110 protein-coding genes and 7 pseudogenes (1 of these 117 only partly in view) are annotated in these 115,343 nt (G+C 40.6%); 66 read left to right on the top strand and 51 right to left on the bottom strand.

All coding sequences use genetic code 11. From position 1 onward, the window contains the following. Positions 1-11: 11 nt before the first annotated feature. Entirely contained in the window at positions 12-593 is a 582-nt protein-coding gene (locus PGX00_RS16110) for a methyltransferase family protein (RefSeq protein ID WP_272138465.1), read from the top strand. Between the two features lie 246 nt (positions 594-839). Here PGX00_RS16110 and ltrA read toward each other — a convergent pair. Next, a pseudogene (ltrA, locus tag PGX00_RS16105) lies at positions 840-2,311 on the bottom strand (group II intron reverse transcriptase/maturase). Positions 2,312-3,134: 823 nt separating this feature from the next. Here ltrA and PGX00_RS16100 point away from each other — a divergent pair. Then, positions 3,135-3,512, top strand: a complete 378-nt coding sequence (locus PGX00_RS16100) for a hypothetical protein (protein ID WP_272138463.1) — start codon at positions 3,135-3,137, stop codon at positions 3,510-3,512. 129 nt (positions 3,513-3,641) lie between these two features. Next, positions 3,642-4,130, top strand: a complete 489-nt coding sequence (locus PGX00_RS16095; RefSeq protein WP_272138461.1) for a GNAT family N-acetyltransferase — start codon at positions 3,642-3,644, stop codon at positions 4,128-4,130. Between the two features lie 846 nt (positions 4,131-4,976). Here the strand turns inward: PGX00_RS16095 and PGX00_RS16090 are convergent. The 3 genes from PGX00_RS16090 to PGX00_RS16080 are packed head-to-tail and all read right to left on the bottom strand — an operon-like array spanning position 4,977 to position 6,381. Beyond that, the gene (locus PGX00_RS16090) at positions 4,977-5,417 is read right to left on the bottom strand and encodes a phosphate-starvation-inducible PsiE family protein (RefSeq protein ID WP_272138459.1); all 441 of its coding nucleotides are present in this window, start codon (positions 5,415-5,417) and stop codon (positions 4,977-4,979) included. Positions 5,418-5,431: 14 nt separating this feature from the next. Further along, positions 5,432-5,878: a universal stress protein gene (locus PGX00_RS16085; RefSeq protein WP_272138457.1), complete on the bottom strand. Its 447-nt coding sequence runs from the start codon at positions 5,876-5,878 to the stop codon at positions 5,432-5,434. 35 nt (positions 5,879-5,913) lie between these two features. Continuing rightward, positions 5,914-6,381 carry a universal stress protein gene (locus PGX00_RS16080; RefSeq protein WP_272138455.1) on the bottom strand — a complete coding sequence of 156 codons (468 nt, stop codon included), beginning with the start codon at positions 6,379-6,381 and terminating at the stop codon, positions 5,914-5,916. Positions 6,382-6,550: 169 nt separating this feature from the next. Between PGX00_RS16080 and PGX00_RS16075 the strand changes: the two genes are divergently transcribed. After that, the gene (locus PGX00_RS16075; RefSeq protein WP_272138453.1) at positions 6,551-7,504 is read left to right on the top strand and encodes a LysR family transcriptional regulator; all 954 of its coding nucleotides are present in this window, start codon (positions 6,551-6,553) and stop codon (positions 7,502-7,504) included. 234 nt (positions 7,505-7,738) lie between these two features. Here the strand turns inward: PGX00_RS16075 and PGX00_RS16070 are convergent, their stop codons facing one another. Further along, a complete protein-coding gene (locus PGX00_RS16070) occupies positions 7,739-8,611 on the bottom strand; it encodes a LysR family transcriptional regulator (protein WP_272138451.1) in 873 nt (290 codons plus the stop codon). Between the two features lie 107 nt (positions 8,612-8,718). Between PGX00_RS16070 and PGX00_RS16065 the strand changes: the two genes are divergently transcribed. The 7 genes from PGX00_RS16065 to PGX00_RS16035 all read left to right on the top strand — a co-directional run bounded on the left by PGX00_RS16065 (position 8,719) and on the right by PGX00_RS16035 (position 13,716). Continuing rightward, positions 8,719-9,165 (top strand): YciI family protein, encoded by a 447-nt coding sequence (locus tag PGX00_RS16065; protein ID WP_272138449.1) that lies wholly within the window; start codon positions 8,719-8,721, stop codon positions 9,163-9,165. Positions 9,166-9,176: 11 nt separating this feature from the next. Next, positions 9,177-9,605, top strand: a complete 429-nt coding sequence (locus tag PGX00_RS16060; RefSeq protein ID WP_272138447.1) for a DoxX family protein — start codon at positions 9,177-9,179, stop codon at positions 9,603-9,605. 93 nt (positions 9,606-9,698) lie between these two features. After that, positions 9,699-10,763, top strand: a complete 1,065-nt coding sequence (locus PGX00_RS16055; protein ID WP_272138445.1) for an MBL fold metallo-hydrolase — start codon at positions 9,699-9,701, stop codon at positions 10,761-10,763. A gap of 117 nt (positions 10,764-10,880) precedes the next feature. Then, the gene (locus PGX00_RS16050; protein ID WP_272138444.1) at positions 10,881-11,852 is read left to right on the top strand and encodes a hypothetical protein; all 972 of its coding nucleotides are present in this window, start codon (positions 10,881-10,883) and stop codon (positions 11,850-11,852) included. A 32-nt stretch (positions 11,853-11,884) separates the two neighbouring features. Next, positions 11,885-12,544, top strand: coding sequence for a nitroreductase family protein (locus PGX00_RS16045; protein ID WP_272138442.1), 660 nt, complete (start codon positions 11,885-11,887; stop codon positions 12,542-12,544). 66 nt (positions 12,545-12,610) lie between these two features. Next, positions 12,611-12,916, top strand: a complete 306-nt coding sequence (locus PGX00_RS16040) for a DUF3861 domain-containing protein (RefSeq protein ID WP_272138440.1) — start codon at positions 12,611-12,613, stop codon at positions 12,914-12,916. 38 nt (positions 12,917-12,954) lie between these two features. Then, entirely contained in the window at positions 12,955-13,716 is a 762-nt protein-coding gene (locus PGX00_RS16035) for a glutathione S-transferase family protein (RefSeq protein WP_272138438.1), read from the top strand. Between the two features lie 696 nt (positions 13,717-14,412). On the opposite strand, the gene PGX00_RS16030 is transcribed toward PGX00_RS16035, so the two are convergent. Beyond that, complete coding sequence (locus PGX00_RS16030) at positions 14,413-14,715, bottom strand: ArsR/SmtB family transcription factor (RefSeq protein WP_272138435.1); 303 nt, start codon at positions 14,713-14,715, stop codon at positions 14,413-14,415. Positions 14,716-14,965: 250 nt separating this feature from the next. Between PGX00_RS16030 and PGX00_RS16025 the strand changes: the two genes are divergently transcribed. Both PGX00_RS16025 and PGX00_RS16020 read left to right on the top strand, forming a co-directional pair. After that, entirely contained in the window at positions 14,966-16,003 is a 1,038-nt protein-coding gene (locus PGX00_RS16025; protein ID WP_272138434.1) for a permease, read from the top strand. Positions 16,004-16,126: 123 nt separating this feature from the next. Beyond that, positions 16,127-17,587 carry a glutathione synthase gene (locus tag PGX00_RS16020; RefSeq protein ID WP_272138432.1) on the top strand — a complete coding sequence of 487 codons (1,461 nt, stop codon included), beginning with the start codon at positions 16,127-16,129 and terminating at the stop codon, positions 17,585-17,587. 483 nt (positions 17,588-18,070) lie between these two features. Here the strand turns inward: PGX00_RS16020 and PGX00_RS22975 are convergent. From PGX00_RS22975 to PGX00_RS16000, 4 genes and pseudogenes are all read right to left on the bottom strand, one after another. Further along, positions 18,071-18,546: pseudogene (locus PGX00_RS22975) on the bottom strand (zinc-binding dehydrogenase). 189 nt (positions 18,547-18,735) lie between these two features. After that, a pseudogene (locus tag PGX00_RS22970) lies at positions 18,736-19,053 on the bottom strand (alcohol dehydrogenase catalytic domain-containing protein); the annotation flags it as partial. A gap of 107 nt (positions 19,054-19,160) precedes the next feature. Beyond that, positions 19,161-20,243 (bottom strand): L-dopachrome tautomerase-related protein, encoded by a 1,083-nt coding sequence (locus tag PGX00_RS16005; protein ID WP_272138426.1) that lies wholly within the window; start codon positions 20,241-20,243, stop codon positions 19,161-19,163. Positions 20,244-20,324: 81 nt separating this feature from the next. Then, positions 20,325-20,615: a putative quinol monooxygenase gene (locus PGX00_RS16000; RefSeq protein WP_272138424.1), complete on the bottom strand. Its 291-nt coding sequence runs from the start codon at positions 20,613-20,615 to the stop codon at positions 20,325-20,327. Between the two features lie 216 nt (positions 20,616-20,831). On the opposite strand from PGX00_RS16000, the gene PGX00_RS15995 reads away from it, so the two are divergent. Next, complete coding sequence (locus tag PGX00_RS15995; protein ID WP_272138422.1) at positions 20,832-21,755, top strand: LysR family transcriptional regulator; 924 nt, start codon at positions 20,832-20,834, stop codon at positions 21,753-21,755. A gap of 51 nt (positions 21,756-21,806) precedes the next feature. Here PGX00_RS15995 and PGX00_RS15990 read toward each other — a convergent pair whose 3' ends face one another. Next, the gene (locus tag PGX00_RS15990) at positions 21,807-22,547 is read right to left on the bottom strand and encodes a sulfite exporter TauE/SafE family protein (RefSeq protein ID WP_272138420.1); all 741 of its coding nucleotides are present in this window, start codon (positions 22,545-22,547) and stop codon (positions 21,807-21,809) included. A gap of 98 nt (positions 22,548-22,645) precedes the next feature. Beyond that, positions 22,646-22,936 carry a putative quinol monooxygenase gene (locus PGX00_RS15985; protein WP_272138418.1) on the bottom strand — a complete coding sequence of 97 codons (291 nt, stop codon included), beginning with the start codon at positions 22,934-22,936 and terminating at the stop codon, positions 22,646-22,648. A 297-nt stretch (positions 22,937-23,233) separates the two neighbouring features. Between PGX00_RS15985 and PGX00_RS15980 the strand changes: the two genes are divergently transcribed. Next, on the top strand, positions 23,234-24,262 hold the full coding sequence (locus tag PGX00_RS15980; RefSeq protein ID WP_272138416.1) for a B12-binding domain-containing radical SAM protein: 1,029 nt from the start codon (positions 23,234-23,236) through the stop codon (positions 24,260-24,262). A gap of 17 nt (positions 24,263-24,279) precedes the next feature. Beyond that, positions 24,280-24,837: a DUF1349 domain-containing protein gene (locus tag PGX00_RS15975; RefSeq protein WP_272138414.1), complete on the top strand. Its 558-nt coding sequence runs from the start codon at positions 24,280-24,282 to the stop codon at positions 24,835-24,837. Positions 24,838-24,871: 34 nt separating this feature from the next. On the opposite strand, the gene PGX00_RS15970 is transcribed toward PGX00_RS15975, so the two are convergent. Together PGX00_RS15970 and PGX00_RS15965 are read right to left on the bottom strand one after the other, a co-directional pair. Beyond that, positions 24,872-26,095 carry an IucA/IucC family protein gene (locus tag PGX00_RS15970; RefSeq protein ID WP_272138412.1) on the bottom strand — a complete coding sequence of 408 codons (1,224 nt, stop codon included), beginning with the start codon at positions 26,093-26,095 and terminating at the stop codon, positions 24,872-24,874. Between the two features lie 815 nt (positions 26,096-26,910). Further along, complete coding sequence (locus PGX00_RS15965; RefSeq protein ID WP_272138411.1) at positions 26,911-27,897, bottom strand: LacI family DNA-binding transcriptional regulator; 987 nt, start codon at positions 27,895-27,897, stop codon at positions 26,911-26,913. 418 nt (positions 27,898-28,315) lie between these two features. Here PGX00_RS15965 and PGX00_RS15960 point away from each other — a divergent pair, with 418 nt between their 5' ends. From PGX00_RS15960 to PGX00_RS15915, 10 genes are all read left to right on the top strand, one after another. Next, positions 28,316-29,404, top strand: coding sequence for an ABC transporter ATP-binding protein (locus PGX00_RS15960; RefSeq protein WP_272138408.1), 1,089 nt, complete (start codon positions 28,316-28,318; stop codon positions 29,402-29,404). An 18-nt stretch (positions 29,405-29,422) separates the two neighbouring features. Further along, on the top strand, positions 29,423-30,823 hold the full coding sequence (locus PGX00_RS15955; RefSeq protein ID WP_272138405.1) for an ABC transporter substrate-binding protein: 1,401 nt from the start codon (positions 29,423-29,425) through the stop codon (positions 30,821-30,823). Then, entirely contained in the window at positions 30,774-31,571 is a 798-nt protein-coding gene (locus PGX00_RS15950; protein ID WP_272138403.1) for a carbohydrate ABC transporter permease, read from the top strand. Before PGX00_RS15955 ends, PGX00_RS15950 begins: the two co-directional genes overlap by 50 nt. Further along, entirely contained in the window at positions 31,568-32,398 is an 831-nt protein-coding gene (locus PGX00_RS15945) for a carbohydrate ABC transporter permease (protein ID WP_272138401.1), read from the top strand. Before PGX00_RS15950 ends, PGX00_RS15945 begins: the two co-directional genes overlap by 4 nt. 16 nt (positions 32,399-32,414) lie before the next feature. Next, positions 32,415-32,945, top strand: a complete 531-nt coding sequence (locus tag PGX00_RS15940; RefSeq protein ID WP_272138399.1) for an ester cyclase — start codon at positions 32,415-32,417, stop codon at positions 32,943-32,945. Between the two features lie 49 nt (positions 32,946-32,994). After that, entirely contained in the window at positions 32,995-33,963 is a 969-nt protein-coding gene (locus tag PGX00_RS15935; RefSeq protein ID WP_272138397.1) for an ester cyclase, read from the top strand. 18 nt (positions 33,964-33,981) lie between these two features. Then, positions 33,982-34,944, top strand: coding sequence for a nuclear transport factor 2 family protein (locus PGX00_RS15930; protein ID WP_272140871.1), 963 nt, complete (start codon positions 33,982-33,984; stop codon positions 34,942-34,944). Positions 34,945-35,039: 95 nt separating this feature from the next. Then, entirely contained in the window at positions 35,040-35,789 is a 750-nt protein-coding gene (locus PGX00_RS15925) for a sulfite exporter TauE/SafE family protein (RefSeq protein WP_272138395.1), read from the top strand. Positions 35,790-35,831: 42 nt separating this feature from the next. After that, complete coding sequence (locus PGX00_RS15920) at positions 35,832-36,845, top strand: nuclear transport factor 2 family protein (protein WP_272138393.1); 1,014 nt, start codon at positions 35,832-35,834, stop codon at positions 36,843-36,845. A 338-nt stretch (positions 36,846-37,183) separates the two neighbouring features. Further along, positions 37,184-37,675: a DUF2798 domain-containing protein gene (locus tag PGX00_RS15915; RefSeq protein WP_272138391.1), complete on the top strand. Its 492-nt coding sequence runs from the start codon at positions 37,184-37,186 to the stop codon at positions 37,673-37,675. A gap of 377 nt (positions 37,676-38,052) precedes the next feature. Here PGX00_RS15915 and PGX00_RS15910 read toward each other — a convergent pair whose 3' ends face one another. The 9 genes from PGX00_RS15910 to PGX00_RS15870 all read right to left on the bottom strand — a co-directional run bounded on the left by PGX00_RS15910 (position 38,053) and on the right by PGX00_RS15870 (position 47,336). Further along, a complete protein-coding gene (locus PGX00_RS15910; protein WP_272138388.1) occupies positions 38,053-39,000 on the bottom strand; it encodes a LysR family transcriptional regulator in 948 nt (315 codons plus the stop codon). A gap of 144 nt (positions 39,001-39,144) precedes the next feature. After that, positions 39,145-40,998, bottom strand: coding sequence for a monovalent cation:proton antiporter-2 (CPA2) family protein (locus PGX00_RS15905; RefSeq protein ID WP_272138387.1), 1,854 nt, complete (start codon positions 40,996-40,998; stop codon positions 39,145-39,147). Position 40,999: 1 nt separating this feature from the next. Further along, entirely contained in the window at positions 41,000-41,608 is a 609-nt protein-coding gene (locus tag PGX00_RS15900; RefSeq protein WP_272138386.1) for an NAD(P)H-dependent oxidoreductase, read from the bottom strand. Positions 41,609-41,697: 89 nt separating this feature from the next. Next, entirely contained in the window at positions 41,698-42,573 is an 876-nt protein-coding gene (locus tag PGX00_RS15895) for a radical SAM protein (RefSeq protein ID WP_272138384.1), read from the bottom strand. Positions 42,574-42,973: 400 nt separating this feature from the next. Further along, positions 42,974-43,552: a peroxidase-related enzyme gene (locus tag PGX00_RS15890; RefSeq protein WP_272138382.1), complete on the bottom strand. Its 579-nt coding sequence runs from the start codon at positions 43,550-43,552 to the stop codon at positions 42,974-42,976. A 340-nt stretch (positions 43,553-43,892) separates the two neighbouring features. Continuing rightward, on the bottom strand, positions 43,893-45,089 hold the full coding sequence (locus PGX00_RS15885; protein ID WP_272138380.1) for a patatin-like phospholipase family protein: 1,197 nt from the start codon (positions 45,087-45,089) through the stop codon (positions 43,893-43,895). Between the two features lie 57 nt (positions 45,090-45,146). After that, a complete protein-coding gene (locus PGX00_RS15880) occupies positions 45,147-45,401 on the bottom strand; it encodes a YdcH family protein (protein WP_272138378.1) in 255 nt (84 codons plus the stop codon). Positions 45,402-45,560: 159 nt separating this feature from the next. Further along, positions 45,561-46,373 carry an SDR family NAD(P)-dependent oxidoreductase gene (locus PGX00_RS15875; RefSeq protein ID WP_272138376.1) on the bottom strand — a complete coding sequence of 271 codons (813 nt, stop codon included), beginning with the start codon at positions 46,371-46,373 and terminating at the stop codon, positions 45,561-45,563. A 117-nt stretch (positions 46,374-46,490) separates the two neighbouring features. Further along, the gene (locus PGX00_RS15870; RefSeq protein ID WP_272138374.1) at positions 46,491-47,336 is read right to left on the bottom strand and encodes an enoyl-CoA hydratase/isomerase family protein; all 846 of its coding nucleotides are present in this window, start codon (positions 47,334-47,336) and stop codon (positions 46,491-46,493) included. Between the two features lie 388 nt (positions 47,337-47,724). Between PGX00_RS15870 and PGX00_RS15865 the strand changes: the two genes are divergently transcribed. Together PGX00_RS15865 and PGX00_RS15860 are read left to right on the top strand one after the other, a co-directional pair. Next, a complete protein-coding gene (locus PGX00_RS15865) occupies positions 47,725-48,714 on the top strand; it encodes a zinc-dependent alcohol dehydrogenase family protein (protein WP_272138372.1) in 990 nt (329 codons plus the stop codon). A 131-nt stretch (positions 48,715-48,845) separates the two neighbouring features. Then, positions 48,846-49,757, top strand: coding sequence for a LysR family transcriptional regulator (locus PGX00_RS15860; RefSeq protein ID WP_272138370.1), 912 nt, complete (start codon positions 48,846-48,848; stop codon positions 49,755-49,757). A 167-nt stretch (positions 49,758-49,924) separates the two neighbouring features. On the opposite strand, the gene PGX00_RS15855 is transcribed toward PGX00_RS15860, so the two are convergent. From PGX00_RS15855 to PGX00_RS15845, 3 genes are read right to left on the bottom strand one after another with little or no spacing between them, the layout of a single operon-like run. Next, a complete protein-coding gene (locus tag PGX00_RS15855) occupies positions 49,925-50,188 on the bottom strand; it encodes a hypothetical protein (protein WP_272138368.1) in 264 nt (87 codons plus the stop codon). Continuing rightward, the gene (locus tag PGX00_RS15850; RefSeq protein ID WP_272138366.1) at positions 50,185-50,808 is read right to left on the bottom strand and encodes a patatin-like phospholipase family protein; all 624 of its coding nucleotides are present in this window, start codon (positions 50,806-50,808) and stop codon (positions 50,185-50,187) included. The genes PGX00_RS15855 and PGX00_RS15850 overlap by 4 nt, the downstream gene beginning before the upstream one ends. A 21-nt stretch (positions 50,809-50,829) precedes the next feature. After that, complete coding sequence (locus PGX00_RS15845) at positions 50,830-51,774, bottom strand: SDR family oxidoreductase (protein WP_272138364.1); 945 nt, start codon at positions 51,772-51,774, stop codon at positions 50,830-50,832. 180 nt (positions 51,775-51,954) lie between these two features. Between PGX00_RS15845 and PGX00_RS15840 the strand changes: the two genes are divergently transcribed. Both PGX00_RS15840 and PGX00_RS15835 read left to right on the top strand, forming a co-directional pair. Next, positions 51,955-52,845, top strand: coding sequence for an AraC family transcriptional regulator (locus PGX00_RS15840; RefSeq protein WP_272138362.1), 891 nt, complete (start codon positions 51,955-51,957; stop codon positions 52,843-52,845). 121 nt (positions 52,846-52,966) lie between these two features. After that, entirely contained in the window at positions 52,967-53,668 is a 702-nt protein-coding gene (locus PGX00_RS15835; RefSeq protein ID WP_272138360.1) for a fibrobacter succinogenes major paralogous domain-containing protein, read from the top strand. 293 nt (positions 53,669-53,961) lie between these two features. Here PGX00_RS15835 and PGX00_RS15830 read toward each other — a convergent pair whose 3' ends face one another. The 3 genes from PGX00_RS15830 to PGX00_RS15820 form a co-directional block, all read right to left on the bottom strand. Next, positions 53,962-54,942, bottom strand: coding sequence for a hypothetical protein (locus tag PGX00_RS15830; RefSeq protein ID WP_272138357.1), 981 nt, complete (start codon positions 54,940-54,942; stop codon positions 53,962-53,964). Positions 54,943-55,085: 143 nt separating this feature from the next. Then, positions 55,086-56,462, bottom strand: coding sequence for a sensor histidine kinase (locus tag PGX00_RS15825; RefSeq protein ID WP_272138355.1), 1,377 nt, complete (start codon positions 56,460-56,462; stop codon positions 55,086-55,088). After that, positions 56,459-57,148 carry a response regulator transcription factor gene (locus PGX00_RS15820; protein WP_272138353.1) on the bottom strand — a complete coding sequence of 230 codons (690 nt, stop codon included), beginning with the start codon at positions 57,146-57,148 and terminating at the stop codon, positions 56,459-56,461. The genes PGX00_RS15825 and PGX00_RS15820 overlap by 4 nt, the downstream gene beginning before the upstream one ends. Positions 57,149-57,488: 340 nt before the next feature. On the opposite strand from PGX00_RS15820, the gene PGX00_RS15815 reads away from it, so the two are divergent. After that, the gene (locus PGX00_RS15815) at positions 57,489-58,700 is read left to right on the top strand and encodes a cystathionine gamma-synthase family protein (protein ID WP_272138351.1); all 1,212 of its coding nucleotides are present in this window, start codon (positions 57,489-57,491) and stop codon (positions 58,698-58,700) included. Between the two features lie 6 nt (positions 58,701-58,706). Here PGX00_RS15815 and PGX00_RS15810 read toward each other — a convergent pair whose 3' ends face one another. Then, complete coding sequence (locus PGX00_RS15810; RefSeq protein ID WP_272138349.1) at positions 58,707-59,168, bottom strand: Lrp/AsnC family transcriptional regulator; 462 nt, start codon at positions 59,166-59,168, stop codon at positions 58,707-58,709. A gap of 210 nt (positions 59,169-59,378) precedes the next feature. Here PGX00_RS15810 and PGX00_RS15805 point away from each other — a divergent pair, with 210 nt between their 5' ends. The 6 genes and pseudogenes from PGX00_RS15805 (at position 59,379) to PGX00_RS15775 (ending at position 65,755) form a co-directional block, all read left to right on the top strand. Beyond that, complete coding sequence (locus PGX00_RS15805) at positions 59,379-60,092, top strand: AraC family transcriptional regulator (RefSeq protein ID WP_272138347.1); 714 nt, start codon at positions 59,379-59,381, stop codon at positions 60,090-60,092. A gap of 266 nt (positions 60,093-60,358) precedes the next feature. Next, on the top strand, positions 60,359-61,255 hold the full coding sequence (locus PGX00_RS15800) for a DMT family transporter (protein WP_272138345.1): 897 nt from the start codon (positions 60,359-60,361) through the stop codon (positions 61,253-61,255). Between the two features lie 85 nt (positions 61,256-61,340). Next, positions 61,341-61,880, top strand: a complete 540-nt coding sequence (locus PGX00_RS15795; RefSeq protein WP_272138343.1) for a histidine phosphatase family protein — start codon at positions 61,341-61,343, stop codon at positions 61,878-61,880. A 312-nt stretch (positions 61,881-62,192) separates the two neighbouring features. Then, on the top strand, positions 62,193-63,086 hold the full coding sequence (locus PGX00_RS15790; RefSeq protein ID WP_272138340.1) for a GGDEF domain-containing protein: 894 nt from the start codon (positions 62,193-62,195) through the stop codon (positions 63,084-63,086). Positions 63,087-63,599: 513 nt separating this feature from the next. Beyond that, positions 63,600-64,661: pseudogene (locus PGX00_RS23110) on the top strand (IS91 family transposase). Positions 64,662-65,002: 341 nt separating this feature from the next. Then, positions 65,003-65,755 (top strand): PhzF family phenazine biosynthesis protein, encoded by a 753-nt coding sequence (locus PGX00_RS15775; RefSeq protein WP_322107882.1) that lies wholly within the window; start codon positions 65,003-65,005, stop codon positions 65,753-65,755. 325 nt (positions 65,756-66,080) lie between these two features. Here the strand turns inward: PGX00_RS15775 and PGX00_RS15770 are convergent, their stop codons facing one another. Continuing rightward, complete coding sequence (locus tag PGX00_RS15770; protein WP_272138335.1) at positions 66,081-66,947, bottom strand: AraC family transcriptional regulator; 867 nt, start codon at positions 66,945-66,947, stop codon at positions 66,081-66,083. A 745-nt stretch (positions 66,948-67,692) separates the two neighbouring features. Here PGX00_RS15770 and PGX00_RS15765 point away from each other — a divergent pair. Next, positions 67,693-68,415, top strand: a complete 723-nt coding sequence (locus tag PGX00_RS15765) for an Lcl C-terminal domain-containing protein (protein ID WP_272138333.1) — start codon at positions 67,693-67,695, stop codon at positions 68,413-68,415. After that, the gene (locus PGX00_RS15760; RefSeq protein ID WP_272138331.1) at positions 68,412-68,936 is read left to right on the top strand and encodes an Lcl C-terminal domain-containing protein; all 525 of its coding nucleotides are present in this window, start codon (positions 68,412-68,414) and stop codon (positions 68,934-68,936) included. The genes PGX00_RS15765 and PGX00_RS15760 overlap by 4 nt, the downstream gene beginning before the upstream one ends. Positions 68,937-69,101: 165 nt before the next feature. On the opposite strand, the pseudogene PGX00_RS15755 reads toward PGX00_RS15760, so the two are convergent. Then, a pseudogene (locus PGX00_RS15755) lies at positions 69,102-70,297 on the bottom strand (MFS transporter). Between the two features lie 188 nt (positions 70,298-70,485). On the opposite strand from PGX00_RS15755, the gene PGX00_RS15750 reads away from it, so the two are divergent. From PGX00_RS15750 to PGX00_RS15740, 3 genes are all read left to right on the top strand, one after another. Further along, complete coding sequence (locus PGX00_RS15750; protein WP_272138329.1) at positions 70,486-71,367, top strand: LysR substrate-binding domain-containing protein; 882 nt, start codon at positions 70,486-70,488, stop codon at positions 71,365-71,367. A 115-nt stretch (positions 71,368-71,482) separates the two neighbouring features. Next, positions 71,483-72,580 (top strand): alkene reductase, encoded by a 1,098-nt coding sequence (locus PGX00_RS15745; protein ID WP_272138326.1) that lies wholly within the window; start codon positions 71,483-71,485, stop codon positions 72,578-72,580. Between the two features lie 8 nt (positions 72,581-72,588). After that, positions 72,589-73,677, top strand: a complete 1,089-nt coding sequence (locus tag PGX00_RS15740; protein ID WP_272138324.1) for an alkene reductase — start codon at positions 72,589-72,591, stop codon at positions 73,675-73,677. A gap of 104 nt (positions 73,678-73,781) precedes the next feature. Here the strand turns inward: PGX00_RS15740 and PGX00_RS15735 are convergent, their stop codons facing one another. Then, entirely contained in the window at positions 73,782-73,937 is a 156-nt protein-coding gene (locus tag PGX00_RS15735) for a hypothetical protein (protein ID WP_272138322.1), read from the bottom strand. A 27-nt stretch (positions 73,938-73,964) separates the two neighbouring features. Here PGX00_RS15735 and PGX00_RS15730 point away from each other — a divergent pair, with 27 nt between their 5' ends. Continuing rightward, complete coding sequence (locus tag PGX00_RS15730; protein ID WP_272138320.1) at positions 73,965-74,459, top strand: YcxB family protein; 495 nt, start codon at positions 73,965-73,967, stop codon at positions 74,457-74,459. Between the two features lie 15 nt (positions 74,460-74,474). Here PGX00_RS15730 and PGX00_RS15725 read toward each other — a convergent pair whose 3' ends face one another. Both PGX00_RS15725 and PGX00_RS15720 read right to left on the bottom strand, forming a co-directional pair. After that, the gene (locus PGX00_RS15725; RefSeq protein ID WP_272138318.1) at positions 74,475-76,508 is read right to left on the bottom strand and encodes a methyl-accepting chemotaxis protein; all 2,034 of its coding nucleotides are present in this window, start codon (positions 76,506-76,508) and stop codon (positions 74,475-74,477) included. 421 nt (positions 76,509-76,929) lie between these two features. Further along, complete coding sequence (locus tag PGX00_RS15720) at positions 76,930-77,835, bottom strand: helix-turn-helix domain-containing protein (RefSeq protein ID WP_272138315.1); 906 nt, start codon at positions 77,833-77,835, stop codon at positions 76,930-76,932. Between the two features lie 171 nt (positions 77,836-78,006). Here PGX00_RS15720 and PGX00_RS15715 point away from each other — a divergent pair, with 171 nt between their 5' ends. Beyond that, positions 78,007-78,924, top strand: coding sequence for a DMT family transporter (locus tag PGX00_RS15715; protein ID WP_272138313.1), 918 nt, complete (start codon positions 78,007-78,009; stop codon positions 78,922-78,924). 216 nt (positions 78,925-79,140) lie between these two features. Further along, on the top strand, positions 79,141-79,914 hold the full coding sequence (locus PGX00_RS15710) for a carbon-nitrogen hydrolase family protein (RefSeq protein ID WP_272138311.1): 774 nt from the start codon (positions 79,141-79,143) through the stop codon (positions 79,912-79,914). 149 nt (positions 79,915-80,063) lie between these two features. Here the strand turns inward: PGX00_RS15710 and PGX00_RS15705 are convergent, their stop codons facing one another. The 3 genes from PGX00_RS15705 to PGX00_RS15695 all read right to left on the bottom strand — a co-directional run bounded on the left by PGX00_RS15705 (position 80,064) and on the right by PGX00_RS15695 (position 81,718). Beyond that, a complete protein-coding gene (locus PGX00_RS15705; RefSeq protein WP_272138309.1) occupies positions 80,064-80,360 on the bottom strand; it encodes an EF-hand domain-containing protein in 297 nt (98 codons plus the stop codon). A 256-nt stretch (positions 80,361-80,616) separates the two neighbouring features. Beyond that, positions 80,617-81,363: a hypothetical protein gene (locus PGX00_RS15700; RefSeq protein WP_272138307.1), complete on the bottom strand. Its 747-nt coding sequence runs from the start codon at positions 81,361-81,363 to the stop codon at positions 80,617-80,619. 67 nt (positions 81,364-81,430) lie between these two features. Further along, entirely contained in the window at positions 81,431-81,718 is a 288-nt protein-coding gene (locus tag PGX00_RS15695; protein ID WP_272138305.1) for a hypothetical protein, read from the bottom strand. A gap of 435 nt (positions 81,719-82,153) precedes the next feature. Here PGX00_RS15695 and PGX00_RS15690 point away from each other — a divergent pair, with 435 nt between their 5' ends. The 5 genes from PGX00_RS15690 to PGX00_RS15670 are packed head-to-tail and all read left to right on the top strand — an operon-like array spanning position 82,154 to position 84,281. Continuing rightward, positions 82,154-82,426: a DUF3081 domain-containing protein gene (locus PGX00_RS15690; RefSeq protein WP_272138303.1), complete on the top strand. Its 273-nt coding sequence runs from the start codon at positions 82,154-82,156 to the stop codon at positions 82,424-82,426. After that, on the top strand, positions 82,426-82,896 hold the full coding sequence (locus PGX00_RS15685) for a pyrimidine dimer DNA glycosylase/endonuclease V (protein WP_272138301.1): 471 nt from the start codon (positions 82,426-82,428) through the stop codon (positions 82,894-82,896). The genes PGX00_RS15690 and PGX00_RS15685 overlap by 1 nt, the downstream gene beginning before the upstream one ends. 39 nt (positions 82,897-82,935) lie before the next feature. Then, a complete protein-coding gene (locus tag PGX00_RS15680; protein ID WP_272138299.1) occupies positions 82,936-83,121 on the top strand; it encodes a hypothetical protein in 186 nt (61 codons plus the stop codon). Position 83,122: 1 nt separating this feature from the next. Further along, on the top strand, positions 83,123-83,581 hold the full coding sequence (locus tag PGX00_RS15675) for a thiol-disulfide oxidoreductase DCC family protein (RefSeq protein ID WP_272138298.1): 459 nt from the start codon (positions 83,123-83,125) through the stop codon (positions 83,579-83,581). Next, positions 83,547-84,281, top strand: coding sequence for an SDR family NAD(P)-dependent oxidoreductase (locus PGX00_RS15670; protein WP_272138296.1), 735 nt, complete (start codon positions 83,547-83,549; stop codon positions 84,279-84,281). The genes PGX00_RS15675 and PGX00_RS15670 overlap by 35 nt, the downstream gene beginning before the upstream one ends. A gap of 220 nt (positions 84,282-84,501) precedes the next feature. Here the strand turns inward: PGX00_RS15670 and PGX00_RS15665 are convergent, their stop codons facing one another. Together PGX00_RS15665 and PGX00_RS15660 are read right to left on the bottom strand one after the other, a co-directional pair. After that, positions 84,502-85,485, bottom strand: a complete 984-nt coding sequence (locus tag PGX00_RS15665; protein WP_272138294.1) for a hypothetical protein — start codon at positions 85,483-85,485, stop codon at positions 84,502-84,504. A gap of 355 nt (positions 85,486-85,840) precedes the next feature. Continuing rightward, entirely contained in the window at positions 85,841-86,179 is a 339-nt protein-coding gene (locus PGX00_RS15660) for a HopJ type III effector protein (RefSeq protein WP_272138292.1), read from the bottom strand. Between the two features lie 257 nt (positions 86,180-86,436). Between PGX00_RS15660 and PGX00_RS15655 the strand changes: the two genes are divergently transcribed. Both PGX00_RS15655 and PGX00_RS15650 read left to right on the top strand, forming a co-directional pair. Further along, positions 86,437-86,901: an Lrp/AsnC family transcriptional regulator gene (locus PGX00_RS15655; protein WP_272138290.1), complete on the top strand. Its 465-nt coding sequence runs from the start codon at positions 86,437-86,439 to the stop codon at positions 86,899-86,901. A gap of 62 nt (positions 86,902-86,963) precedes the next feature. Continuing rightward, complete coding sequence (locus PGX00_RS15650) at positions 86,964-88,037, top strand: AI-2E family transporter (RefSeq protein WP_272138288.1); 1,074 nt, start codon at positions 86,964-86,966, stop codon at positions 88,035-88,037. A gap of 112 nt (positions 88,038-88,149) precedes the next feature. Here PGX00_RS15650 and PGX00_RS15645 read toward each other — a convergent pair whose 3' ends face one another. Beyond that, complete coding sequence (locus tag PGX00_RS15645) at positions 88,150-88,749, bottom strand: TetR/AcrR family transcriptional regulator (RefSeq protein WP_272138286.1); 600 nt, start codon at positions 88,747-88,749, stop codon at positions 88,150-88,152. 162 nt (positions 88,750-88,911) lie between these two features. Between PGX00_RS15645 and PGX00_RS15640 the strand changes: the two genes are divergently transcribed. The 5 genes from PGX00_RS15640 to PGX00_RS15620 all read left to right on the top strand — a co-directional run bounded on the left by PGX00_RS15640 (position 88,912) and on the right by PGX00_RS15620 (position 96,440). Then, positions 88,912-90,261: an MATE family efflux transporter gene (locus PGX00_RS15640; RefSeq protein ID WP_272138284.1), complete on the top strand. Its 1,350-nt coding sequence runs from the start codon at positions 88,912-88,914 to the stop codon at positions 90,259-90,261. Positions 90,262-90,922: 661 nt separating this feature from the next. Then, complete coding sequence (gene mglB / locus PGX00_RS15635; protein ID WP_272138282.1) at positions 90,923-91,897, top strand: galactose/glucose ABC transporter substrate-binding protein MglB; 975 nt, start codon at positions 90,923-90,925, stop codon at positions 91,895-91,897. A 110-nt stretch (positions 91,898-92,007) separates the two neighbouring features. Then, positions 92,008-93,516: a galactose/methyl galactoside ABC transporter ATP-binding protein MglA gene (gene mglA / locus PGX00_RS15630; protein ID WP_272138280.1), complete on the top strand. Its 1,509-nt coding sequence runs from the start codon at positions 92,008-92,010 to the stop codon at positions 93,514-93,516. A 10-nt stretch (positions 93,517-93,526) separates the two neighbouring features. Next, positions 93,527-94,534: a galactose/methyl galactoside ABC transporter permease MglC gene (gene mglC, locus PGX00_RS15625; RefSeq protein ID WP_272138278.1), complete on the top strand. Its 1,008-nt coding sequence runs from the start codon at positions 93,527-93,529 to the stop codon at positions 94,532-94,534. A gap of 238 nt (positions 94,535-94,772) precedes the next feature. Next, entirely contained in the window at positions 94,773-96,440 is a 1,668-nt protein-coding gene (locus PGX00_RS15620) for a GGDEF domain-containing protein (protein ID WP_272138276.1), read from the top strand. Here the strand turns inward: PGX00_RS15620 and PGX00_RS15615 are convergent. Both PGX00_RS15615 and PGX00_RS15610 read right to left on the bottom strand, forming a co-directional pair. Beyond that, positions 96,424-96,753 (bottom strand): DUF202 domain-containing protein, encoded by a 330-nt coding sequence (locus tag PGX00_RS15615; protein ID WP_323131699.1) that lies wholly within the window; start codon positions 96,751-96,753, stop codon positions 96,424-96,426. The two genes, PGX00_RS15620 and PGX00_RS15615, sit on opposite strands and share 17 nt — an antisense overlap. Further along, a complete protein-coding gene (locus PGX00_RS15610; protein ID WP_272138272.1) occupies positions 96,750-97,118 on the bottom strand; it encodes a YidH family protein in 369 nt (122 codons plus the stop codon). The genes PGX00_RS15615 and PGX00_RS15610 overlap by 4 nt, the downstream gene beginning before the upstream one ends. Before the next feature lie 284 nt (positions 97,119-97,402). Here PGX00_RS15610 and PGX00_RS15605 point away from each other — a divergent pair, with 284 nt between their 5' ends. Continuing rightward, complete coding sequence (locus PGX00_RS15605; RefSeq protein WP_272138270.1) at positions 97,403-99,052, top strand: putative bifunctional diguanylate cyclase/phosphodiesterase; 1,650 nt, start codon at positions 97,403-97,405, stop codon at positions 99,050-99,052. A 61-nt stretch (positions 99,053-99,113) separates the two neighbouring features. Here PGX00_RS15605 and PGX00_RS15600 read toward each other — a convergent pair whose 3' ends face one another. Further along, entirely contained in the window at positions 99,114-99,920 is an 807-nt protein-coding gene (locus PGX00_RS15600; RefSeq protein ID WP_272138268.1) for a Cof-type HAD-IIB family hydrolase, read from the bottom strand. Positions 99,921-100,478: 558 nt separating this feature from the next. Here PGX00_RS15600 and yghU point away from each other — a divergent pair. The 5 genes and pseudogenes from yghU to PGX00_RS15580 all read left to right on the top strand — a co-directional run bounded on the left by yghU (position 100,479) and on the right by PGX00_RS15580 (position 105,089). Beyond that, positions 100,479-101,336: a glutathione-dependent disulfide-bond oxidoreductase gene (yghU, locus tag PGX00_RS15595; protein WP_272138266.1), complete on the top strand. Its 858-nt coding sequence runs from the start codon at positions 100,479-100,481 to the stop codon at positions 101,334-101,336. A gap of 272 nt (positions 101,337-101,608) precedes the next feature. Further along, a pseudogene (locus PGX00_RS22790) lies at positions 101,609-102,145 on the top strand (TVP38/TMEM64 family protein); the annotation flags it as partial. A 120-nt stretch (positions 102,146-102,265) separates the two neighbouring features. After that, entirely contained in the window at positions 102,266-103,762 is a 1,497-nt protein-coding gene (locus PGX00_RS15590) for a dihydrolipoyl dehydrogenase family protein (protein ID WP_322107893.1), read from the top strand. 136 nt (positions 103,763-103,898) lie between these two features. Further along, positions 103,899-104,570 (top strand): hypothetical protein, encoded by a 672-nt coding sequence (locus PGX00_RS15585; protein WP_272138262.1) that lies wholly within the window; start codon positions 103,899-103,901, stop codon positions 104,568-104,570. Between the two features lie 72 nt (positions 104,571-104,642). Further along, positions 104,643-105,089 carry a hypothetical protein gene (locus PGX00_RS15580; protein WP_272138260.1) on the top strand — a complete coding sequence of 149 codons (447 nt, stop codon included), beginning with the start codon at positions 104,643-104,645 and terminating at the stop codon, positions 105,087-105,089. A 27-nt stretch (positions 105,090-105,116) separates the two neighbouring features. On the opposite strand, the gene PGX00_RS15575 is transcribed toward PGX00_RS15580, so the two are convergent. Continuing rightward, positions 105,117-105,761, bottom strand: coding sequence for a DsbA family oxidoreductase (locus PGX00_RS15575; protein ID WP_272138259.1), 645 nt, complete (start codon positions 105,759-105,761; stop codon positions 105,117-105,119). A gap of 548 nt (positions 105,762-106,309) precedes the next feature. Between PGX00_RS15575 and PGX00_RS15570 the strand changes: the two genes are divergently transcribed. Then, a complete protein-coding gene (locus tag PGX00_RS15570) occupies positions 106,310-107,017 on the top strand; it encodes a response regulator (RefSeq protein ID WP_272138257.1) in 708 nt (235 codons plus the stop codon). A gap of 306 nt (positions 107,018-107,323) precedes the next feature. Continuing rightward, complete coding sequence (locus PGX00_RS15565) at positions 107,324-107,812, top strand: hypothetical protein (RefSeq protein WP_272138255.1); 489 nt, start codon at positions 107,324-107,326, stop codon at positions 107,810-107,812. A 99-nt stretch (positions 107,813-107,911) separates the two neighbouring features. On the opposite strand, the gene PGX00_RS15560 is transcribed toward PGX00_RS15565, so the two are convergent. From PGX00_RS15560 to PGX00_RS15535, 6 genes and pseudogenes are all read right to left on the bottom strand, one after another. Further along, positions 107,912-108,970, bottom strand: coding sequence for a 4-oxalomesaconate tautomerase (locus PGX00_RS15560; protein ID WP_272138253.1), 1,059 nt, complete (start codon positions 108,968-108,970; stop codon positions 107,912-107,914). Between the two features lie 126 nt (positions 108,971-109,096). Further along, a pseudogene (locus tag PGX00_RS15555) lies at positions 109,097-110,149 on the bottom strand (alcohol dehydrogenase family protein). A gap of 21 nt (positions 110,150-110,170) precedes the next feature. Further along, positions 110,171-110,710 carry a TetR/AcrR family transcriptional regulator gene (locus PGX00_RS15550; protein WP_272138251.1) on the bottom strand — a complete coding sequence of 180 codons (540 nt, stop codon included), beginning with the start codon at positions 110,708-110,710 and terminating at the stop codon, positions 110,171-110,173. Between the two features lie 188 nt (positions 110,711-110,898). Then, positions 110,899-112,446, bottom strand: coding sequence for a tripartite tricarboxylate transporter permease (locus PGX00_RS15545; protein WP_272138249.1), 1,548 nt, complete (start codon positions 112,444-112,446; stop codon positions 110,899-110,901). Positions 112,447-112,462: 16 nt separating this feature from the next. Beyond that, positions 112,463-112,945, bottom strand: coding sequence for a tripartite tricarboxylate transporter TctB family protein (locus PGX00_RS15540; RefSeq protein ID WP_272138247.1), 483 nt, complete (start codon positions 112,943-112,945; stop codon positions 112,463-112,465). 59 nt (positions 112,946-113,004) lie between these two features. Beyond that, a complete protein-coding gene (locus PGX00_RS15535) occupies positions 113,005-113,982 on the bottom strand; it encodes a Bug family tripartite tricarboxylate transporter substrate binding protein (protein WP_272138246.1) in 978 nt (325 codons plus the stop codon). A gap of 312 nt (positions 113,983-114,294) precedes the next feature. Between PGX00_RS15535 and PGX00_RS15530 the strand changes: the two genes are divergently transcribed. Further along, on the top strand, positions 114,295-115,343 hold the 5' portion of the coding sequence (locus PGX00_RS15530; RefSeq protein ID WP_272138244.1) for a sensor histidine kinase. 589 nt of this gene lie beyond the right edge of the window; only the first 1,049 of its 1,638 coding nucleotides appear in the window; the start codon lies at positions 114,295-114,297; its stop codon lies beyond the right edge, outside the window.

Below are 115,343 nucleotides of genomic sequence, written 5' to 3'. Positions count from 1 at the left end.
GGTTGAAAATCATGGACAACGTTTACTATGCTGTGAAACTAATTGCGTTATTATGGTTATTGCTGTTAGCAATTCTGCTCATATTTGGGCAACCCACTGAAAATGAACGTAAATCCAAAGACAAGAGCACGTACTTTATTGCGATTACATTGAGTCCGTTTCTACCCATCATTCAATATTTAACAGGTGATTTCGAATACAGCACCACTACTCAGTACTTTTTAGGGTTCCCATATTTAAACTATGTAGGTTTTTTGGTTATTGCTCTTGGTTTGGTCGTACACGCCTCGGGGATGTGGACATTAAAGTCAGAATGGACCGTGTATATCAATATCAAGGAGGAGTCCGAATTAATTCAGAGAGGTGTGTTTAAATTTATACGACACCCTATTTATTGTGGTTTGATAATTGAGTTGATAGGTTTCTGCATTGTTCTGTCCAACTGGATTTCATTTTTCGTTATATTACTACCGAACCTAATGAGTATCCTTTATCGGATGAAGACGGAGGAAAATGCGCTTATAAAGAGATATGGGAATGTATACTTAGAATATATGGCCACTACAAAACGATTTATACCTTTTATCTTATAGATACTGTTAGATAACAAGCTCATTTGATGAACAAAAAATATGGAAACCGCACTGAAACAATCTTGCACAAAAATTTGGCAGCAGGAATTTCACTAATCAGTTTTCTAACTTATACAATGTGACTGACTCACTTCTGTCGGGTGGACGACACTTGTTACCAAGTGCCGTCTCCCTAAGAACCCAGCGTGCAACTTTCACCGCACTAGGCTCAAGCCTCCACAAAGGCATCGTTTGATACCCAGCAACTTATAAAGCAGTGAGAACAGGCTCCTTCCAAGAATTACGAGCTAGCCTTTTAAGTTTTCTCTTCGCCAAGTATTCTTGGTACTGAGGATCAAAAGGCGTTGCTGAACTCCTGATTTTTACATGTCTCTCAATCGGCACTTTGGCTATTTGAAACAGATTGAACTGACAATCCATATTCATGATCTTCTGCCAACCATGAAACTGCCATTGGCCTTTTCGGTTGATGAAGTATTTTAGGGCGATCCAAGTTTTAGACTTTGTTGGATGACGCCTTTTAGCCCAGTGCCATAACGTATGGAATAGCTTGTGGCCTACATATCCGAACACCTGTTTAGCCACGCAATGTCGATAATAGTTCGACCATCCCCTGAGTTTCGGATTTATCAGCTTGATAAGATCGTTCACTGGAAGGGTTACGTGCTTTTTGATGAGTTCTCGCAGATTGCTTAAGAACATCAACGTGTTGGATTTACTCGGTTTAATGAGTAGTTTTCCTTTGTACTTCCTATGGTTAAAACCTAAGAAGTCAAAGCCATCGTTGATATGAGTAATGTACGTTTTCTCTTCGGATAATGTTAAGCCTCTTTTCACTAAGAAATCAGCAATCAACGGTTTGATATCGTTCTCGAGCACTTCCTTTGAAGCGCAAGTGACGACGAAGTCGTCGGCGTAGCCAATAAAGTTGGCTCTAGCGCCCTTTTTTGGGCGGTGGACTTTATCTGCTGTTCAAGGCCTGCGAGAGTCATTAGCATCAAGGTCGGAGATATAACCCCACCTTGTGGTGTGCCCTCATCAGTGCGATAAAACAGCCCTTTATCCATAAAACCAGACTTTAACCATTGTTCTAACATTCGTTTATCAACGGAGATGTTATCCATAAGCCATTGATGTCCGATCTTGTCAAAACAGGCTTTTATATCGCCTTCAAGAACCCATTTAGAGGACTTCTTTAGAGCCAAACATTTGAAGCACTGATCGACTGCGTCAGCAGTGCCGCGATTGGGTCTAAATCCATAGCTATTTGGATCGGCAAGCGTCTCCGATATAGGCTCTAGCGCCTTAAGATAGAGCGCTTGCTGCGCTCTATCTATCATGCACGGGATACCCAGAGGTCTAAGTTTGCCATTCTTTTTAGGGATATAGATACGCTTGAGTGGTTTGGCTTGATATGCCTTTCTACTCAATTGGTTCACTGCTTTCATGCGGCGTGTATCCGTATTCCAGATGACACCGTCTATTCCAGGCGTTTTACTGCCTTTGTTTTGAGATACTCGCTTAACAGCAAGAAGTTTTGCTGAGCGAGAATGAGTCAGTAGCCACTGCAAGGCTTTCGCTTTGCCGTGTTTACCTTCTCGAGTTGCCTTTGCGATACGCATCTGAAGCTTTAATACATGCGATTCAACGGATTTCCAGTCTATTGACTGCCATTGCGCGCTGTCAGGAGAGGCACTAATCTCTTTTGAAATCATCATTTGCATTTCTCCTTGAATAAAGTTCTTCAAATTCTCTCGCAACGAGAGACCAGTTGGAAGTGGGCTCACTTTCGTGATCAGACATAAGTCTGTATCTGCATCGTTACAATGCAGCCTTCGCTTTTTCCAACCTCCTATACCTGCATCACTATCGGCCACAGAGGCTTTCCCAGAGGGAGTGATACAGGCTTACCGTGTTCCGTATGTCGCGCAATATCAGTTTAGATGCCCGCTATGGTGCGGAGAGTTCAATGATCACGAAGGAGCATGGGGCAATCTCTTTCCGACTCTCGTGCCTTTTGGCTACAGCGTATTAACCACTTCCGCTGTTTCATAACATAACGCACCTTAAGCGGATTCACATATGTTCATCATGCTGATTACCTAGCATTCACCCGATTGTGGTTATCAGGAGGATCGTTCTCTCACGATTCAAATCCCGAATGGTCATAACCATTCTTCATTACATTGTCAGGCTCGCTACTTTATTCAGAGCCCTAGGTTCATCTGGTGATACAGATGGTTCACACATTAAGCGGTGAACAGCGCTTCATACGACTTCACGTCGCACGCCCCAAACTTTGTTAGCACCAACGAATTTACTGTCTGGCGAGCATTGCAGTAGACCCAATTAATCTAATCCGTACTTTGGGCACATATACGGAAACTTTTCGTAGTTCTACCGCAAGCCTCTATGTCTATTCACACAACAGGTGATACCTTTAGAGTTTCATCGTGAATGATGGCAACATAGACGGAATGCAAACACGGATTTTTTCGTCGATGAGCATTAGTCTATGAGCGATATGCAGTATGGAGATATATGAGACAACAATATCACTTTAGATACTCGGCAAAGGGCTTACGTGCTTGGGATGTATTTCGGCTAATTGAGCTTTCTCGTGAGCTACCTACCGTAGAAATACAGCTATCCGATATTAAAGAACTCGAAGAAGAGTTTTGGTACGACTTAGGTGGAGCACGTCCAACGTGCAAAAATGTTTTAGAGCATGCATCGCTAATCCAAAATGCAGACCTGTCGTATCCCATTATTATGTGTCACGAAGGGCGAGTGATGGATGGTATGCACAGGGTTTGCAAAGCCGTGATGCTAGGGCACGTTACAATTAATGCGGTTCAGTTTCCGATACACTTAGAGCCAGACTATGTTGGTATTGAAGCAGACGACCTACCTTACTGATGCACTGCAGAACAGACGACTATGGTTTAGCCTTACTCTGAGTAATCCGCAAATAACTAAATTGGCAGATTCACGGACACGGAATTGTCCCTTAACACGCTATATTGCTTCAAATAAATGGATAGCTTCATGATAAAAACGGAAAGGTTGCTTCTAACACCGGTGACAGAACAAGATTTGGATATCTATACGCAGCTCCTTACTTGTCCTGAGACCACTCGCTACTTACCTGGCGGTAAGCCTTTTGGTTTAGACTACATAGAAAAATATATACCTCAAAAGATAGCACATTGGGATAAAGGTTTTGGAACCTGCATTGTTTCCCTAATAGATGAACCATCGGTTAAAATTGGTTACGCTGGAGTGGAGTTAATCCCAGAAATAAATCTTTGTGATATCCGATATGCGATACTTCCCAAATATCAGGGACAAGGTTATGCATTTGAAGCAGCAAAAGCTGTCATAGATTTTGTACTTGAGAATGAATTAGTCACTGAGGTTTATGGTGTTGCAGTTACCGAGAACCAAGCTTCAGTTCAATTGTTGTATAAACTTGGTATGCGTGAGTCAAGTGTGAGACTTTACGATAGTAATGACCTCATTACGTTGTCTACTTAGGCACGCACATACAAACGTTTTAGATTTCAAGATACTTTTTCTAATTTGAACTAAGTGCTTTAGAACAACACACCTAAAACGTTTGTGTCCAGAAGCTTGCTGACGGGGCGACTTAACTCAGAAATGCCCCATTCATTGTTAACGCTGCGCTTTGAAACATTAGGTTGATTTAAGGGTAAGCTATATGTTCTTTTGGTAATTATTTATTTGCTTTTTTGCCATAATGAGAAGCTTAGATAGAAATAAATTAATGAAGACACTACGAAAAGGTACCTAAAACAAAAAGAGTAAAAACTGTCTTTTGATTCACCAGTGAATGGAAAGGCGAACACTAAACATAATGCACCAACTATTAAAAAGGTTAGAGAAAGCATTTCTTTTGCAGCCATACTAATAGCACCTCCTAGCAAGCAATGTATTAATTAATATTTCTTGGTAATTATAATTAAAGTACTTTACAGAATTATTGCCCTTTTCTTGTTAGACCATAAACTCACAACACTTTTTTTAGCTATCTTTGACCGAGTCGAGCTAAATCGTTTAATGAAATTGAGCAATGTTCTGACAGAGGGTGTGTCCATACTATTGCAACTGCTCAAGTTTGGCTTAGAGGGCTGTTAAAATAGAGAATATTCAGTGTACTCAACACACTCGCAGCAAGGACATGGTCGTAACGTTTCAACTTCAGATTTAATGACTTCTATTGCGTAATGGCAACTTTTTACAACTATATACAGCATGAATATGTATTGTTGCTGGCTTAACAATTTTGGTTACGTTTTGTTCTATTAAAGCATCCATAACTCACCAACCTATTTATTAGTTAGAAAAACTGTTTCCGACAAATTACTCATCGTGACTTTCATTTGGAAGTCGATGAACCAACCAATATCCGACGCTCATACTAATCATAACCGCGGCAATCCCTATTAAGTACATTGCACTAAGTGAATCGAAATCAATAATGATCACTTTCCTTGCAATGGCCATTAAAGCAGTAGCCATCACTATCTTAACGTGAATAACATTGTCCCTTAGATAGACAGTGATATTGATAAAAATCTCTATGGCGATTAACACCGCCATGAAAGCGCCAAAAGTAGCGAGCATGTCTGATATGGTTAAAATCAAAAAAGGAGGAGAGGTTAGTTTCTTGTATAAAATCCATGAAACATCGACCACTCCCATAATAATGACAAATACCATGAGAATAGACAAAGCTCTTACGGACCAGTGGATAACGGTTTGAAGACTGCTCGATAATTTATCAGTAGTGTCAATTTTCATAGTATTCACTCCATTTACCTGGTAACAGACATGATTGGAGAGACAAACTCATCGGGCTTAAGAGTAACGACGGTGGCACTCAATTCATTTAACCAATACTCCGCCTTATTACCCATTAAATAACCTGCGATTCCTGTTCGAGACATTGAACCTAAGAACGTGACATCAATGGATTCATGCCTAATAAACTCGGTTAACCTTTCTTTCGCTTGCCCTTGTATCAGCTCAATACGCACTTTGATAGATTGGTCACCTTCTATAAGTCGGTTTGCAAGAGAGTCAATTTTTCTAATGCGCTCAGAACGCATTTTACTGGTTAGCTGGTTAATATCGGTGTCCGTATAACCACTCCACTTTCTCAAGAACCCCTCCGATTCCAACTCCCAGATGTGACACAGTATTAATTCTGAATCAGTGATTTTGCACAGTTCGTATGCTGATTTGATGATTTTTTCACACAATACGGCACTGACTTGTTCATCAAGATCTACGGCGGCTAAGATTTTTTGGATGAATGTATTTCTTGAGTTGTAGACCAGATAGGTATCTCGGACTTTCGCATTAGATGAAGTGTTGTACTCCCTCTCTGACAAGCGTGGGTTTTACTATTTCGATGGCTGTCTATAACGATATAATCCGAGTTTTGCTCTCTAGCACACTGTATTATTTCTATGAATGGAATACCTATTCTGACTTGAACACAGAAATCGATCTGTTTAAAACGACTTTTTAACTCTCTGACAAGAGTTTTTAGCTGCGAGTGATAAATTTTGGTGACTTTATCTAGAATATCTAAGGTTCTCGCAGAATATCGACTGATTTCTTTAAGCTCATCCATGTCTTCTATGACCATCAATAACGTCATTTTGGACTCGAGTTCATTTGCAATTTTCAATATGTTGTTGAGAGAGGGCGTTACTTTTTGCTCTGGTGCTAAAGGAACCAATAAGTGTTTAAACGACATGTTACCTCCAATCAAGCGATGAATTTTTTCTCTTGATAAAAACAATACAATGTACTGAACATAGATAAAAATTAATAATAACTATGAAAATCATAGATAAATATCTATAGTTAGGTTTGAGATCATTTAGTTTGTACTGTTGATTCTTGCTATAGGATTAAGGAAAAGTATGCAGCTATTGAGAAACAGACTATCCAATTTTCGATCTATTAGAGTATTTCTTACCGTTTACGAACAAGGCTCGGTATCAGGAGCTGCAAAAGTTCTAAACCTCACTCAACCAACCATATCAATACAGCTTAAACAGCTTTCCGAGTTATTAGGTGCAGAACTCTATCACTTACAAGGTAAAAAATTAGTATTCACAGAAGTGGGTCATATGACGGCTCGGTACTGTATGAAAATCATACAGAATGTAGATGACTTGGAAATTGAGATTGCTAATTTGGCGCAGCTAAAGTCAGGAACGTTAAAAGTAGCCGCAGTCACATCTTGCGAGTATTTTGTCCCACATTTAATCGGTAGTTTCATTGATAAACACCAAATGGTAGACATTGATTTAAAAGTCGACAATCGAGACAAAATAAAAGAAAGATATCAAAACGGACAAGACGACTTGTACTTATTTAGCCATATTGATAGTGATATGTCAGGAGGTATCGTTCCGCTTTTTCCAAATAACCTATATGCTATTGCCAGTAAAAATCACCCCCTTGCTCGAAAAGATAATATTGATATACGGTCGCTTGTGGGCTTTTCTTGGATTCTACGAGAACAAGGTTCAGGTACTCGTCAGGCGATTGAAAAACACCTCGGACAACACGATATAACGTTAAATCCGAAACTTGTTATGGAGAGCAATGAAGCCATTAAACATTGTGTTATGGCAGGTATGGGGTTGTCTATACTTTCTGAGTATGCCTTGACCCAAGAAAATCCGTCAAACCTAGCGATTCTATCCGTGGACACGTTTCCCATTGAAACTCATTGGAATCTTGTGTTTCCTACTTCGACACGTCAAAGTCCACTCAGCCAAGCGTTTATGGAACACCTTATAGAGTACAAAAAAATACTTAAAGGGAACTTACTAAAGCAAGAAACACCTTTTTTCATTGGTTCATAGTTGCTGAGGTCAACCAAATTTGGCCACAGTTTTGTAAATTTTCCAATAAAGCCTTTCCGATTGGTTCGGAGTGTATTGGATGAGTGAGTCTGGCCACTAGATTAGAGGTTTGCAGTACCTAGGATAATCCATAAATGGTTAAATTTGGTGAAATCACTGACACGGAATTGCCCCATAACGTGCTGACTAGATTTTTGGCCGATAAATTTCGTCACCGACTATTCCCCCTCAAACTTATAGCAACTTAATAGAGCTCCATAACTCCTGTGCAACCGGTCCTAATATGGTCTGTTGTTTTCTGACAACGTGTACTCTGGGGGCTTTCTGCATTGAAAAGCCTTCTACCTCCAACGGAATTAAATGACCTTCCTGAAGTTCTTCAGTGACTAAATGTTCAGGGAGCTGCCCCCACCCCAATCCTGCTAGGATTACTTCCTTCTTACTAAACAGACTATTGACATCCCACCTACGTCCAGTGCGCAGAACGTCATCCGATCGGTCGAGTTCATGGTGATGCTCATTTTTCACAACTATCTGATTGTAGCTTCTCAATTGCTCTAGAGAGCACTTACTAAAAGTAGAAAGTTTAAATTCTTGACTGGCTACTATGAGCATTTTGATATCGTAAAGATAAGCGCTTTTCAGAGTAGGTTCAGTCCCTTCCAAGGGAGTTATTGCTATATCAGCATCTCCGGACTTCAATTCTTCTAAAACGCGTCCCAAAGTATTAATAGAAAGGTTAATACGGGTCTGGGGGTACTTATCCGACAGGGCTTTTATGATGTCTAGTATTCTCGGAAGAGGGCAAAGAGCACTTACCACAATACTTAATTCTGGCTCTACTCCCAAAGATAATTCTTTGGCCACTTCCTCGAACTGATCAAACTGATCAATAACCTCAAGTGCTTTCCTGTAAAGAATCTTTCCTTCCGATGTTAATTCCGGGCGGTAGGAATCACGAGAAAACAGCTGAATTTCCAGCTCTTCTTCCAGTCCTTTTATTGCCTTACTGATAGCGGCCTGACTTTTGTATACACGCTCTGCAGCTCGACTGAAAGTTCCAGTTTCAACAACAGCGATCAGCATTCTTAATTGTTCTTGTTTCATAACAAACACCATAACTAATGGTTATTGAGTTGTACAATTTATTTTCGTTTTTTTGTCTTTCATCCCACCTTTATAATTCGTTAAGACAACAAAATAAGGAGTAAAGAGTGAAGAAGTTAACAACATGGCTTTGCCTGATCATTTCTGTAGCAGTGGTAGGTTCAGCTTCAGCCAATCCTTTTACAAGAGAACAAAGAGAGCGCATCGCTAACTTTCTTGCGATGGATCTTTACGTCTATGAGACCACACTTGTTGGTACTCAAGAAGAGTTCGTTAATACAGTTAGTGACCACCTGAATTATCAAGTAATGCTTGAAGAGAAAGGCATTATGTTTGGAGCTGGCCCTATCGCTGAAGAGAGCGAAAAAGAGCACCCAACATCAGGCATGATCATTATTCGAGCAAAATCTTTCGAAGATGCAAAAGCGATTGCTGATGCTGACCCTTTCCACGCTCGCGGTGTAAGAAAGTACAAACTACGTAAGTGGACACTTAACGAAGGTAGCTTTGATTTTTCTGTAAAGATCTCTGATCAAACAGTTGAAATTAAATAATGGTTAGTTTTATGAAAAAACTTATTCAATTAATCACCAAACCAAACACTCTTGGGTTCCACGAGCTCCTGTTAAGACTGTATATGGGCGCAGCCATGATGTGGCACGGACAGGGAAAACTCTTCAACCTAGACGGTACAGCTATGTTCTTCAGCAAGATTGGTGTAGAGCCTGCTTACCCTATGGCGGTTATGGCATCTCTGGGTGAAACATTCGGTGGTATCGCAGTTATGCTTGGTTTCTTCACTCGACTTGGTGCTTTAGCTAACTGCGTTTCATTAACAGTTGCTTTCGTTCTGCTGGGTTGGCCTAACGGGTTCGATGTACGAGCAGGTGGCTATGAGTATCAGGGAGCTCTTCTGGTGGCCTATATATTCATTCTCGCGAATGGTGCAGGTAGGTTTTCTGTAGACAAGTTCATTTATAGCAAAGCCCAATAAGCACGACTATCTATCTAGATATTAATTATCTACGTCACTATGACTTATTTAGTTTTAGTGATTTCATACCTAAATAAACGAAGACTTAACATTATGTATAAATGCATTCTATATTCAACACTACTAGCACTTTCTGCATCAAGCGCCACTTGTGCCGCTAATACGTATAATGCAGAAAAAGACTTTGACTTAGAAAAAGTAAAAGCTAAGTATACTGACGTAAATTACGTTTACACTTCAATTCCAGAGCGTGGCTATAACTACTACAAAGTAGCAGATAACGCTTACTATATTCACAATGAATTTGACAGTATGGTGTTCTTCATTACAGATGTTGGTGTCGTTGTTTACGATGCCCGTCCAGAACTGACTCCCTCCGTATTAGATCTGATTCCACGACTGACTGATAAAAAAATCACACATGTGATTTACTCACACCATCACCGTGATCATGCTGAAGGTATGCACCTTTATCTTAAGTCCGATCTGCTGGCAAAAGATGCGAAAATCATCTCTCAGAAGGAAACTGAAGAGTTCCTACAAATTGCTCACGAAGATTTACCTGCTGAGAGAGCGGCTCTGCGTCCAATGCCTAATGTGGTATGGGATGATGATTATGTTCTTGAAACCGGTGGACTACGACTGGAATTTAAAAACTATCGTAGAAACTGGCACTCACATGATGACAGCGTAGTGTATGCACCTAAGCAAAACATCCTGTTTGCTATTGATACATTCCACGCTAAATCCGCACCTTGGATTCACTTTGGTGAAGCTACCGATCCAATGATGACCTGGAAGTTGCCACAAATTCTATTAAATGATTACCCTCAAGCAGAGTTTATCATCACCGGCCACGAGAAGATCGTAGCGACACATGCTGATTTAGAGGAATACCGTGACCTGATTAAAGATATGCAAGATATCATGCATGACGTTATGAAGTCGGAAGCATTCCATGCAACGATGAAAGAAGCACATCGTCGTTACAAGGATGGTTCTGAGTGGTGGAACTACCGTGAAGGTATCGACCTGGCGGCTGAAATGGCAGCGCAGAAGTTTATCGAGCGTTGGGCTGCAAGAGTACGCAATGCTAGCCTGAATGCGGAAGAAAACTTTAAGATGATGTTCATGCAGTTTGCGATCCTGAACCCTTAATTGTCGCCTGTGTAGATATCACATAAACACTTAAGCCTGCGGTACTAATGATGTCACATCGGTTAGCACCGCTTTAAAACAGAAACCATCAACCACCGATCCGCACCCGAATGCCATATGAAAAATCTACTCTTTATTCCCTTTACCGTCATTGCTTTGTATGGATGTGTTGACTTAACAGCTACGGACAATGTTGAAGAAGATATTTATCTAAAAATTGAGTCAGTGGAGGATGCAAGGACATACATAACTCTATTCCCAAATGGAAAATATAAGGAACAACTATTAGAAAGAACTTTCTCCTTAGTTTCAAAGATTTCATACAAGCACACCAAATCGAAGCGCTACCAATTACGACAACAAGACTTTATTTACAATGACAAAGGCAAGCTACTCGCACAAAGAGATTCTTTAGGCTTTGGTGAAACTTACACCTACCGCCTTGAATACAATGCTGACCACCAATTAATAAAGAAAACCACGATAAATAACACCAGCCTACAGAACACCGTTACCTACAAATACAACGGTCATGGTCAAAAAATAAAGGAAATCGACAAGTACGCCAATGGCGGGGTAAGTGAGCGCTACTTTGAATATGGTGCTAATGGGTTATTACTAGCCAATTATATTAAAAGAAAGAATAAAAAAATTGAACACTATACCTACAGCTACGATACCAACGGATATAAGCAGTCTAGCAATAACGTATCAATAGCTGGTGTATCCGGTACTTACGCAGACCAGTATGAATTCACCTATGACAGTCAAAATAACCTTGTAAAAGAAACACTTTCTGGCAAGTACATTGTGGAAGGTACACCAATAAGCACAAGCATGGGAACACGTGAGTTTGCATATGATACCAACAGCAATCTTATCGAAGAGAGCTATGAGTATGAGAGCACCCCATTAGATAGCAAGGAAAGCCCATATTATCTTGCCTCTACTACAACCTACATCAGAGATAAGAACGGCTTGTTGTTAGAAGAACAGCACCAAAGAGGGACTAAGAAGAACACTAACAAGCAATTAAATAGAACGTTGAAATATCAATACATCCACATTCAGCTCAAAGACATCTTTTAAACATTCATCTATTTCTAAACTGGAGAATCCAAATGACTCATCCAATCATTCATGATCTTAACCAACGCTATTCAACCAAGAAGTACGATGCAGCCAAGAAAATTTCTGTAAACGATATAGCAGTGATCAAAGAAGCATTGCGGCTGTCTGCATCTTCCGTTAACTCGCAGCCATGGAGGTTTATCGTGATCGAAAGCGATGAAGCTAAACAGCGCTTGCATGATACGTTCGAAAATAAGTTCCAGAACAATCAGCAGCATGCAAAGTCGGCATCACATTCTATTCTGTTTGCTTACAATCCCCGCTTTAATAAAGAAGCTTACAAAATAGTTGTAGATGCAGAAGTAACGTCTGGTCATCTGCCTGAAGCTATGTATGACGAGATGTTGAACAAAGGCATGTACTTTGCGGACATAACAGCTGACGAGAATGGCGTCAATGCTCAGTGGACAAAAGCACAGACCTATCTTGCCCTAGGAAACGCGCTCCATACACTTGCTCGGTTGAGGATAGATTCTACCCCGATGGAAGGTGTGGACTCTGAAATGATTGGTGAAATTTTTAAAGCAGAGTTGGATGGATACGTGTGTGAAACAGTACTTGCTCTGGGTTATCACCAGCAAGATAGTGACTATAACCATGGTCTTCCTAAAGCGCGATTACCACTAAACAAAGTAGTTATTACTCTGTAAATCTCGTGTAAAACATCGTTGAAATTAATAAATTGCTCTATTGAGATTTCAAAAGCGGAGATAACAATGAAATCACTAATTAAGAAAAACAATACTTATCGCGTAACTATTGAAGATGCAAGTTCAGCCAATGGAGAAACACCTAGAATACTGCAGTTTGAAGTAGAAGACCGCGAAGATATGTTCACTATTGTTGAAAAACTTAAACAAGGCAGCGGTCTGGATGAACAGGACGCAACTAAAGTGGGGGTAGCATTACGTCTTGTTGCCCCGGTTATGATGCAGAACAGAAAACACGTTCTGTTTGCTGATTTTATGCCGCACTTCAAACATTTTATGGTGAACCTGAAGAAAGCCATGAAAGGCAATTAATCATCCTTTTCTTAAACTAACACCTGAGAGGCAGAAAGATGGGAATTATCATACCAACCAATAAAAGTGTTGAGAGCTTTAAAGGGCTACACCTTTACCATGCCAACATGTCCAATTGCGCAATGCGTGTCCGTATCGCTCTGGAAGAAAAAGGTCTGGACTGGACAAGCCACCTGCTAGATTTGATGAAGGGTGAAAACCTGACTGATGAGTATTTCGGTATTAACCCTAATGGCGTTGTCCCGACATTGGTTGATGACGGTGTTGTTATTATCGATTCCGCAGACATTATTGACTGTCTTGATAAAAAATATTCACCGGGTTCACTACGCCCTGATTCAGAACAAGATGAACAACAAATGTATTTCTGGATGTATTTAGCCAGGGATAATCACCTTTCAATAAAAACTTACATGTATGGCAACTTAGGTCAGCCGAGCGGAAAAATGAAAAGAACGCCCGATCAAATGGCGGACTATCAGAAGAAACAAACCTATGATCTTGCTCTGCTTGAGTTCCACGAACGCTTTAACTCTAATGAAGGTTTTACTGAGGAAGATTTGGCTAATGCAACAAGAGTTATCGACGATTGCTTCCAGAAAATGGATGACCGTCTGAGAGACAATGACTGGCTAGCTGGCGACAGTTTCTCTCTGGCGGACATTACCTGGATCCCTCAACTGGTAATTCTTAAAGCAGCAAAGTACCCATTTGAAGACTATCCGCACCTAGAAAAGTGGAAAAACGCCATTATTCAGCGTCCGAGCTTTAAGCAAGGCGTTATTGCCTGGTTGCCGTAAAGAGTAAGTACATAATCAGACTAACGTCGTCTTTAACGCGGTGTTATAGCTAAATCAATATAATATGGCATAACAAGATAGCCCCATGCATTACTCGCCAAAAGCCAGCGACGAAACTGGAAATGAACTAACAAGTTAAAGCCATTAGAAGGTCGAAATGTTGTAGCCTTGATGAACTATTTTCTGAGCAGATGTCGTATGCCAATGTATATTGATCCAGCTATATGGAGGGATGTCCGTCAAACTATGGTGGAGCATATCGGGTGCTAGCGAATATAATGTAAACCGGTCAGTCACTTAGTCAACTGGTGCGTGGCTTAAATACACTAGTCGGTGAGTTTAAGGTATCACCTGAGAAAAAGCTAAAGTGTTTCTTAGGTGTGATTGCTGTGGCGAAGTGTTAGTCGGATAGATTACGTGGAGGACTTTCCCTATTTTTTCTCACTTGGGGTGGGGGAGAAGGTAATGCTCACTTTCTCCCTTTTTATCGTACAACAGTGGTGTTCTACATCAGAGGTTACCACCTGCATTGCTATGCAAATTCGCTAGAAAGTATCACGCGCAAAAGGATACTTTATGGTGATTATTTTTTGAATACTGTACTTGTCAGGACGCCCCTTAGTAACATACCAATAGCCTACTGATTCACCGTTAGCTTCACTTTTTGATTATAAGCCTCAACAATGTGTATCTGGGTTAACTAAGGTATTGACCTTCATTGAGACAACACTCATCGCGTAAGAAGCCAATGACACTATTTAGGCACTCATACTCCGCCACGCAGTACAAAGTACGTCCCTCACGTCTCTGACTAATCAATCCCGCTGAAGCAAGATTCGAAACATGATGAGAAAGTGTCGATGCCGGAATGACGAGCTTATCTTGAACATTACCAACGGGGATACCTTGATGGCCTGCTTTCACTACCTCTTTGTAGATGCACAAACGGGTAGGATGCCCAAGTTCTTTTAATGCTTTTGCGACAGCTTCGAGTTCCATAGAGACCACCTAAAATGACAGACAATAGATTTATTTCGATGGTAGTGGAAATAAACAGGAATGGCAACTAGTTACCTGCGTGATTTTAAATTACTGATATATTTACTATTTATTTTATTTCGATAAACATGGAAATAAAATCATTGACGAATATGACTATAGTTCTATAATTCGAGAATAATAGAAATATAGTGTTAAACTTCATTATGCCTTTTACAGTTTTTGATAAAGCATCATTAGGAGAATCGATATGACCCCAGAAACCATGACCATGGCAAAGGAAGCGCTTGATATGTTTGCGTTTCTTGCGACAGAGCTAATTATTCTGTTCTTAGCGATCAGCTATATTGTTGGTGTATTACAAGATTTCCTTACGCCAGAAAAAATTCAATCTATCTTAAGTTCAAAAAAGGGAAAAGGTTACTTTATTTCGGCACTACTAGGTTCAATTACTCCTTTCTGTTCGTGCTCAACCATCCCTTTCTTAAAAGGTTTATTACGTGCCAGAGCGGGTTTCGGCCCAATGATGGTGTTCCTATTTGCAAGCCCACTGCTTAACCCTGTCATCATTGGCTTGTTTGTGGTGACCTTTGGGTGGAAAGTAGCCTTGTTCTACTTTGTTATCGCAATGACCATTTCGGTTGTTGCTGGATATGTACTTGAAAAGCTCGGATTTGAGCGTTATGTCAAACCAGAAGCGTACGAAGCTGCAGACACGCCGGTATCAAACTGTGGCGCAGGTTTATGCAGTGAGTCAGCGCCAGTTGCGGCAAAAGCGACTTGCAGTGATGCTACAAAAGCAGAACCAAAGGTTGAAGTCTCTTGTTGCTCAGTAGACGGTAGTGCGACGGCAACAATCGTTGAAGAAAAAGTATCAAGCCGTTGGATACGTATTTGGTACTCAACTTGGAAAGACTTCAAACAAGTATTCCCTTACTTAATGGTGGGTATCGCAATCGGCTCTTTTATCTACGGTTTCATCCCGACAGATCTAATTGCTGAATATGCAGGTGAAGCAAAATGGTACGCAATTCCAGTTGCAGCAGTCATCGGTATTCCGTTGTACATCCGAGCTGAAGCCGTCATCCCACTAAGTGCCGCACTAGTACAAAAAGGTATGGCGCTAGGCTCAGTAATGGCACTTATAATTGGCAGTGCGGGTGCAAGTCTCACTGAAGTGGTTTTGTTGAAATCTATCTTTAAGAACCAAATGATTGCAACCTTCTTAGGTGTCATCCTAACTATGGCAATGGGTGCCGGTTACCTATACAGTTTTATCTTTGCTTGAGGGTTTCTTGCTTACGGGACACGATAATTATCAGATTGACTAGAAGTTGTGAGTTACAGCTCTTGCATAAAAGGGCTTGAAGCAACCACAGCCTGAATCTTCGAATTTAAGAGTAATAAAACGATGAAAACAGAAAAGATTCCACTTATATCTCAGCAAGCAATTGAAGATGCCTGTGAGTGGACCATCATGCATGGCGTGGCATTCAGACAATCCGACAACACCGCAAGGCACTGTCCGTTCAGTATTGCACCAATGACTATGCAGCGTGATGTGTATGAGCATCTATTGAAGGTGGCACCACTTATCACCAATCTCATCAGCAGTGTCTCGGAAGATCACGATTTTTTGCAAACCACATTGGGTGATATGGCCAAAGCCGATCCGTTCTTTGATCGTTTAATGTCGTTGCACCTAAAAGCGCACGGTGACATCAATGACAGGCGCGTACCTGCACGACAGCCGCTACTTCTGATGCGTACTGATTTTATGGACGATCGACGCCACGGTGCAAAAGTGATTGAGTTTAATGGCATCGCGGCAGGCATGGCACCGTTTGGTCAGCGTGCTACCGAATTTCATGGTTTTATGAAAAATCAGTGGCCAGAAATTTACCATAATAGTCTGGAAGCCAACTCGGCAACACCAGTAGATAACGTAGGGCTAGAGCAGATTGCTTACGGTATTGCGACGACGGCAAGAAAGATTAACACGGACTTGAATGGACAGCGCAAGCCGACGTTTCTAATGGTGGTACAAAAGAACGAAGATAACGTGTATGACCAGCACTTGCTTGAAGTTGAGTTGCAAAAGCTTGGGTTATACACCGTTAGAAGGACCTTTGAGCAACTTAGCAGTCAACTTTCCACTGGAGATAATCAACGTTTAATGTTGGCAGGTGTGGGGGCCATTGACGTTGTTTATCTGCGTGCGGGCTACCAATATATCGACTACTGTGCGCCAGAGTTGAATGAGTCGGTCTGTTGCCATACATTGAGTCAAACTCGGCTCTTCATTGAGCAGCACCACGTGGCAGTGAACGCAACCATTAGTCAGCAGCTTGCCACAAGTAAATCTATGCAGATGTTGCTGACCATGATGCCCGCGGAGGAATACATACGCTGGGGCCTTAACCTTGAAGAGGCACAATTGGTGAAAAGTGTTCTAGCGGATATGAAACCGATCAATACAAGTACGATTGAATGGTTTAACACATCAGCGAACAAGCAAGAATGGGTACTTAAAAATCAAGGAGAAGGTGGTGGGCACTGCGTATTTGGTGAGGGTATCAGCGACAAACTGAGTCAATTGGTCCCAGAAGAGTACGATGCCTGGGCGTTGATGCAGCGTTTGTATCCTCATGAGCGCGAGAAAGCAACCATTGCGGTACGTGATGCTCAGCAAACGCTGGTAGACGATCTGGTCAGTGAAATTGGTTTGTTCACCGCCTACTTTAACGGTGAGCCTGTTACCCAATATGACGGTTATGCGGGGTACTTGATCCGTAGTAAACCAGCAAGCGAAAATGAAGGTGGCATCCACAGTGGAAAAGGTATTTTGGATTCACTGACGATAATCGATTGAATCCAGTCGCTGTTAACTTATATACGTCCCCCTCTAAAAAAGTGTTAGTTCGTCCGGGACAGATACCAGCCCAGTTTCACGTGCCATCATTTCTACATTGGAGTACGAGAACAGTATCGCCATGGGGAACAGTGGTTTGACGCATTTCTGGAGTACACCCAGAAAAACCGAGGCTGGATTATAGATTTTATGCGCGTGCAACTTTCACAAGTAAAGGTTTTCGAACCACAGGGCACGAATCAGATCTGGTTTGGTTTTTCAGGACTTAATCTACCACACGAAGTATTGAATCCCGTGTTGGTTAAAGACGCCTAGCTAGCTCTGGCACCAGATACTTGGTTTGGCGAACCGGATGAGAGCTATTACAGAATGAACTTTGCAGCTTCCATTGAGCAGATCATGGTATCATTCAATCGCCTCAAGCCGGCAGTTGAGCGTTCGCAAAAATAACTTGCACTGAAAAATCGTGTTAAGAAATTAAAATTAAATATCCGATTTTAATGGCGTTTGCGAATCGATGTTCACAACCACTTTTCCGAGGTGCTGTGCCGATAATTGGTATGCATAAGCTTCATTGGCCTGCTCAAACTTAAACACGGTATCAATGATAGGATAAATGTTATGCTCCATCAGTTCATCGTGAAAGCGTTGTTGCATTGCTCGACTACCAACATAAATACCATTGATGCGTAAACTCTTTCCAACAATTGGTAATGGGTTTATTTTCGCATCGAGTCCAGATAGCACACCAATTAAGCTAATCGCACCGGCGACTTTTACGGCGTTCATCGATTTTTCTAACGTACCAGCACCACCGACTTCTAAAACTAAATCAACCCCTTCCCCTCAGTTAATCTAAGTACTTCGTTGTCCCAGTCCGGCGTTTGGCAGTAGTTAATGGTGTGGGTGGCACCCATTTCTGTGGCTCGTGTTAGCTTTTCATCAGAGCTTGAAAGCACAATGGTATTAATTCCCTTTGTTGCTGCCAACTGCAAAGCAAAAATGGATACGCCGCCCGTCCCTTGAATTAATACTGTTTGAGACGGCTGTGCTGGTTGAGCATGCTCAAACAAGCCATGCCATGCAGTGAGGCCTGCACAAGGTAATGTTGATGCTTCTTCGTAAGAAAGGTGAGCAGGGAAAGTTATAAAGCTATCCTCATGGCCAACCACTTCTTGAGCTAACATACCATCAGTACTTCCTCCGCCCCTCGCTACATCGTTGATAGCTTGATTGATAGCGCCAGTGTCCCAAGTCGGAAAAAACAAACCAACTACGCGGTCGCCAACCTGAAGATGTGTCACCTTGCTACCGACTGCAATCACCTCTCCCGCACCGTCAGAAAATGGCACAATTTCTTGAACGGAGTATTTGCGATTGAGAATGTCTCTGTAGTTGAGTGATACGGCTTTAACTTGAACTTTCACCTCATACTCACCAACAGCTGATGAGGCAAACTCAGACATTTGGATAATGTCTCGACTCGGTTTTATTGTGAATTTTTTCATTTTGGACTCGCTATTAAACTGAAAAAAAGGCAGGAGATAACCTCTCCCACCATCAAGAGCATCAATTAGTTGAGTTTGATTCGAAGTACATGGTATGGCTTGGTTGAGCCTTCTTCACCTTCGTTGAAAGCTGGGTGAAAGTGAAGAGAGTTTTGTGTGACGTATAAATAATCACCCTGGATAGAGAAACCATCTGCCCATGACAACATCTTGTCGTTTTGTGCAAAAATTTTGTAGCCATTTTTGTTAGCAATACCAACAGCATTTTTCTCAATGTCGCCTACATAGATATCACCGTTACCAGAGATAATCATGCCATCGCTTGGGCGCTTTTCACTGAAAAATTCTATTTGTTGGGCTAATGCGTCTTCGCTAAGTGCGGCATTAGCAAGTCCGGCCGCTGGTATACGGTAGATAGCGCTCCCGTTAACCGTGCCAAAGTAAAGCCATTCATTATTGGTGTCGATTGTGATTGGATTCAGACCGAGGTAGAGTGCATCAACACTACTATCTTCGCGTTTTGTGGCCATTCGAGACTGATCAATCACGACTTCATGTTCGGGTGAAAGGAGTGCTTTATGACCTTGCAATACGCGGCGTGATTTTCCTGTTTCTAAATCTACGACCACAAAAGCGGGCGCAGCTTCGCCATACAGGTTACCTAAACTCGTATCGGCAATGTACATTTGGTTACGCTTGGTATCTAATGCAAAATCCTGTAAGAACGAATTTCCAACCTGCACGTCTTTTCCTATTTCAATGCGTTTAAATAACTTATCGTTAATGGTGTCCCATGCGACGATTTGGGCAGGCGAGTTTTCACTGCCCATATCTAACACCCACACGACACCATCATCGGTGCTATCAATGCCGATAACCGAGGCTAAGCCCACTTCGCCTTTTTCTGGGCCGTCTGCCCAGTCTTGCGTTGGAAATGCTTTGGTTGAGCCATCTTTCATCAATTCAACAACACGAAGTTCAGGCGCATCAAGAGGTTGCATAGAAAGGAAAGTACGGCCCTGTTTCGTTACGGTGATGTTTCCAGGACGAGTGCCATCAAGCTTGGCAACCACTTCGATATCAGCCGCCTGTGCGGTGTTGACCATCATCACAGACGCAAGTGTTAATAATGTTTTTATATTTTTCATGTTGAGCCTCATTGGTGTTCTTTGATGCCCTGACTGTCGAAGTAAGGGCATAGTGTTATCACGATGTGTTTGATTGAGTCGTTAAGCGATCTTAGTCATTTCATTGACAATGAAACTTGCGACAGAGCCTTCGGTTGCTGTCATGTAGTCAGCAAGGTGCTGGTTACCCATATGAGCCTGCCAAAGTTCACGTGATACCCAGTTTTCATAAAAAGTGAAATGCGCTGGGTTTTCGTTGTCTTGGTGAAGGTCATAGTTGATGCAACCTTCTTCAGCGCGAGTCACCTCGATGAGTTTTAGTAGTTCTGTTTTTACAAGTTCGATTTTGTCGTTATTGGCAACGATGTTTGCAACGATAGTTAATGTAGTCATAGGAGTTTCTTTCGTTCTGGGTTAGTGCTGTGCTTAGTGCGCTGCGTTGTTGGTATGGAGGTATAATAGTGCGAACATTACTAACTATAAACAGCCTATTGATTGAATAATTATCAATTAATATTTGATAACCGTCTTTTAATAATCCATGTGGTGCGTTATAAAGGGATAGTCATTATCAGATTTCGTTAACACACTCATAAAAAGGTAACAGTTATGCTCTTAGAGGATTTGCAGGTCATTTTGAAAGTCGCAGAGTTTCGCAGCATCACTGCTGCTGCGACAAATCTGGATATGCGTACCGCAACGGCAAGTGCGGCGGTGAAACGTGTAGAGGCGTCATTAGGGGCTGAGTTGTTTGTGCGTACTACTCGTCATTTACGTTTATCTTCTGCCGGAGAGCGTTATTTACCCCAGTGTGAAGAAGCGTTGAAGATGCTTGAAAAAGCCAAGATGAACATGCGTGAAGAGCTGGGGATTATCGATGGCGAGATTCGCATCGCCCTTTCGTCAGATTTAGGCCGAAATGTGATCACGCCTTGGCTTGATGAGTTTTTGTTGGATTACCCAAACGTGTCACTCCGCTCAAGTATCAGTGACAGTAACATTGATTTTTATCGAGATTCGGTTGATATGGCGCTGCGTTATGGCTCTCCAACCGATGCCAGCATGTACGGTTTTAAAATTTGTGATGTACCGAGACTGTTATGCGCCAGCCCAGAGTATTTAGAAAAACATGGGATTCCATCTGAGCCAGATGATCTACTCGAACATAATGGCCTGTTTTACCAGCTGCATGATATTTTGCAAAATGAGTGGTTATTTAATGATGGAAAAGAAAACATTAAGGTGAAACTGAAGGGCAATAGAGCATCTAATGATGGTAATCTCGTTCGGCGCTGGTGTGTAGCGGGGAAAGGTTTCGCGATTAAGTCTTGCCTCGATATGGCCGATGACTTGCTAACAGGGAAGGTGGTCAATGTAATGGCCGACTACAAGCCGACATCGACAGAGCTTTGGTTAATATGCCCAAGCCGACAGTCCATTACCCCGACCGTGCGCTTATTAAGAGATATGCTCAGAGAAAAGACCGAACAGATTCTTATCCAAATGAAGGATCAAGGGATACTATTGGGTTAACTGTTGAAGTTGTGAGGGCGTGGCAGATGCCTTTCCCTCATGAAATCGTATTTAGAACGCGGTGAAGCCGGAATAGAGCATCTTTGTTCCAGTCAGAAATAGAACGCTATAACTTATCTTGTAAATCAGGTCTTGAGAGATGATATTCACCATCCACACACCGGTTCTAACTCCTAAAAACGCAATCGGTACTAAAACTAACGAGGTCGTCAGGTTTTGCATATCGAGCTGACCCATATAGCTGTACGGGATCAACTTAATAAAATTAAGCACGGTGAAAAACGCCACACTGGTGCCAATTAACTGTTCTTTAGGCAGGTTTTTTGGCAGTAGATGCATGCTCGCAGGAGGCCCTCCTGCATGGGCAATCGTACTAGAAAAACCAGATAGCATACTCAATGCATAGCCTTTTATCGGGTGGCTAAATTGAACCTGCTTTAGCAAAAACTTTTGTGTTAAAAAGACCAAAGCCAGCCCTCCAATGATAAGTTCAACAACCTGTGTCGGCAGGCTATCCATAAAATAGGCAGCACTAACCACTCCCAAAATAGCAAAGGGCATCATGCTTTTTAGCTCGGTGTAATTGCAGTTTTCACGGTGATAAAACAACGCCATTAAATCCATACCACACAATAATGGTAATAAAATCGCAGCGGCTTGAACTGGCGATACGCTCATTGCCATCAAGGGCACGGACAGCATCCCTAAAATACCGCCAATTCCTCCTTTGCCCATTCCATAGAAAAAAACGGCAGGTACTGCTGCAACATAAAACCAAAGGTCTGTGATCATGACGTGTAAACCAAGAAAATAGGCAGATGAAAACAAGTGTATTTGAGCAAAAAACTTTTAAATCCATTCACTCAAATAGAGGGAAATACAAAGTTGGCTTAAGCTATCTGGGTCATTTCGTTTACAACGAAACTTTCCACACAGCCTTCTGTAGCTGCCATATAATCGGCAAGGTGTTGATTACCCATATGGGCTTGCCAAAGTTCACGTGACTCCCAGTTTTCGTAGAAAGTGAAGTGTGCAGGGTTTTCGTTATCTTGGTGAAGGTCATAATTGATGCAACCGTCTTCGGCACGAGTGATGTCGATTAATTTCAATAGCTCTGCTTTTACCAGTTCAATTTTGTCTACATTGGTCACGATGTTTGCAACGATAGTTAGCTTAGTCATAGGGTATTCCTCTGTATGGAGTTGAAGCAGCTGATGGTGTACTGCGTTGTTGGTATGGATGTATAGTACGGTGAATATTGCGAACTAAAAACAGCTTATAAATTGAATTATTATCAAATATAGATTGAAAATTGATTTTTAAGTATCCCTATAGACAGGGAATGGATCGCGTTGTAGGTGATATGCACATAGTTTATCTATTAATTTTTGATAATTATTCAAAAAATACCGCGTTTTTACCGTGTAAAAATTGCAGTAGCATGGCCAAATTAATTTTAATTCATTGGATAAATAGCCATGTCACAGATACATTTTCAACAGGGCCCAATACGCCCACCATCAGAAGCAGATAGCCTGCTAATCAGAACCACACAAGGGTGCCCGTGGAATAAATGTAAGTTCTGCACCCTTTTTGAAGGCATGGCGTTCTCTATTCGTCCGGTTGAAGATATTAAGCGTGATATCTGGGCGGCGAAGGCGTTTTATAAAAACAGAACCTTTGATAGCTGTTTTTTACAAGATGGCGACTCATTCGCCATGGAAACCCAAGACTTACTTGACGTGCTCAATACACTGAAAGAGGCTTTTCCAGAACTTAAACAGATCAGCTCTTATGGCCGGGCGCAGACCATGACTAAAAAGTCGCCAGCGGAAATGAAAGCAATCTACGACGCTGGGCTAAATATGCTTTACTGCGGTATGGAGTCGGGATCTATCGAGGTTCTAAAACTGATGAAAAAGGGGATCACCCCGAAATCAATCTTGAAGTCAGCCGAATATGCCAAGCAAGCGGGCATGAAAATGATGACCTTCATTATCCTTGGCTTGGGAGGAAAAGAACTGTCAGAGCAACATATCGCAGGAACGGCCAAGCTACTGAATCAAATCAACCCAGACGAAATTCGTATACTCTCGCTGGCGGTTAAATCGGGAACTGAATTGGATGAGATAGTACAAAACGGCCAATTTACACCACTAACCGAACGAGAGATGCTTGAAGAGCAGTATCAGCTTATCAGCAAGCTAGACGGTATGACGGGTAATTATGGGAACTACCACGGCATTAATGTGTTGACGGAACTTAATGGTCAATTACCAAAAGATAAAGAGACATTTTTGCGCACTATTGACCACTTTTTGCAAATGAGTGAAAGCGACCAGAATAACTTTATTTTAGGGCGCCGCACGCACTATTACGCCACACTGAGTGATATGCGTAATCAGCTTATGTATGACAGTGTGCAAAGAGAGCTAGACCGTATTCAACAACAGAAGCTTGGCGATATTGACGACATTTTCTATCAACTTCGCCAACGTATGATCTAATGGTAAGGAACAGACTAATGAACAATCTAGACAACTGGAATATTCAAAACGAAAACCCGAACCACTGGTCGTTAAAAAATGGAGTCCTTACGATGCAGGTTCAAGAAGGCAACATCTTTGGCGCGGGAGCCGCGGATGTGGATAATCTCTTTATTTATCCGGTAAGCAAACCAGATTACAGCGCACAAGTGACGATTAGCCTAGATCCGAATCTCAGTTTCGAGCAGGCAGGGCTGGGAATTTATTGGAACAATGATAACTACATTAAAATCAGTAAAGAGATGTTTATGGCTGAGCGCTCACTGGTGTTTGTTGTAGAGCAAAATGGTCAGCCTGATATTAAACATCGCTTACGATTTGATGAGTCGACAGTATCGGTTAAGCTGGAAAGAAGCGACACTAAAGTTCGAGCTTATTATCGAACGCAAGATAACGACACATGGCAGCCTATTATAAGCACTGCCGTACTATCAGGGCATGAGCAAGGCGTTATGCTTTACACCTTTAGCGGCAGAATCACTATGCCTAATTTCGCTAAATTTAGCGAGTTTGAACTAACTGATTTGAACCAATGAGTAACTCTTACCTGATGAACTTGCTCACTCTTTTCTAGTCACACGGTCGCCATTCTGGTGCGGCACCTGTATCTTCGTAGAGTGGTTTATTAAATGGATCCCTTTCCTCACTGAAATACCAGATGTTCTTTGGAAAGTAATCTCGGTATTCTGGTAGTCGTCGAGCAAACTCTCTCTGACATGGGATTGTGAAGTCTTCTTTCGCTAGGTGGGGAAACTTGGCGATACAGCACTCAACGAGACGAGTGAAGAAGTGATTTCCCATAAAGCGATCATAAGCGATGCTATGAAATGCACTGTTATCCATTCGGTTATATTGGTTGAGTTTGTCACTAGACAGGCCAATATCTCTTCTTCTTCTCATATCAATGCCAACACTTAAGTCGCGATGAACAATACGGGTGATGGTGTTTGATTTATCTAGCTCTATTAGAACGTTCTGTCCGTGAGGCTCAATGATATAGCCAAAGTAACGGAAACAATCGACCCAGTGCCGAACGATGGGTAGCATTATATTGTGCAGTACAAAATCGAGAGGGTTTTGATTGGCGAGCAATCCGTAAAGAATGGGTGGAGTATCGGGTTCGTAAAAGTCCTCTCCGTATAGCGCAAATCCCGGTATTAGTTTGCGATCTTCTGCAACACATGGGAAAGGCTGCATATCTCGTACCACGTAGCCCCAGTTTTCAGCCCGTTGGTCTAACGTTTGTTCTTGTTTATAGCTGATACCGATGACTTCGCGCAAATAGGCGAAATCGTCTTCCATTCTATCAATACCATTTTCTAGCTCCAAAGAGACATTGATCGCTTGCTCTATCACTTCGTCACGCATTTTACGTGTGTATCGGGATACCTTAAAAGGGAAGTGGACTTTTACAGCATGTGGTATCTCATCATCCAAAACAAACAGCGTTCGTGTGGATGAACTTGGAACAACCGATGTTTTACCATTTTGTTGTGGTAACTCTTCAGCTCGCAATGGGGAAGTCTCTTCGCCTAGAGTTTCCAATACTTGCGGATGAACACAGAAATTCACCTCTGAAGAACCAACAAATTTATTTGCAAGCGCTTGTGGTGGGTTGGCGAGGTAGATGTTCACTTTCTCTTTCGGCAGAGTCAGTACCGGAAGTTCAAACTGCTCTCTATCAGAATCCGGTCGATAGCAATCAGAAGCTTCCGTAAATGAAGCATGTGTGCTGTAGGTTCGAGTACCTTTATTGCGATATCTCTCAAGGTAATATAAGTGGGGTATTAACATATTGGTCTAAGCCTGAACTGCGGAAAAAAACTCAATCAAACACCTAGGTCACTATCTGTTGACAGGACCAAGGCAATAAATTTCAAGGACTTGGTACGATTAATTTATAAGTTATTGACCTTGATGTCGATGATTATTTCCATTGTTCTATAGGTGGGAAAGCCTGTCCAACTGGTGGGAAATAGTTCTTCTGATCTGCCCCCATTTCAATTCAAGGCACTTTTCTATAACACTTGAAGGTTGATTATTTGACCTATTTTTTCTTTATACCTATAACTCTAACTATGAGGTCAAATTCAATAAGTCACGACAGTATGGTTATATAAAAATAGGCCCACCATTTTTAGTGGGCCGTGACAAATATCTACTTTAAAGCCCTGATAAGTTCATGACATAGTAGAACACGACTTCAAAGAAGCCGCTTTTTGTGATTTGGTGGATAAGTACGTTTTCTCAGTATTTTCTCTTAAGAATATAATGCCTTAAACTTGCAAAGGCACCTGTGTAGTGCTAATGCCGTTCGGTTAGTGCTAAATACTTCGTCATTCCCGTGAAAACGGGAATCTTGGCTGTACTAGATCCCCATTTTCATGGGGATGACGTCGGTTTTCGTCGGGATTACAGGTATAAATGACCTTAACCGAACAGCATTACCTGTGTAGTGCAGAGTTTTATAAAAACCGAAGAACGGAAACTTTTGCAATATGGGGTAATACGACCACTGGTTAAGAGAGAATCTACTGGGAAATTACGACTCTATTTAGATAAGTTGACTGTACCCTGAATACATTACTGTACAATACCAAACTAAAAGCTTACGCGGTATTCCTAACAATCAATTCGCCCGCGTAACGGTGTGTTTGTCCGGTTGCTTCCTCGCTTGTTTCTATTCTTTCGAGGATTTCATCTATAGCGTCATTTATCATTATTTCTAATGGCTGTCGGTACGAAGTTAACTGGAAAGAGGGCCATGAGGCCATAGAAATATCATCAACACCAATGACAGCCACTGATTTGTATTCCGGGTAACCCTTTAACCCTTCTAGCAGCCCTACAGCGATAATATCGTTTGCACAAAAGATCGCGTCTATATCCTTAAACTGGTTCATTATAGTGTTAGCTGCATTTAACCCTGATTGAAATGAGAATGTCCCCTGAACATATAGTGGAGGGTTTGCTCCGTGCTTGAGCAATCTATCCCTGAAGCCTACCCAACGTTCTTCATTTACCATGCTACCTTTATCACCGGCAAGGTAGGCCATGTGTTGATAGCCAGTGGCTTTTAGATAGTCTGCTATCTGCTCTCCGACAAGAAGGTTATCGGTACAAAAACAATTGCCTTTCACTTCATTAAGATATTGATTGATAAATGTAAGTTGGATCCCATAATCAAGGCATTTTTCCAGTAGTTTTCCACTTAGATGGCTGGTAGCGATGATGAGACCGTCGACCTGGTACTCAATAGCTTTATTGACCGCTCGTTCCATATTGTGGTTATCAGCAAGACAGAGTACTGGCTGTCCACCTTTTTCTTGAACAGCATAGGAAAGCTTACGGGTTATCTCATCATAGATCGGGTTTGTTTCGCTATCAGTGACGATTGCTATCAGACCAGAGCGTTTAGACGTTAAGCTTCGTGCAATTGCGTTTGGGGTATAACCTAGTTTTCGGGCTCCCTCTAGTACCATCTCTCGTTTCTTACTTGAAATACTGGCATTTGGATTAAAGGCTCTTGATACCGTTGACTGCGATACGCCTAAAATTCGGGCGATGTCTGTAGACGTGACTTTTCTTGGTCTCATTCGGTTTCCGTTCATTTTTATTATCCGCTTAACTGTAGCAGAAGTGAGTTCTTTTGTTTCATTACTTTTTTAAGCAAGAGTAATACCAGTTAGACAAATACTACTGGAGTTTGGGGTTATATAGGAAAGAGAACCCTAAGCTGGTTTATTTCGCATCATTTTAGTTCATGTCTGCCTTTCTCTGGTGCGACAAATGAATACGTATTCAATATATTTCATTCGTAATATTCATTGTCTACAAAAACCATTTATAACTTGTTGATATGTATGTATCTATCTGTATTTAAATAAAGTTATTTTTAGTTGGTACGCAACTTGCTTTAGGTAACGTAACGAGGCCTCACTGTAGTTTTGACTACGAATTCATATTTTAATGAATGGTGAGAGAAAGGATTTTAAAGATGCTAAGGGAGCACGTATGGCGTCCATATCATTAAGCAAGATTGATAAAACCTGGGATAGCACTAAGGTAATTGAAGACCTTAACCTTGAAATTAAAGATAAGGAATTTCTGGTACTACTTGGACCTTCTGGTTGTGGCAAAACAACAACCATGAGAATGATCGCTGGGTTAGATGAGCCTACTGAAGGTGACGTAGTTATCGATGGTGAATTGGTCAACGATGTCCATCCTCGCGATCGTGATATCGCCATGGTTTTTCAGAATTACGGTTTGTACCCACAAAAAACGGTTTACGGAAACATCGCTTTCCCTTTACTGATGAAAAAAGTGGAGAAAGAAGAACTCCATGCACGAGTAATCAAAGCGGCTAAACGTGTTGAATTGGATCAGCTATTAGAGCGTAAGCCTTCTCAGCTTTCAGGTGGTCAACGGCAAAGGGTCGCATTAGCTCGAGCTATCGTTCGTGAACCGAGGCTCTTTCTGATGGATGAGCCACTGTCGAACCTCGATGCTAAATTGCGTGTTTCTATGCGAGCTTTGCTTAAGAACCTACATCACGAGTTTCAACGAACTACAGTTTACGTTACTCATGACCAGATAGAAGCTATGACTTTAGCAGACAGAGTTGCCGTTCTTTATCAGGGGAAGATTCAACAACTTGATACTCCAAAAAACATTTATAACAACCCACGTAATTTGTTTGTGGCCAGTTTTATAGGGTCTCCTTCAATGAATTTTATAGAGGGCTCCGCGAAACGGGGAGTGTTTACCAGTAAAAACTGCAAAGTATCCGGTCTTGCGAATGTTTCTAATAGCATGGTGACCTTGGGTATTCGCCCGGAAGATATTCAAGTTGTGCCTTTAGCCGACGCGAGTCTTACTGGTGAGATCTATTCAATTGAAATGACAGGGGAGTCAACACTGGTAACACTTGGTGTAGAGGGAAACTTGGTGGTTGCACGAACTGACAAAAATTTCGAGGCAGAAATAGGCGACCCTATTGGATACAAATTCGATCACGACCACATTTTTTTATTTAATACAAAAACCGAGCAGCGAATTGATTTTGAACACAATTCACAACTGACCGAACTCACGGCATAAAATTTAAGGGACTAAATTATGAAAATGGGATTGACTAAATTAGCACTTTTTACTTCTCTGGTTTTCGCTGGCAGTTCAGCTGCTAGTTGTGACCTATCGGGTGTTGACGCTAAAGGGGAGCTCTCTTTGCTTTCAAACAGCTATCCGGTACTAAAATATTTTTCCGACAAAATGGAAAGTTGTGAGTCAGATTCACTACAGGTAAACAATAAGTTGGTGAGTGGAAGCTCGGTACAGGAACAGGCGCGTATTGTTTTATCAAGTCGTAGAGGTAATTCACCTTATGACCTCATTCAAGTATCTGCAAGTAGCTTTCACGAATTTCAGGCAAAAGAACAACTCCAACCAATCACCGATTTGGTGAAGAAGTATTGGGATGAGTATGAGTTAGCGGATATTTCACCAGAAGTCTGGGATTTGGCTACTGTTGACGGTGAGATTTATGCTGTTCCTTTACAGATGAACATGCAGCAGTTCTTTTACCGTGAGGATGTTTTGCAGCAATATGGGCTTAAAGTACCCGAGACTTACGACAATGTAGTAGAGGTTGCGGCTAAGCTACAGGAGGCTGGCATCAAATACCCAATATCTCAAGCCATGGGTAAGGGGTGGAATCTGGCGACAGAATTTACCAATATCTATCTCTCTCTCGGTGGTGAGTATTTCGATAAAGATGGTAAGCCTTTATTTAACAGTGAAAAAGGTGTGAAGGCAGCTGAAATACTTAAGTCACTTCTTCCTTATATGTCTCCAAATGCGCTCTCTATGTCAAACGATCTTGTGATGGTTAATTTCCAGCAAGAGAAAGCAATTATGGGTAACGTATGGGCGACCCGTGCAGCTGAAATGGATAATGCTGAAGTTTCAAAGGTTGTGGGAAAGGTTCAATATTCCTCGGCTCCGGTAGCCAACAACATGACAACAATTCCATCCACCAGTATTTTCTGGGACGGGTATGTTATTCCAAAACGTGTCGAAGAAGATCGCGAACTTATCTTTAAAGTACTGATGGAAATGTTGAAGAAAGACTCTATGGCAGGCGCGAGTCATTTGGCATTTTTAACACGTAACTCGGCTAGTTCAGTGGAAGGTGAAAAGTACCGTTACCTCGAAGCAATGCGTGACATGGTGGCAAAAGGTGCCAAAGCCTTCCCAACTCAGCCTTATTATACTTTGGCGCACAACGAGATAGGCAGTAAGTTACCGGAGGCTTTGAAAGGTAACAAAGATATCAAGCTCGTTTTGAATGATGCGGCGAAAGCATATTATAAAGAAGCGAAAGCGAAGGGCTTTTGGAGTAAGACTGATGATGAAGTTACGCAACTTTCTTGCGTTTTCCGGTCCTTCAATCATATCGATGGTGCTGTTGATGACAGCGCCACTGATCATGACACTTTACTTATCGTTGTATCGCTTTAATTTTAAAGGGAACCTTCGCTGGGTAGGGTTGGAAAACTATGTTGATATTTTGTCTGATCCGGAGTTCTGGCAGGCGTTTGAATTTACGTTCATTTATACCATTACAGTTACATTGAGTGTTCTGGTATTTGGTTTCCTAATTGCTTTAGCTTTAGGACGTTTACAAGGAAAAATCCGCGGATTCTTTATGGCGGCGACATTGCTTCCATTTGTGGTTACCCCGGTGGTAGGTACTCTGATTTTCTCTTGGTTGTTCCAGGATTTTGGATATTTTACCTACCTCTTGAACCTATTAGGGATTGAAGTGTACTGGTTCAGCGGGACGCTGGAATCAAGAATGTTGATAATTTTCTATGGCATATGGCAGGTAACCCCTTTTGCCGCGATCGTTTTCTTTGCTGGTTTGCAGGCGATACCACAGGACACCATTGAGTCATCGGTATTAGATGGCGCACAAAGTCTTGATCAGATAAAGCATGTGGTGATACCGGCAATACAGCCTTTAATTCTGTTTGTTTCCATGATTTGCATAATGGACGCTTATCGTTTGTTTGATGCGGTCGCCATTATGACTGGCGGGCTGAACAACACAGAAACACTGATGTATTACAACTACCGTATCGGTATCGTTCAGGACGCAGTGGCTAAGGGAAGTGCTGTATCTGTACTCACTATGGTAGGAATCTTTGTTTTCCTGATTCCGTTTTTATATATGACCTATAAAGAGCAAAAGGGGATTCGCCAATGATGTCACGTCTGTTTAAAGATAAAACTATCTTTGTTTATACCGCGTTATTGGTATGGTTGGTTTACTGCACATTCCCGTTCTTCTGGACCATTATGACGTCCATAAAGGATCCTGTAGATGCTTTTTCGACACCTCCTGTTTGGGTTTTCGAGCCAACAGCTGCGAGCTATGCTGCGCTCTGGTTGGAGTTTGGATTCAGCACTTTTTTATGGAACTCAGTGATTGTCACAACTGGCGTGGTTGTTATCTCGCTTTCTATTGGTTGTCTGGCTGGATATGCCTTGGCGAGGTATCCGGGGAAGCTAGGTTTTTGGCTGCTGATGATCGCATTAGTGTTTCGATCGCTTCCACATACGGTATTTTTGATCCCATATTATGAATTTACCCGTATGGTCGGTCTTTATGATACCCATATCGTTTTGATTATGATTTTGGTTGCAATTAACCAGCCGTTTACAATTTGGATGATGCGTTCATTTTTTATGAATATTCCAAAAGAGCTGGAAGAGTCGGCCATGATGGATGGTTGCAATCAGTTTCAATCTTTTATAAAAGCCATCGTACCCGTAATGTGGCCAGGCATTATCACCACAGGTCTATTTACTTTCCTGCTGGCGTATAACGAATTTCTCATTCCACTGACTTTAACCGCAACGAATGCGTCAACTATGCCAGTTGCGATCTCTCAATTTGGCGCTGACGACATCAAATACTGGTCAATGAGTGCAGCGGGTGCAGTCTCAATTACATTACCGATAGTCGTGCTTATTGTGATATTCCAGAAACGCATTGTTTCCGGATTGGTCGCTGGGGCAGTGAAAGGATAATTTGACAGGAGTGAATATGAAACGTCCAGAACAGGCAATTTTAACCAAGGACAATGACCTATCCAAAACCGAAGAGACTCTTCAGGTTATCGACGCCATGGTCGACGGTTTGAATGACCATGATATCGAGAATATGGGCCGCTTTTTTGCAGAGTCTTTTCGCTGGATGGGTAATGGTGGATGCGGGTTTAAAAACGGTCTAAAAGAGTTTCAGCAGCATTGGCAAAAACCGTTTCAGGCTGCGTTTTCAGACAAGGTGTGCATTGACGAAGCCCGCTTAACTCAAGGGCAATGGTGTGCAGCATTTGGTCGACAGGAAGCGATACACTCGGGGCCGTTTATGGGCATTGAACCTACGGGTAAAAAGGTGATTATTCGTTACATGGATTTTTGGAAGGTTGAAGACGGTAAAATTGTCGATAACTATGTCACTGTAGATTTCCCAAGCATAATGATGCAACTTGGCGTAGACCCATTTAATGGTCATGGCTGGGAAAATATGGATAGTGAACAAGGGCCTTTGATGCATACCGATAAGGTTCTTTGATGAGCATTCACAAAAAAACCGTGAAGTTATTGATCGTCTCAATTCTGCTATGTATGACTTTGAGTCAGAAAAAGTAAAAACACAGTTATATGAAACTTTTACAGCAGACGCGGTAATTCAATTAGCTTACCCTTTTGAGACTCTTTCTAGTGCTTCAGCGCTTTGGTCAGACGTGTATAGATCACTTAACAATGCGATACCCGACCTTGAAAAGCGAACTTACATAACAATGGCCGGAAGTTCTAATGATGCCGACTGGGTAGGTTGTGCTGGTTATTATACCGGGGCGTTTCTCAATAGCTGGCTAGATATTCCACCGAACGGGCATCAGGTATCTATGCGTTTTCATGAGTTCTATCGTATTGAAGGCGGGAAAGTCGTTGAGATGCAAGGCTTATGGGATATTCCAGAGCTAATGATGCAAGCAAGAGCCTGGCCGATGGCTCCAAGCCTTGGTAAAGAATGGAATCCGCCTGCTCCCGCAACATGCGATGGCATTATTACTTCAGAATATGATGCAGTACAGGCTGAGCAAAGTCTAACTCTGGTTGGAGAGATGCTCACAGGTTTGTCGCGTTTTGCAGAAGGCGGTGTAGAAGCGATGGAACTGGAAAAATACTGGCATCCAAAGTGTAGTTGGTATGGCCCTTCCGGTATTGGAACATGTCGAGGTATTTCTGGGTTCCGTAATTGGCATCAAATCCCTTTCTTAAAAGCAATGCCAAATCGTAGAACCATTGAGAATAATGGTTACTTATTTGCTGATCAGAACTATGTGGCATTTACAGGTTGGCCAGGTATGGCAATGACGGTTTCCAACGATGGTTGGTTAGGGATTGCCCCTTCAAGTAAAGAAATAACCCTAAGAAGTCTCGATTTTTGGCGTTGTGAAAATGGGATGATTAGGGAGAACTGGGTACTTGTAGATATTCTCCATGCCTATGCTCAGTTAGGTGTTGATGTACTTTCACGGATGCGTGAGTTTAATAAAGCACGTTACCAACAGTTTGAACAGTAGTAAGGATAGTCCGTTATGATGAAAGGATTTGATGAAAAGTGGAAAGATTTTCCCGATTATATTTTGGGGATCACTAAAGAAATTTGGGAAGACAGACAATTACACACCTTAAATCGCTACTATGCTAAAGATGTTATTGTCCGTACACCTCTAACGATATCTCAGGGTAATACGGGAGTGATAAACAGTACTATGGAAGTATTGGCTGAATTCCCTGATAGGACATTATTAGGTGAGGATGTTATCTGGTCTGGTGACGATGAGTCCGGCCTGTATTCCTCACATCGTATTATTTCTACAGCAACTCACCGGGAAACCAATAAAAAAATCTTTTTCCGTATCATTGCCGATTGTCACGCTCTGAATAACCAAATTGATGATGAATGGTTGATTCGTGATCATGGGGCTATCGCAAAGCACCTTGGGATGACAGCTAAAGAACAAGCCATTAAGGCTATTGAAGAGTCTGGTGGTTTGGAACAATGTCCGTTCCCGTTTACTCCAGAGAAAGATTTTCAGGGTCCTTACACTGGTGTCGGTAACGATAACGAGTGGGGAGAAAAGTACCAGTCAATTCTACAACGAATCATGAATGCTGAGTTCTCTGTGATTCCCCAAGAATATGATCGAGCTTGTCTTGCTGAATACCCTAGTGGTACACAAGCGTGCTCTCATCTACAAATTGACGATTTTTGGATGCGGTTGAGATCAGCATTTCCTAATGCAGAATTCAAGATTCATAACCGAATAGGACGAAACGATGAAATGATGTCTCCCCGGGCTGCAATCCGTTGGTCGCTTCAAGGTAAGCACGAGGGGTATGGGCATTTTGGTGCTCCTACAGGAGCACAGGTTTATATCATGGGGGCGGCACACGCTGAATTTGGTCCCTGGGGGGTTCGTCGTGAGTATGTCTTGTTTGATGAAGTGGCTATTTGGAAACAGATCTTATTGAATTCAAGGCATAGAACAAATAGCTGACTGATTTTCTCAGTCAAACCACGCATAAAATGTCCTAACCTGAGTTTCTGGCAATACGGTTGGTTATTAAACATATCGGAAACGAAATTACTGACATGATTACAGACCCATTATTTTACCTGACAGCGGTTCCCGCTGTCCTAATCTATGGTATTGGAAAAGGCGGACTTGGCGGTGCTCTGGGCATAATATCAGTGCCTTTGATGGCCTTGACGACGTCACCAATAGAGGCGGCGGCGATTTTGCTACCACTTCTGTTTTTTATGGATATTATTGCTATCTATCATCACGCTCGTAACTGTGATTATCAGCAGTTAATGGTCATGCTGCCTTCTGCTGTGGTGGGTATTTTTATCGCCGGGTACTTTCTTAGTGTCACTCCAGAGTATGGTCTGGAAATTTTGATTGGTATCCTTTCTGTTCTGTTTAGCCTCCAGTATGTTTTTTTCAGTAAAGCTAAAGCTGTACCTGGGAAAAAACAGGGCTATTTTTGGAGTTTGTTAAGCGGATTTTCTAGCACAACGATTCATGCCGGAGGTGGGCCAATAAGTATTTACCTCCTACCGCAGCAGTTAGGAAAAATGCAGATGATTGGCACTATGGCCGTGCTGTTTGGGGCGATGAACTTTTTTAAACTGATTCCTTATATCTGGTTAGGGAAAATGAACACAACTAATCTTTCGACTGCTCTAGTTTTGTTTCCTGTCGCACCTATTGGTGTCATGCTCGGAATATGGATGTTAAACAGAGTCAGCCAAAAGATGATATATCAGATGTGTTATTTCTTTCTATTTATATCGGGAATTAAGTTGTTCTGGGATGGCATTCAAGAGCTTCCTTTTTAGTCCTCTTAGTTCTGTGGCCAAAGATTTTAAATGGATTGCATTATGAGTAAATATAGAGAAATAAAACGTATCGTCCTTGGGTATTTCGATGCTATGGAAAACGCAACACCGGAATCAGTTGCCTCCGTCTTAAAGGAATATGTCAGCGAAGACTATCTGTGGCGTGGCGTTTATCCATTCCGTGAACAACAAGGTGCTGATGCTGTTGCTGAAGTATTTTGGACACCAATGATGAAATCTATTACACGTTTGCAACGTCGTCAGGATATTTTCATCGGTGGTACTAATGAAATCAGCGGTGAACAATGGGTAATGAGTATGGGTCACTTTATGGGACTCTTCGATGCTGGTTGGTTAGGCATTCGTGCGACAGGTAAAATGATGAGTATTCGTTATGCCGAATTTACCTGTGTTGAGAATGGTAAAATCACAAAGTCTGGTTTGTTTATGGATCTTCTTGGTGTAATGGAACAGGCTGGTTGCTATCCGCTACCGCCATCAACAGGTCGCCACTTTGTTTATCCTGGTCCACGTGATCATAACGGTTTGTTGTTTGAAGATGCACCTGAAGAAGAAGGCGTTGCGACATTAGATCTTGTGAACAAGATGGTTGATGATCTGAGTGCACTGAACGATAGCGGTGCAATGGGTTGTCCTCCTGAAGTACTTGAAAAAAGCTGGTCGAAAGACATGATCTGGTATGGTCCTTGTGGTATTGGTGCGTCTTATACTATTCCTCGTTACCAGCAGCAGCACCAATTACCGTTCCGCAATAACCTGACCGACAAGAAGTTTAATGGTCATGTTTGTCGATTTGCTGAAGGTAACTTTGCTTGTTTCTTTGGTTGGCCAAATCTGTCAAATACACCGATAGGTGGCTTTCTTGGTCTGCCTGGTGGTGAGATTCGCGCAGACATGCAGGTGGTAGATGTATATTATCGCAAGGGGGATAAGTTATCTGAAAACTGGGTATTTATCGATCTTCCTTATTGGCTAAAACAGCAAGGTTTAGATGTGTTTGAGCGTACACAACAGATCATGAACCCAGAACTTTAAAGTTAGAGAGGTAGCTTGATTGATCACGCCCTTTAACAAGGGAGTTACTTGCGCTTTATCCCTATCTAGGAAGTTTGCAATTTCAACCACAGTATATTGTGGTTTTTGTCCATAATTTTACGCACTCGAACGTGCATTGGCGCAATATCTAATTCAAGAGCTTGTATTTACACTTTCTGATGACTTTTAACGTCGTGTAGCCGTTTAAACAAGCAATCTAGCAATTTGTTGTCAGGTGAGATAATACTCCAAAACACATTGGTTGACATTGTCAACCAATGTGTTTATAGTTGACAATATCAACTTAATTGAAAGCTAGTTAAAGACTGGAGAGCGCGATGACGGCACAAGCTGTGATGAATGATTCATTTGTTGGTCAAAAGAAGACACCTTTTGTCCAAAAGATATTGGTTATGTTAGGCATGATAAGCCTTATGGGTGGCTCGATCACCGGTACAATGACATTCCTTAATCTCGGATTCACGGACACTTTCTATATTGATTGGGCGACGAATTTTTTAACTGCACTGGTGACGGTGATTCCATTAGGTTTTATGATGATGGCGCTGTTAACCAAAGGTGCAGAGGTACTACTACCAAAAGTCACAGAAAAGGTACGCGATGTACTAGTAGGTGTATCTATGGCTCTGATCATGGAATCAGGTATGGCTTTTATTAGTGCATATAACCATGTTGGTTTGGATAACCAACATGAATTTGTCAATGCATGGATGGATGGAGTACTGGGAGCGCTCCCTGTAGCTCTGGTTCTTATGATCTCTATTTCACTGACGATTAAGCCGAAAGTTGAGAAGTTCCTAAAGAGCTAACTCTAGATTGTATACCATCATACAAAAGACAAAGGTTGCGAAAACGGCTAAGTTTTTTAAAAGTCTGGCAATATATTGGGATAAATTACCTTCTCCGTTAAAGCCAATATTAGGTACTGTCAAGTTAACCGAACCTGAGGCAGTATTTCAATATACACAGATATAAAAGACATCGATTGCCCTTGATACCATTTGATATTCTATCTGGTTGTACTACCGTTATAGCCAGGTACTGCCATGAATTATCGTGTGCGCATCAATCCAACCTTCACAACACACTACGATAATACCCGATATTTAAATGCCTCTAGAGATTGAGAACTGGCCTAGTTTACCTCTTTGCATCAGAGTCGTTAGTCTGTTTTTAGAGGTCAGAGTTACTTATACATGTGCTCATACCCATCAATATAACTTTCCCACTTTGGAGGTGTTCCAATAACTTCCCGTACCGTTTCTATGAATAATTTAACAGCAGGGGTTGGGTTTCTATGTGGATAAACGGCATATATTCCCCATTCATCGTTTGGCAATTGATAGTTAGTCAGCAATGGAACCAGTCCAAGATCTTTGATATTCCTATCTAACGTGAACAGCGGTCTGAGAAGGTAGCCTAATCCCATATCTACTGCTTTGGTCCACGCGTTGACATCATTTACTTCAAATCGACCTTGCAGATCGTGCGTTTGCATGACGCCGCTATGGGGAGAGCTTGAAATAGTGAGTCTGTTCAGTTTGTATTCACCATTGTTATAGATAACTGATGGCAGTTTGATTAGCTCATCTGGCGTCTTAGGGTACCCATACTTGTTTATAAAGTCTTGTGAGGCAAGTATTGCCATTTTATTGTCAGCCAACTTTCTAGCAATTAAGTTTGAGTCTCTCGGTGGGCCTATTCGAAAAGCAATATCGAATCTCTCCCTAATGAGGTCAGAGCGTTTGTCTTCCAAATCCAGTTTGATATCGATGTCAGGGTATTTGTCGATAAAAATATGTACAGCTTTCTGAAGGTACATATTCCCAAACTGAGTAGGACTGGTGATTCGAAGTAACCCTTTGGGCTTTTCATGATATGACTTTGCTATTCGAACGGTGTTAATCAGCGTTTTTCGAATAACCTCAGCCTGTTTGGCTATTTTGTCACCCGCATCGGTTGTTGAAATGGATCGCGTAGAGCGATTGAGCAGGCGCACGCCTAATTCACGTTCTAGCGATATAATTTGTTTGGAGACGACTGAAGGGTCTATATTTTGAGCATTCGCGGCTTTTACAAACGAGTTTTTTTGTACCACTTCTAGAAATAAATCGAGCTTGCGGGCTCTATCCATAAAAACCTCGAAACACAAAATCCGTGCAATATCATAAGGAGAGCAAATGAGAAGAAATGATGGCTTAAATATAACCAATTGATAAAACTGTCTAAATTTAAGCGTTATTCAATGTGCCATCTAGTCGTGACTGGCACATGTTGTTTACAATTCTGGATTTTTAGCCGTCCACGCTTTATCCAGTTCATCCGTGCTATGGTTGAGGTCTCTCTTCATCAGAGTTTCCAGATCCGCGTGCCTTTTTTGGTAGTGAGAAATGTAGCTTTCCTTTTCACTTTGCAGTTTGTGTAATTCTGGCATCATTTCTTCATCTTTTTTATTGAATATACGAGCCAAACGATAAGCTTCGTATGGGTCAGTACCAAGTTGTTGCAATGCATCTTGCCCTAAAGCGATGGCGCTACCAAACGTTTCTCTTCGGATGTTGTCTATATGTAAGTCCATTAACTCAAACGCGGCTTGCCGATCGTCGGCGTTAACGATTATTTTTAAGTGGGGGTAGTGTTTCTTAGCAAGTTCGATTAATGACCGTGACTTCTCAATATCACCAATAGTTATGATTAGAAGCTCGGCTTCGCCAGCACCTGCAGCCTCGAGAAGATCCAAGCGCGTAATATCACCATAGTAGACCTCAAAACCTAATTTCCTTAATACATCTATGTTGGAAGCGTTATGATCAACTATGACTGGCTTGATACCTGCGGACAGTAAGAATCGCCCCAGATCAGTACCTAAGCGTCCAAATCCAGCAAGAATAACTTTATGGCCATTATGTTCAATTGTGTCATCATTCTGGCAGGCATTATCTTCATCTCTGCTGCTCTTGACAGATTTTTCGTAAGCCATAAATATAAGAGGGGTAAGGAACATTGATATCGCTACCGCAGAGATAAATGGTTCGATCGTTTCTGCAGGCAGGACGCCATTCGTTTTGGAGAACTGAAATAACACGAAGGCAAACTCACCTCCCTGTGCCAATGCAACGGCAAATAGCGATCGTTCTTTGCTTGGCATTTTGAAAGCTAAACCTGTCACGACTAGCACAAGCCATTTGATAAAGATAAGTCCGGCGGTAATTCCAGCAATGAATATGGCGTCGTCAGCTATAAGGGTAAAGTTCAAGCTTGCCCCGATAGAGATAAAGAAGATACCAAGCAATAGGCCTTTGAAAGGCTCGATATCACTTTCTAATTCATGACGATATTCGCTGTCTGCTAGTACTACGCCTGCTAAAAAAGTCCCAAGCGCTGGAGACAAGCCAACGACCGTCATTAGTAACGAAATACCAACAACCAATGCAAGCGCTGCTGCGACAAATATTTCTCTAACCTGCGTTGCCGCAATTGCTCTGAAAATAGGCCTTGTGGCGTATTTACCTAAAAGGAAGATAGAAAAAACAGCGAGTAGAGTAGTGATGAGTTGGAGAGAACCAGGCAGCGAGCCGATATCAATCAACACCGATGCATGATGACCTTCATCGTGAGAGGTTTCCGTCGCTAGCAGCGGCAAAAAAGCCAACATAGGTATAACGGCAAGATCTTGAAAAAGTAGTACGGAAAAAATAGAACGTCCTGAACCCGTATTCATCAAACCTTTTTCTTTTAAGGTTTGAAGCACAATCGCCGTAGAAGACAGAGACAAAATGAGACCAACCGCCACCGCTTGCTTCCATGGCAGGAAAATAAACGTCGCGACAATGATCGCGATACTCGACAGTGCCACCTGTATTCCACCCATACCCAGTATCGGAGTTTTCATCTGCCAAAGTAGGGATGGTTTCAACTCTAGACCAACGAGAAACAGCATCATTACGACACCAAACTCCGTGAGGTGCATGACATCTTCAACATCGCCGATAAGAGATAGGCCAAATGGACCAATCAAGATCCCTGCGATTAGGTACCCAAGTACAGATCCCAGCCCCAACTTTTTTGCGATTGGTACGGCAATAGCAGAGGCCGCTAGGAAAATAAACAGTTGTAATAAGAAGTATTCCATATTAAGGCCTTAGGATCAGGTTATCGAGACGGTGGTTGAGCAGTGGTTCATCTTTAGCTTGCGCAATATCAAACCTATCATCACGCAGGGCAATGATTAAACGGCAGTACTCTTCAGCGTACGCTTTTAATTGTTCTTCTGGTAACCCTCGGTGTACGCCCATCACGGCAAAGGGTGGAAGGGCAGTCATATGGCAGAGATTAGCGGTTGCGCTAAATGGAGAAGTCAGTTCCCCAATAGTAAACAGGTTTGCACCGTTAGGCTGGTATGTAGTGGTATCCCCACCAGCGGTAAGAGCTTGAAAGAAAATCTTCCCTTCTAGTGCTTTACCTTTCGAACCGTAGGCCCAACCGTGCTCTAGCACTAGGTCTAACCACTCTTTTATGATTGCAGGGGCTTGATACCAGTAAAATGGATGTTGAAAGATTATCACGTCATGCTCTTCGCATAGTTGTTGCTCACGAGCTATATCAATGTGAAAATCAGGATAGGTTGAGTAGAGATCATTGACGATCACGCCTTCTAAATTCTCGACCGCAACCTTAAGCGCAGCATTGATTTTGGAACGCCCTTTAGCCGGGTGGGCAAAGTTGATTAAGATTTTTTTCATCATAGTCTCCAAAATAAAGCGAACTTAAGTTAATACCTAGTTCGGCTAGTGATGAGTTATTGGATGCCAAATATTGTTTGGCGAATCAACTACCACGCAAATGTTTCAATGACGTTTTTCTCTGTCACAGGATTGTAGGCAATCTGCTTATTTATATTTTCCAAAAATGGTTCTCGTGCAGCAGGCCATGCGCCCCGCATCGAAGAAATATTGTTTCCGTGATCACCCCAGTAATAACAATCGAAATCGTCCATATTTTCCAGAAGGTATTTTTCTTCTTCTAAGATCTGTAGTGGGCTTGGTAATGTAAATTCATTGCGTGCAATCTCTTTTTCTAGCTCTGAGCCGGGTTGTACTGCTAGTGCCATTGGTGCTATTGCATCAGGCTTCATGATATTTAGTAGGCTAGTGGTATTGACTATGTGGTCTGTTGAGCGCTCTTTGCCACCCATACCAAAAATAAATGACGCCAAAACTCTGATATCGGCCTCTCTGGCCATTTCCATGCCTTCAATAGCATTTTCTCTGGTCATACGCTTTTTAATACGCTGTAACACGATAGGATCGCCAGATTCAAGACCAGAATAGGCAGTGGTTAGTCCTGCAGAACGCATCTCTTTTAATTCAGAGACACTCTTACGGCGAAAGTCGTTGAAACCTGAATAGAGAGCAAGATTCTTAAGCTCTGGGAACAACAATTTTATCTTATCCAACACCTTGAGCAGATTCTCTGTACGCATCGCCATTACGTTGCCATCAATGAGGAAGATTGACTCTACGTGCGGGTTAGCTCGTCTTGCTTCTTCGATATCGAGAAAGATATCCTCTATGTCTCTTACACTAAAGCGTTTATCGTCGAACATGGTGCAAAACGTACATTGATTGTTACTACAGCCCAATGTTGTTTGAATGAGTAAACTGTGTGCTTCCATCCAAGGGCGATAAATTTTACCTTCGTAATGCATAATAAATCTCTGATGTAATAAATGATTGCACAGATGTTAGCAGTAGGAGGGCTCTGTGATAATTGAGCGAAATAGCGAATCAGTTTTAAAAAATATTTAATAATGATTGTAACTTGTTGTTTATTAATAATTAGCGCGATGTATACCAAATGGATAGCCGATAAACACCTTCGTTAAATAATAATATTGGTATGGAAATGCTCGATCATAATTATATAAAAATGCAGAACATTGTTTTTAATTACACACTATTTTAGTGTTGTCTTTACATAAAAAACTGGACCGTTTAGTTCTTCAGTTTCCTCTATTTTAATTTTTTACCCAAGTTTTCTTTACCAATAAATTACCTGTAAAGTAGAGGGAGGGTTTAACTCTTCCTACTTTACAGGTGATTATTTACTTAATCACGACCCATCATAAAAAACTGGTCATCTGGGCGCACCGCCAGTAAGTCCATCATACGATTTGAGAGATTGAAAAACGCAGTTATACTACCTATATCCCAAATATCTTCATCGTTGAGGCCATGAGAGCGCAGAATTTCAAAATCTTCTGCTCCTATGGTTGAAGGCTCCTTAGTAATTTGCATCGCAAAGTTAATCATGGCTTTTTGGCGAGGAGTAATATTGGCTTCGCGGTAATTCACCGCAATTTTTTCTGCAAGGTATTTGTCGCCAGATTCAAGGCGAAGTACTGCACCGTGAGACATTACACAATATGTACAGCCATTATAGTTAGAGAATGCGATAATAAGCATCTCTTTTTCTGCAGCAGTAAGCCCACTTTCTTTGCCCATTGTTGCTTCATTGTAAGCGAGGAAAGCACGTAATTCTGCTGGGCGATGCGCAAGAGCAAAAAATACATTAGGAACAAATCCAAGCTTTTCTTGGAAAGCTAAAAATGTGTCTTTAATATCTTGAGGAAGAGTATTAAATTCTGGTACAGAAAAGCGGCTGATTTTGGTTTCTGGTTGATTCATTATTTGGTCCTTTGACGTTGAAAAACCTGCAATAGCGCAGAGGCACTTATTATAATTACTATCACAATAATAATAATAAGGTTCAAAGTTAAATCAGTTTTTAAAATTTATTGATAATCCTTATTGTTAATAGTGTTATTAATATAAGTAAAATATCATGATAAATTATTTAGTTCATTTATTGAGTAGTGTGAAAAATAACATATAAGATAATGGTTTTATTATTACTGCTAGTTAAGAAGTGGTCTATTGGGAAACCACGTTCCAATTAAGTTAAGTTGACATTACCTTATTTAGAGTTGAGCCGCTCGTCAAAAAGATTAATGGCGGAAGGCTTTGCTCAAAACCTAAGATCTCGAAATGGAGTAATGGTATTGAAACCTGGCGGTTTGTTATGCCATAGCATATCCGAAAGCATTAATGAGTAGCCAAAATGGTAGAGGCTCTGCATGAACTCCGAATCGAATAGTTTGTCTTTAGACTCCTTTTTGTTTAGAGACTCGTCAACAAAGGCGAAGTGAAAATTCATATTGGCTGCTGTTGCTTTCTCATAAATCCTAAGTACGTCACTGCGACCTTGGTATTTCATCAGTGTATAAATGGACCGCTCAACTACATATGACAGGCTATGTTTTGAGGTAGACCATTGCGGAAGAAATTCGCCATTGGTAATGACATACACATTGGCATTTTCTCTCTCACCAGTATCGGGGGTCCAGTCTCCTTCGAAAGTTACAGCATCATTGAAACAGAATACCTGACGGGTTACGCCGCCATCTACGTGGAGTTCCTGATAAGTTTGTCCGTTAATTTCTATATCCACTTGAACTGGTGGAAATAGACCTGGAATTGCAGCTGAAGCCAATATGATATCTTCAAATAATTTTTCAGAAACTTCTGTTCCTATCATGGCAATTTCGCCCAGGTTCCAGATAGACAATCGTTGACTATCTAAATGTGTTGAACCTACTAATAGCAAGCGACCTTTTTGGTACTCTTGTGCGACTTTTTTTAATATCTCTGGCGTTAACGTCTCTCTGACTTTATCTTGCAATGGTGCGGTATCTAGAAGCGAACTTTTGTTTAAGATCGAAAAAATGTTATGTGCATTAAAGATATCTTTATCTTCAGTCTTGGTATAAAGATCGGTTAACACATGATCATATTCCAAACCTAAATAGGCAAATACAGCAACGATTGCTCCAGTACTGATACCCGTTACCGTGTCGAATTCGGGGCGTTCTTCACTATCGCTCCATGCATTCAATATTCCGCTTGAGAACGCACCATTTCCGCCGCCGCCTGAGATTGCGAGAAAATTGTACTCTTTCCCTGGGTGCCAACGTAGGTTGTTTTGATATGCATATAGTTCGAAGATGCCGTCCTCAACGTCTCCCCAGTATCGAATATTGTTGTTATTGAACACGCGTGCATCAGACTGAAGATATTCAGGTACAGGAGTATGTTTTGGTTTTGAGCTACATCCCGATAGAAATATAGCCAGAATCAGGTAACCAAAAACGGATCTTATTTTCATTTGTTAACCCTAGTAGCGTCAGCAGCCTAATCTTTTTAGAGTTAGGCTGCTTTTGTCTTATTTATTGCTTGATTTACTTTTCATAAGACGCTGATATAACGAATCTTTTAAAACTGAACGCTGGTGTTTTAATTGATGCATAGACTCATCAATAATTGGTGCATCTTCTAGCTCTAGTGTACGGATTTCATTGTCTATTGAGTCGTATTTTTTTGTATCTTCAGCAAACGTACTGTTGCTTTCTACAAGTTTAGCTATGAGCTTTTTAAGCTCGGGAAATTCGTTAACTAATGAGTGGTTTTCGCCTAACATGGTTTGTCTCTTTCTTATTGGTGAATTGAAATACTTGCTTGCGTTCGTTGAAAATACTGGAACTGTCGGTTGCGTTATTACTTAGTTATTAATACTTAACGATTAGTATTTAGTAGCTAGTCAGCGAAACTTATCTTGTCTATTCCCAGTATATTTTTGTTATAGCGTTTTCTCCGCCAGAATTTTATCTAGAACAGCAACAAGTTTTTGATTTTTTGTTGAGTTAAGAGCATCAGGATGTGGTGCTGTAAATTGGTTAGAATCATTGTCGTAGTATTTACCTGAAGCATTAGAAAACTCCTCAGAAAGCGCAGCACGACAAAGAATATCAGCTCCGATACTTAGGTCACCGCCAGCTACGCCGTAAGCTTCTTTAACTAACTTGCTCCCAAGGAAAGAAGCGGGATTAACTGCAATGATCACAGGTCCTTTCTCTTTTAGTGAAGTAGCCATATCAACAGACCACATGGTAAGTGCTAGCTTACTCTGTGCGTAAATCGGACCATCAGATGGACCTGCATTGGGGCTGGCCAGAGCGCTTAGATTCACCGGTGATTGCGCAGCAGATGATAGGTTAACTATTCGACCTGAACTGCCAAATAGGTGTAATAGGCGTTGAGTTAGAAGGTACGGGGCAATGGTGTTTACAACAAAACGCACATCTAACCCATCTTTTGTTGTTACCTGAGGTACCTTGTAGACACCAGCATTGTTGATCAGGATATCTAGCTTTTGATGCTTAGCCATAACTGCAACAGCTAGCGCTTCAACGTCAGCGATATAAGAAAGGTCTGATACGTAGCTTTCAACTTTTCCGTTACCAGGAAGTTCAGATAGCAATTTCTCAACCTTTGCTAGTTTTTGAGGATTTCGACCGTGAATGAGCACATGGTGACCCTTTGAAACCAGCATTTTTGCCGTCTCAAGACCGATGCCATCAGTTGAACCGGTAACAAGAATAACTTTTTGCATATTGTTTTCTCCGTTTATTGCTATACCTAAACTATCTCTCTAGGCTTCCGGAGAAATAGCTTGGGTATATTCCGGGAAGTGTGGCTCCCCGGAATAAAGTTTAAGGTTAAACTAGTGTTAGTTTATTTCCTGAACATTAACAACTAAATCTTCCCAGTTGCGTTGGTTTTCAATATCGTGCTCCATACCTTTCACATCAGCTACAGTGAAACGTTTGATCGCAGGAGTTTGGCTAGTAGCCTGATATAGCCAGTAAGCCTCTGCTCTTAGAGCTTCAGCAATTGGCTTGTCGATGGATTCGTATACCGCTTGCTTACAAGCGTTGATAGATTCTGCCGGGAACAGAGCGATACGTTTCGCAAGTGTATCTACGTATTCGCCGATCTCTTCAGGGTCAAGTGCTTTGTTGATAGTGCCGTAAGCTTCAGCTTCATCTGCAGTGAAATCGCGTGCACTTAGGATTATCTCTAGAGCGCGACCAAGTCCAGCCTGACGAGCCATACGAGATGCACCACCACCACATGGTAAGATACCCATGCCAACTTCCATCTGCATTAGTTTATATTTACCACGAGCAGCAAAACGCATGTCACATGCTAGAGCAAACTCATGGCCGCCCCCGCGAGCAAAGCCTTCTAGTTTCGCGATTGTTGCTTGAGGTAATTTGCTGATGCGCTCAAGTACAACCTGAAGGTCTAGCAGTTTTACATCTTCGCGAGATACTGCCTGCGTAGACATATCTTTAAGAAGGTTAGTGTCGTAGTGACAAACCCAGATTTCAGGATTTGCAGATTGAAACACAACTACTTTTACAGTGCGGTCGCGCTCTAAGCGCATTGCAAGGCCCATAAGGTCTTCCAGCATCTCCTGACCTTGTACGTTTACAGGTCCGAAGTCGAAAGTTACTGTAAGGATTGCGCCTTCTTGCTCTGCGTTGAATGTTGTATAGCCTGTATAAGCCATCTTTATATTCCTTGTTCAAAATTGTTTCATACCCGTCATACATGGATCTGCTGTTGTGCTACTTGCATTTCCTATATTAAGGGTGGATAAAAGTTAAGAGTGTTTGCCCCTTGAGTTCGAAATTAGATTAGCAAGGCTTTGGGTCACTGATAATTGGGCAAATCGCCAAAAGAGTATTAAAGAAAATTTAATAATCTGAATAAAATTACATTTTATATAATAAATTTATTAATAATTAATCTTGTCCCTCATTAGATGAAGTGAAGAAGTATTGATGCTCTTTTGATTATTAAAAAAAGTTAAAACTGATTCTTCACTATGGTGAATTATCATTTGATCTGTGCTGCATATACTTAGTCCCACGCAATCAAAACAAAGGTTATTTCTTATGAAAGCTATGGTAATTCGTGAATTTGGTGGTACTGAGGTATTTGAATCAGCTGAACTGGCTAAGCCGGAAGCAAAAGCAGGACAAGTATTAGTACGCGTAGCAGCAACTAGTGTTAATACCATCGATATGATGATTCGTGATATGGGTGATGCATTACCATTCCATCCTAAAACCCCTGCAATTCTGGGTATGGATTTCGCGGGTACAATTGAAGCTATCGGTGAAGGAGTGACGGACTTTATTGTAGGTGATGAAGTCTTTGGCTGTGCGGGTGGCTTGGGTGATCTTCCAGGTGCACTTGCTGAATATATTCCAGCAGACGCTAGGCTTGTTGCTCATAAGCCGAAAAATCTTTCAATGAAAGAGGCTGCTGCACTTCCGCTAGTAGGTATTACGGCTTACGAAGGGTTGCAACGCTCTGGTATTAGTAAGGGCCAGAAAGTTTTGGTTCACGGTGGCGCTGGTGGTGTTGGTCACATCGCACTACAATTGGCTAAATACTTTGGTGCAGAGGTTTATGCAACGGGTGCAACTGGAGAGCAGGTAGAATTAATTGAAAGACTTGGCGCAACCGCTATTGATTTCAAAGCTGAAGCAGTTACTGACTATGTTACAAAGTATACTAAAGGTGAAGGTTTTGATGTTGTTTTCGACTCTGTTGGTGGTGCCAATATCAATAACTCCATTGAAGCCGCAAAGCTAAACGGTCAAATTGCAACAACGTTAGCATTTCTTGAGCAAGATTTGACGATGATTCATATGAAAGGATTATCACTACACGTTGTGTTTATGCTTATCCCAATGATTCATGACTTTAAGCGTGAAGCACACGGTAATATCCTGAGCGAATTGGCTAAGATTGCTGAAGAAGGAGCGCTCTCCCCGGTAGTTGATGAAAAGAGTTTTACTCTATCTGAAGTTGCAGACGCTCATGCTTATTTGGCTAGTGGCCAGGCTATTGGCAAAGTTGTTGTTGAAGTAGAATAATACTTAGACCTAGCGCTTATAGTGAATGTTCTGGCTGGAATTTTTGCTTGGATTAAGCTCAACGTGAGTTGTTCTTGCACACTATAACTCGACATCAGGGTCAACAGACCTTAGGTTAATTGGTAAAATAGATGAATATTGAATATCTCAAATTGTTTGTAAGACTTGCTTCTACGCATAATATTAGTCAAGCAGGACAGGAGTTAGGGCTTTCTCCGCCTGTTGCTAGTATGCATGTTAGCAAGCTTGAAGAAAGCCTAGGAGCTCGTCTCGTTCACCGAACGACTCGTAAAGTATCGTTAACGGAAGAAGGTATGGCATTTTTACCTCATGCAGAAGAGATTCTTATGTGTGTCGATGCTGGCCGTGCTTCTGTCGGCTCTGGAGACTCTCAGCCTAAAGGTACATTAAGAATTACTGCGCCTGCTTCGTTTGGTCGTATGCACCTTATGCCTGCACTAAAAGGTTTTTTGGCAAAGTATCCGGGTCTTTCTGTTGATATACGTCTGACGGATTCGATTGTTGATTTGGTTGAGGGTGGATTCGACGTTGCTATTCGTAATTCTGAGCTTCAAGATTCCAGCCTAATTGCGAGAAAACTAGCGACTGACAAAAGAATAATGTGTGTATCATCGGACTATATTGCGGAGTACGGTACACCAACTACACCAGAAGATTTGCGAAATCATAAATGCATAAACCAGGCTGGGTTGGAAACATGGACGTTTAACTCACCTAATGGGCCGCTAAATATCAAGGTTAAAGGAAATATCCGAGTGGATCATGGTGAGGCGGTCAGAGACGCTTGCGCTAATGGCATGGGTATTGCTAAGTGCGCGACTTGGATAGCGTACGAGCATCTGGAACGAGGAGACCTTGTTAGGATTCTTGAAGATTACACATTGATTGATGATGCTGCTATCTGGGCAGTTTACCCTAGCTCAAGGCTCGTTGCCCCAAAAGTTCGAGCGTTAATTGATTACTTCGCGCAATATTATGGCACACCCCCATATTGGGATATGTGGCTAGAAGCTAAAGATTGAATTTCAATCAGACGAAATATGTGCTCCTGTAAGTGCACCGAACCTGAGGCAGTATTTCAATATACACAGATATAAAAGACATCGGTGTCTACTTCATATTCTGGTACAGAAAAAACGGGATGGAAATGCTATAAAGCGTTTCCTCCGTTTAGTTAAGAAAACAGCCCCTATATTGATGTTCTTGAAAGCATCGATTTTATTTGTGGCATAGCCTGTTTCGTTGCAATGTAACCTGCTTCTATCGCTTGCGCTTTTTCATCAAAAGCGGCGCTGCCACTAGGCTCATAATTTGGTGTAATTACAATATCAGCGTTGTCGAGCTCTTGTTGAGATAATCGGCAGCTTTGCATTCGAAATGCTGCAAGGGTTATTTTGCTTGCTGATATTTCTGGCTTTGGCTGATTGTGACAGTATATATCGATAGCAATCACTTTTTTGCACCCAATTTTCTGGCGGTGTAAACGGGGACAACACTGAACACACCACCATCAACAAGGATATCTCCATTATTTTCTATGGGGACAAAAGCACCTGGGATTGTGGATGAAGCTTGAACGGCATGACCAGGATTTCCAGAACGAATCATGACAGTTTCCTTAGTTGTCATGTTGGTTGCTGTCACTGCTACTGGAATGGGCATTTCTGACAAGTCATCGTAATCTATGTACGAGTTTATCCACGCAGATAACTTTTTGCCGTTCACTAAGCCCTTAGAAGAAAACACAAAGTCAGCAATATCAGACATATGGACTTTCTCGATGGCTAGCTCTATCTCTTCAAGTTTCATTCCTGAAGCGTAAAGTGTTGCTGCGATAGAGCCCGCTGACGTACCACTGACAACATCTGGCTTGATGCCTTCTTCTTCAAGAGCTTTGAGCACTCCTAAGTGTATAAAGCCACGAATACCGCCTCCACCAAACGCAATTCCCAGTTCATATTTCTCCCTTTCTACAGGCGTAAGGGGCATGGTATTAAGATCTTGATAGATATTTGGTGATGAACAACCTATTAGTAAGTACATCGCGAGAGCCAGCGTCAGATTCTTAAACATAACAGGTCCCATGCGCATTGCTTAAAGCGGCCAATTGAGAGACGTTTTTTCGAGTGATAGTTGCCAAAGCCTTGTTGCCGCCTCTTCATCAAGAGCAACGTCATCAAGCTTGTTTTCACCAACAGGCCCAACAGTATCAGCTCGTTTAGTCGGCCCATAAAGCTTTGCGTTTTCTAACCCTTGTTCGGTTGCACACATTACTTCAGGCCATGCTCCTTTTTCCGCTGATTGAGCGACGACTCGAGACATGACAGACCATAGAACCTTATTAAAGGTACTTGCTGTGTCCATTAGTAAGTTCGTGCGGGAAGCGCCAGGATGACAGACTTGAACTTGCACATTTTTCCCTGCTAGCTCAATGCGGCGTTGAAGCTCATAGCCAAACATCATCTGAGCTAGTTTACTTTGTGAGTATGACTCCCAGGCTGTGTATTTACTATCAAAGTTAAGATCTTCGAACTTGATTCTCTTCAGCCCCATTTTGTAACCGTTACTGCCAACTATAACGATGCGCCCTTTAGACTCTTCAAGGCGATCAAAGACAAGACCACAAAGCAAGAAGTGGCCAAAGTGGTTGACTCCGAGTTGACTCTCAAATCCGTCAATAGTGATCTCTTGCTTTGCTACCTGCGCAATAGCGCCATTACAGATCAGTGCATCTATGGTTGTCGTTGCTTCTAAGAGTTCTTCTGCTGCCTTGCGCACTGAATCAAGCTTACTTAAATCAATATGTATAAAATGTACATCGATCTGATTGCCTAAAGAGCCCTTCAAATCGGCGATAGCTGTTGCGGATTTACTTGGGTTTCGGTTCATCATGATGACTCTTGCACCCTTAGAAAGTAAGATTCGCGATGCTTCAAAACCAGCGCCGCTATTTGCACCAGTGATGACATATGTCTTACCTGCAAGTGAGCCAATATGCTCTGGAGTCCAACCTTTATTCTCAAATTTATTTATCGCCATAATGTGTACCTTTGTGGTTATGTTGAGCGTTTTGATAGTGCAGCAATTTAATGTACATGGAACTATCAGTGGTGGTATTTTTGTCTGGAATGTAATATAACTCTCAATGATGCATTAAAATAGGCGAAATTATCGCTAAAATATGCCTATTTGTATCAGTTTGTTCTTATGGGGGAGGTTATGAAGCAGGAAATAAAGGAATTGGTAAACAGCCGTATCACTGAAGATGGCATGGTCGAGACAGGCATAAAGGGCGTTAGCCTTTTTAAAGTAACCAATGCCATTCCATGTGCACCTGCGGTTTATGAGCCTACGGTTATCGTTATCTTAAGCGGTAAAAAGGAAGCGATATTGGATGGTGAGTATTATGTCTATGACAACAGCCAATATTTGTGTTGTACGGTTTCTCTTCCTGTCGAAGCGGGTACACCTAACGCATCACCTGATGAGCCACTGCTAGGTATATATATTTCATTGGACACGAAAGTAATGACGGAATTAGCTATCGAGATGGAAAGCTCGACTAGTGTCGTTAAGTTGCCCAAAAATAGCTCACAATCACCGGGAATGTCTTTAGCTGATTGGGATGATACATTTTCTGATGCTTTATTACGTTTGCTTCAGTTAGGCGAAAACAAGGCAGATATCGCTATCTTAGGTGAGAGCCGCCTGCGCGAACTATACTATGCTGTGCTCAAAGGGAATGCGGGTATCTCAGCAAGAAGAGCTTTTGGCATAGGTAATCAAATTACACGTTCGATCGAGTACATTGCCCAATATATTGAGAAAAACGTGACCATAGATGAATTGGCTTCGTTAGTAGGAATGAGCCGTGCTGTGTTCCATCGCAAGTTTAAACAAGCCACTAGAATGTCGCCTATCCAGTTTATTAAGTCGATGCGTTTGAACAAAGCTGCAATGAAAATCGCAGAGGGTATGAATGTAAGCGAAGCTGCTCTGGCAGTGGGTTATGTGAGTTCCTCGCAATTCAGTCGTGATTTTAAGCGTATGTATGGCCAATCACCCAAGCAGTGGCGTCAATCAACCGACTTAATAGAAAATATCGTATAGCGCTTTGTTAGATAAATAATAATAGTGATATAAATAGGCATGTTTTAGAGAGGAAACCGCCTAGATTGCCATTAGTTTGAGAGTTAGAGTATTTGCATATAGTTAACGAAGGTAACGCGTTGTGAATAAGCTCATTTTATCTATAGGAGTCGGTATGGTTCTTTCTGCTACATCATCTGCTAATGACATTAATCAAAAATTAAGCCAATCTACCGTTCAAGATGTGGAAGGTAACACTTACCATACCGTTAAAATTGGTGATCAAGTTTGGTTAGCAGAAAACTTAATAAGCACCAAATTTCAAGATGGCTCAGACGTTGAGACTGGCTTTATCCCTAAGGATGATGAAGACAACCTTGCTAAATACGGTCGTTTGTATGATTGGCACGACGTGTCTGACGCTCGAAACTTATGCCCTAAAGGTTGGCGGGTGGCAACTGATGATGATTGGAAAGCATTAGAAAGCGCGATGGGAATGTCGGAAGAAGACCTTAACAAAGAGGGTTGGCGTGGCAAAGACCAATATATAGGCCTTCAATTAAAAGAAACTCAACGCAATGGCTTGTTTAAGAAGTTTGACCCATCTCTAGTGAACAAACATAATTTCTCGGCCCGTCCAGCAGGCGTAAAGTGGAATGGATATTATATCACCCAAGGTGCTTATACTGAGTTTTGGACAGCAACAAGCGCAACAGATAAGCAAGCTATTATCCGTACACTCGCTTATTCTTGGTGGAACACACATAAAACAGAAATCAGACGCGCTACAAGCTCGAAAGACTATATGTTTTCGGTTCGATGCGTAAAAGTAACGGACAATTAGTGTGAATTTGTTGAATAGGGCACTGTTAAGTCAACCGATGCTATCGCAGTAACTTTATATGTGAATATATTAAAGACAACATTTCCCCTTCGAAATTATCCAATACACTGCATGGTTGTAATACCGCTTTAGCCTAAGCGTTAGGAATGTATAACAAGGGGGAGTCCACATCAGTAGACAGTACTATATGTTAAGTATTCAAAACTGATGTTAGTTACCAATGTTATAACAGATGAAAAGTCATCATAATGAAATGGGTGCCGCTTTCGACACCCAGTTTTAAAGGCAGTCAATTACTTAGGTATAGATTCAAATTCCATTACAAACGCATAGGTGCGGCCTGGTAAGCGGTCATTGCCATAAGTGCCTACTGCATCCATATAGTCACCCCATGTAGGCACAGGTAAGTTCATTTCCCCAAAACCCATTATGCGCTGACCGTTACCTGAATCATTAGGTTGATCATTTGGGCGAGGGTCTTTATCAACGATACCATCGTCTAGGTTTACCGCCCAATTACTGTAGGTCCAAACTTCACCACTTAACCAACTCCATCCGCCTGCAGGTTCTTTTGACCCTTCTGGTTGATATCCACCAAGAAATGGGCCAATCGATATTTCATAGTGGTTGTTCTGGCTTTTACCTTCAATATATTTAGGAAATCTCCAAAAATATTTCTGATCATTTACCATATTAAATATGAAATTATTCTCTTCTTCAGAAGTAATAGAAGCGAGATAACCTCCCGCATCATCAGCAAGGTATGCAGCCTGGAACCAGTTTAAATTTCCATCCGGCATATAAACGACCTGGTAATAATGTGTTTTACCTTCTGGAGAAGTGAATGCCTTGATCGGCAACTTATTAAGCGTTAAATCCTTCGGAAGCTCGTTCCAACCAAAAAAGGCATACATAGTATCGAACGAAAATTGAATACCATTGATAGTGACCTTATCCATCATTGTTAGATTTGAGTCCATCGCTGGACCAGAATTCATACTAGGCGGTGGAAGTGTGTCTCGGGTCGGTGCTTCAACCAGTTCTATTACACCATCTCCATTTTTGTCGAATAAACTGAAATCGCTATCCGGACCTTTAAATTCACTCTGCGTTACTTTGCCGTCTCCATTACTGTCTTCCTCCTTAATAAATGCCGCAGGAATATCATCTGCGTTCATCCATGCAGGACCAGAAGGCGCTGCAAATACATTACTAAGCGGCGATAGCAGCATTGGTACACCTGCTGCAGCAGTTATTATTAGTTTTTTAACCATGTTGAACTCCATATATAAATAATGAATCTTGACGACAAAATAATGGACTCAAGAATAGCTGCTCAAACTCCGTCACTGGTTTAGAAACGGTTTAGCCATGATTAAAAATATCTATCTATAATTTTGGTTAGAATAGCGACGCACTAGTTAGTCACTGGAAATTCAATAATAATGTGGCTGTGTGATCTACCATCACTTTCTGCTCGTATTGTTCCGCCTTGCATTTCAATAATCCCACGAGAAATACTAAGTCCAAGCCCCATTTTGCCAGAGACGCCACTTCTTGATCTATCTGAGCGATAGAAGCGGGCAAAAATAAAAGGTAAATCATCCGGGTGTATACCACTTCCGTTATCGCTAACCTTGATCGCTACCACATTGTGCTCATAATATGAGGTGATATCGATATTTCCACCTTTAGAAACATAACGAATCGAGTTACTAATCAGATTACTTAAAACCTGTATCATTCTCTCTTCATCTAGATCCAGCAGAGGCAAATTGGACGCGCAACGATAATTGAGGTCAATCTGCTTTTCGTGGCAAGAAAGTTGATGCATACGGATAACTCTTTGAATAAGTGATGGTATTTCAATAGATTCGGTATGAATAGAGAGTGTTTTTGCATCGGTTTGAGCCAATAAGCTCATGTCCTTTAGGAGTCTTTGAATTTGTTCCAATTCATTGGCAATAATCTCAACTCGTTCTGGATTTAGCGCCAACTCACCGTCTTGGGCCATCTCTATATATCCAGATATAACCTGTACTGGTGTTCCTAAATCATGAGTAATATCCGCCGTCAACTGACGTCTTTGTTGATCGGCGGCGACCAAGTCTTGGCTCATTTTATTAAATGAGCGAGATAGATCACCGATTTCATCATCACGATAGGATTCGATTTTCTGATAAAGATCACCCGATGCGATCTCTGATGCTGCAGTCGTTAGAGTCTCTATTGGCTTTAGGACCACTTTTGCAAAGATCACACCTAAAAAAAGAGCGGCTAAGATACTGACAGCAACAGATGATAATAAAACATCCAAAGTGTTGTCTAAAAAGACTTGAAGCTGTGAACTGAGGTTGATACCGGTTGCTTCTGGGGGAATAATCCATGCGATGACATCTCCACGATATTTCACCTGCCGAGCATTAGAGAGATAAGCTTTAGGTATAAATTCCCCTGGCTGGAAATCAAGATATTTTAACAATACACGCTGGTCTGAAGTTACTAGCCCAGCTTTTTTCGAGCCACCATTTTTAGCCTTATTCAACCCAAGATCCTTGTCATCAGGCAGAGGTGGGTGAAGCGATTTAAAATACGCAGCAAAGCCCTCCCAGGATTGTTCGGCGGCATACCAATGATGGACTTCCTGGCTCATCTCTTGCAACATATAGTTTTCAGCCAATTTTTCTATACGTTTTTCAGAAGTAGCATAAGTAAGCACATAAATGATCAACGCAGTAAAAATACTGATCATTAAATAAGTTGAGATAAGTTTATTTCGTACCGAAATTCTCACGATGAAATGGTCCTTAATCGGTATCCAACACCAAAGACGGACTCTATCTCTAGTTGCTCTTTTATCAATGGTTCGAGTTTATTGCGAAGATTTCGAATATGGATCTTTAGTGTCGATTCCGAGCCACTATAACCCTCTTCAATAAGGTAACGACATATCTCTGCTTTATTCACAGTATGCTCTACCGACTTCATCAATAAGCCTAAAAGGGTTAATTCAGCAAGTGTCAATTCAACAGGTCTATTAGCTACCGTCAACTCTTTAGTTGTTGTATCTAAAGAAAGAGGGGGAACCTTAAGTAAAGGATTAGTAGTAAGCATTCGGGATGTTCTTCTGAGAACGGCTTGTATCCTTGCTAATAACTCACTCATTTTAAATGGCTTGCAGATATAATCATCTGCTCCTAACTCAAACCCTTTTACAATATCTTGCTCATGCTGCTTTGCAGTGATCATGATTACGGGTAAATCACTGCTATTTCGATGTTCGGTAATAAACTGATAACCATCCATTTGAGGCATCATGACATCAAGGAGTATTAGGTCAGGAGTGTACTTCTTGAGAACAAGCAGTGCATCACGCCCATTAGACGCGCATAGAACTTGAAATCCTTTGCTGGTAAGAACTTCTGTTAGTAATGTTTGTACATTGAGCTTGTCGTCGACAACTAGAATTGTTTGGGTCATTGTTTGTCTCAATAAGTCGCTAATGACAGAAAGTTTTCTGAAGTATAAGTTTATAATGATACTCTGCCAAAAAGTTTAGATTCGGTTTATAGGTAGCAAAAGTTATTTTATTCAGTTTAGCCCATTAGGTGCTGACATCTTAACCTCACTCTTGCATAGCGATCCCATATAAACGGAAGGAAAGAGTATGTGAGTGCTGTAATATTTTGATTAGATAAAATTTATCACCTACGACAAATTTTTGATGATTTTTATCTTTGAGTGACAAACTATAACCAAGATTATTCGACCAAAATGATAAATTTTCTCTATCAGCCAGTATGGAAACATGGAGAAAACAATGATCAACGAGAACACGAAAAAATCAGGTTTAGGGACTGAAGCCGTTTGGGCAGGAGAACAAGAGCAAAGAGTGCATCGAGCCACTCAAGTTCCTGTCGTAGTCAGTGTCGCCTACGCTTATGATGATATGGATGAGTGGTATGATGTTGCTATTGGCAAAAAACCAGGCCATATATATGGACGTAATACCAACCCTACAGTAACCGCTTTTGAGAGCAAAATTCGTATTCTTGAGCGAGCAGAAGCAGCGACAAGTTTTTCTACAGGCATGGCAGCTATTAGTAATACCCTTTATACCTTTCTAAGACCGGGTGATAGTGTCGTATCAATCAAAGACACTTACGGTGGCACAAACAAAATTTTCACTGAGTTTCTCCCAAATATAAATGTTGATGTCACTTTGGTAGATACAGGGGATCACGACGCTCTTGAGCAAGAGATCAGAAAAGGTTGTCAGGTTGTTTATATTGAAACACCGACCAATCCAACCTTAAAGATTACCGATATCGAACGTATCGTGAAAGTAGCAAAGGAAGTCGGCGCGTTGGTCATTGCGGACAACACCGTTGCCAGTCCCGTTAATCAGACTCCACTTACTCTTGGGGTTGATCTTGTGCTTCATAGCGCAACAAAATTCTTAGGTGGACATGCCGATGCGTTAGGTGGGGTCGTGTGCGGTAGCAAGAAATTGGTAGAAAAAATCTATCACTACAGGGAAATTAACGGAGCATCTCTTGCACCATGGGATGCTTATCTTTTGTTGAGAGGTGTTAAAACACTAAAGCTTCGAGTTCTGCAACAGGCGGAAAATGCTATGCAAATTGCAAACTATTTAGATAAGCATGAACTAGTGGAAGCTGTATATTATCCGGGACTTGAAACTCACACTCATCATGATATTGCTAAAAAACAAATGCGAGGATTTGGTGGATTGTTGAGTTTTGCATTGAAAGGTGGAATGGAATCTGTTTCGATTCTTTTACCCGCATTAAAATATGCAAACTGCGCAGCTAACCTGGGCTCAGTTGAAACCACTTTCGGCCCAGCCAGAACAACAAGCCATGTTGAAGTTACTCCTGAAGAACGCAAGGCGCTTGGTATTCCGGAAGGATTAGTTAGAGTCTCTGCGGGAATAGAAGATAGTGAGGATCTATTAGCCGATTTGGAGCAAGCATTTAATCACCTAGCAAAGGAAATGAGTAAAAAGTAGTTCGTTTCAGTCAAGCGCTGGTGGTATGGGGCCTACTATCTTTGAGTGCCTCATAACAACCAGCGTTTTAACACTTTTCACACTATCGTCTTTATGTAAAACCTGTTGGGTAAATTCGTCAAAGGTTTCCATATCAGTTGCGATCACCTGCAAAACAACATCGAAATCACCAGTAACATACCATGTATCGAGTACTTCCGGAGTATTGTTTATTCTGTCGATAAATTGATTGACAGCGAAACCGTTGTCTCGTTCTAACTGAACCAAAAGCAACATGCTTAAAGGCCAACCCATGGTCTTAGGTTTGACTATCGCAACTTCTTTCTCTATATGGTTGCTGCTGCGTAGTTGTCTTACCCGCCGATAGCAAGCTGGTTCCGAAAGTCCTACTTTTTCCGCCAAACTGCCCATAGAGGTTTTAGTGTCAATTTGCAGTTGTTCTAGTATCTTTAGATCGATCGTGTCCATTATTTTTGCACTAGTTGAGAGTTTATATTGATAATTTTTATCATCAAACACTATTCTCTAGCAACATTTACTCGATTTGAATCATAAAAGCTTTAAAAATGAATTAGGCCTCGAAACGCTAGACTCAAGTGAATAAATTGATTAAAACAACCGGTTCACGTTCGATTTTTACAGTTATAATGTGATGTTCTAAGATCACTTGTTGGATTTATGAAAGCCAGTTTAAGTATTCGCACATATACCAAACGCATGAACCGTCATATTCATGGGAACTATCATCAACTAGTGTTACCTACTCAAGGTAACATTTATATAGATATGGACGGGTTTGTTGGTAAAGTGGCGGTTGGGAATTGTATAGTGATTCCCCAAGGAGTTGCCCACGGGTTTAACGCGGATGAGGCTTCACGTTTTATCGTCGCGGATATGGAAGAGTTACCATCTCATTTGCTTGGCGGTAATGTGGCCGTTTTCTCCGTGACATCCCCGTTACTTAGCTTTATTCAATTTGTAGAGAAGCAGCTCGAGTATCAGGTAAATCGTAAGTTAGAAACCTCGATCGTAGAAACTTTCTTCCTACTATTGGAACAACAGGAGTTATCTCGAACCGTTGACTCACGTATTCGAGCTGTACAATCATTGATTGCAGATCAACTTGAACAGTCACTGACAATCACTATTTTAGCTAATGCCGCCTATTTGAGTCCCACACAGTTTAAAAAGCTATTTAAAGACAATTTAAGAATGAGCGTTCATAAATACATCACTTTGCAGCGTATGGAGAAAGCGAAAGCATTACTGTCTCATACGGATCTCCCAGTTCAACTGATTGCCGAACGAGTTGGCTATAGTGATCTCTCAGCTTTTAGTCGAAGGTTTTCAAAACACTTCGGTGTTTCACCAAGAGAGTTTTCTCGAACTTGAATTAAATAGTCTAAACAAACAACTATTCCGTCTTTTTAGCACAAATTTATCCTTTCTTTTCTTTTATGATTTCTACTTAATAAAGGCTATTCAACTAGGTAGTAATGCTGTTCGGTTAAGGTCATTTAAACCTGTAATCCCGACGAAAACCGACGTCATCCCCATGAAAATGGGGATCTAGTACAGCCAAGATTCCCGTTTTGACGGGAATGACGAAGTATTTAGCATTAACCGAACGGCATTAAATCAACTAGGTAGAAAATTGCATGTTAAAATATCGTTTCACCAGTTATCAATTTGGTATCTTATCAATACTCTTTGCCGCTACCTTATGGGGGACAACCGGTACGGTAGCCAGTTTTGCACCCAATATTAGTTCTCTGGCAATTGGTGCTTTCTCCATGGGGATTGGGGGGATTTTTCAGGCATGTTTATCACTTAAGTCAGTCAGAAAAGACTTTGTAAAAGTCATACACCAGAAGAAGACGTTAATAGTTAGTATTATCGCCTTAGTTGTTTATCCATTAGCTTTTTATTCATCGATGAGATTAGCCGGAGTGGCAATAGGCACTGTTATATCTATCTCTACTGCACCTTTCTTTTCTGTTTTGTTAGAGTGTCTATTTAGCAACAACAATAAAGTCACTAAACAGTGGTTGCTTAGCTTCGTAGTAGGAGTGATAGGAATTATATTGTTGGTAACTTCTGGGTCTTCCTTAATCAACAACATTGATCAAGATATGAGGTTTTTTGGTATCTTACTCGGCTTCGTTTCAGGTATGACCTATGCGACCTACTCATGGGGAGTGAAAGCGATGATTGATCGAGGTGTGCAGTCGCAAGCAGCGATGGGCTGCACTTTTGGTTTTGGTGCTATTTTGCTTCTCCCAACACTATTTATTACGGGAGAGAATCTGTTTGCTTCATCGACGAATGTAATGGTTATTTTCTATATGGCACTGATTCCAATGGGGGTTGGCTATATAGCTTATGGGTTTGGTTTAAGGTTTGTGACAGCAAGTAGTGCTAACCTGCTCACTTTGTTTGAACCAGTTATTGCTGCTGTTTTAGCCGTTATGATAGTGGGCGAATCTATCCCTTTGATTGGGTGGATTGGTATTGTATTGATACTGGTTTGTTTGTTACTGCAGTCTAAAACCTGAATGGTGTTAAGCGAACTTGCTATACCTGAACGGATTTAGTGGATAAATTATTAAATATGAAAGTAATATAAAGAGTTTAAATTAAATGGAAATAGTATTTGTTCGTCATGGAGTTCCAGACTATAGACTTTCCGATGAACGAAAAATGACACAATTAGAAAAAGACTACGCACCTATAACACGCGAGTGTATTCCGTTCATTAAGTCTCAATCTCAACTACCCGCATTTTCAGGTGCTGATATCATAATTTCATCTCCGTACACTCGAGCGCTTCAAACCGCAGAAATCATCAATAGGAAGCATAGACTGGAGCTGTTTGTTGAACATGATTTACGAGAGTGGGTTGCAGATTTATCTGGAGGTTTTATTGAATTGGCGGAAAGAGATAGGCGCTGGAAGGAATATCGCGACGCATTAAAAAGCGGCAAGAGTATCAACAACACTGCGTATGAAACAGCCGACAGCCTTCAATCTAGAGTGATTTCAGTTCTAGAGCGTTATCGAGATTTCAAAAAAGTAGTGATTGTTGCTCATTTTAATGTACTCGAAAGTTTACTTGGTTATCAGGAAAGAGGGATAGGGTGCGGAGAATACCGAATTTTTAATGTTGAAGAATTCACTTGAAAACATAGAAATAATGGAAGGTTTGCCAAAAACATGAAAATTTCGTTTCTGGCAAATAAGCTCAAGGTCAGCTATTAGCTATTGGAGTAGAAGAACTATATTCCAAGTCCTATATTTACCTAATTGATTGACGGTTTGCTGCACTTTTTACAGATTTGACCTACTATTAAATTCGGATTGTTATAGACTGAAAGAACGCTCGACAAAAGATATAATTGTGTTTAGAAATGGTACCAATACAAAGTCTTAAAATAGCCATTTGTATAATGTGCTCTTTTTATGAATAGTATTGTTATCAAGAGGCCAGCTTTTATGGAAGAAAGTAAACTTGAAGAGTTCGAAGCGATCATTACATCTTTACCTGACATGGTTTTCGTTCTTACTGAATCGGGTCGTTATGCTGCTGTGTTAGGAGGGGAAAGCTCAGAGCAATATCACGATGGTGCTTTTTTAGAAGATTTTAATCTATTTGATATATTGCCAAAACAAAAAGCGATTTGGTTTATTGAAAGGATTAAAGATACACTTTCGGCGAACAAATTGATGATCTTTGAATATTCACTTGCGGCTAGTGATGTTGACAATATTAATCCGAGTTCTGGCCCCACAGGAGAGCTTAGATTTGAGGGACGAGTGAGTCCGTTGAAATCTTTGCGATACGGAGAACGTGCTGTTGTATGGGTCGCGCGAAATATAACCGAACGCTATCGACTAGAACAAAAGTTAACCTATCAGGCAGAAATAGATCCTCTTTCGAATGCATTTAATCGAAGAAAGCTATTTGAAAGCATGGATGAAGCATTCTACAATTTCGAACGGTATAAAGAAAACATAAGTTTCCTACTGTTAGACATTGATGACTTTAAGCAAATTAACGATATATACGGCCACCAAGCAGGTGATAATGTTATACGAAGCATTGCTGAGTTATGTCAATCTGAGATTAGGCATACTGATGTCTTTGGTCGTATTGGTGGAGATGAGTTTGGGATCATTTACAGAAGTACGGTAGAGACCTCATTAGCCTTTGGGGAACGACTAACGGCTCTAATAGCATTAAGTTCTTCTCAAATAAATGTATCTATCAGTATTGGTGTTAGTGAATTTAAAGAGAATGACACGAATATCGAACAAATCTACCAACGAGCTGATCTCGCTTTGTACCAATCGAAGCAGGCGGGTAAAAGCATGTGCACAACGTATTGATTCGCATTATTGTCCAAATTCGTTTATATCCATTCTAAAATAAATGATGCGTCAATGACTAAACTTGTTATTGTTGCCCCCTCACACATCGTCTTAGACTATCCCTATCAAACTATCAAACTATCAAACTATCAAACTATCAAACTATCAAACTATCAAACTATCAAACCATAGTGCTTATTGGAATGTGAAAAGTTGTTTGAAGGGTAAATTCCGTCCGATAGACGCAACTCAAAAATGCCCCATTCGGTGTAAACGTAATTACTCAGTGGCGGATCGTACCAATGAAATCACAATACTTTTGCTCTAAGTCAGCAGGATCTAGATTAGATTATGTGGATCAGTTTTCGGTGCAAATCAGGGGATAAAGTGGATCAATTTTGGCTGCAATTTAACACACCTTGGGCATTCAAGTATAAAAAACACGTTGAGAAACATGCACTGGATTGGCCACTATAAAGAAAACTCTCGAGGCAATGAATTCGATTTAGTTGGAAAGCTATGGGAGGTCGAATGAATATGTTATCCCCTTACCAAACTGTTTTGACCAAAGGTATAGAAGAGATTGATAAATTAACCATTAGACCAAGACAATGGCAAGTACTTCACCATCTTCGAGATTGTCGCACGGAGAGAATGGGAAGTTATGATTGGCGTTGTGAACATTGCGGTTATGAAACGACATGGTACTGCTCGTGCCGAGATCGACATTGTCCAAGTTGTCAGGAATAAATAAGACAACAATGGTTGATAAAACGAAGTCAGGATATTCTGCCCGTCGCGTATCACCATTTGGTTTTTACTTTACCTCACGAGTTTAACGCTCTAGTTAAAGTATATCCTAGAGAGGTTTATCGATGTTTGTTTCACTCTGTGTGAGCAATACTGACAGCCTTCGCAAATGAACGTCATCATCTAGCTGGACAACTCGGTGCTCTGATGGTGTTGCATACTTGGGGGCGAAATCTAAGTCAGCATACTCACATACATTGCCTGTTACCTAGCGGAGTACTGACACAAGATAGGCAGTGGCAGCCAACAAGGAAAGATAGTTATCTGTTTCCTGTAAAAGCGATGTCAGTTCGTTTTAAGAAAGAGATGTTGCGTCGGATCAATCAGAGTAAAGATACCCATGGAAACTTATTAGCTGATGCTAAAGAAAAAGCATGGGTTGTCTACAGCAAACCCGTATTACAAACAACAGAGTCAGTTGTGGGCTATCTGTCGAGGTATTGCAATCGATTAGGACTAAATCCAAGCCAACTTACCCACCAAGAAGGTGGTCGAATAAACATGAACTACAAAGATTACCGCACAAAACGGATACAGAAAATGTGTTGTAGTGTTGGCGAACTATTGAGGCGGTTACTTTTACATGTACTTCCTAAAGGGATGATGCGTACCCGTTATTATGGGTTTATGGCAAATGCAGTAGGAGTTAAGGCTATAGTTCAGATTAGACAGAACTTAAATGAACAACCAGTAGAAAAGGCAGAGCATGCAAAAGAACGTCCATGCTATCCTAACTGTAAAAGCAAAGTAATGGTGTTGATTAGTATTAAGGTGAGACCGTAGATATAATTTTTAAGTTATCGAACGACCTAGGTTATTGATTACTAGGAATAAGAGCATCGCAACATTATTGCGAGAGAGGAGGCTTAGTTCGCTTTAAAAATGGTTATGCAACGAGTATAGTCGTTAAAGTTTAGTCGACTATAACGATGGAAAATGATGTTATTGACCAACTCAGCATACGTAAATAGGCTTCGAAAGAAATGGGCTTGAAAAAACAAATTCCATAGATAGAAACGGCTCAGTTCAACAGGCATTTATCCAATGTGCTACGACAATGGATAAATGCTTAAGCATTAAATTGCAATCGAGGATGGTAAATTATCAAATTAGAAATATATGATGTGTTTGGTGGTGAGTCGGCTTCTGGTAACCCTTGCGGTGTATTGGAGCTTGATAGTTGGCTTTCTGATGAAGAGTTGCAGAAAATAACTTGTGAAGCAAGACTTCCAGTTACCTCTTTTGTTATAAAAATTAATGGACAGTTTCACATTCGTTGGTTTGCGCTGGATGGAGAAATTAACCTGTGTGGGCATGGTAGCTTAGGAGCTGGTGCTGCAATCATCTCTAAGTACAAACTCGATAGTGTACTTTTTAGTAGCAAATACGGAGACGTCTCAATTGCCCAAAAGAATGGGGTGTATACTCTTGAGTTGCCTAGCTGGCAAGGTGAAACATGTGTCGTTCCACCAGAAATAGCGGATTTGGCTGTTGATGTTATTGACGTATTTTCAACTCGAGACTTAGTTATAGTCTTACCTTCTATAGAATCTGTAAGAGATTTTAAGCCTGATGATATGCGCTTTAAACAGCTTGGTAAGTACCATGCTTTAATCGTGACAGCAGCGAATGGTGAAAATGGGTATGTATTAAGATATTTTGCGCCCAAAATTGGTATATCTGAAGATCTGGCGACAGGTTCTGCTCAATGCTCTTTAGCTCCATACTGGTTTGACAGGCTTGACTCAGATTCACTTCAGGTACATCAACTTTCGTCGTCAGGTGGCTACTTTAGCGTAAGGCGTATTTCAAGTTGGTCAATCGTGTTGTCAGCGAATGCAAAGCTCCAGAAAATAACAATTTTACAAAACGTTTAAGACGAATTTCTTACGCTTGTGATTTTTGGTGCTGATGTTGAGTGTAGTGTTTACGGTGATTTGGTCAAAATTCGTAGTGGCGTTGCTCACTACTTAACGCGACGCTACTTTTTCATACGTGAGCTAATCCGTTACATCCTAATTTAGTAATGTAACTGACTGAGTTTTGTCCCAAAGTTTGTTTGAACGTTATTGAGAGCCATAAGAAAATATAAATTAAAAGCCTCGCATAAGTGAGGCTTCGAACTACGATATAGTAACGCTAGTATTTGATCGCTGTGTTGTTGTCTTTATGAACATATAAAGACAACAACATGAATTGAGGCTATAAAATTGGTAGGTAAACCTCGGTCAAGAGATCGCATTCGTCCACTTCGTGCACAAAGTTTAGGTAGCGGAAGAATACTGGAAACTCTCTAAGCTCCTTACCGCTTGTTGGTAGCCATTGTTGATAGAGCTGATAGATAGTCTCTCCAATCGTATTCTGACTTCCTTTGTGTAATACCATTGCACAACGTCCTGCTGGAATAAAACCTGCTCTTACACCAAAAGGGTTTTCTGGCACTTCTCCACCATGACTGCCGCAGATATCAAATCGAAATTCGTCTTCTAGCGCTTGGCTTGGATCTCCATAAGGAATACCAAAGGTTTTGCTGGTTTTTATTGGCGAAAGCCCTGTTGATTTTCGCCATTCAATAAACTTAGCAGCCGTTTCAAAAACTCTTTTAGGGTTTCCTCGGTGCTCAATAAAAGCAATAGGTTGTTCTTCAAAATCTATAATGTTCACATCCACGATGTATTCTCCTAGTATAGGTGGACTAAATTCATACTTCGAGTGCCAGTGCTGCCACTCTGGTTGCCTTCTAAATTCTGATGGAGTTTGACCAAAAGTCCGAGAAAACGCTCTGCTAAAAGCTTCAGAGCTATCAAATTGCGCTTCAAAAGCGATATCAGTGATTGTAATGTTCTTTTCAAATGCTAAACGAAATGAGGCTCGTTTAAGCCTTGCAAGCAGCACATATTGCGTGGCACTAATCCCCATAAATGCAGAGAACATTCGCTGAAAATGATATTTGGAGCAAATAGCAATCTGGCTCAGTTGCTCTAATCTCAACTCTTGGTCAAGGTGCGTATCTATGTACTGACAGACACTTTGAACTTGTTGCTTTCGGCGCTTGTTAGCTTTTGTCATGGGGCAAATTTGTCTCAATTCAGAAGGTATGGACATAATATGGTTGTGTTGAATGGATTACATGACCAAAGTTGCGCACTTACTACCATACCAATGGGCAGTGATGGGATGATACGGTGTTGCTCTATGTAAATACACCAATGTTGATAGAAGTGTGTTTGAGGTTAGGGTAAATAAGAAGGCTCGAAGTCAACACACCTTTGCCTAGTTAAGAGGTAGTTCAAATATTTGACTGCTAGTTTTATCATTAATGGACAACTTTCCACCTAGTCTGTAGGCTGACGTTCTAATTTTTGATAGGTATTGATACTAGTGTTAATTAAGATCCTGCTGAGTGCCGTTGTCTTGTCGTGCGTTCTCGCTGAAATTTACTACGATGATAGAAAAGTTGATATTTCGGGACGTTACCAGCTAGAAAACTCTGTATGTGACCGTTAACTAACACCATTTACTTTCCTTACTTTCCTTACTTACTTGCATGACCACAAGTTAAGGCGCGATGCTTTTAAACTCTAAAAAGTAACCGTCACTCGAATTTTTCTCACGAAACATGAAATGCATATTGGTTCAAACTGAAGACTAATATGCTTTGTAATTATTTTCACGTTTCTCCACATTCGCTCCAACTTTTATCATTAATATCGGTGCTAATCTACGTGAACAGCGATATCGGCACTGGATCGGAAATCGTTTGTTTGTTTTAGCCACGCATCTTTCGTCAGAAATGTAGAAGTTAGGGTCAAAAATGTTTATACAAAAAACGAAACCACTCGGTGTTTTATTGATTTCAGTAATGCTTTTAAGTATTACTAGTTGCGATTCAGAATCAGAATCAGACTCTTCTACGGATTCTTTATCGGTTAATGAGTTATATGTTGTGGTGGATACCATGCAGGCCGATTGCTATGACCTCGATGGAGAGGTGATCACCTGTAGCACAGAATACATTGGTCAAGATGCTGAATATGACACAACGGTAGCTGACTACTCAAGAGACAATGAAACAGTTACGGACAATAATACCGAGCTTATGTGGGAGTACAATCAAGCTGACGCTCAGTATGATTTTGATGAGGCGGTTGAATATTGTGAAGCTCAGACGACTGGTGGTTATGATGATTGGCGACTTCCATCGATTAAGGAGTTGTACTCTATCGCTGATTTTAATGGTGCCATGTCTACTGATGCCGATGTGGATGATGTCCCCTATATCGATGAGGACTATTTTGGTTTCGACTATGATTCGGCCCAACCATTTGCTACCCAATTTTGGTCAAGCACCGAATATCTAATCAATATGGTTGCGGGTTCTAACGACGAAGAAGATGACGATGCGGGTTATTGGGCTGCTTTAGGTTTTAATTTCGCTGACGGCCATATCAAGTCATATTCTGAGGACTCAAGTCCTAGTGGATTATATGTTCGCTGTGTAAGGGGGATCAATATGGCGTTAATGATTTCTCTTTGAATGAAGATGAAACCATCGTTGCCGACAACGCAACAGAGCTTATGTGGGAGAAAAGTGATGGTGGAGTGACCTATACTTGGTCTCAGGCTCTAGAACACTGTGAAGATTTAGAACTCGGGTATTACACGGATTGGCGTCTACCTGACAACAAAGAACTTCAAAGTATTGTTAAATACGTTACAACAGATGTTCCAGCTATAAATACCGATTATTTTGATATCACATTCAATGAAGACTATGACATAGATAACATCTATGGTGACGGTGGTGATTATGGGTGGTTTTGGTCTAGCACCACGCTAGGGATTTCCCTCAGAATGGCAGTTACATCGCATTTGGTCGGGCATATTCCTATTCTAATAGTAGCGATAGTGATGGAACTTATTATGACTATCATGGTGCTGGTGCTCAGAGAAGTGATCCCAAAAATGCTGCAGATATCAATGATGGAAGTGGGTGTTCTGATTTTGCCTGTGATGAAGAGCGTAGCTATAACTATGCGCGTTGTGTTCGTGGTGTAGCAACTGCTGCAGAATAACAAGGAATTCTTATTTTGACCGTTTTGCTCCACTAATGAAAACGGTTTTCATAGCGTTATACCTTTTGTTATTTTGGGATTGATTTTAAGTAAGAATGAGTTGGTCAATGCTGTTGCATTGACCAGTTTGTAACGGTAATAGTGAAAGTTATTTCACAAGTACACGTTCTTGTGGATACAGATTTTCTGTTCGTTTATCAAGGTGTCCACTCACACGAGTCAGGCCAAGTGCCACAAGAACGATCACGGCACCAATCCAAGGTGTATGCATCAAGCCCATTTCTGACACAATCACACCGCCCCCCAAGAGCCGAGAGCAATACCAACGTTAAACGCCGCGATGTTTAAACCCGATGCAACGTCCACCGCATCTGGCGTGTATTTTTCAGCCAGTTTCACTACGTAAACTTGGAGACCAGGAACATTGCCGAAGGCAAAGGCACCCCAAACTAAAATCGTGGTGACCGCAGCGATCGGGTGAACGGCAGTAAAGTTAAATACGATTAGGATCGTTGCGAGTCCTGCAAAAATAATGGTCAACGCTTTTATCGGCCCCATTTTATCGGCCATTTTACCACCCGAAATATTACCAATTGCCACTGATACACCGTATACCAACATGATTAAGCTAATTGCATTCGCACTAAATCCCGTTTCCTGCTGCAAAATTGGAGCAAGGAAAGTAAACGCTGTAAAAGTGCCTCCATAACCCAGTGCTGTGATCGCATAAACCAGTAATAATCTAGGTTGAGTTAATACCTTAAGCTGTGATGAAAGCTTTGCAGCCGCAGGTTGCTTTAAGTTATTTGGCACTAATAGAGCACTGCCAATCAACGCGATTAAACCTAATAAAGCAACAATAAGGAAGGTTGATTGCCAGCCAAAAGTTTGGCCTATGTATGTGCCTAATGGAACTCCTGTGACCAAAGCAACGGTTAATCCCGTAAACATTATCGCGATCGCACTTGCTGTTTTTTCTTTAGGTACGAGTCCTGTAGCGATAGTGGAACCAATGGAAAAAAACACACCATGGGCTAAACCAGTTAAAATGCGAGCGACGATAAGGGTGTTGTAACCAGGGGCTTGCCAAGCCAATAAATTGCCAATCACAAACAGTGACATAACCGTAACTAATACGTGTTTACGGTTCCACTTTCCGGTTAAAGCGGTTAAAACGGGGGCGCCAATAGCAACACCAAGTGCATAAAGGCTAACCAGCAGTCCTGCTGAAGGTAGTGATACATTTAAGTCAGAAGCCATGGTCGGGAGTAGCCCAACGATCACAAACTCTGTCGTTCCAATAGCAAAGGCGCTGAGCGTCAATGCAAGTAGTGCTAAAGGCATAATATTTACTCTTTGTTGTTTGAAAATGACAAGCGATAGCTGATGTGCTCGTCGCAATGCTGTTGCGTTGTTTGATGGGGGACATTTTGCATTAAAGCTATTTTGTGAAAAATAGAGGTTTTTACAAATGATATTTGTTATAAATGCAATAAAGTTGATTGGGCTTAGATGAAATTTAGGGGTATGTCATGCGAACAAAATCTGATGATTTAGGTATTTTACTTGCCGTGGTCGATGCTGGTGGTTTTTCAGCGGCTGCAGAGAGCTTAGATATACAGGTTGCGCGAGTATCAAGAGCGGTAAGTAAGGTGGAGAGTCAACTTGGGGTCACTATTTTAAACCGAACCACGAGGCGCATTGAATTAACCGATGAAGGGCGGCAGTTCATAGAATCAGTGCGGGTGGGTTTAATGCAGTTACAACAGGCGGAAGAAGAGATTATTTCCCGTGGGGAATTGCCTAAAGGTCGTTTACGTGTCGATGCGGCTAGTCCGTTTGTATTTCACCAACTGGTGCCATTGATGAAGTCATTTAATCAAGCCTATCCTGATATTGAGCTGGAAATAACTTCCAATGAAGGCATCGTGGATTTGCTAGAAAAGAAAACAGACTTAGCGATTCGTATTGGTGCTTTAAGCGATTCGACGTTACATGCTAGGCTACTAGGGCGAAGTCCCTTATATATTGTGGCTTCACCAGAATATATAGCAAAAAGAGGTCTCCCTGAAAATACTAGCGATCTCGCTCAGCATAATCTCATTGGATTTGTCGCCCCCAAGATTTTGAATGACTGGCCTTTAAAAGGCTTTACTCAGTTGAACACTTTGATGTCATCAAGTAACGGCGAAACAATTCGGCAAATCGTTTTGGCTGGCAATGGCATTGCATGTCTATCAGGGTTTATGGTGAATAAAGATATTGCCGATGGACGTTTAATTCCGCTGTTGGAGAGCGAAAAAATTAGCGACCCAAGAAGAGAACAAATTAACGCGGTGTATTATAAGTCTTCTTCTGTGGCGAAGCGGATCTCCGCTTTTATTGATTTTATTCAGCCAAAGTTAACCCTTTAGACACCTTAAATAAGGTCATTATTGCAAATTTAGCAAATATTATTTGTGTTTGTTGCTATAAATGCTCAGTGATTCATTTGGTAGTATGCCCCTATCAAATGAAGAGGGCTCAACTATGTCACTATCACTATTTCAACCATTCACACTGGGTAGACTCACACCCAAAAACCGAATTGTTATGCCTCCTATGACTCGTTCAAGAGCCAGTCAGCCTGGTGATGTCGCTAATGACATAATGGCAACCTATTACGCACAGCGTGCAAGTGCAGGGTTGATTGTGTCTGAAGGCACGCAAATTTCAGCTACCGCAAAAGGTTATGCTTGGACGCCTGGCATTTATACACAAGAGCAGATTGCAGGTTGGCGTAAAGTGACAGATGCTGTGCATGCAAAAGATGGGGCGATTTTTGCACAGTTATGGCATGTAGGTAGAGTGACTCATCCAGATAATATAGGTGGTGAACAACCCATTTCTTCATCAGCGATAAGAGCAGAAAATGTCAAAGTCTTTGTCGATAACGGAAGTGATGAGCCTGGTTTTGTTGATGTTGTAGAACCAAGAGCGATGACTAAAGACGATATTCAGCAAGTGACTGAAGATTACCGTCAAGCCGCATTGAACGCGATTGAGGCAGGCTTTGATGGTATTGAACTGCATGCCGCTAATGGTTATTTAATTAACCAATTTATTGATTCAGAAGCGAATGATCGCAGTGATGAGTACGGTGGCTGCCAAGAAAATCGTCTTCGTTTTCTTGATGAAGTTGTCACTGCAATGGTGGATGCCATTGGCGCTGATCGCGTTGGTGTGCGTTTGGCACCGTTAACAACCCTCAATGGTACTGTTGATGCTAACCCTATTGAGACCTATACCGCCGCTGCAGCGTTACTGAATAAACATAGCATCGTATACCTACATATTGCTGAAGTAGATTGGGATGATGCACCAGATACGCCAGTCTCATTCAAACGTGCAATGCGCAAGGCTTTTCAAGGCGTGCTGATCTACGCTGGTCGTTATAACGCTGACAAAGCAGAACACGCTATTAATGATGGATTGGCGGATATGATTGGTTTTGGTCGACCTTTTGTTGCTAACCCCGATCTTCCTGAGCGTCTATTTCACGGCTACCCATTAGAAGAGCACGATCCAAACACCTTGTTTGGTGGCGGTGAGAAAGGGCTAATTGATTATCCAACGTATAAAGCTTAGGGGAAAGTATGTTTAATGTATTTAAAGGTCAAGTACTAGAGACCAGAAACCGTATTGCGATGGCTCCGATGACACGCTCACGAACATCTCAACCTGGTGATGTACCAAACGAAATTATGGCAACTTATTATCGTCAGCGTGCCAGTGCAGGTCTAATTGTTACCGAAGGTGCCCCTGTATCAGCGGTCGGTCGTGGGTATTCTATGACTCCAGGCATATATACAGAAGAGCACATTGAAGGCTGGAAAAAAGTGACTCAGGCTGTCCATGAGGAAGGCGGTAAAATCTTTATCCAACTCTGGCATGTTGGGCGTCGTAGCCATTCCGATATTTCAGGAATGCAACCCCTTGCACCTGCAGCGATTAAAATAGCAGATCAGGTATTTGGACCATTGCCTGAAGGTGGGTTTGGGATGATTGAAACTGAAACGCCACGAGAGATGACGCTTCAAGATATCAAAGACACGACAGCTGCTTTTGTACAAGCTGCCAAGAACGCCATTGAAGCGGGGTTTGATGGTATTGAAGTGCATGCTGCACATGGTTACTTGTTCGACACCTTTTTGCGTTCAGAAAGCAACCAAAGAAATGACCAATATGGTGGCAGCCAAGAGAATCGTATGCGTTTTCTGGTTGATACGTTACAAGCTCTTACTAATGAAATCGGGGGTGGGAGAGTAGCTGTCCGGCTATCGCCGCATATCGGAGAAGGTTTTGCTGGAGATGACGCTGAAATTGTTCCATTAACGCTAACATTATTGGAAAAATTGCAACCAATGAACCTTGCGTATGTGCATTTTTCAGAAAACATTTCGCGTTATGTAGAGGTACCTGAAGAATTTCGTGAGCAGGTACGCCGCATATACACTAATCCGATAATGGTTGCAGGAAAATTGACCAAGCAATCTGCACAACGATTACTTGATAAGCAGTATGTAGATTTCGTTGCCTTTGGTACTCCTTTTGTAACGAACCCAGATTTAGTCGCCCGTTTTACTCATGATTTGGCATTGGCTGAGTTTGATGCCGATGCAAGGTTAACCTTATATGGTGGTGGAGAAGAGGGCTACATCAATTACTCTACTTATCAGGCCTAATACACTATTGGCACCAAGCACATTTCCTTGGTGCCACGTTTCTCTGAAAAACATGCACATTGCTTTGAGCAAACTACTTCCATCCTTGAAAGGTCCTAATGCCTTTATCTTCTCTGCATAACTTGATTTTCAGCGACACCAAACACAACGGCAACGCCTTTAACACGTTGAGTAATTGCCTGTGGCCATAAATAGCTAAAGAAAAGCACCGAGAAGCGATACAATACTCGAGTTGCTAGATCGCAGCATGAGATACTCATTCACAGAAAACCTTAAAGTAGCCACATATGTCTAAAGATTTTGATTTCACCACAGAATACACCCTCGATAAGACCTTTTTTGCAGAGTGTTATGATCAAACTAGCCTTCCTGCTAAATTTCCAAAAGCCTATTTAAAAGGAACACTTTTTCTTCTTTTTGGTGTGGCTTTATTACAATTTGAGTTATTACCTAGCGGTTACGTTGGTTGGTTCTTTATTGTATGGAGTATTATTGAGGCGTTCAGTGTTTATTATAAGAGAAGCTGGTGGTTATGGCGACAAACATTCAGCATGAGCTCAGGCAGCAGAGTAGTATTTCAGGTTGACTCTAACGGTGTGAGTTATAAAAGCGGTAAAAACACCCGTAGCATCGCCTGGAGTGAAATTGATCAACTTGAACAAAGCGATTTAGGTTTTATTTTTCATATGGGTAAACAGCGTCAATATGTCAGTAAATCTTGCTTAAATGATGAAACGATCGCTTTCATGGTCGATCAGCATGCAATATCAAAAAGGAACTAACGTTAATGGGCGAAGTTAGTTCAATTTGTATTTATGCAACATAGATTGCTGATGCTCTACAATATTCGATACTTCAACTACATTATCGAGCATAGAGTCAAGTTGTGTTTTAGTTTTAGCACCAAGATTATTAATGTGGTTGACATTTTTTTGTACATTCTTGGTTGCGTCTTCTTGTTGATGAGTTGCGATAGAAACTTGCTCGATAAAACTTTTTATATTATTGACGGTGGACTCTATTTGACTAAATGTGGTGATGACAACGCTATTTGATTCTTTAGCCGAAGCCATCTCTTTACGTGTCTCGACTACTGATTTTTTAGAGCGTTTAGCTGCGAAGGTGAGTTCTGTCATTGTTTGACGAATACTCTCTGTTTGCTCGCTAGTGCTACTAGCAAGTTTCCTTACTTCGTCGGCCACTACCGCAAAGCCACGACCGTGATTACCCGCTCTAGCTGCTTCAATTGCAGCGTTTAAAGCAAGTAGGTTAGTGGCTTCTGCGATACCACTGATAACATCAACCATACTGCTTATTTGTGTTACTTTACTATTAAGCTCTGCCATGACTTCTTCATTGATTTCTAATGTTTTTTCCAATGTTTCAATATGTTGAGTGTTCTTTTTTAATACGGATATACCATTCTCTGTATGCTGTACGGCGACCTGGCTTTCAGAAAAGGAGTCTCGTGTGACAAGGGCAATGTCATTGATAGAAGTTCTAAGTTGACCAATAGCAGTGACCATATCAGCAAGTGAATCGTTTTGGGCTGAAAGACTTACATTGCTCTCTTCTGCAGAGGCATTGCAATTATTTGTCATGGTATACAACTTGTCACAGTTATTAGTGACAAGAGATATTGAATTGTGGGTAGAGTCGATGACCTGATTTAGTTTACGCGTAATTTCTTTCATTTCGAATGGCCCAGTTGCGTCGGCCTTTTGAGATAAATCATGTCCCGTTATTAGGGTTAATTGGTTTTTTAAATTGTACAGTCCCTTACGCACCCATACATGCAAAAATAACCCGCAAGCCGCGATGAATATTGCTAGTGCAACAGTTATCGAGGTTATTAAAGAGATAATATTGCTCATAGTGTTATTCACCACCTTTTTACTTGAGGTGATTAACTGTTCTGCTGTGGTTGATATTTGATTCAAAACCAAGATAACTGATGTTGAAGTTTCGGTGGCTCGTGCTAGCTGTTTTTGTTGCTCTTCTATAAGTTCGATTCTTGTGAGGATTAGGGGAAGTAGATTGTTGTCGTCGAACCCATCTTTAACCATTTCAATAGAAGCAGTTAAACTGATATATTCTGAAATCTCTGGATACCACTCCGCAAAATCACTAAACGCGAGATCGATACCTGAATAGCGGGTTTTCATGGTATTAATCTGTGTTGTAGCCATTTCAAGATTACTCTGCGTCATCAATTCTAGGTACTTACTTTCTAATTTAGTCGACAGAGAAACAAATCGATTGGTCGCGTCTGATGCTTCGGGATTATTTTGGTTTAAAAATGATGAAATTCTATTCATCTCTGGGCCAATAGAATTAAGAGCATATCGAAATGAGGGCGTCAATTCGTCAATTTGATGACTTAATTCAATGGTCTGTTTTTTAGAGTTGATGATTGATGTTGTTAGCGTATTGAGTTGTGATAGATGATTTTGTAGTTGCTGCTGCTCTTCGGGCAGAATTGCGTGATTAAATTGGTCTGCGGTAATCAATAAAGAGGCTATTTCTTTTTTAGAACTTGTTACTAAGGCGTCAATAGCCATAACATTAAGGTTGAGCTCTTCAATTGAATTGGCTTTTATTCCCTGATTCAGTACCTTTACCTGCTGTAAAACATTTTGTGTAAGTGATGCATTCCCCATTGCTAAGGGTAGCGCGTGATCAGACAATTTATTAAATTCTTCACCTATTCTATTTACCCCTTGCTTATTTAATAAGAATGAGCTGGTAAGTAGAATGAGAATAGCGATAAAAACAATCACTATAGTCTGTATAAGAGAAAGAGAAAAACGAAATTTAGTTGAATTGTTCATACTGTCCAAATTGGGTCAAATCTAACACGCAATGAATGTTAGAATATATTTATGACAGAAATATGGCAGGGTGTGCTAGGGCAAGTTATAGCATGCATAGTAAATATTTATAAAAACATGCACGATATTAATAAAGTGATATTTTTACTTTATTTAAAAGCTCGTTGTGATTGTCTAAGAGTGTAGTCAAGTTACCTTGGCGAAGATAGAATCAGAAAATTTGTTTCTTACACTGCATTTGTCGGAATTAACCCTAAAAAACCGAAACAGCTTTTCTACATGTCTTTGCATCGAGCTAAGTTTTTTGAACTATTAATTGGCCATACTCGATTCAAAAAACTAAAAAATGAAGCTTATTTATGTGGCATGTTATCGCTAATAGATAGGATATTGGACAGTGAACTTTCAGAATAGATTAGTACTACTTAACTGTATTGCGATGTTCTTTACGAAACACAGCGGGTGTGACACCCACTCGTTGTTTAAATTGCTGCGAAAGGTGTTGTTGCGAAGAAAAACCACATGACAATGCTATGTCTGTTAACGGCATGTTATGACTAGAAAGCAATTTCTTCGCCATTTCAACACGTTGGGAAAGAACATATTGATGAGGTGAGCAGCCAAAGCTTACTTTAAACATTCTTGCAAAATGAAAGTCACTCAAATTTGCAAGCGTTGCCAAATCACTCAAAGTAAAAGAGGTTGAGAGGTTTGCTTGGATATAATCCACTATTCGTCGCTGATTAAATATCGCTAAACCACCTGAATTTAGGACTGTTTTAGGTGCATTATGACAATACTGACGAATAAGGTGGAGCAACAATAATTGTTGGGAGTGTGAGATCATGAGTTTGTCGGTTGAGTTATCCCAATCGAGCTTTAATATCGTCTCACGGACCAATTGATTTATGAATTTGTCTTCAACATAAGTTTGTTCTGTTAACTCAATATGGCGACCTTCTTTGTCAAACACTTGCTCAGCGAAATTTTGAAGATGAGTCTGTTCGAAATAGAAATGGAAGAAGCGAAATGGTACAGAGAACGTCCAGTCTGAGCGGTGGCCTTTAGGCATCAGGCAAAGCTTGTTCGCTCCACCATGTATGTTACCCGACTTCATAACTCGTTGCGTATCTTGACCGCCTTGCAAATAAAAACTCAGAGTGTGGTGGCTAGGTTTGTCATAGCTAGCACTTCCGTGACTGTTACTCCAGATAGCCGAACCCATGCCGTTATTCTGCCATAGTTCTTTATGTAGCTGTGCGGTATTATCAGTCAGCACATTGAATACGCGTTGCTTTTTAATCCCTGCAAGAATCCCTTTATCCATTTACGCTCCTTTAGCCATTTATCTAATAAATATACTGGTATTTTTCATCCGTGAACACTTTCCGTAAAAAAATGCGCAAGAATCTATAAAAACAGCAACAATTTGAACGCTTGAAAACACGACTAGCGATATCGTTGAGAGTAACTATCAGTAGAAACAAAGAGCAATATAATGAACAGTATTTTATATACCTCAACCGTCCTCATCTGGGGGTCGACGTGGCTTGCAATTGCCTATCAACTTGGTGATACCCCAGTAATCGTATCTGTCGCATGGCGGTTTGCTCTAGCGTCTATTGTACTGTTTGCTGTATTAATTTTCAGAAACTCATTACCTCGGCTTTCCGTAAATAATCACAAGGTGGCAGCTCTTTTAGCTTTATGCCTGTTTTCAAACAATTTTCTATGTTTCTACTCTGCTACGGAGTACCTACCAAGTGGTTTGAATGCGGTTGTGTTCTCACTTGCACCCATACTAAATGCGTTTAATCTCTGGGTGCTGGATAAACGTCGCCCATCAAGTATCTTTTTACAAGGTGCGTTAATGGGGTTTGTTGGCGTGGTTCTCCTCTTTACCTCGCAATTTATGAGTGCAGAAATGGATTGGAACATTTTGCATGGGCTATTGTTAAGCTTGTTAGGAACATATTTCTTTTCTATGGGGAATATGGTTTCTGCTAGAGCACAAAGTAAGGGAATGCCACTACTACCAACTACTGCTTGGGCTATGGCATACGGTTCAATTTATCTAATTATCATTGCTCTGGTATCAGGGATATCACTTTCTGTGACCATGACGCCTATGTATCTATCAGCTTTGGTTTATCTTGCCGTTATAGGTTCTGTTATCGGTTTTAATACTTACCTTGCACTTGTTGGAAGGATAGGTGCTTCCAAGGCAGCATATTGCACGGTTCTTTTTCCTTTGGTTGCTTTATCACTATCTACTCTGTTTGAAGGGTATGAGTGGACGTGGTTGTCTGCTTTGGGAGTCGTCCTTGTATTAACAGGCAACCTGAGGGTATTTGGAACACCTGCACTTTTGAGAGGTTGGTATCGAACTCTTATTACTAAGAGGGAACACAATTAAAATTGGTTCATTTAGAATGTCGATGCACAATAACGATTTAGGATATTAGAAGTTATTTAATATAGCCTCCTGGATCACTGTGGCTACATCAAAAATACCCCATTTGTATTACGTTTAATCAAGTAGCTATTTGATTATCGCGATGTTTAAGATACTTTCTTAATGTATATAAATAATGATATAAACCGGTATTTCGAACGGCTAAGGACACATGAAATGAAGAATTCCGTTAGGGTTGCTTTAGCTCAATTTAGAGCTGAAAGAGGGAATATTTCAAACAATATTGAAGCCCACAAAAAACTATGTGCTAGTGCAGCAAGCCAGGGTGCGAAGATCATCATGTTCCCAGAGCTGTCATTGACTGGATATGAGCCAGATTTGCTACCAGAACTCGCTATAGGTCGCTCATCACCATTAATCAAAGAACTTTCCAATACTGCTGTTGAAAATCGTTTAACGGTTATTGCTGGATGCCCGTTGAGAAGTGGGCGAGTAAAGCCTTATATAGGAGCTGTAATTTCTCATCCTAACGAAGAAGTAAATTACTACAAAAAGCAGTATCTTCATCAGGGCGAAAATGAATACAGCGTTGCTGGCGATGAAAATTACAGCTTTAGCGTTGATCAAGTGAAGTTTACGCTCGCTGTTTGTGCGGATTTTACAGAGCCTCAACATTTTAATGATGCTAAAGCCTCAAATACAGATGTATATTTAGTAAGCGCCTTGATTTCAAAAAGAGGTTTCTTAAAAGATAGTGGTTTGCTATCAAGCATTGCAAACACTCTCAACATACCTGTTTTGCTTTCAAATTTTGTCGGGGAAACCGGTGGATGGGATACGGCGGGTCAAAGCAGCGTGTGGGATCATGAGGGAGAAATTGTTATTCAAGGCGATGAAAGTCACGAGGGGATAACGGTCTGTACAATTAGCAATGGAAAAATTAGTGACGTGAGATTTCAGATGTTAAAGAGAACTAATTGGCCTGACTAGCTCAAAACCGTTTAGAGAGGCTAGCTTTAATATCTGTTGTTCAGGTTGATAAAAGTCATCAATTGATATCACAAGCACTGAATTCGTAGCAGATTAAAAAACTAAACCTCTAAGGTACGTTAGAGGTTTAGTTAAAGGGACCTTAAAAATTAAGATTGGCAGTCTTTATTACCTTCTTCTTGAGGGGCTAACTTTTGTCGATTTTCTTCAGGCTTCATCTTTTTTGGTTTGGGCGGCTGCATCACTGGCTGTGCTTCTAAAAATTCCAGTTTAGAAATAGTGCCATCATTGTCTGCATCTAGCTTATTGAATAACTCTCCAGCTGTCATTGGTTCCTTCATTTTACTGGTTGGTTTCTCTAAAGGTTCCGTCTTATTTGTATCGGATGCGAGAGCTGTTACCGGTATTAATATGGCTAACGACAGAGTCATAATTACTTTCTTCATTGTATCTTCCTTGTGTTGTTTTTTACCTATGGATAAGCAAAGTTGCTTTCGTCCTAATATTTTAACAACACTGAACTCCACAAGGATTACAAGTTTGTCATATGACAAATTTGTAATGTTACAAAATGGCCACCCAAACATGTGTTAGTAATTTATGATCAACAGACTTATTCAAATACAATGATTGTTAAATTGGCGATAGTAATGGGTAAGCGAGTTCGACTAGTTATCTGCAAGCAAGCAGTACGTTTTTCTGCTATTTTGGGGTATTGAACCTATCATTGATCAGCGCAATGATTTCTTGCGATGAAGCGTAGTAGTCTCGCCATTTCGGTCTATTAGCAAATAACAGTTCAGTGGTGATCTCATTTAGAACTGATGGAATGACAGATAATTGGTCGCAAGCGTACTCACTTCTATCTGTTAAGCCAAATTGATGTGATATTGCTTGGCTTAAATCAGGGCGATCATTATCATTGAAGTACTCCCTAAGCGCATGAAAAAATGTATGATAACCAACAGTCGTATGTATCTGCTCTGCTCTCCAAAACGTGATGAGCACAGTTTGGAAAGGTACGATAACGTCACCATTTTTATTTAGATGCCGAGAAATAAATCCGTCGTCATCTTCATAGTAATCATCTATTTCATATTCTCTATCGTCATCGGTGTTGAAACGTATAGCATACCGGCTCTCATTACCGATAAAATCCACCATTGAGAGGCAATTTTTGGCTAATTGGTCGTCTTCGCAGTCTATGGATTTGAATACTTCGTAACAGAACTCGCGTATATTACGGTTTCCATTCTGACCGTCGTCAATCGTACACGCTCCCTTAAATGGGCCCGCTTTATTTCCTAATTTTAGCCACTGCCTTAATCCTTCTATGACAGTGAATTTAGATGAATGCCGAGCGCACTGATACAGTTCGCACTCTATATCTGAGGCTATTTTTAGTGTGCGATCAATAATCTCATCTACATCAATTGGTGTTATGGTCATATTCTCTTTTTTCTCCATGGATTAGCGATGTGCTCGACACTTCATTTTGTCCACGAGGGTTATTCTTTTATGCTGACAAAGACACACTCGCCATTTTTATCCCTACCGGTACATTCCCAAGTTCTACCTTTGTATTCTTGAGAACCTTTTTTCTTGGGTTGTTCCAAATGCACGGACAAGGTATTGCTTTCGACGCTTCAATAAAACCTAATTCGTGAAGTGCGATTTTGTGATCCCAAGAATAGCGAACATCCTCTCTGATAATTGATTTCTTAGCGCCGAACGCAACGCCACTCAAGGACAAGCTAATTAATGCAATCAACGAAAATAAGTTAAAAAGATGAGAAAGTTTCATATTCATACATTCCTTAAATGTGTAGGTAAAATTACCAATGGATCTATTCTTCAAGAAACTACAGTTTGAGATTGTGTGACCAAACAAAAGACAGTTCACCTATTTTAACAATTATGGCCTCTATAAATACTGATCTAATCCAAAAAATTGTGGCTCTATTTAAGTGAGTTTTGGTTCATTCAATAATGGTGCGAAAAACGGGGTATATCGATAATAAACGTTTGAAGAAAAATACCGTTGAGTTTGGTGATGCGTAGTATTTAAAAGAGATGGAAAAGCCGCAAATGTGAAGGTTAAAGAGTAGGGCATACGCGCGTGCTTGCTCAGTTTAGCTAATTTGACGGAACCCGATCTCTCCTTAAAATTAAATTGATCTTTTTTCGATATTTAATCGTATAGATTCATTGATGATGATGAGTAAGTAAAGGAAAACCAATGTCTTTAAATCGAATCAAGAAGCAAAACCTGTTGCTGGTTTTTAATTTAATTGTGACAAAAGGAAACCCAAAAGAGGGTGTTTATGCACTTTCAGATATTACTGCATGGCAAGACTTCGATGGTTATACCTGTTGGTTAGCTTACAAAGATTTGACTATCACTCTTTTGTTTCATGGTAGCTATGATGTTGATTACCTTGAAGAGAATACTTTAGAAGTTTTCTTTAACAAAATTGAAAACTTGTTGTCTGATCAAAATATGAGGCGCTAATGAACATTTTCATTCTAGACACTAATATTCAAAAATGTGCACGGTACCACTGTGATCAACATGTGGTGAAAATGCTCTTAGAAAGTGTTCAGTTGCTCTGCACTGCTTTGAATAAAAAAGGTTTCGTAACTCCTTATAAGTCGACCCATGTAAATCATCCTTCGGTATTATGGGTTGAGGAATCTTATGACAATTTTTTGTGGCTTAAACAATTAACGTTGGAACTCAATAAAGAATATAAATATCGATATGGTAAACAAGTAGACCATAAGTCAATAACAATACTCAATGAAATTAGTCACTACTCATTCTCATCCTTCGGTTTAACCACTTTTCCGCAAGCGATGCCAGATAAATATAAAGTAGATAACGACGCGGTCAGTGCTTACAGAGCTTTTTATATCGGGGATAAAGCCAAATTTGCCAAGTGGACTAAACGTGTAGCACCAAATTGGTTTATACAAGGTTAATTTATAGGTTATGAGCATGTATCTAAAAGAAACTCACCAATGGCATCTCTTGGTGCTACAGTCGTTGGGGCGGACCCACTTGAGGGGAATATTACCCTAGTGCGGTTCCATGCCCAACAATCAAGGTTAGACAATGATTATCGTCATAGCAGCACAAATGAACTCATCGAAAATACAGAGTTTTTTAATGTGGTTTTAAATGTTCCGTCATTGTTAGGGAAATAAAATGAAACAGTTTAATAGAGATAAAAATAAGCAGGATAAATTAACTATTTATTATGATGGAAACTGTCCTTTATGTCGTTTAGAAATGCAAAAACTAAAGCGCTGTGATGACAATCAACGTATTATTTTAGTTGATTTACAGCAAGATAATTTCAACGCACGGTTTCCACATATTGACGTTACTAGAGCATTGCAAATTTTGCATGGCGAATACCAAGGTAAGGTACTACTGGCTCTCGATGTTACCCACCGCGCATGGACATTAGTAGGGCGCGGAGCTTTTGTAGCGCCTCTGCAGTTTCCTATCATTAAACAGGTGGCTCATGTGAGTTACTTGTTGTTGGCAAAATACCGTAATCCTATCTCTAATTTTTTATATCGGCGTTTTGGTATTGGTATCAAAACCTGCGATGAAGGATCTTGTTATGCGAACCCAAACAACATTAATCGTTGGCGCTAATAGTGAAATTGCAAAAGCGATAGCATCGGAGGTAATCAACTTAGCGGTTCAACAGTTGATCATCGTAAGCCGTGATACTGAATTTTATAAGCATTCAAAGTTTCGTGATACAAAAGTAATTAAAGTAAAAAATTACCAAGAGAAAACGATTAATAGCGTGGTTAAAAGTATTGGGCAATTGAACACGCTTAATATCAGCAAGGTTTTTGTTTGTCATGGTTTATTGCATAACGACAATATACAACCAGAAAAACGGTTATCAGAATTTTCCTCGGACAATTTTGTAGAACTATTAACAGCAAATACTGTTACGCCCATGCTATGGCTAAAGTGCTTGGTGCCATTATTATCTGGTAAACAGGCATGTAAAATAGTCGTGTTTAGTGCCAGGGTCGGTAGTATTAATGATAATAACCTAGGGGGTTGGTACAGCTACCGCGCTTCTAAAGCCGCTGTCAATATGTTACTAAAATCGGCCGCTGTAGAACTGGCTAGAAGCGCAAAAAATATTAAGCTTATTTCCTTTCATCCAGGTACAACGGATAGCCCACTTTCTAAACCTTTTCATAAAAATGTTCCCGTTAACAAGTTATTTAAAAGCGAGTTTGTTGCAAAACAATTGATTGATATAGTACAGAAAACACCTCTGGATGGGGAAGTGAGTTTTGTTGACTGGCAAGGTAAATCAATTCCTTGGTAAGTTTACTATAAATTATAGAGCTAATTGTCTACTCCTTCGCCGCCAGATACCTGCTCAAGAATAGAGGGTTAGTGTATCTTCGCAAGATTCTGACAAGCTGTTGTTCTATTATGTACAGGCGTAGGTAGTAAAGATGCCTAATACGGTATTACCAAACAGCCATACACAATACGATGGTGTATGGCTGTTTGGCCAAGCAGAGATAACACTTTGTAAAGGTTTACTTGACTTCGTATCTCAGTAAAACTTCATTATCTAGCACAACATTCGATGACCAAATAAAGCTAGCTCCTGCACCACTGAATTTTTCAATAAAGTTCATGTAGGACTTTTTGTTATTTACACCGATTTCATCTTCTGTATATAACGTTGCTTGAGGCCAAGAGGCTGAATTAAATTCCTTACTCATCCAATTGCTAGGCGTCTTCCAATGGGCTGCATAAGCATTCTCACCATGATCTGTACCTTCTGTGGAACACTTAGCAGATAGTCGTTGGCCTTCAACTTCACTTAAACAAGTTAGATCATAAATTGGTGCGGTATAGAATGTTTGAGCTTGCCAGTCTGAACCTGTCACTGTTCCATCACTGAAGCTTGCAATAAAGCCACCGTCTCCAGGGTGGTATCCCTTTCCTCGGTTATTCTCTGTACCCAAACCTAAGTTTTCTTCCCAATCGATAACTTTCACGGCTATTGTATAAGGCTTTTTAACTTTAAACTTTACGATGCTTGAGTTAAATGGTGTGAATGGCACGGTATCTACCACTGTAAGAGTGCCATTGATGTATAACTCAAAGTAGTTGTCAGCAAAAATATAGCCAGTGATCTCTTCCCCATCAGTATCAATTACAGTAACAGGTACGGAGGTTTCGTCTTTGTCAGTAAGGTTTTTGGGGGTGATTTTTGCACATTCTTCGTATAAATCGGTAGCTTTTGGTGCCGTAGTAAAATGGTTGTTGGCAGGAACAGTCCAAACGTTTCCTTCTGAATCTGTTATTTCACCAATACCAGCAACTCGACTGCGTCCATTCTCACACTCAAAAAGGTTTGACACTACAGTTTTTGCGAGGCCTTGAGTAATAGTTGCAGAGCCTTGGTAATCGCTGATGCTGCTGCTAGAAGCTGCGTCAGAAGATGGCGAACACCCTGTAGCCAGTAATATGATGGACGAAAGGGCAATATAGTGTTTATTTCTATTGAGCATTGACTTGATATCCTATCTAAGGAGGTGCTTTAAATTTAACGGTAGCATTAAAATTACACAAAGTAACCAAACGCTATACTTATAGAAGGCGCGAATTGTAATGATTTTCAGGTAAAATAGTGTAAAGACAGGTAAATATTCAGTAAAAACTAGCAAGCTAATGAAGCGATATTATATTCTTATCACAATAGTTACGTTTCTAAACTCATTTTTTATGCTTATCTGCATTGGGAAGAACGGACAGAATCTCTGCCTCTAAATCGTTTTTCCCAACACTGAGCGAGAGACACTTTTTTTGATGGTTTGGGCGTTTGATGCATCAGTTAGGATATGGAATTCTACCTATATTAAAGTTCTATTTTGCTGTCAATGCATCACCATCGAAGCGAATTCCAGCCCAACCGTGTTGGATAAAATTGCGAATGTTGGCATGGTCGTGCCCATTCGGATTATTTAAAACGTCGTCACGATAGAACTGGCCAAAACATGCCAGTGTTGATGATTCATCTAACCCTAGCACCTGACCAAAAGCAAAAATCTTGCAAGAGCCATTATTCTGTCCTGCTTGGTTTTCTGTTTCTCCGTTTACGAAGCTGACTGGGGTAAATTCAAAATTTTCGTCAATAACTTGCATTGTCTGCTCAAACATCACTTCATTGGGTGCTGAAGCCAGTAATTCTAGGAATTGTTTCATATGACATTTTCCGTCTCTATTTAACTGTGTTCGCACTATATCATCAGATAAAAAGAATGTGACTATTTGTAGTTAAAAGACTATAAACAGTTAGTTGTATTCGTCGGTTCTTAGGTTTTATTTACGCCTCTAATCATATTGCTGTTATGACCAATTTATGGGGCTGCAATTCGGATATAATTTGTAAAAATACGTCTAGCATGTCACTATTTGATTGAAAAATGCGCAATCACGTTAATAATTAGTGGAAAATACCAATGACGAGCTTAGATAGGATTGATCGACATATGCTGACCATATTGCAACAAAATGGCCGTATCTCGACAGCGGAATTAGCTGAAACGGTTGGTTTATCGGCTTCTCCTTGCGCTAGGCGATTAAAGCGATTGGAAGATGAAGGTTATATCGATGGCTATCACGCAACAATAAATAAGGCGAAAGCAGGCATTACGATGAAGTTTTTTGTCGAGATAAGCCTTAGTCGTCATCAGGTCGACTCGATACAAGAGTTCGAACACGCCGTCATGGATATGGAAGAGGTGATTAACTGTCATATTGTTTCTGGTGGCTATGATTATCTTCTTGAAGTGGTGAGTCGGGATCTAGAAAGCTATGAACTGTTTACTCGACAGTTACACCGATTAGAGAACATTAAAGATATCCATACCCATCTTTCAATAAGGCAGATAAACGATAGAAGTGTAGTTCCTGTTTACGCGTAATGTCGTTCAGTTAGTGCTAAATTCTTTTAGCTATTAAAGTGATTCATATACAAGGATGTTACATGAAGATCAAAAACGACTTTTCACATCAAGCGATAGATGCAGCGATTAAAATTGTAGCGGTCGCTCTACTTGTCTATTGGTGTTTTTCTATTTTGCGGCCCTTTATTATGTTGTTGGTATGGGGTGGAATTATCGCTACGGCATTATACCCCGTAGCGGTGGCTATCCATAACAAGACTGGCTTGTCTAAAGGTAAGGCGAGTGGGCTATTAAGCTTTATTGGTGTCTTATTGTTATTGATTCCACTAGTTGCTGTGTCTTCCGGTATCTATACCAGTGCCTCCGAAGTATTTGCTGCCCTGCAAGACGGTTCTTTAGTATTGCCTAAACCAAATACATCTATTCAAGAAATCCCAGTGGTGGGTGAAAAGCTTTACACCGCGTTGTCATCTGCTTCTTCGAATATCGAGGGGGTATTTAGTAAATATTCTAATGAGATAAAAGACTTGGCGGCTCAAACAGCATCTATTGTTGGATCTGTTGGTGGCGGGTTTGTACAGTTCATTATCTCGACCATTATTGCTGGTGCGTTTATGACTAACGCAGATAAATGCTTGCTCGGCATTACTAAGCTTGCTGAACGTTTAACCGGAGATAAAGGTGAAGAGTTAGTTCAGCTTTCAAAATCAACCGTACGCAGTGTGGTGCAGGGTGTCATTGGTGTGGCTGTTATTCAGTCTATTTTTGCGGGGCTTGGTTTAGTTGTCGCAGGGGTACCTGCTGCGGCGTTTTGGGCTTTGGCTGTGTTACTTGTTGCTATTATTCAACTCCCGCCTATTCTGGCACTGTTACCTGCCATTATTTATATGTTTAGTGGTGACTCGACGTTGGCCGCGAGCCTATTTCTGGTTTGGTGCATCGTTATCAGTGGTAGTGATGCCATTTTAAAACCAATGTTACTAAGCCGTGGGTCAGAAATTCCTATGCTTGTTATTTTGCTTGGTGCCTTAGGCGGCATGGCTATGTCCGGTATTGTGGGCTTATTTGTAGGGGCCGTTGTTTTAAGTCTTACCTATCAATTGTTTGTTGCTTGGTTAGCTAGCGAAGAAGAAAACCAAGAAGAGGCGAAATAGATAAAAGGGATATCAAAAGACGATAATTTTCACTTTGTCACTAACCAAACAGCGTCACACTTTCGCGGTGCAACGGCAATACATACTAATGCTCAGCATTCTATCTTTTATATCAACATTTACTCATGCGCAAAGGGGCAGTACTGAATAGGTCATCAATCATTTCATTGCCAGCTGACACGTTATTATTGGCACGAATATAAGTTCTTAAACCAATGATCTGAACTTGGAGGTAACGGGCAAGTTTTGCAGGGTCGCTTGATTTATCTAATTCACCTTTGTCAATTGCCTGTTGGATGATCTTAGTGAACTCAGTTTCTACAGCCGCCATTTTTTCTTTGGCAAAACTCAATAATTCTTGGTGCTCGTCGGTAAGTTCTGCAATCGTTTTGACTAGCATGCACATACCACTTGGAGCCGTGTTTTGGCTTCCGATTACTATACATTTAATAAAGCTTTTTAGGGCCTCTAGCGGCGAGTCTGAATCGACTAAACATTGGCGTAGCTGTGCACCACTGGTGTCTGCGTAGTGTTGAATGGCCTCTTTAAATAAGCACTCTTTACTGCCAAAACTGGCGTAAATACTACCGGGACGAAGGTCCACTACATCTTGTAGATTTCGCATCGATGTTCCGTGAAAGCCTTTTTCCCAATATAAATTAGTGGCTTTTTCGATAACATCCTCTCTATTAAACTTGGCGTATTTACTCATAATACAAACCTCTCCCCAAAGGCATGAACGACCGTTCATGATACCTTGAAGTGTCTGGTAAATCTATAATAAAAGTATGCCTATTTATAGCAGTGATTATAAGGAGATATCTTTTTGTGTTACAATAGTATCTTTGTGAATTATTGATAATTAGACACTGGAATGACCCTTTCAAGAACGTATATCAAAGATAACCTTACCTTAGCATGGCCTTTAGCCCTAAACGCATTGTTAATGCAGTCGATGCTTATGATCGATACTCTGTTAGTTTCGCCATTGGGAGAAGAATCGGTTGCTGCAATGGGTGTGGCAACAACGATCGTTGCGTTTGTACTTGGTATTCAAATGGCGCTTTCTAATGGTACGCAGATGATTCTTAGTCGTGCTTTTGGAAGTGGTCGAACGAAGAGTTTAAGTAATGCCTTTTTTGGTGGGCTAGCTATCGCTTCTTGTTTCGCTGCGGTGTTTATGTCTCTCATTCTTATTTTTGGGGATGAACTGGTCGCATTGATTGTTGATTCAGAGTCATTAATTACGAAAGCAGAAAGCTATCTCAGTATTTCAGTTTTTATCATCCTTTTTACTTCTATTACACAAACTATCGTTACGCTGTTTAACAGTACGGGAAAAACATCCGTTCCATTTAAAGGTTACTTGATTGAATTGCCTTTCAATTGTGCAGTGTCTTATATGCTCATCTATCAGTTTGATATGGGCGTTTCAGGAGCGGCGCTTGGCAGTTTGTCGGCTATCATGTTGCGAACGGTATACCTTGCATATTCGGTACTCTCAGATGACAGCATTAGTTTACCATTGCCTGAAGAGCTTAGCGCCTTCATTAAGACAACGCGTCATCATTTAGGTGAAATACTTCCTTTTGCCGCAAATATTACGATTCTAGCCATTGGTATCACTATCTATCAGTTGATGTTTTCTCAGCTTAATATTAATGAATACGTAGCAATTACCTTACTGTATCCATGGATACGTACAGGCAGTCAGTTCATTACTTCTTGGTCTCATGCTTCTGCTATATTAATTAGCCAGAGAATAGGGGCAGGGAAGTTGGATGACCTTAAACAGTGTGTTGATACCAGTATTGATGTTGCAGTCGGAATATCGTTTATAAGTTGCTTGTTCTTTGTTTGTCTTCATTTCTCCTTTGGTCATATTTACCCAGGTCTTGCATCAGAAACCTATTTAGCGATGGCGACGATTGCGCCACTTTATATATTGCTTCCTTTTGTACGCGGGTATAACACAGTACACGGAAATATCCTTAGAGCTGTAGGTAAAACTAAGTCTGTTTTCAAGATTAACTTTACTGGCCAGTGGGTGGTATCGCTACCATTACTGGCGATAATCATCTTCGTTTTGGATGGTTCAATCTTCTGGGCGTTTGCAATTCAGCCATTTGAAGAGCTAATTAAGGCGATTCCGTTCAGAACATTAGCACGAAGAACCGTACGTGAATTCGACTTAGAAGCCGCGAAAAAAATGAATTACGATTAGTTTTTATTACACAAATTTTACATTTTTTAAAAAGCCCCGGTATAACGAATCGCTTAAAAACAGCCAGTTTTAAAGTAATGTTCACGGGAACATGTTTCAAAATGTTTCCATGTGAGGGTTTTGCATTCACAAGAGCTATGGATGCACTCTTTTTTTAACTTATTTCTAAGGGTCCCTCCCTAAGCCTTATATTTCCACGCCTTTATATTACAGCATTCTAAATGAGTGTTGTAATTCATTATATATCTTAAATTAACGTAGCTATGTTTCTCGTAAACATAATATGGGCGTTAAGATGTAAATAATAGCTTTTACTTCTCTTACAATTGGTGTATTCGTTTACACAAAATTGTTAATTTATAATGTTAAAATAATTAATATCAATATGGTAATTTCATTTTTAATAATACAAATATTATTAATTATAAATTTTGAAAATTTTTAAGCTGTAATTAGTTAATTTTTATACCTTCAAAAACAAAGACTTAAACCATGTAATTCATGTTAAACAATATAATACAGGCAGTGCAACCTATAGTGATAATTTAAATAATATAATATCGATCACATTTTTTATTATATTGGTAAGTATAGTAAATAGGGTAAACGTTTACACAAAAGATCTGATAAATATAAAATTGACAGAATTAGGATTTGTTAAATGAAAAAAATTACCTTGTTAGCGACTTTAATCGCAGGTGCTTGTTTAGGTGGCCAAGTGGCAGCTGAAACAACTGTCGGTGTAACGGTCTATAAATACGATGATAACTTTATGTCTGTTGTGAGACAGGAGATAGAAAAAGTTGCAGATGCAGATTCAGATACCGAAGTATTGATGAACGATTCGCAGAATAACCAATCTATTCAGAACGACCAAGTAGATGTAATGCTTGCTCGTGGTGTGAAAGCGTTGGCAATAAATCTTGTTGATCCGGCTTCTGCTCCAACAATCATTAAAAAAGCAAAAATGGATGATGTACCTGTTGTTTTTTATAACAAAGAACCAAGTGCAAAAGCGTTAGCCAGTTATGATAAAGCGTTTTTCGTTGGTACTGTTTCTAAAGAATCCGGCATCATTCAAGGTGAGTTAATTGCTAACCAATGGAAAGCGAATCCAGCATGGGATTTAAACGGTGACGGGGTCCTTCAATACGTAATGCTAAAAGGTGAACCAGGACATCCTGATGCTGAAGCTCGTACCTCTTATTCTGTTAAAACCTTAAACGACAATGGCATAAAAACCGAAGAGCTGCATATGGATACAGGTATGTGGGATACCGCCATGGCAAAAGATAAAGTGGATGCATGGTTATCTGGACCAAACGGAAGCAAAATTGAAGTCGTGATTGCCAATAATGATGGTATGGCGATGGGTGCTGTAGAAGCCTTACGCGGCGCGGGTGTAAAACTTCCTGTCTATGGTGTTGATGCTCTTGCTGAAGCGCTCGCTTTGGTGAAATCAGGAGCAATGGCTGGAACAGTCCTTAACGATGCGTCAGCTCAGGCTAAAGCAACATTTGAGTTGGCACGAAACTTAGCAAATGGTAAAGCACCAGCCGAAGGTACTCAGTGGACAATTAGCAACAAAATTGTACGCGTACCTTATGTTGGCGTGGATAAGTCAACGCTTAAGTAAGACGATAAATAGTTATTGTGTATGGAAGCACACCCCTCCTGAATAACGCTTTCATGCACAATCATTTAATTGTTTCACATGATATATAAACCTCCAAATGAAGTGATTTTATGGCCGAGCATACACATGAATTCTTGTTAGAAATGACAGGGATTAGTAAGGAATTTCCGGGCGTTAAGGCACTAGATAAAGTTAATTTGAAAGTCAGACCTCATTCAATTCATGCGCTAATGGGTGAAAATGGGGCAGGCAAATCAACTTTATTAAAATGTCTGTTTGGGATGTACGAAAAAAACGAAGGTGAAATTGTTTTTCTAGGTAAAAATATCAGTTTTAGTTCTTCAAAAGAAGCGTTGGAATCAGGCGTTTCTATGGTGCACCAAGAACTTAATCAGGTACTTCAATGTACGGTTATGGACAATATCTGGCTGGGACGTTATCCCAAAAAGGGCTTATTTGTTGACCATGACAAAATGTACACGGATACGTTAGAAATCTTTAAAGATCTCGACATTGATATTGACCCCAGAGTTAAGGTATCTACGCTTTCTGTTTCGCAAATGCAGATGTTGGAGATAGCAAAAGCGTTCTCTTACGAAGCGAAAATAGTCATTATGGATGAACCCACTTCTTCTTTAACCGAAAAAGAAGTCAATCATCTATTTACCATAATTAACAAACTGAAAGAACGGGGTTGTGGCGTCGTTTATATCTCACACAAAATGGAAGAAATATTCGCCATTTGTGATGAGATCACTATTCTACGAGATGGTGTTTGGGTAACGACTCAACCACTAGAAGGGTTAGATATGGATTCAATCATCGCTATGATGGTTGGACGAGAACTAACTCAACGTTTTCCTGAAAAAACCAATACACCGAAAGAAAAAATTCTGGACGTGAAAAATCTTAGCGCATTAAACCAACCTTCCATTCAAGATGTCTCTTTTGAATTACGTGAAGGTGAAATATTAGGTATTGCTGGGCTTGTTGGATCCCGTCGAACTGACATTGTTGAAACTATTTTTGGTATTCGAGAAAAAAGCGAGGGTGAAATCTTGCTTCATGGTCGAACCATGAAAAATAGAGACGCACATGAAGCTATACAAAATGGATTTGCGCTTGTAACCGAAGAGCGCCGAGCCACTGGAATTTATAGTGGTTTAGACATTACTTTCAACTCTTTAGTTGCCAATGTAGAAGAGTATAAAACCAGTATTGGATTACTCAGCAACAAAAAAATGCGTGGTGATACTCAGTGGGTCATCGACTCCATGAGTGTTAAAACACCGTCACATGAAACACCTATTGGTTCTCTTTCTGGTGGTAATCAACAAAAAGTCATTATAGGCCGTTGGTTACTTACTCAACCAGAAATTTTAATGCTTGATGAACCAACACGCGGTATAGACGTCGGTGCAAAATTCGAAATCTATCAACTGATCCTCGACCTCGCTAATAAGAACAAAGGCATCATTATTATCTCGTCTGAGATGCCGGAACTTCTTGGTATTACCGACCGAATAATGGTTATGAGCAATGGTCGTGCAGCGGGCATTGTTGAAACTAAAAACACTTCTCAGAATGAAATATTAGAGCTGGCCTCTCGTTATCTCTAAAGGAATAATTATGGATACCTTAAAAAACTTTGCAATGAAGCACCTAAAAGAGGGTGCAATATATGCGGTACTGTTTATTTTATTAGCAGTGATTATTATTCAAGAGCCTTCGTTCTTGAGCCTAAGAAACTTCAGTAACATCCTGACTCAATCTTCTGTTCGCGTCATTATTGCGTTAGGTGTTGCTGGTCTAATCGTAACTCAAGGGACGGATTTATCCGCGGGTCGACAAGTTGGTTTAGCCGCGGTAATTTCCGCTACTCTTTTACAAGCGATGGACAACGTCAATAAGGTTTTTCCAGACCTAATTGAAGTGCCAATCATTGGTGTGGTGATTGTTGTTTGTTTAGTTGGTGCAATCATCGGTCTTATGAACGGTATCATTGTTGCTTACCTAAAGGTAACCCCGTTTATAGCGACCTTAGGCACAATGATTATCGTTTATGGCTTAAATTCACTTTATTACGATAGCGTAGGGGCTTCACCTATTGCAGGGTTTGATGAAGGGTTTTCAGAGTTCACACAAGGGTTTATTCGATTTGGTGACCTGAGACTTTCTTATATTACCTTTTACGCCATTATTGCGATTGGTTTTATGTGGATATTATGGAATAAAACGGTCTTTGGTAAAAATATCTTTGCAGTCGGCGGCAATCCAGAAGCAGCGAAAGTGTCCGGTGTCAACGTACCTCTAACTTTACTTAAAGTTTATGCTTTATCAGGTGTTTTCTATGCATTTGGCGGCATGTTAGAAGCAGGTCGAATCGGTAGTGCAACAAATAATTTGGGTTTTTTATACGAACTTGATGCAATAGCAGCATGTGTCGTGGGTGGTGTGTCATTCGCAGGTGGTGTGGGTAGCATTGCTGGCGTGGTAACTGGGGTACTAATTTTTACAGTTATTAACTACGGTATGACATACATTGGCGTAAGTCCTTATTGGCAATACATTATTAAAGGTTCGATAATCGTATTTGCTGTCGCAATAGATTCAATGAAACACGCGAATAAAAAATAAGGCGTTCTTAAACTTAGGCAAAATTCACTGTTGCCTAAGATTTTGATACATATTTGCAGGTTGTGGGGGCAACCTGCTTTTTTCTACTAAGCATAAATTGCGATTTTCTTAATAAGCTCACCGAATCACCGTTGATAAGTAATATGAAAAACGCTTGGTTGTTGACTACACTAAACTAAAATGAGAAAAAGATCATTGATAACCATTTTATTGCTTATAGGGCTCAAATTTTACAAAGATGGATAATTTTACGTTACTTGCAACCATGTTTATAGTGGCTGGCGTTAATGCGGTATTTACATTTGCTAGCTCTAAAAATGCGGGGGAAACAGTGTCCACAGAGTGGAGACGCTCATCAATTTTGTTATTGATCGCTTTTAGCTTGATATTAACTCAGTCGAGCTGGCCAAAATTCATTTCGATTATTATTGCAAATTATCTACTTCTTCTTGGTTTCTACTTTCAAATTTATACCGCGTTGTGTTTTGAGTTTAAAAAGATGGCGGAGTCTAAGCCTTACTTAAAGATTATCACCATTGTTTATGCGTTGAGCTTTCTCTATTTTACTTATATCGACTTCCATACCACCTATAGAATTATCATTATTTCCAGTCTTCTTGCTCTGTGTTATGGCTATGCAGTGGTCAAAACGAGGAAAAACTGGAAGGAGAGTAAAAACTTACTTAGAACAAAAGAGGTGTTCTATCTTTTTGGTGTTGCTTGCCTTTTCTATATAGGGCGCACGGTTGTCACTATCATCGAATTTGGCCAAGTCAATTCATTGTTCGACAAAAACACAATGACCACGGTCGCCTTTCTGTTTCTCATCTTCTTCAATCTAGTGTTTTTAATGGGGATGTTTAATGCAACGATTAGAGAAAAAAATGTCCTTATAAATAGAGAGAAGGAAAAGCTTAACCATCTATTTGATTTTTTGAGTGACACTGCTAAGCACCTTAAACTCGAAGATTTATACCCTTCTATTGAAAAGGTATTGAGAAAGTCATTTAAGGTGAACACGGCCGCTATCTTTTTGAAGGACGAAGGAGAAAATAGCCACTCAATGAATTATGTCTTCAACGATTTGGATTTGCCCCTTGATGAAGTAAAACATTTTAATAAAGGTGAGGGGTTATCTGGAAAGGCGATGGAAGAAAACCGGGTAATTACCATCGATATTGACACGTACCCCAACCGTCATGTTGCTGATGCGTACAAGTCTATGGGGGTCACTAATTTGGTTGGTATCCCACTGAAAACCGCAGAAGGTGTGATGGGGGCAATAACTGTGGTTTATTCAACGGACCTCAAAAAACAAAATGTCTTCAATAGCGAACTTTTCTATTACTTAGGCGAACAGATCGCTCTCGTATTACAGAATGCGTTACTCTATAAAAAACTGACTCAGCTTGCAGAAACAGACTCAATGACAGGCTTACTTAATCGTCGCAAGATGCAAGAGATGTTCGACCTAGAGTTAAAAAAAGCTAAGCGCAGCAATCAAAGTCTAACCGTCGCGATCATAGATTTAGATAACTTTAAAAATGTGAACGATAACTATGGGCACGATTGTGGCGATAGAGTGATAAAAAATGCGGCGAGGGTGTTTCAAAAAGAGTGTCGAGAAACCGACTATATTTCTCGCTGGGGGGAAGAGTTTTTATGTCTTTATGCTAGTAGCGATATGTCTGCTGGCTTACTTGTGACAGAACGAGTACGAAAAGCGTTTGAAAAACAGAGCTATCCTTGTCTCGACAAGGCAAATGTCACTATTAGTGCAGGTATGGCTGAATACCACGAAGGAATGACTATGGACCAATTAATAGCCCAAGCGGATAAAGCACTGTATGAAGCCAAACGAAAAGGGCGAAATAGAATCGAGCAAGCGGTTATTGAAAATACCTAATCAGCGAGGTTGTCGCATAAATCAGCGCAGAAAGAACGATTAAAGCACTCAGGATTTTTTTCGCTCTGATGTCCCTTTCTTCTACTGTTTCGTCATATCTTAACAACTCGGTAAATCGCTTACGGCTATAATACAAGCCGATAAACGCGCAAATAAGTAAAGCCACACCATTTATCAGTAACAGTAAATTATCGCTGTGTTTACCCATTCTGGTTAATAGCGCACCTACACCAAGTATTAACATATGGGTTCGTAACCAAGACATTGACGTTCTTTCTGGCTGTAAACCTGGATCTCGCTGGTTATGTTTCATATGGCGATGGTTAATACGATGGTGACGGTAAGAAATAACATGACTGCGCTAATCAGTTTTAAGAAACCAGTGTAGGGAAGTTCACGTTTGTTGCGCATGGCTTTCTCATTTGAAGACCATCTTTTGTAGGCAAATACGGCCAATAAACCAGAACACAAGCAAAGAAACACAGACAATAAAATACGCACAGAAGGGTTAGCGAGATCTGGTGTTAGTTGGTCAATTGCAATTGCACCAGCTAATAGCGCTAATGCCGTTCTTATCCAGGCCAAATAGGTGCGTTCATTGGCCAATGAGAATCGATAATCTGGCGCTTCACCTAATCGTCTCCAGTTTGTTTTTGCTGCCTTGCGTTTACTTGTCATAGTATTTAAATATCAACCAAGATTTGAATTAATTCATTGTAATGTAAAGATAAAGGCTCTTAAAGCCTGATTTCGTATAACCTACGTGTAATTATTGATAATACAGAGAAATTGTAACTAAAACAGAAAATTAAAATTGAACAATTGACTAGTTTGTCTTAATTTTAATTATATAAATAAAAGATTATAAGAAAGCTCGCGTGAAAGTAACGATGAAATCAACTTAACTGCTTTTATCGTAATAGTCAGATATTGCGGGACTTAACTAAACTTAGAAGGCATGAATGAACGATATCGAACAATTGCTGTTGCCGATTTTGTTAGTAGAAAAAGGCCTTATTCGCTCTTGTAACCAAGTGTTCACTGAACAAGTAGGTTATAACGAAATGGAGATCGTCGGAAGAGAACTCCAAGAAATCATTACACTTTCTGAACAAAGTAATGAAGCGGGCGGTTCGCTAGATGCCTTATTAGCGCGTGTGGGCCTGAGCAATCAAATTTCTTTGATATCCGCGACTGTAACCAATAATTACTTCTACGATATGCCTATTCAGCTACATTGCCAAGCCATAGAAGGGAGGAGCGATTCATTTCGTGTGTGCTTTCGAATATTGGAAAATAAATCTATCGATCCGATCACTACTTTACCTAATGGGTGGGCAATATCTTCGAGGTCTAAGCACCTGTTAAAGAATCAAGATGATCGCAAAAACAACTTCGTCCTGATCTTTTTTAATGTAGATAATTTTTCAACGATAAATTTTCGTTACGGCTTTGATATTGGTGATGACTACCTCCAGGTTATTGCTAAAAAACTTCAATCGGTTGTAGAAAATGACAACCTAGTTGTTCGCTTTAATAATGCGAAATTTGGAATACTAGTAGAAAATCATGCTTGTCTTTCTACCGAAAAGTTCAATACACATATTAGAAATATCTGCCAAAGGCTTTGCCAAATCTCAGAGGAACCATTGAAACTATTAAGAGGGGTAGAGGTTTGTAAGTCGTTTAGCATTGGGGTAAGTGAACAGAGTATCCATTACAATAACTTTCATGCGATAGAGATAGCTGGTGAGACAGCGATGCTACAGGCCAAAAAATACAGCGAATCAAAATACCATTTTTCAACGTCTCAAACTCTTGTAGATATGCTTTCCCATAAATTGATTATCGACGCTCTTCCAAGTGCCATAGAGCAGAATAAAATTCAGATATATTATCAGCCGCAATATGAAATTAAATCAGACAAGCTTATTGGATTTGAAGCGTTATCGCGTTGGCACCACGAGGCTTTGGGAAATATAACACCGGATGTATTTGTGGGTATTGCTGAAGAAATAGGTTTGCATTTTGACTTCGATCTTTGGGTTTTTAGACAGGTCTGTTCACAAATAGTGACGTGGAGAAAACAAGGGTTACAGATCCCCAAAATAGCCATTAATATTTCCTTTAAAACCTTAGAGATGACCACTTTTGTCGATAGATTGAAAACGGTAATAGAGCAAACTCAGTGCCCCACTGAATTCGTAGAACTTGAAATAACCGAAACTGCGTCAGCCAAAAACCTAGCCTCATTAAATAACAATATCGTGCGAGTTAAAGAGCTAGGGATAAGTATTGCGATAGATGATTTTGGTGCAGGATATTCCTCTTTAAGTATGATTCGAGAGTTCCACGCTTCGTTAGATAAACTTAAATTAGACAGGTCGTTGATTCGTAATATTTGTAATACGGAAGTAGACAGAGAATTCACTAGGCAGATTATTAAATTGAGTCAGGTACTAGATGTTCACATACTGGCTGAAGGAGTGGAAGACAAAGAGCAAAAGGACATGTTACATAGTCTGGATTGCGATCAAGCTCAGGGGTATTACTTTGCTAAGCCGATGACTAAATCAGGCGCAGAACAGCTAATAAAAGAGATAACCAATTAAGCCAGTTCTGGGCCTAATTGGTTATTCTTGTCGGTAGGGTTGTCGGTATTGTGGCGTTGGATTAGTTACAATCGAGTACCGACTGCTTTATAACGGTGAGCACACCAGAATCACGGTTGCAGGGCGCGCTGAATCGTGCATATTTTTTAACGCCCTCATGAGCGTTTTCCATGGCATAGGAATAGTAGCTGGTTTCAAGCATTTCCACGTCATTAAAGTAATCACCAAAGCTCATTGTTTCGTTAAATCCAAAACCTAACGTTTTTTGTAGGTGTTCTATTGCTGCGCCTTTTGATGCCTTTGCATTCATGACATCTAGCCATATTTTTGCACTAACAACGACTTTGTGATCGTGACCAAATTTTTCGTTAATCGATGGGTAAACATGGGCTTCTGAACCGTCAAAATGACAGATAGCCACTTTAATAAAGTCGTCTTCAACATTGAGTAAATCTTCAACGTATTCACAACGATGGTAATACTTTTGGATCTCTTCGATAGCATTGGGTGCTTGTGTTTCTACGTAGGCTGATTTTTTACCACATAAAACAATATGTGCATTATCAATTGAGCGTGCTTGAGTAATAATATCGACAATCGAACTTTTACCTATCGTGCAGCTATAAAGCTCTTTTTCTTGATGCATAACGAGTGTTCCGTTTTCTGCTATAAACATCATGTCATTTTTAATTGGGGAAAATGTTTGCATCAAGCTGTAATACTGGCGTCCGGATGCTGCTGCGAAAATAATGCCTTTCTCTGAGAGTTGTTGGTAAACGTTGAAAAACTCAGGGTCTAACGCACCCATTTCATTGAGTAACGTTCCGTCCATATCGGCTGCGATAAATTTAACATTGTTCTGTGACATTAATGAACATCCACTTGAAGGTAAGGTTATGAAGAGGTATTGAACGGCTGTATTGAACCAATTATAGGTCGAAATTGCTACCTGTTTCGTGTCAATTGAAAGACAGTATTTTGACTAGGCTGCTCACGTGTTTATCATCAACATTCTCTTCGAACTAGTCGAGTTGGTACTTTAGCAGTATCCTCTTACCACTCTCACCTTTTCAAGAACGTTGCTTTATCTAACCTGAGCTAAATTATGTCTGTACTAGAATCCGTAATCTTGATGACCAGTTTGATATTTTGTCTAAATTTACTCTATTGGAGTAAGCAAACTTGGGGTCTGCTTCTTACTATCGGATCACTATTGGGAAATACATCCATCAAATAAGTCACTAGAGCCTTCTTTCTTAATTAATTCAATCAACTACTGTTTTTAGTGCCGTTTAATTCTGAATCCCCCTAAAGTGAACAATCGTTCAAAAAGCCTTGATCAATTGTTGTTAACAGGCTACATTTTTATCACGTAAAGGCGATGCAAACGTCAAATACAAATTCAACGATACAGATAAGGCTAATTATGGGAAACGAATACACACCACCTAAAGTTTGGGTCCATAACACTGATGGCGGTAACAAGTGGGCAAGTATCAATCGCCCCGTTTCAGGCTCAACACATGATAAAGAACTAGAAGTAGGAGAACATCCACTTCAACTTCACTCTCTTGGTACTCCTAACGGACAAAAAGTAACGATTCTTTTAGAAGAGTTACTCGCGTTGGGCATTAAAGAAGCTGAATACGATGCTTACCTAATTAACATTGGCGAGGGGGATCAATTCTCTTCTGGTTTTGTGGCTGTTAATCCAAACTCAAAGATCCCTGCTTTAGTTGATAAGTCGGGTGATGAGGATGTCAATGTATTCGAATCCGCTTCTATTCTTGTCCACCTTGCTGAGAAGTTTGGACAATTTTTACCAAAAGAAGGCAGTGCACGAACTCAAACGTTTAATTGGCTATTCTGGGCACAAGGTTCGGCTCCGTTTTTAGGCGGTGGTTTTGGCCATTTTTATGCCTATGCTGATGAAAAATTGGAGTACCCAATAAACCGTTTTGCGATGGAAGCGAAACGTCAGCTAGATGTATTAGATAAGCAACTAGCTAAAAATACCTATGTCGCAGGTGAAGAATACAGTATTGCTGATATGGCTATTTGGCCTTGGTATGGCAATTTAGTGCTTGGCAAACTGTATGATGCTGCTGAATTCTTACAAGTTGAAAGCTATACCCACGTAATGCGATGGGCAAAAATGATTGAAGCGCGCGAAGGCGTTCAGCGTGGACGCGTGGTTAACCGTTCATTTGGTGAAGAGTGGGAACAAGTTCCTGAACGTCATGCTGCAGACGATATTGATAGAGTTCTAAAACTTAAACCTTAGCTTTCTATTATTGGGAAACTACAACTAATCCAATGAAGACTCGATATAACGGGTGCTAATTGCATCTGCTACGTCGGGTCTTTTTTGCATAGCAACACCATTTGGTTATTATCTCTTCAACCTTTTTAGTTAAAAATTTTCTTTTTATGAAATTATTTGTTCTTCTCACCTTTCTAATTAAAAGTCAGAGCGAGAAATTGATAAAGCCATTGTTTACTTTGAGTTTAAAACAGTAGATAACATTAATATTCTCCAGCGACGGTAAAGTCTTGATGCCAAAAAAACTACAAATGCTATTGGTACTAATGACCTTACTCTGTTTAGCAATTTATTTTGACATGCAGGCTTTATTCACACTGGGTGAACTTAAAGGATCAATTGCTGAATTTAGACAATGGCGAACTGATTCACCAGTTTTGGTTATTGGTGGATTTATTTTGCTCTATGTTTTAGTTACGACGCTGTCATTGCCCGGCTCCGCGATGTTGACGATGACTTCCGGTGCACTGTTTGGATTAACAGAGGGTGTAGGTATCGCAATAGTTGCGTCGAGTACTGGAGCACTGTTTGCTTTTTTGATTTCTCGATACCTATTTAGAGGATTTTTAGAAGACCGTTTTCCAGAACAATTAATCATGATAAATCATGGAATAGAGAAAGAAGGAGCGTACTATTTGCTCTCTACAAGGTTGATACCAGTATTTCCCTTTTTTATCGTAAATATTTTAATGAGTGTGACAGCAATAAGGGCTTGGACATTTTATTGGGTTAGCGCGTTAGGGATGATTCCCGTGACCTCGGCTTATGTAAATGCAGGAACACAACTTTCTCAAATAGAGAGTGTTTCTAACGTACTTTCCTTAGAATTGATTTTGTCATTTTCACTATTGGGCTTGATCCCATTCATTACAAAAATGGTAGTTAATAAAATGAAAAAAGATGCAGTAAGCAACGATTGGACAAAACCGAAGAAATTTGACCGTAACCTTATTGTTATTGGCGCTGGGGCTGGCGGTTTAGTAACGAGTTATATCGCAGCGGCTGTGAAAGCAAAAGTGACTTTGATTGAAGCAGGAGAGATGGGTGGGGATTGTCTGAACTACGGTTGTGTGCCAAGTAAAGCTATCATTAAGAGCGCCAAAATGGCGAATCAGTTTAAAAACGCTCATCACTATGGATTAGAAGATTCGATACCTCAGTTTTCATTCAAAAAAGTAATGCAGAGGGTGCATGATGTTGTTGCTGAAGTAGCCCCTCATGACAGTGTTGAACGCTATACCGATCTTGGCGTAGAAGTACTTAAAGGTTACGGAAGGTTACTCGACCCGTGGACGGTAGAAATTTCGTATGAAGATGGAACATCAAGCAAACTCACGGCTCGAAGTATTGTTATCGCTACTGGGGCAAGGCCATTTGTTCCGCCTTTGCCTGGTATAGAAGAAACTGGATACGTCACCAGTGATACTCTTTGGACAGAGTTTGCAAAACTTGATACAGCACCAGAAAAATTAGTCGTATTAGGCGGTGGGCCAATCGGTTCGGAACTGGCACAATCTTTCGCCCGCTTAGGTTCTAATGTGACGCAGATTGAGATGGCGGATCGCATTATGATCCGAGAAGATCTTGAGGTGTCAGAATTCGCTACCAAAGCATTGCAAAAAAGCGGTGTTGATATTCTTACCTCACATCAGGCGCTTCGATGCGAACTGAAAGAAGGTAAAAAAATCATTGTTGTTAAACATCAAGATGAAGAAATAGAAATCGAATATGACCAGCTTCTATGTGCAGTTGGCCGCAGTGCGCGCCTTGAAGGCTATGGTTTGGAAGAGCTGGGCATTGAGACCAATCGTACCATAGTAACCAATGAATACTTAGAAACACTTCATCCAAATATTTTTGCTGCAGGTGATATTGTCGGGCCATATCAGTTTACTCATGTTGCGGCGCACCAAGGGTGGTATGCGGCAGTGAATGCCTTATTTGGACAGTTAAAAAAGTTTAAAGTGGATTATCGCGTTATTCCTTGGGTAACCTTTATTGACCCAGAAGTGGCACGTGTAGGTATCAATGAATATGAAGCGAAAGAGAAGGGCATAGACTACGAAGTCACGCGTTTCGAGTTCAAAGAACTTGACCGAGCGATAACGGAAAGCTCAACCGACGGTTTTATTAAAGTGATTACGCCGAAAGGGAAAGACAAGATATTAGGTGTAACAATTGTATCGGAACATGCTGGCGATTTAATTGCAGAGTTTGTATTAGCCATGAAACACGGTCTAGGTTTAAATAAAATACTGGGCACGATACATAGCTATCCAACCTGGGCAGAAGCGAACAAATACGCAGCAGGTGAGTGGAAGCGCGCCCATGCTCCTCAGACTATCTTACGTTTATTAGAGAAATATCATACTTGGCGACGGGGTTAACGGCATTGAGGCTCTCAAATTGATATAGTTTATATGAACTGCTAATCGCATTGATATTTAATAGGCCATACTATTTCGCGTGATTGACTGCATCGCGAACCTAGTGTGGCCAAATTATTTTTTGAAGGACTGAAAAGTGAAGAAATTTGTTAGCCTTGTTACCATCATTTATACCCTTACCTTATCGAGTGCGTTTGCCTCGCAGAATGTAAATCTCAAGGGAACCGTAGTAGAGGCAATGAACTCAGGCGGTTATGCCTACGTTCTCGTTGAACTGGAGTCAGAGCACAGATGGTTTGCTGGCCCTAGCGCGCAGATCAATGTTGGTGACGTGGTTTCGTTTAACGAAGAAGGAATTGCTATGACTGAATTCCATAGTAAAAGCCTAAATCGTGACTTTGACGTTATCTACTTCGTAAATGCCATTCAAAATGGTAATACCGTATCAGCGGTAGCAGGGAAAAAATCGATGGCGGGTATGGTAACAGAAAAGATAACTCCTGCAGAAGGTGGACAAACTTTAGCTGAAATCGTGGCGCAGAAAGAAGCAATGTCTGGTAAAACCGTTATGCTACGTGGCAAGGTGGTGAAATTTAGCCCACATATTATGAAAACTAATTGGTTACATATCCAAGATGGCACTAGTGACGCCGTAACAGGTGTGGGTGATTTAACTATCACTACTTCTGACTCTGCAAAAGTAGGCGATATTGTCACCATTACCGGTAAGCTAACTCTGAACAAAGACTTCGGTTATGGCTATAAATACGATCTCATTATTGAAGACGCGACCGTTGTAACAGAGTAGTTTGTCTATTTATCTGCTAATCCGTTTAACCCTAATGCTAAGGCTGAACAGTTTTCGTTTAAAGGACAACATATGAACAATAGTTTAAAGCTAGTTTTGGCGGCTTCATTCTCTATTATACTTACTGGCTGTTTTAGTGAGACAAATAATTTACCTGATCAGAAGCCAGATTACGCTTATGAGCTGGATACGTGGCAGGAAAATTCGGAAATTTATGAGTTCACGATGAAAGCGAACCCAGAAAAGGCCTGCGTGATGTTAATGTTGGACTCAGGCAAAGACATGGGGTTGTCCTGTATCCCTAAAGGGCCGCAAGGTGAAAGAAAGAGCTTGTTACCCGCTGATTACGCCTATGAGCTTGATACTTGGGCCGCTAACTCGGAGATTTACGAATTCACGCCGCGATCAAATACGGACTATTCGTGCATTATGTACATGCTTGATTCAGGCAATGCAATGGGGTTACGTTGTGAACCCAAAGCGATGAACACTTTGAGCTCTCAAGCAGCTAAAGAATAGTAGCTATCCATTATCTATGGATGCAGGCTATTTTTGCGCAAGCTCTGTTAATACTTGCTTAAACGTTTCTACCGGATGAGCGCCAGTTACAGCACTTTCGTGATTGAACACCACAGTTGGAACGCTAGAAACACCCAATTGAGTCCAATAACGTTGTGCTGTGCGTGTTTCTTCTCGGCGTTGCATATCATCTAATATTTTAATTGCTTCAGCGCCATCTAGGCCGATGCTGTTAAGTTCTTCAGTCAGAATATTTCTATCTGACACGTCTTTTTGTTCCGTGAAAAAAGCACTGAATAGGCGTAATTTAAGCTCTGTTTGTTTACCTTTTTCTTTGGCATATTCGAGTAAAATATGTGCATCAAAGGTATTTACCATCTTCATATCATCGAAATACTTAAACTCAAAGCCGCTCTCTGCACCTTGCTTCGTGATGTTATCCTTTGCACGTGCACTGTCTTCTGCTGACGAACCGTATTTTCTTGCCACGTGTTGTCTTAATCCTTCGCCTTCTGCTGGCATATCTGGATTCAGTTCGAAAGGTTGCCATTCTATCTCTACTTGATCCTGCATCCCTAATTCATTGATGGCGGTTTCTAAATGTTTATAACCTACAATGCACCAAGGACAGACAACATCAGATACAATATCGAGCTTTATTTTGTTTTTCATTTTTATCCTTAATTTTACTTCGCAAAGGTTAATTTATTGAGTTGCCATCTAGAAATTGTTGATTGAACGATTGTTCATGTCTCGATTATATTACACTTGAAATACTATTTTCAACAGTAGATTGGTGCCGTTATAGCAATTGCCTATTGGAGAAAATGAACACAATGTCACGCTTTGAATGTGAACAGAAAGTGATCTAGCGTAGCTTTCTTAAAAAAGCATTGCACGAGATTACATTTTGTTCATAAAAACCATAGTGTTTATTTTTATTATAAACTTATGGATGTGTGTCAAAGCATAATTTTACCTTATGGTTACTCTATGGCAACGGGCTATCGAGTAATGAGTCAATAGTATTTGTCTTTCAATGTTCTCTGTATGCGAGTAAATGAACATCAGGTCGGCATGTGCTAAAAAGAGTGCAATAGAAGATCTGGTTTGACCATATAGCGCATTGAAGTAAGAATTATGTGTGGAAGAGTGTTTTACGTTTTCCATAAACATCATACTCGTCAGGCATCCAGTAAAACTAACAAGGTCTACGTACAATGTTTAAAATACCTGTTCTGATTGTTGAAGATATTAAAGAGATGTCAAGTTTGCTCTCAGAGCATATATCTACACTTTATCCCTACCAAGTCGTTGGTATTGCGCCAACTATTGCTGATGCTCGAATGATGATAAACCACTTAAAACCCTCGTTAATTATTTTGGATAATTACTTGCCCGATGGAACAGGACTAAGCTTGATTAAAAGCCTCAGAGCCAAAGATAACCCTATAGACGTTATTTTTGTCACGGCGGCTAATGATTCAGAGACAGCAGTTTCAGCGATTCGTTTTGGTGCGTTCGATTACCTTTTAAAACCATTTTCACTTTCCCAAATAAGTGATTCACTTGAACGGTACTTTGAATTTAATCGAAGCATTTTTATAGAAAAAGATGAGAACATTAATCAATCGTTTGTTAAGCGGATATATAATACCCATTTAATCTCGGATAATGTTACCAATTATCCTAAAGGAATCGATTCAATCACTTTGCAAAAGGTGTTGTCTGCGTTTGGTGAAAGCGATGTATTTACTGCTGATATGATAAGTGAAAACACAGCAATTAGTCGAACCACCGCTAGACGCTATTTAGAATATGCAACCAATACAGGTCAGCTTTTTGCTGACATAGAACATGGCAAAGTAGGAAGACCTCAACGTACTTTTCGTTTATCGTCTAATAAGCACACTCATTCTGCTGAATAGAGAGATTAAACAAAGCGTTTTTTGTCTATTTGGCGTTAACGGTTAAATTGTATTTTACTAGTGCTATTCCCAACCGGTATCACAACATACCAAACTCTTTATTTGCGTAAAACTAACTTATAAACAGAGAGTTTGGTATGAGTAAATTCTTGGTAATAAAACGAAGGATTTCGTTGATACATGGTGTCGGCAATGAATGCTACGTTTCGTATTTAAAAAGCGTGTCAGTGAGGTTTCTTGTTAATGTAGGGCCGACTTGATATGCAGGGGAGTTTACTAAAATGTGCCAAGAATGGGATCAAGTACTTGCTTGTCGTAATTGGGGTCTGTAGTTTTATCATTATGGTGTATCAAGTCTGGCGTATACCCAATTTCGACGGTGCAACTATATACAAGGTGAGCTATTCTCCCGATGGCTTGTATAAAATGAGTGGAGTGTATTCTAAGTCATTGTCGAATAAATCTTATTCTTTGTTAACGTCGCTAAAAGATAATCGGCTAGTGGCAATTGTTCCGTCTGGTCAGCTTGGTACAGGCGAAAAGGACTCATGGACTTGCAGCCAAATTGTAGAGATACCCTGCGCAACGTTTTTTCCAAAGTCACACCCCAAACATAACGCATCATCCTGCATAGTTAACTCACTTATTGAGTTAGAAAGCTGTGTCGAATACGTAGCTGATATTAATGACAAACACCACACGATCTCTCTACCACCTTCTTATTGGCAGCAATTGCACGCTTGGTTTGTTGTGATGCTTCAAGGAAAAAACAATGGGGTAATGTCAGAAAACTAAGTCGTTAACGTCGCTACAATCTTATCTAAATCATCTTTAATATCTCTGAGTAAAAGCCTCAGAGATATTTGCATATTAGAGAGCGAAATTAGGTGAACATTACAAAGAAAGGTTACCTTCAAAGATCTTTTTAGCTGTACGTATAAGTGATATTGAAGATACTTTGCCTTCGGTTCTTGCTACTTTTAGGTCGATAAAACCTGAAGGGTGTTCAATACAACAGTCGACCAGTTGTTCACCTTGCTCTAACAGGTTAGAGCTAACCGTATCTGGATGGCATAGCGACATGGTCAACGCTATGCTACCGGTGACTGCAATAGCTTTGTGGCAACGAGCTGGGACATAATAGCGTGCAGAAATAGTACCTCTATCCGTCGCGGGTTTAGAAATTAGGATTGGTTTTGGAATGACCTTGTCTGAAACATCACCTAAACCCATCATCTCGCCGGCTTGTCGGCGTATCTCTTCGAGTTTTTCAGTGAAGTTGGTGTCCGCATCTAATTCTGCTGGGCTTTCATAACCTGTCTTACCAAATTGTGTTGCATCAACAATCATAACTGGGATGGCGGCATCAATGCAGGTGACATCTAAGCCTTTGATAACATCTTGCACATTTCCTGTTGGAAATAGCTTGCCTGTTTTCGCACCCTCAACATCTAAAAATGTCAGTTCGATTGGGGCTCCGGGGCTGTTTACACCACTTATATAGGTCTCGCCATCATAATTTACTTTTTGGTTCGGTGTTTGAACGTTGGCGTGAATGATCTTGTTGGTATTGACGTTTCTGATGCGGATAAGGGTTGTATCACCGGTGGTCTCTACTAATCCTTTTTCAATGGCAAAGGGGCCAACGCCGGAAAGAATGTTTCCGCAGTTTGGTAGGAAATCGACATTCTTCTTTTCTATACCTACTTGAGCAAATAGGTAGTCTACGTCTACATTTGGATCTTCCGATGGCCCAACAATGGCTATCTTACTGGTTAAGCTGTTACCTCCACCAATGCCTTCAATTTGCAGTTCGTGGCCCGATCCCATTGCTTTCATAAGAACTTCTGCAATATCTTCACGATCTTGTGGTAAATCGGACGCGAGGAAATAGGGGCCGCGAGATGTGCCACCACGCATTAACGTACAAGGTAAATTAGTTAGCTGATTCATAAGGTTCTCTTTTCAATCTAGTTACTTGAAGGGTCGAAACCTATCTTGTTTTAAATTGAAAAGAGGTTGTGGGAAGGGAGTTACCTGTTGCGGTGAAAATAAAAGACAGTATGGTGATAATGGACATTATTCCGCAACGGTTAGGACGATTTTCCCTATGTGTTCTTTTTTTATGAACTGAATCTGTGCGGTATTGATTTCTTTAAGCGGAAATGTATTTGCCACTAGTGGGGCAAGATCTCCTGACTCGATATGATTAACTAGATTTTGAAAGACCTCAGGGGCCAAAACCGTGCAACCAAAAAAGCTCAGATCTTTTAGATACAGCGTCCTAATGTCTAATTCAACGAAAGCGCCACCAATAGCACCAGATACGGCGTAACGACCACCAGGGCGTAATATCTCTAAGTATTGTGGCCATTGCTTTCCTGCTACGAGATCAATTACGACATCAACACTATTTTCACCAACTATTTTGCTCAGGTCTGCGTTACGATCTACTACTTGGTCGGCTCCAATATCCAGCAATTGTTGGTCTTTATTGGGACTAGTGATGGCAATAACGTACGCCCCGCGAGCTTTGGCTAATTGAATGGCCGCAGACCCAACACCGCCAGAAGCACCAGAAATGATGACTCGGTCAGATGTCTTAATTACAGCTCGGGTGAGCATGTTTTCTGCCGTTGAATAAGAGCAAGGAAACGAAGCCAGATCAGTATCCGATAAATGACTATTAATACGGTATGCATGCTGAGATGCGACAACGGTAAACTCAGCAAAGCCACCGTCACATTCAGAACCAAAATACCAAGGGGAACTTAGGGTCTGTCCATTAACTTCATTCAAACATGGTTCGATAAGGACACGCTCACCAATACGTTGTGTATCGATATTTTTTCAGACTGCAACAATCTCACCACAAACGTCGGCACCTTGTATCCAAGGAAACTGGAGCGAATTGCCAGACCAACTCGCCTTATCGTCAAGGTTGTCATCTTTTGCGTACCAGCTAATTCGCGTATTAATATCGGTATTGTTTACTCCCGCAGCCAAAACTCGAATGAGCACTTCGTTGTCTGAGGGCGTAGGAACGGCAATGTCATCTCGGTACTTAAGCTTTTCAGAGCCACCGTAACCAATGAGTTGTATTCCTTTCATTTTTTCTGGAATGTTCGCCATGATGAGTATCCTTAAGCTTTATTATTTAATTGTTGTAGTTAAAGGTGGCTGCTCACTCAGTAAACATAAAGCCGCTTTCTCCGCTGATTTCACGACATCACCGCCCAGTACTGGCCATGCGCTTGATACTCCTTCATGAAGCAAGTACAAAGCGGTAGCGAGATCTTCTCTTTCACTCTGCGTTCCCAAAAAGCGGCGAATTTCAGTTTTGTGTGTTTTTACCGCTTGGTTTACCAATGGGTTATCAGGAAAAGCAGAAATGGCATTCATCGACATACAACCATTCGGTGCGTAGTTCATCATCCATATTTCAAGCCTAGCGAATATATGGGGGATTGATTTGTTTTTGTCTTCGGGTAAACCTTCGGAAAGAAAATGAAGGTACCGGTGGTGGCGATGCTCTAACGCGCCAGCAATCATGGCCTCTTTAGACGGATAATATTTGTAAAGCGTGCGTAAACTTACATTGCAGGCTGTTTTTAACTTTGCCACGCTCGGTTCGGCAAAACCATGTTGACTGAACGCTTCTTCAAGGCTTTTCGCGATTTGTTCTTTAGACATACTGCCTCTGTAATTTGATATTCTCCTACGCGAAGTAGAACGTTTATTCTACCGCGTGGTAGAGTGATCGTTCTACCGTGTCAAGGTCATCAAACTAGCGAGAATTAATTGTGTGGAAATGAACCTTGCAGTACAAAATAGATCAAAATAAAAAAGCCACTACAGTGAGTAGTGGCTAGGGTGTGATTTTATCTATAATACATTGTGCAAAGCATTAAGCCGTTAAGCAGTAGCTGCTTTTTGTGCTTTCTTTTTTCTTTCATGTTGCTGATTATTGGGAACAAAACAACAGCCACAACCGCAATCAAAATCACCACAGTAATTGGTCTTTCAAAGAAAGACATAAAGTTACCGTCCGAGATGAGCAATTGTCTTCTGAAACTCTCCTCCATCATGTTACCTAAGACAATGCCTAAGATTAATGATGCAGCAGAGAACTTAAATTTACTAAAGAAGTAACCCAAAATACCAAATGCAAGCATGACCCAGATTTGGAACATGTCGTTTGACCTTGCGTAAGCACCAATAATAGAGAACATTACAATCATTGGAGCGATCAGGCCGTATGGTAATTTAAGAACCGCTGCAAACGCTTTAACTGCATAACGACCGCTGAAGAATACAACGATACTTGCAATCAGCATTGAAAAGAAAATGCAATAAAGTAGTAGCGGCTGTTCAGCCATCAACTGTGGGCCCGGTTGTAAGCCTTGTAAAACAAGTGCAGCAAGGATAATTGCTGTTGTTGGCGACCCAGGGATCCCCAGCACTAGCGTTGGAATCATTGCACCACCACCAGCAGCATTGTTTGCTGTTTCAGGAGCAAGTACCCCTTCTTCTGCACCTTTACCAAACATCTCTTTATTCTTGCTAGATCGTGCCGCTTCGCCATAACTTACAATAGAAGCGATGGAACCACCAGTACCGGGCAAGATACCAACACAAGTACCGATAACTGCAGACTTGATAACAGTAGCTTTGTACTTGAAAAACTCTTTAAGGCTAATACTTTCTAGGGATACTTTACCAGCATCACCAGTGGTTTTTTCATTTTTAGTTTTGCGGTTGATAACTTGTTTGAATACTTCTGCCATAGCAAAAGAACCAATCATGATTGGGATGTACTCAATGCCGTTTAGGAAGTTTAGTTGACCAAAAGTGAGCCTTGAGACGCCCGTCATTGGATCCATACCGATTAACGCAATAAGAATACCAATTAGACCTGTAGAGAGTGCTTTCGGTAGATCTTTAGAACCAACAGATGAGATGCAAGCCATACCAAGAAGGGTTAGTGCAAAGTATTCAGGGCTTTGGATCTCAAGGGCAATGACGGACAGAGCTGGCGCGAGCAATAACATAACCAATACAGAGAAGATACCGCCAAACGATGAGCCAGACATAGCGAGACCAAGAGCCTTACCTGCTTTCCCGCTTTGCGCCATGGGATAGCCATCAAATGTTGTTGCTACCGATTCTGCAGTACCTGGAGTATTGAACAGAATAGCGGTTATCGAGCCACCGTAAGCCGAGCCAGCATATACAGCTACTAGCATAATGATTGATGCATTAATACCCATATAGTAAGTAAATGGGATCATTAAAACGATGCCCATTGAAGAGCTAATGCCGGGCAGTGTGCCAAAGCAGACTCCTAAGCACATACCCATAATGATCAGGGCGAAGTTAGTCGGAAGAAACACTACCTGGAGTGCTTCCACTAATAAATTAAAATCCATTATTTCTCTCCAGAGATTAGTAGATAAGGTAACTTAGTGATTCGAAGATACCGATACCGCGAGGTAGGGGAATACTGAGTATATTTCCGAAAACAAACGTAAATGCTAAAGAAGCAATGACCGTAGTTAATATCAATTTTTTTGGTTTTCTCTCGTTCAAAATGAACATGACCAAAGAAATGATGACGACAGCACCAAACCAGAAACCCACATAACCGATGGTTAACGCAAAAAGAACGATTGTGCCGAGAAGGGCTATGAAACCAGGGTCCAATTCTTTAATTTTGCTATTTTTTTCTTCTTGTGAGCTCTCTTTATATTTTTTCACTGCTTTATAAAGCGAGGGAACTAATAATAAGACTGCCAAAATAATTACGGCTTGAGGGAATCCAGCAGGACCAATAGGGTCTGTCATTCTTGCGGTATTAATATCCAGTGTCTCATTAAAAAATAGCCCCATTACGGCCAGAAGGAACACGTGAAAGATTATTTCGCCCATTTTAAATTACTCCATTTATATAGCCTCTATTGAGGCTATATATATTATTTTAAACTTTATTATTTTAATCCGACTTGTTTAGCTACAGCGTCAAACTTTTTATATTCGCTTTCCCACTGGGTATAAAATCCAGCTGCATCTAAATAGCCTGGACGTATATCTACAAGATTAAGTGCCGCGAAATCTTTATATTCTTTTGTGTTATAAGCCGACTGCATTTTGTCGATTAAGTAAGATTTAATCTCAGGTGCGGTTCCTTTTCTAACAACAAAACCGCGCCATGAACCTATGGTTACGTCGTAGCCAAGTTCTTGAGATGTCGGTACTTCTTTAAATACATCAAGCTGAGTGATTCGTTCTTCGTTGAGTACTAGCACGGGCTTAACTTTGCCATCTTTAATGTAATTAACGGCGGAAACGATTTTATCCAGATAGATATCTACTTCGCCACCAAGTACGGCTGCTTTTACTTCAGAACCAGATTTGTAAGGGATAAATTTAATGTTAACACCTGTTGCTGCTGCTAACGCATTCAGTGTTAAGTCATCAAGGCCACCTGGGCTTACACCACCAAAGGTAATTGGGTGATCCTGACCATATTTGACGAGGTCCTCAAACGATGTGAACTGACTTTCACCAGGTAGACAAAGTACATAGATGTCCGATTGGATGCGAGCTAGAGGTTCAAAGTCACGCATGAATTTAACGGCATCACTTACTTCTAGTGCGTCAGAGATTACCATTGAAGGCGTGACTTCAAGAACCGTATAACCATCTGCTGGTTTTTGAGCAGCGTACACCATGCCAACCAGACCGCTGCTGCCTTTTTTGTTTACCGCTTGAATAGGTTGGTTCATATCTTTTGCCATTAGTTCAGAGAACTTTCTTGCAAAAGTATCACTCGCGCCGCCTTCACCAAATGGGATGATTAGCTCAATCGGTTTTTCAGGGTAATTCGCTGTATCTTGCACTTTATTTGATTCTGGTCCGCAACCAGCAAGCACTACTACGCCTGCTAAAGCCATAATCTTTTTCATGTTAAAATGTCCTTAAATCTCATTATAAAAAGTCGATATCAAAATGTGGGTCAAAATTCCTATAGATGAATTTTGTTGCCTGAGATGGATATTAGTTAAAAATAGAATCACTCTATGTGATGCCTACGTATTTAGATTCGAGCCACAAAAGTTGTTATGGTTTTAATGGACAAAACATAGAATGGACTAAATTATTATCTAGTTAGAATTAGATAAGATATTAAAGATTGATGTTTGAGTGGTTTTTGGAATTTACTTCCTTCTTTAAGTAAATATTTTATGTATACTTATGTTGTTAGTTAATTAACTGGAATGCCATATTTTGAAGCCAATTTCTTTTTTCAGCGTATATTTGTTGTTATGTCCTTATCGGCCATACTTATCGTACTTTCATTCGAGGTTATTCTTTACGATAATATTAAATCGGTACGCATTGAAAGTATGCAAAGTCTTGCATTAACTCAAGCTCAACTTATTGCTTCTAACCAAGATTTACAGTTTGCTGTCTTTAAGCAAGATGGTAAATCGGTCAGTGGATTAATGGAAAATTACAATCCGCCACCAGATATTGATTATGTTTCTATTACCAATGATAAACAGGTTCGTATCTACCATAGTGAAGGACGTGGTATTGGTAAGAAGCTGATAGATGCAAACCTTGAAAGAATCTTGAATGGTGAAATAGTGACGCTAGTCAGCGCTGGAATCGAAAAAGAGTTACTAATAAAGGCGAGGGTTCCGGTTTTATACAAAGGTGATTATGCAGGTATTGTTTCCGTTGGCATGAATTATGAACAAGCTCTGAGTAAATTAAACCAGCGTTTTCAAATAACCATCATTCTATCCATTTTAATACTTGGTGGCTCAACGTTATTTAATCAACGGTTTACGGGTTATATCAGTCGAAAAATGCAGCACCAAAGCCCGCAGCAAATTGAAATGGCACTCAAGTTAAGGCAAGGAATTCTAAATACAGTATTTGAAGGTGTCATTGCTGTCGATAGTAAAAATCGTATATTGGTGATCAATGATTCAGCCCTTAAAGACCTTCATATCTTGGATGAAAGAGAGGACGTTCACAATACCTATATAGACCAATATCTCTATCCAACCGACTTTTTCAATGCCTCTAATGAGAGTGAGGTGAGCGATCAAACCATTAGTTGCAATGGCGAAACTTTAGTGGCTAACCGTCGATTTATGTTTAACGACCAAGGTGAAAAAACCGGTGCGGTTATCAGTTTTCGTTTACGTCGCGAAAAGGAAGCGTTGGAACAAGAGATAAATGCAGTAACCAGTGATAAAGAGAATTTAAGAGCGATAATCCATGAGTTTAATAACCAGATGTCGGTGATTTATGG

This window comes from Vibrio algarum, assembly GCF_028204155.1.
GTDB lineage: Bacteria > Pseudomonadota > Gammaproteobacteria > Enterobacterales > Vibrionaceae > Vibrio > Vibrio algarum.
The sequence above is the reverse complement of the archived record's forward strand: the minus strand, read 5'-3'. Positions and strand labels throughout refer to the sequence as shown.

What these genes read in the sequence shown, in the direction of transcription:
- PGX00_RS15830 (WP_272138357.1), bottom strand. Translation starts at nt 54,942, where the DNA reads ATGGTTAAAAAACTAATAATAACTGCTGCAGCAGGTGTACCAATGCTG.
- PGX00_RS15950 (WP_272138403.1), top strand. Translation starts at nt 30,774, where the DNA reads ATGACAGCGCCACTGATCATGACACTTTACTTATCGTTGTATCGCTTT.
- PGX00_RS15810 (WP_272138349.1), bottom strand. Translation starts at nt 59,168, where the DNA reads ATGGACACGATCGATCTAAAGATACTAGAACAACTGCAAATTGACACT.
- PGX00_RS16055 (WP_272138445.1), top strand. Translation starts at nt 9,699, where the DNA reads ATGTATAAATGCATTCTATATTCAACACTACTAGCACTTTCTGCATCA.
- PGX00_RS15685 (WP_272138301.1), top strand. Translation starts at nt 82,426, where the DNA reads ATGAACATTTTCATTCTAGACACTAATATTCAAAAATGTGCACGGTAC.
- PGX00_RS16080 (WP_272138455.1), bottom strand. Translation starts at nt 6,381, where the DNA reads ATGTCGTTTAAACACTTATTGGTTCCTTTAGCACCAGAGCAAAAAGTA.
- PGX00_RS15945 (WP_272138401.1), top strand. Translation starts at nt 31,568, where the DNA reads ATGATGTCACGTCTGTTTAAAGATAAAACTATCTTTGTTTATACCGCG.
- PGX00_RS15965 (WP_272138411.1), bottom strand. Translation starts at nt 27,897, where the DNA reads ATGAGACCAAGAAAAGTCACGTCTACAGACATCGCCCGAATTTTAGGC.
- PGX00_RS16020 (WP_272138432.1), top strand. Translation starts at nt 16,127, where the DNA reads ATGAAAACAGAAAAGATTCCACTTATATCTCAGCAAGCAATTGAAGAT.
- PGX00_RS15720 (WP_272138315.1), bottom strand. Translation starts at nt 77,835, where the DNA reads ATGGATAAAGGGATTCTTGCAGGGATTAAAAAGCAACGCGTATTCAAT.
- PGX00_RS15860 (WP_272138370.1), top strand. Translation starts at nt 48,846, where the DNA reads ATGAATATTGAATATCTCAAATTGTTTGTAAGACTTGCTTCTACGCAT.
- PGX00_RS15540 (WP_272138247.1), bottom strand. Translation starts at nt 112,945, where the DNA reads ATGGGCGAAATAATCTTTCACGTGTTCCTTCTGGCCGTAATGGGGCTA.
- PGX00_RS15955 (WP_272138405.1), top strand. Translation starts at nt 29,423, where the DNA reads ATGAAAATGGGATTGACTAAATTAGCACTTTTTACTTCTCTGGTTTTC.
- PGX00_RS15985 (WP_272138418.1), bottom strand. Translation starts at nt 22,936, where the DNA reads ATGACTAAGCTAACTATCGTTGCAAACATCGTGACCAATGTAGACAAA.
- PGX00_RS15935 (WP_272138397.1), top strand. Translation starts at nt 32,995, where the DNA reads ATGTATGACTTTGAGTCAGAAAAAGTAAAAACACAGTTATATGAAACT.
- PGX00_RS15695 (WP_272138305.1), bottom strand. Translation starts at nt 81,718, where the DNA reads ATGAAACTTTCTCATCTTTTTAACTTATTTTCGTTGATTGCATTAATT.
- PGX00_RS15850 (WP_272138366.1), bottom strand. Translation starts at nt 50,808, where the DNA reads ATGTTTAAGAATCTGACGCTGGCTCTCGCGATGTACTTACTAATAGGT.
- PGX00_RS16005 (WP_272138426.1), bottom strand. Translation starts at nt 20,243, where the DNA reads ATGAAAAATATAAAAACATTATTAACACTTGCGTCTGTGATGATGGTC.
- PGX00_RS15705 (WP_272138309.1), bottom strand. Translation starts at nt 80,360, where the DNA reads ATGAAGAAAGTAATTATGACTCTGTCGTTAGCCATATTAATACCGGTA.
- PGX00_RS16045 (WP_272138442.1), top strand. Translation starts at nt 11,885, where the DNA reads ATGACTCATCCAATCATTCATGATCTTAACCAACGCTATTCAACCAAG.
- yghU (WP_272138266.1), top strand. Translation starts at nt 100,479, where the DNA reads ATGGGAAACGAATACACACCACCTAAAGTTTGGGTCCATAACACTGAT.
- PGX00_RS15875 (WP_272138376.1), bottom strand. Translation starts at nt 46,373, where the DNA reads ATGCAAAAAGTTATTCTTGTTACCGGTTCAACTGATGGCATCGGTCTT.
- PGX00_RS15970 (WP_272138412.1), bottom strand. Translation starts at nt 26,095, where the DNA reads ATGTTAATACCCCACTTATATTACCTTGAGAGATATCGCAATAAAGGT.
- PGX00_RS15995 (WP_272138422.1), top strand. Translation starts at nt 20,832, where the DNA reads ATGCTCTTAGAGGATTTGCAGGTCATTTTGAAAGTCGCAGAGTTTCGC.
- PGX00_RS15925 (WP_272138395.1), top strand. Translation starts at nt 35,040, where the DNA reads ATGATTACAGACCCATTATTTTACCTGACAGCGGTTCCCGCTGTCCTA.
- PGX00_RS16000 (WP_272138424.1), bottom strand. Translation starts at nt 20,615, where the DNA reads ATGACTACATTAACTATCGTTGCAAACATCGTTGCCAATAACGACAAA.
- PGX00_RS15905 (WP_272138387.1), bottom strand. Translation starts at nt 40,998, where the DNA reads ATGGAATACTTCTTATTACAACTGTTTATTTTCCTAGCGGCCTCTGCT.
- PGX00_RS15815 (WP_272138351.1), top strand. Translation starts at nt 57,489, where the DNA reads ATGATCAACGAGAACACGAAAAAATCAGGTTTAGGGACTGAAGCCGTT.
- PGX00_RS15620 (WP_272138276.1), top strand. Translation starts at nt 94,773, where the DNA reads ATGGATAATTTTACGTTACTTGCAACCATGTTTATAGTGGCTGGCGTT.
- PGX00_RS15575 (WP_272138259.1), bottom strand. Translation starts at nt 105,761, where the DNA reads ATGAAAAACAAAATAAAGCTCGATATTGTATCTGATGTTGTCTGTCCT.
- PGX00_RS15800 (WP_272138345.1), top strand. Translation starts at nt 60,359, where the DNA reads ATGTTAAAATATCGTTTCACCAGTTATCAATTTGGTATCTTATCAATA.
- PGX00_RS15890 (WP_272138382.1), bottom strand. Translation starts at nt 43,552, where the DNA reads ATGAATCAACCAGAAACCAAAATCAGCCGCTTTTCTGTACCAGAATTT.
- PGX00_RS15640 (WP_272138284.1), top strand. Translation starts at nt 88,912, where the DNA reads ATGACCCTTTCAAGAACGTATATCAAAGATAACCTTACCTTAGCATGG.
- PGX00_RS15660 (WP_272138292.1), bottom strand. Translation starts at nt 86,179, where the DNA reads ATGAAACAATTCCTAGAATTACTGGCTTCAGCACCCAATGAAGTGATG.
- mglC (WP_272138278.1), top strand. Translation starts at nt 93,527, where the DNA reads ATGGATACCTTAAAAAACTTTGCAATGAAGCACCTAAAAGAGGGTGCA.
- PGX00_RS15790 (WP_272138340.1), top strand. Translation starts at nt 62,193, where the DNA reads ATGGAAGAAAGTAAACTTGAAGAGTTCGAAGCGATCATTACATCTTTA.
- PGX00_RS15765 (WP_272138333.1), top strand. Translation starts at nt 67,693, where the DNA reads ATGTTTATACAAAAAACGAAACCACTCGGTGTTTTATTGATTTCAGTA.
- PGX00_RS15735 (WP_272138322.1), bottom strand. Translation starts at nt 73,937, where the DNA reads ATGAGTATCTCATGCTGCGATCTAGCAACTCGAGTATTGTATCGCTTC.
- PGX00_RS15960 (WP_272138408.1), top strand. Translation starts at nt 28,316, where the DNA reads ATGGCGTCCATATCATTAAGCAAGATTGATAAAACCTGGGATAGCACT.
- PGX00_RS16070 (WP_272138451.1), bottom strand. Translation starts at nt 8,611, where the DNA reads ATGAAACAAGAACAATTAAGAATGCTGATCGCTGTTGTTGAAACTGGA.
- PGX00_RS15665 (WP_272138294.1), bottom strand. Translation starts at nt 85,485, where the DNA reads ATGCTCAATAGAAATAAACACTATATTGCCCTTTCGTCCATCATATTA.
- PGX00_RS16090 (WP_272138459.1), bottom strand. Translation starts at nt 5,417, where the DNA reads ATGAAAATTGACACTACTGATAAATTATCGAGCAGTCTTCAAACCGTT.
- PGX00_RS15975 (WP_272138414.1), top strand. Translation starts at nt 24,280, where the DNA reads ATGAACAATCTAGACAACTGGAATATTCAAAACGAAAACCCGAACCAC.
- PGX00_RS15820 (WP_272138353.1), bottom strand. Translation starts at nt 57,148, where the DNA reads ATGACCCAAACAATTCTAGTTGTCGACGACAAGCTCAATGTACAAACA.
- PGX00_RS15740 (WP_272138324.1), top strand. Translation starts at nt 72,589, where the DNA reads ATGTTTAATGTATTTAAAGGTCAAGTACTAGAGACCAGAAACCGTATT.
- PGX00_RS15690 (WP_272138303.1), top strand. Translation starts at nt 82,154, where the DNA reads ATGTCTTTAAATCGAATCAAGAAGCAAAACCTGTTGCTGGTTTTTAAT.
- PGX00_RS15930 (WP_272140871.1), top strand. Translation starts at nt 33,982, where the DNA reads ATGAAAGGATTTGATGAAAAGTGGAAAGATTTTCCCGATTATATTTTG.
- PGX00_RS15745 (WP_272138326.1), top strand. Translation starts at nt 71,483, where the DNA reads ATGTCACTATCACTATTTCAACCATTCACACTGGGTAGACTCACACCC.
- mglA (WP_272138280.1), top strand. Translation starts at nt 92,008, where the DNA reads ATGGCCGAGCATACACATGAATTCTTGTTAGAAATGACAGGGATTAGT.
- PGX00_RS15865 (WP_272138372.1), top strand. Translation starts at nt 47,725, where the DNA reads ATGAAAGCTATGGTAATTCGTGAATTTGGTGGTACTGAGGTATTTGAA.
- PGX00_RS16100 (WP_272138463.1), top strand. Translation starts at nt 3,135, where the DNA reads ATGAGACAACAATATCACTTTAGATACTCGGCAAAGGGCTTACGTGCT.
- PGX00_RS16040 (WP_272138440.1), top strand. Translation starts at nt 12,611, where the DNA reads ATGAAATCACTAATTAAGAAAAACAATACTTATCGCGTAACTATTGAA.
- PGX00_RS15845 (WP_272138364.1), bottom strand. Translation starts at nt 51,774, where the DNA reads ATGGCGATAAATAAATTTGAGAATAAAGGTTGGACTCCAGAGCATATT.
- PGX00_RS16095 (WP_272138461.1), top strand. Translation starts at nt 3,642, where the DNA reads ATGATAAAAACGGAAAGGTTGCTTCTAACACCGGTGACAGAACAAGAT.
- PGX00_RS15580 (WP_272138260.1), top strand. Translation starts at nt 104,643, where the DNA reads ATGAACAATAGTTTAAAGCTAGTTTTGGCGGCTTCATTCTCTATTATA.
- PGX00_RS15645 (WP_272138286.1), bottom strand. Translation starts at nt 88,749, where the DNA reads ATGAGTAAATACGCCAAGTTTAATAGAGAGGATGTTATCGAAAAAGCC.
- PGX00_RS15750 (WP_272138329.1), top strand. Translation starts at nt 70,486, where the DNA reads ATGCGAACAAAATCTGATGATTTAGGTATTTTACTTGCCGTGGTCGAT.
- PGX00_RS15895 (WP_272138384.1), bottom strand. Translation starts at nt 42,573, where the DNA reads ATGCATTACGAAGGTAAAATTTATCGCCCTTGGATGGAAGCACACAGT.
- PGX00_RS15710 (WP_272138311.1), top strand. Translation starts at nt 79,141, where the DNA reads ATGAAGAATTCCGTTAGGGTTGCTTTAGCTCAATTTAGAGCTGAAAGA.
- PGX00_RS15920 (WP_272138393.1), top strand. Translation starts at nt 35,832, where the DNA reads ATGAGTAAATATAGAGAAATAAAACGTATCGTCCTTGGGTATTTCGAT.
- PGX00_RS15570 (WP_272138257.1), top strand. Translation starts at nt 106,310, where the DNA reads ATGTTTAAAATACCTGTTCTGATTGTTGAAGATATTAAAGAGATGTCA.
- PGX00_RS15605 (WP_272138270.1), top strand. Translation starts at nt 97,403, where the DNA reads ATGAACGATATCGAACAATTGCTGTTGCCGATTTTGTTAGTAGAAAAA.
- PGX00_RS15670 (WP_272138296.1), top strand. Translation starts at nt 83,547, where the DNA reads ATGCGAACCCAAACAACATTAATCGTTGGCGCTAATAGTGAAATTGCA.
- PGX00_RS15940 (WP_272138399.1), top strand. Translation starts at nt 32,415, where the DNA reads ATGAAACGTCCAGAACAGGCAATTTTAACCAAGGACAATGACCTATCC.
- PGX00_RS15680 (WP_272138299.1), top strand. Translation starts at nt 82,936, where the DNA reads ATGGCATCTCTTGGTGCTACAGTCGTTGGGGCGGACCCACTTGAGGGG.
- PGX00_RS15880 (WP_272138378.1), bottom strand. Translation starts at nt 45,401, where the DNA reads ATGTTAGGCGAAAACCACTCATTAGTTAACGAATTTCCCGAGCTTAAA.
- PGX00_RS15650 (WP_272138288.1), top strand. Translation starts at nt 86,964, where the DNA reads ATGAAGATCAAAAACGACTTTTCACATCAAGCGATAGATGCAGCGATT.
- PGX00_RS15980 (WP_272138416.1), top strand. Translation starts at nt 23,234, where the DNA reads ATGTCACAGATACATTTTCAACAGGGCCCAATACGCCCACCATCAGAA.
- PGX00_RS15725 (WP_272138318.1), bottom strand. Translation starts at nt 76,508, where the DNA reads ATGAACAATTCAACTAAATTTCGTTTTTCTCTTTCTCTTATACAGACT.
- PGX00_RS15990 (WP_272138420.1), bottom strand. Translation starts at nt 22,547, where the DNA reads ATGATCACAGACCTTTGGTTTTATGTTGCAGCAGTACCTGCCGTTTTT.
- PGX00_RS15700 (WP_272138307.1), bottom strand. Translation starts at nt 81,363, where the DNA reads ATGACCATAACACCAATTGATGTAGATGAGATTATTGATCGCACACTA.
- PGX00_RS16075 (WP_272138453.1), top strand. Translation starts at nt 6,551, where the DNA reads ATGCAGCTATTGAGAAACAGACTATCCAATTTTCGATCTATTAGAGTA.
- PGX00_RS15795 (WP_272138343.1), top strand. Translation starts at nt 61,341, where the DNA reads ATGGAAATAGTATTTGTTCGTCATGGAGTTCCAGACTATAGACTTTCC.
- PGX00_RS15655 (WP_272138290.1), top strand. Translation starts at nt 86,437, where the DNA reads ATGACGAGCTTAGATAGGATTGATCGACATATGCTGACCATATTGCAA.
- PGX00_RS15900 (WP_272138386.1), bottom strand. Translation starts at nt 41,608, where the DNA reads ATGAAAAAAATCTTAATCAACTTTGCCCACCCGGCTAAAGGGCGTTCC.
- PGX00_RS15560 (WP_272138253.1), bottom strand. Translation starts at nt 108,970, where the DNA reads ATGAATCAGCTAACTAATTTACCTTGTACGTTAATGCGTGGTGGCACA.
- PGX00_RS15870 (WP_272138374.1), bottom strand. Translation starts at nt 47,336, where the DNA reads ATGGCTTATACAGGCTATACAACATTCAACGCAGAGCAAGAAGGCGCA.
- PGX00_RS15590 (WP_322107893.1), top strand. Translation starts at nt 102,266, where the DNA reads ATGAAAAAAGATGCAGTAAGCAACGATTGGACAAAACCGAAGAAATTT.
- PGX00_RS16025 (WP_272138434.1), top strand. Translation starts at nt 14,966, where the DNA reads ATGACCCCAGAAACCATGACCATGGCAAAGGAAGCGCTTGATATGTTT.
- PGX00_RS15675 (WP_272138298.1), top strand. Translation starts at nt 83,123, where the DNA reads ATGAAACAGTTTAATAGAGATAAAAATAAGCAGGATAAATTAACTATT.
- PGX00_RS15910 (WP_272138388.1), bottom strand. Translation starts at nt 39,000, where the DNA reads ATGGATAGAGCCCGCAAGCTCGATTTATTTCTAGAAGTGGTACAAAAA.
- PGX00_RS15535 (WP_272138246.1), bottom strand. Translation starts at nt 113,982, where the DNA reads ATGAAAAAGATTATGGCTTTAGCAGGCGTAGTAGTGCTTGCTGGTTGC.
- PGX00_RS15545 (WP_272138249.1), bottom strand. Translation starts at nt 112,446, where the DNA reads ATGGATTTTAATTTATTAGTGGAAGCACTCCAGGTAGTGTTTCTTCCG.
- PGX00_RS15550 (WP_272138251.1), bottom strand. Translation starts at nt 110,710, where the DNA reads ATGTCTAAAGAACAAATCGCGAAAAGCCTTGAAGAAGCGTTCAGTCAA.
- mglB (WP_272138282.1), top strand. Translation starts at nt 90,923, where the DNA reads ATGAAAAAAATTACCTTGTTAGCGACTTTAATCGCAGGTGCTTGTTTA.
- PGX00_RS15885 (WP_272138380.1), bottom strand. Translation starts at nt 45,089, where the DNA reads ATGAAAATAAGATCCGTTTTTGGTTACCTGATTCTGGCTATATTTCTA.
- PGX00_RS15840 (WP_272138362.1), top strand. Translation starts at nt 51,955, where the DNA reads ATGAAGCAGGAAATAAAGGAATTGGTAAACAGCCGTATCACTGAAGAT.
- PGX00_RS15770 (WP_272138335.1), bottom strand. Translation starts at nt 66,947, where the DNA reads ATGACAAAAGCTAACAAGCGCCGAAAGCAACAAGTTCAAAGTGTCTGT.
- PGX00_RS15715 (WP_272138313.1), top strand. Translation starts at nt 78,007, where the DNA reads ATGAACAGTATTTTATATACCTCAACCGTCCTCATCTGGGGGTCGACG.
- PGX00_RS15730 (WP_272138320.1), top strand. Translation starts at nt 73,965, where the DNA reads ATGTCTAAAGATTTTGATTTCACCACAGAATACACCCTCGATAAGACC.
- PGX00_RS15915 (WP_272138391.1), top strand. Translation starts at nt 37,184, where the DNA reads ATGACGGCACAAGCTGTGATGAATGATTCATTTGTTGGTCAAAAGAAG.
- PGX00_RS16110 (WP_272138465.1), top strand. Translation starts at nt 12, where the DNA reads ATGGACAACGTTTACTATGCTGTGAAACTAATTGCGTTATTATGGTTA.
- PGX00_RS15805 (WP_272138347.1), top strand. Translation starts at nt 59,379, where the DNA reads ATGAAAGCCAGTTTAAGTATTCGCACATATACCAAACGCATGAACCGT.
- PGX00_RS16060 (WP_272138447.1), top strand. Translation starts at nt 9,177, where the DNA reads ATGAAAAAACTTATTCAATTAATCACCAAACCAAACACTCTTGGGTTC.
- PGX00_RS15610 (WP_272138272.1), bottom strand. Translation starts at nt 97,118, where the DNA reads ATGACAAGTAAACGCAAGGCAGCAAAAACAAACTGGAGACGATTAGGT.
- PGX00_RS15600 (WP_272138268.1), bottom strand. Translation starts at nt 99,920, where the DNA reads ATGTCACAGAACAATGTTAAATTTATCGCAGCCGATATGGACGGAACG.
- PGX00_RS16030 (WP_272138435.1), bottom strand. Translation starts at nt 14,715, where the DNA reads ATGGAACTCGAAGCTGTCGCAAAAGCATTAAAAGAACTTGGGCATCCT.
- PGX00_RS15615 (WP_323131699.1), bottom strand. Translation starts at nt 96,753, where the DNA reads ATGAAACATAACCAGCGAGATCCAGGTTTACAGCCAGAAAGAACGTCA.
- PGX00_RS16050 (WP_272138444.1), top strand. Translation starts at nt 10,881, where the DNA reads ATGAAAAATCTACTCTTTATTCCCTTTACCGTCATTGCTTTGTATGGA.
- PGX00_RS16035 (WP_272138438.1), top strand. Translation starts at nt 12,955, where the DNA reads ATGGGAATTATCATACCAACCAATAAAAGTGTTGAGAGCTTTAAAGGG.